The following is a 110187-nucleotide window of genomic DNA, read 5'->3' on the forward strand; positions in this document are numbered from 1 at the left end:
TTTTGTTGCGATCCAGAAAATGAACGGCCTGGATAACGCCGCGATCGTCCGCCTCAATACGATAAACCACGGCGTTAGCGATAATTTTTACTCCAGCATCCAAAGCCTTCCGGGCAGAAATGCCGCCGTGATACTGCGCGTCAATCGGGCACACTGGCATGCAGTTGTTGTTACCGCAGCAGGCTGGACGACCATCATACGGCTGGCTGTTGCGCGCCTGAGGGCCAATCCCCACATCGTAGCCCGAAGAGGCCAGGCGTCGCTTGATCTGCTCAAAACCCCAGGGCAGCGGAATGCCGGGCAGCGGATAAGGCCGCGAGCGTGGCGAGTCCAGATCGCTATCGCCGGATACGCCCATTTGATACTCCGCCTCGCAGTAATAAGGCTCCAACTGGGCATAGCTAAGCGGCCAGTCGCGACCGATGCCGTACAGCGTGTTGATGCGCATATCGTTAGGCAACAGGCGAAAAGCCTGGCCAGCCCAGTGCCAGGTTGTGCCGCCGGTGCCGCGTAAATATTGCGCCCGATAGGGATCCGGGCCTTTCTGAATCAGATAGTTGTTATCAGTAGGGATAAATTTCGGCTGCGGTGCCCAGGGCTGCGGCGGATAGGGCTCGGTAAAATCGCCTTTAAACGGCGAATTGCGAAAATATTCCACCGCTTCATCGCGCTTGATTTCCGGGCCGGATTCCAGCATCAGCACCGACACGCCAGCCCGCGCCATTTTCAAGGCGGCGAGCGAACCGGCAATCCCTGCGCCAATCACAATGACGTCTGCGCTTAGTGACTCAGGCATGCGAGTTCTCCTGATGCGGCGGATGGATCCAGAAGTCGGGTTCGCCTGGCGCATAGCTGGGCGGCAGCAGCGACGTTTTGACCAGCCGGTAGCTAACGATATTTTCAAAGGCGAGACACTCAGGCTGAGCAACGTTCACCACGCCAAGATACCAGCCGGAGATCAGCGCCTGGTAGAGGTCGCGCAGAGCGGATGACTGCTGAGCGATAACCGTCAGCAGCGCGTTTCCCTGAAGATCTGGCTGACTGGTGAGCAGGGCGCTCAGGCGCTGTATATCCCCGTCGGGATCGTCAAATTGCTGATGCAGCCAGCTGTAAAGACGCCGGGCCAGTAACGGATCGGGCTGCGCCATGCCGGTCAGCATCTGCGAGAGAGTCATAAAGTGCGCCGGCACGCTAATGGCCTCAGCCGGTGGCGCATAAGCGAAAACGGGCAGCCACCGGGCGGCGATGCTGGCGGCAAAAAGCCCCGCCGAGCCGGCTAAAAGCCGGCGACGTGTAAGTGACATGAAGGGATCCTTGTGAAGGCGGGTCAGTTCAGCGTGGCAGCTGCGGATTCTGACGCCGAATTGTCCAGTTCCTGTTTGGGTGTACTGACGCCTACTGCGCCGACAACTTCACCGTGGAGGGTAAGGGGAAAGCCGCCACCGAGGGCGACCGCCTGAGGGATAGCCAGCACGCTGGTTTCACCCTTTTGCAGCCGTTGCATAAATTTCAGCGTTGGCGTGCGGTAAAGCGCCGAGGTGCGGGCTTTGCCGATCGAAGCCTGCACACAGCCGGGCGGCGCGTTATCAAAGCGCTGGAAGGCCAGCAGCAGGCCGCTGCTGTCAACGACGGCCACGCAGCCAGTGCTGTTGGCGGCGGAAAGCTGGCTTTTTACCTGACTGATGATCCGGCCGGTTTGCGCCGCATCAGGGGTTGCCGCGCTACATTGAGCGGCGGCAGCCAGCAGTAAAGCGAAACGAAATTTCATATCACTCCTTCGGATAAATGCGTTCCAGCGCCTGCTGCCAGACAAACGGCTTCAGCTGTTGATAATGCAGCCCGCGCAGGGCAATGGCATCCACCAGTCCCTGCTGTGTGGCGACAATGCCCAGGCTCATTGCTGGCGAAACGTTAACGTCCTGCAATGTTTGCACCACTTCACGCATCTCTTCAGCGCGTCGCTGTCCATGTTCGGCCACCCGGCTAATCAGGTAGTCCGGCAGCGTCGTATTCCAGCCCAGCGAGGGGAAACTGGCGTGCAGAGAATCCAGCACCGCCTGCTCAACGCCATACTGACGGGCGGCGCTCAGGCATTCGGTGGTCAGCGCTTCCAGTCCTTTGATCATTACGCTACGGCACATTTTAATCGCCGAGGCTTCGCCGACGTCGCGGCTGCGATACTGACTGTTGAAACCCAGTTCACGCAGCTGTCCGTCGATCGTTTCGGCCGTCGTGCCGCCAAGCAGCAGCGGGGTTTGCAAACGCTGAGGCGGCACCGGTGCCATCACCGCAACGTCGATATAGGCCGCGCCTGCGGCTTCCACGATCTCTGCCGCTGCCAGCTTGGTGGCGGGCGCAACCGAGTTCAGATCCAGAAAGGTTTGTCCGGCTTTCAGATTGGACGCGGCGGTCAGCGCCACGTTCAGCGCTTCAGAAGCCGTTACCGTCGAGAAAATCAGGCTGGCGTTTTGCAAGGCTTCGTCGAGCGAACGAGCGAGGCGAACGCCCGACGCCGCTGCTTTCTGTTCCATTTCCTGACGGGTTTCAGCGTTGAGCAGTTTGCGGTCCCAAACGGTCACTGTTGCATGAGCCGCCAGATCACGGGCAAGAATGCCGCCCGCTTCGCCGAAGCCGATAAAAGCGATATTTATCATGGCAGTAATCCTTATTTACGAGGAAGGGAGGGTCACCTCAAAGTGGTAGCCCGCCAGCTGGGCGTTCTGTTCACCGATTGTGGCTGGCCAGACTGCTGCCGGGATCATCACCTCGCCAGCAAAAATCAGCCGCGCCGTACGCAGCAATCCTGCGCCGGTCAGCGCGTGCTGCTCGTTACGCCTTAGGAGCACGCTGAATTCGCCGGTGGGATGCTCCACGCTCAGACGTTGCGACAGTGCGTCGGTGACGTTTGCCAGCCCGTCTGCCACGCTTCCCGCCAGCAGGCAGGCGCTGGCAACGCTAACCGCGCCCAGTACGCCTATCGAAGCGTGGCAGCGATGCGGAATAAAAGTGCGGCTGCCGATCGTTCCACCCGCCCGGGGTTCGGCCAGCAGCGTCATCTTAGGTACGGTGCGCTGGCTGACATCACCCAGATTCATCAACGGCCCGGCCTGAAGGCGGATCGCTTCCAGACGATCTTTAAGCTGCCGATCGGCATCCAGCTCTTCGCGGGTTTCATAACCGCTGCGTCCCAGATCGGCAGCCCGCACCAGCACCACCGGCATACCGTTGTCGATGCAGGTCACGTCGATGCCGTCAAAACGATCGCGAACCTGACCGGTGGGCAGCAACGCGCCGCAGCTGGAACCGGCAATATCGCTGAAGTTCAGCAGCACTTCCGCCGCCGTTCCCGGCACGCCGTCGATTTTCAGGTCGCCGTCGTAATCCACCTGGCCCAGCGGCGTGGCAACCTGAGCGATTGCGATCTGCCCGGTGTTTTCCATAAAGATCCGCACGCTGGTCTGCGGATCGGTAGCCGCAATCAGGCCACGCTCCAGCGCGAACGGGCCAACTGCCGCGAGGATATTGCCGCAGTTTTGCCCGTAATCCACGCTGGCCCGATCGACGTTGACCTGAGCGAACAGATAATCGACATCGGCATCCGGGCGGGCAGAGCGGCGCACGATCGCGACTTTACTGGTCAGCGGATCGGCACCGCCCAGGCCGTCGATCTGGCGACTGTCCGGCGATCCCATCACCGCCAGCAAAACGCGATCGCGCAGATCCCGATCTTCTGGCAAATCTTCCGCCAGGAAGCAGGCGGCTTTTGAGGTTCCCCCGCGCATCAACAGGCAGGGAATGCGGCGCTGGCGCATATCAGTTCTCCAGATCGTCGGCGCTGTCCACATAGCGCAAGCCTTTTTCCGCCAGGCGCGGCCGCATCTGATAAATATCCAGACCCAGCTCGCCCGCCGCCATCCGCGCACGCTTGCTCTCTTCCAGCTCTTCACGCTGGCGGGCGCTCTCGGCTACCCGGGCAGCTTCGGCGCGCGCCACCACGACCACGCCGTCGTCATCCGCGACGATCACATCGCCAGGATTAACCAGCTGGCCCGCGCAAATCACCGGCACGTTGACCGATCCGAGCGTCTCCTTTACCGTTCCCTGGGCGTAAATCGCCCGTGACCAGACGGCAAAGCCCATCTCCCGCAGCGTCCGCGAATCTCTCACACCGTGATCGGCAATCAGCCCGATAACGCCGCGAGCCTGCAAGGAAGTCGCCAGCAGATCGCCGAAGAAGCCGTCCACACAGGGAGAAGTGGGCACGGCCACCAGAATATCGCCCGGCTGACACTGTTCCACGGCAACGTGAAACATCCAGTTGTCGCCAGGTGCCAGCAGCACGGTGACCGCGCTGCCCGCGATACCCTTATCCTGCTGAACCGGACGGATAGCGGGATCGAGCAGGCCTTTTCGCCCCTGGGCTTCATGAACGGTTGCCACACCGGAAGCCGCCAGCGAGGCGATGTCCCGTGCTGCGGCACGCTGGATATTGCGCACCACCACGCCTTTTTTACCGAGCTGACTCATGCCAGATCCTCCGTCACGCGTGGGAAGATGCTTTGATAGCCTTCGCCATAAACGATGTCGCGCGCGGCAGTGATGCCGACGTTGCGTTTGGCCTGAACGCCTCGCTGCTGGGCAACGCGCGTGTAGTATTCCCACAGGTGTTCCTGACCGGCCATGCACTGGATGGCGGCGTATTTTTTATCCCACACGCTGGTAATATCCAGCAGCACGTCCGGCTTCCAGTTGCACTGTTCAGGCTGGTGCGGCTCAAAGCAGTAGACCGGCGGCGCGGCAACAATTTTTTCGCCGGGGCGATAGCCTTCGGCCTGGGCAATGATGCGTGCTTCCTGTGCCAGATGCGTTGCCATCGGGTGATCGTAGTTATAAGGATCATGCAGCGAGTGGCTGAGCACAAAGTGCGGCTGGATGCGGCGGTAGACGTCCGCCAGGCGGAACAGCGCCTCTTTATCGGCACGCAGCGGGTAATCACCCATATCAAAAAATTCGATGGTGGCACCGAGGATTTCAGCGGCGGCCAGTGCTTCGCTACGGCGCGCTTCTTTGACTTTTTCTTCCGTCATGTTGCCTTTGCGCCACAGTTTAGCGGATTCGCCACGTTCGCCAAACGAGAGGCAGACGACGTGAACGCTATAGCCCTGCTGCTGATGCAGCGCGATAGCACCGCCTGCACGCCAGACGAAATCGGCAGAGTGAGCACTGACCACCAGCGCGGTTTTTTCAGAGTTTGCAGTCATTTTCAGGTTCCTTTGCGTTTTTTTTCATGCTGGCACTCAGGGCGTTCTGGCGATAATTCATTTGTTTGCAGCAGGTATGCGTTTTATTTATAGTGCGGGTCAGATCAAGCTTTAAAAAGGGCGCGAAATGCCGCAGGAAATCACCCGAAGTGAGCTGGTAAACCTGATGCAAATCAGGGCGTTTGTGCAAGTTGTCAGTCAGGGAAGCGTGTCGAAAGCGGCCGATGAATTATTTCGTACTCAGTCTGCGGTAACCCGCGCAATTCGTGATCTGGAACTCACTTTGGCGGTATCGCTGTTCGAGCGTCACGCAGGCGGCATGCGTTTGACCGATCTCGGCAACTGCATTTTGCCGCGCGCCAAAAGGGCGATTGAAGAGTTGCATCTGATCCCGCATCAGCTGGCCCGCCTGTTAGCCAAAAGTAGCGATAAGGCCGAAGCGGAACCGCTGTGGCTTTATAACGTCCGGCGGCTGCAAATTTTTATCACGCTTTGCCAGACGCGCCATATGCAGTCGGTCGCTATGCAGCTTGGGCTAAGCCAGCCTGCGGTCAGTGCCGCGCTAAAAGTGTTGGAAAACGGTGCGGGAGTCGCGCTGCTGGAACGTACGCCGCACGGTATGGTGCCTTCGCTTGCCGGACGGGAGATTGAACCTGGGATCCGCAGGGCGCTGAACGAGCTGCGCCATATCCCGGCTGATATTGCGGCCAGAAAGGGGATCCTGACGGGCACGGTCAGAGTGGGCGCGCTGCCGCTGGGACGGACGCGCCTGTTGCCTCAGGCCATTGTCCGGCTGACCGAACGCTATCCGGGGATCAAAGTCGTCACCAGCGAAAGTGCCTGGGGCATGCTGGCTGCGGAAATGCGCTCGGGCGATATCGATTTTATTTTTGGCGCGCTGCGTAACACCCTGGATATCAGAGACATCAGCAGCGAGACGCTGTTCTCGGAAGAGATGGTGCTGGTGGCGAGGCGCGATCATCCGCTGGCAAAAAAGGCCGACATTATGCAGGCATTGCCCCAGGCGCGTTGGGTGCTGCCTCGTTCCGCCACGCCCGCGCGCAGCCTGCTGAATAATTGCTTCGTCGCCATGGGGATCCCCGCGCCCGATCCGGTCATCGAGAGCGGCGACCTGGCTTTGGTGCGTGGCCTGCTGCGTGACTCAGATATGCTGGCAGCCGTGTCCCGCCATCAGCTGGAAGTGGAGCTGGCTTCGGGCGAGCTGATCGCGCTGCCGATCCCGCTGCCCAATACAAACCGTCCTATCGGCCTGAGCTACCGCACCGGCTGTCTGCATTCTCCTGCCGCAGACGCGCTGATTGGCTTTCTGCGCGAGGTCTGCCAGGCAGAAGGCCGCTTTGAATAACGGATCGCCTGCGGGAAGCCAACGGCTGCTGTCATCCTCCCGGCACGCCGTCATAAAAGGGCTGAAATGTTATTCCACCCTGGCCGCCTCCATCAGCGCATAGCGATAGCCGCGAATGCCATAACCGCAGATCACCCCTTGCGCCACATCCGAAAGGTAAGAGTGATGGCGGAACGGTTCGCGCTTATGCACGTTAGTAATGTGTACTTCCCACAGCGGCAGAGCAACGCCCGTTACCGCATCGCGGATAGCGACTGAAGTGTGGGTCCAGGCGGCGGGGTTGATCACCAGCGCCTGCGCCTGATGGCGCGCTTGCTGGATCCAGTCGATCATTTCGCCTTCGTGGTTGGTCTGGCGGAAGTCGATGGCAATATCCAGTTCGGCAGCGGTGGCCCGGCATAGTTGCTCTACCGTGGCCAGCGTATCGCTGCCGTAGGTTTGCGGCTCCCGCGTACCCAGTAAATTCAGGTTTGGCCCGTTCAGGACAAAAACAGTTTTCATTGGTCTCTCCTCAGTCATCAAAGCCAAAAAGGCGATACGGCGTCTCCCACATCACCTGGCGACGCGTGTTCATCTCAGGGATCAGCTTCTCCATCAGCATCAGTTGGGTGCCCATCTCCATCCTTTCAGTGGCGCGCAGAAACGGCCAGTCGGATCCCCACATGCAGTTTTCAGCCCCGAAGGCTTCCAGCAGCGCCAGAAGATAAGGCTGGGCATCGCGCCACGGATAAGCCTGGCGGGAAAATTTCGCCAGCCCGGAAAGTTTGACGAAGGTGCGCTGCTGACCGGCCAGCGAAAGCAGAGCCTGAAACGCGGGCTGATCCAGCCCGGCATTGACCTCAGGACGGCCGCTGTGGTCGAACAGCAGCCTGGTACGCGTGCGTTTCAGCAGCGGCATCAACGCCAGCAGCTGGTCGTCCTGCACCTGAACCTGCGCGAACATATCCAGTTCTGCCAGGCGGCCCATCAGTCCATCCAGCTGAAGAAAAGGCGCGGTGCCAAGCATGGCGACATTAAAAGCGATGCCGACCACCCCCTGGCTTTTCAGCGTTGCCAGCGTCTCGCTGTCGACGTCGAAGCGGGTGACGGCAATGCCTTTATGCCGTCCCTGGCCCTGTTGCAGCGTGTCCAGCAAACAGCGGTTATCGGTGTTGTAAGCCGAGGTTGGCCCGACAATCAGCGAATGGCGAATGTTGTAGGCTTCCATCGCCGCACGATAACCGGCCGGCGTCGCCAGCTCGTGGCCCGCCGGCTGATAGCTGCTGGAGGCATCGTAAGGAAAGCGCGCCGGATCGAAGACGTGATGATGGCAGTCGATAACGGGAAAATCATTCATCAGGCTGATTTCCCCGCGACGGAATAGAGCACCTGCTGATTACGCGTTTTCTGGAACTCTTCCAGCGACAGACCGCGCATTGCCGAGTAGATATGCAGGTTGGAGACGCCGACCACCGCACCCAGTTTTTCCAACAGGAAAAAGCTGACGCCATAATGGATCATGCCACGCCAGTCCAGTTCGCTAAGCAACCGACGCTCTTCTTCGGTGAGCTTTGCCTCTTCATATAAGCCAGCAGGATCCTGACGGAAACGCTCGCGCCAGGCGGGCTGGATCATGTTGTGCAGGAAGCGATTGATCCGCAGCGCTTTCAGGCTGCGCGCCTGCGTAAAGGGATAGGTGCCGGGCAGTTTTTCCACGCCGCTAAGCTGCAAATTGATCTTGTCCCGCTGACGCTGCTGAACGTCGAACGGCGCTTCCCGGGCCTGATTTTCGAGGATCAGCGTGGCGATGCCGGTCATGGAAGGCAGATAGTAAGCCTGATGAAGTTTCTCAACGTTGGCCGACAACGCACCGCGCATCACCAGCCACATGATCACCTCAGCGCCTTCAAGGCCGCCAAGCGTGGCGTACTCTGCCAGGGTGATTTCCGTCAGGCGCTCGGGATCGTTAACCAGCATGTCGACAAACTGCGCATCCCATTCCGGATTATTAAAGCCGCAGCGCTCGCCGTGCACCTGATGAGATACGCCGCCGGTGGCCACGATAGCAACCTTAAGATCCTGCGGAAAACTCTCTACCGCACGCCGCAGCGCCTGGCCCAGCTTGTAGCAGCGACGGGCGCTGGGGATCGGGAATTGCAGCACGCCAATCTGCAAAGGCACTACCTGCATCGGCCAGCCGTTTTCGCAAGGCAGCAGCGCCGAGAGCGGCGAGAACAGGCCGTGATCCAAGGGTTTATCCTGGAAGAAGGACATATCGAATTCGTCGGCCATCAGGCTGGCACCAATATGCTGAGAAAGCTCAGCATGGCCTTTGATCGGCGGCAAATCGCGCGGGCCGCCGCCCTCATCGGCAACCGCATAGCTGTCATCAATGCCCAGCGTGAAAGCCGAGTAGTGATCGAAAAAGAAGGACGTCACGTGATCGTTAAACACGTAAACCAGCACGTCGGGTTTTTTCTCCTCCAGCCAGCGCTGCATCGGCGCAAAACCATCAAAAATCGGCGCCCAGGCACCTTCCTGCTGCTTGTTATGGTCGACCGCAAAGCCGATGGTCGGGGTATGTGATACCGCCAGTCCGCCTATAATTTTTGCCATTTCAGACCTCTTCACTTATCGGTTATTCATCGTGCGCGACAGGGCAGGCAGATCGTTAAGCTCCACGCCTTTGATCTGTCGGGTAACCTGCGCGTGTTGATGTTGAGTAATAGAAAGCGCTGCTAACAAAGCAGGCAGCGACAAAATGATAAAAATGCTGGTTTGTCCCGGGAACACGCCCAGCAGTACGCCACCCAGCGACGAGCTGAGGATGGCGCCGCTACGGCCGATGCCGTGCATCCAGCACACGCCGGTGGCGCGCATTTCTGTCGGGTAAAAGGCGGGAGAGAACGCTTGCAGGCCGGTTTGCGCGCCGTTAATACAGAGGCCGCTGACAAAGACCAGCGCCGCCAGCACGGTAGGACCAAAGCCCCAAATGCCTTGTGAAAGCAGGCACAGGCAGCCAGCAAGATAAAATGCGCCGATAACATATTTCGCCTTCAGGCGATCCATCAGGCCGCCGACCATCAGGCCGCCAACGGTGCCGCCAAGCTGAAACAGCCCGGCGACGATAGCCGCCCGTTCCAGTGAAACGCCGCCGGAACGCATAATCGTCGGCAGCCAGCCGTTCAGCAGATAGATAACAAACAGCCCCATAAAATAGGTCAGCCACAACACCAGCGTACCGCCCGCATAGCCACGGCTGAACAGTTGCAGCACCTGGGCTTTTTTAGGCACGATCGGCGCGGAAAGCACAAAGGCGGTTGCTGCCGTAAACTGGCCGCCCAGACGATTCAGCGTGATGGCTATTTTCTCCCGGCTGACGTTGCGCACCACCATATACATCGCAGACTCGGGCAGGAGCCAAACCAGCAGCGGTAGCATCAGTAGCGGGATGGCGCCGCCAAACAGTAAAACCGACTGCCAGCCAAAGTGGGGCACCATCCCGGCAGCAATAAACCCGCCAAGGCCGGAACCGATATTAAAGCCGCTGTACATCAGGGTGATCATCAGGCTGCGTCGACGTTCTGGCATATATTCCGACACCAGCGTAACGCAGTTGGGCATGACGGCGCCCAGCCCCAAACCGGTCAGAAAGCGTAACAGCGCCATCTCGACGGGCGAACGGGCAAAGGCGCTGGCGAGGCTGAAGCAGGCAAAGCAGGCGATGGAAAGCAGCAGGATTTTCTTACGACCCAGCTTATCTGACCAGGGACCGGCAACCAGTGCGCCAATGGCAACGCCAAACATCGCCGCGCCCAGGATTGGCCCCATTTCAGCCCGGGAGATCCCCCAGTCTTCAATCAGCGCCGGGGCGATAAATCCCATCACGGCGGCATCGTAGCCGTCAAAAAGGATGATGATGAAGCTCAGGGCCAGGATCAGCCATTGTCTGGTCGAGATGGAACGGGAATCGATCCATGCCTTTACGTCGACAACGTCGCGATTGCTCATAGGGTACGCTCTCTGTTTTTTTTATTAATCCGTGATCGGCTTAAAAAAAAATCAACCCATCCCGGATTGACTGACGATGTTTTTATAATTATTGAAGGTAAGTGCTCTTTGTTTTTTCATTTCAAAACAGCATCTTATATAAAATAATATTTTCAATGCCATAACCAAGTTAGGCGGCACCCCGCACTTTGTCTGCCATAAAATGGTTATAGAGCCATGAGTTTTGTTTATTGTGTGAGGCATATCGTTCTTTCTGACGTTGACCGGGACTGCGCGTTGGCAGGCAGCGATAAACGCGTACAGGTCAGCAAGGAGAGTGGGTAAACAGATTTATAAGGTACTGAACGGAGAGGGCTGCCTGAAATTAATTTGTAAAGATGTTAAAATATTTCCAGTTATTTCTGACGATTATTGATAAATGGCGTTATTACTATCTGCCTTATTTGTCCATTGCGAAATAAAGCAAAATATAACCCTGTCAGGACAAGGTTTTTAAATTTCCATTGCAGAGAGCAGCAAATAAAGAGACGGGAGTCCTGAATTTATTATCAGCTTAAACAATAGCTATTCCTTATGCTTAATTATTTATTTTAATTTAAATGTATGATTTTAATGATATTTTATCTAAAAATAAAACTCCTGGCGGTACTGCCAAAAAAACGCCTTTCAGGGAAGTTAATTTAAGAAAAATTACATTACTTATTCTGTTTAATGCCAGGATTAATCTTATTATTTATTTGGTGTTAAAAATGTTAGAACTTATTACAGCAGTTATGTACATACTGATGTTGAGGCGTTCCCTCATCTTTAACACTACCTGTCATTTATTTCTGGCGCTTTGGACTATTCCTGACGGACTGAAAGAGAGACTGTACTTTGACGACCCTAAAACCCCTGTTAGCGAAAAACCGCAGTTGGGCCTTGCAGTGCCGCCAACGCAATTCTCAATACTTCCAAAAAAATGTGCTTTCACAGCAGCCGCATTCATTATGGATTGGCTGTTCAGACAGCCGTGTCCCTGCCGAAGTGCTGACCGGTTCGCATCCCGGTGAACTGTTTGTACATCGCAATATCGCCAATATGGTCGCCAGCCATGACGATAATTTTATGAGCGTACTGCAATACGCCCTGGAATATCTCAAGGTTTCACGCATTGTGTTATGCGGCCACTACGGCTGCGGCGGCGTCCAGGCGGCTATTGCACTACCCACGCTTCCGCTGGCAGATGAAATTTCGCCGCTTGCCCGGCGTATTACCCAACTGCGTGAGGCGCTGGCAACCGGGCTTGCAGCAGCTCAGTCCATGGATGAAACGGCGCGCCTTAACCAGCTGGTTGAGGTCAACGTGCTGGCGCAGTTCGCGCATCTGGTGGGGACTGAGCCGGTGAAGAAAGCGTGGCAGGCAGGCGTGGAACTGGATGTTTTCGGTTGTGTGTATGACCTGCAAACCGGGCATCTGAAAGAGCTTATCCAGCAAAATGCAGAGGTAACTTCACCATGAATCTGTCCACCCTTCGTAAGGATATTCCTGCCGGTCTTGTGGTCTTTCTGGTCGCGCTGCCGCTCTGTCTGGGCATCGCGCAGGCCAGCGGGCTTCCACCCTTTGTCGGGCTGCTAACCGGTGTAATCGGTGGCCTGGTGGTGACCACCTTCAGCCCGTCAAAGTTTGCTGTTAGCGGCCCGGCCGCAGGACTGGTCACTATCGTTACCGGCGCCATTGAAACACTGGGATCGTTTTCTGCGCTGCTGCTGGCGCTGATTATTGCGGGCGTGCTGCAATTTTTACTGGGCGCTGTCCGTGCCGGGCGCTTTATCACTCTGGTGCCGGGAACGGTGATCAAAGGGATGCTGGCGGCAATCGGTATTTTGCTGATTATTCAGCAAATCCCGGTAGCGTTTGGCGCGGGCGAAGAGAATGAGGTGGACGGACTGGCCATTGCTGGCGCGTTCAGCGTTTCGATCTCTGCAATCGTCGTCTCCGGCGCTGGTCTGTTAATTTTATGGGCCTGGGGAACCCGTGCCGTGAAGAAGAGCAGGGTGCTGGGCTGGATCCCCGGCCCGCTGGTGGCCGTGTTGTTTGGCTGTATGGCGACGGTGCTTGGTGACCGCCTGTTTCCTGAACTGGTCAGTCACTTGCCGCGTATTTCACTGCCTGCGTTCGACAGCCTGCAGGCGCTGACCGGCGAGCTGCAAACGCCGAACTGGGCGGCCTGGCAAAATCCGGCGGTCTATATGGTCGCGGTGACGCTGGCAATTGTGGCCAGTCTTGAAACGCTGCTGAGCCAGGAAGCGCTGAAAAAGCTTCGTCCGCAAAATCCGCCGCCTTCACCTGATAAAGAGATGCGCGCGCAGGGGATTGGCAATCTGGTAAGCGGTTTTTTGGGCGGTTTACCCATTACGGCGGTGATTGTACGCAGCTCGGTAAACGTTAGCGCGGGCGCGCAGAGTAAGATCTCCATCCTGATCCACGGCGTGCTGCTGCTGGTTTGTGGGCTTTACTTCAGCAATTTACTGAACGCAATTCCGCTCGCCAGCCTGGCAGCGGTACTGCTTTACACCGGCTATAAGCTTGCCACGCCAAGACTGTTTGTTGAGCATGCCCGCCATGGTGCACAGCAGCTGGTGCCGTTCCTCGCCACCATCGGCGGTATCCTGGTGTTTGGCATGCTGGCAGGGATCGGGATTGGTCTGGTAACGCAGGTGCTGTTCAGTATTTATAAAAGCCATCACAACGCGCTAATGCTGACGCGCTATGACGACCACTATGTGCTGCGTTTTCAGCAGAACCTGACGTTTATGCACAATCCTCGCCTGAAAGGATTGCTGGCCGAGATCCCGGAAAATAGCGTGGTGATCGTCGATCACGACAACGCGGAATATCTGGATCCCGATGTTAAAGCGGTATTGAAGGATTTCGGCGAGGGCGCGAGTCAGCGAGGCATTGTGCTGAACCAGTGGCCGGTATAACTGGCCTGAGCGCAGTGCCTGGTGGTAAAAGGCTGGAGCACGCACGCATTTTTGTTATCTGGTGATGAAGAAAGAAGCGGAACGGAATAGACTGCGTGCCGGGTGCTCTGGATCTTTTGGTCCTGAGCCCAGGCAAGGGATGAAAAGAGAAAGGCCCCACCTGAAATAAATCAACGTGAGGCCAACCCTTATGCCTGGCAACATAAAGGTAGCCTTTTACCTGCTGAAAAGCAACGGAGGAGGAAGCCAGTGAAGGCGCCAAAATTTGCCCTGCTGTGCCATGATCCATGAGCACCCTTCCCTGGTATTGCAAAAGCGGCGATGCGTTCTATGCTACGGGAGCAAAATTGCAGTTTTTGAGGGAAGAAGATGAGATTCAACGGCCTGACAAAGGGATTTTTTATCCTGATCCTGTTTATAACTACTCTGGCTTTTCTTGATATTTTAAGGCCGTACTACTCCGCAGTGCTGTGGGCAGCCATTCTGGCAGTGATTTTCCATCCGATGAAGAACAAGCTTCGTCAGTACATGGGAGAGCGCAACGGACTGGCCTCGTTCCTGACCGTGGTGGTGATTTGCCTGCTGGTGATCACGCCGCTGGCGGCGGTCGCGTCTTCGCTGGCGATAGAGCTGAATGCGGTTTACACCAAGTTGCAAAACAATAATACCCAGCTGCCGGGGATGTTAGCCGATGTGATGCAGCACCTGCCGCGCTGGGCTCGCCACTCTCTTGCCGAGCATCAGCTTGATACTGCGCCGCGTATCCAGCAAAAGCTGTCGCAGGTGGCGCTTCAGGGCGGACAATATTTTGCCGGCAGCATATTCCTGATTGGTAAAAGCAGCCTGGGCTTCGCGCTCGGCTTTGGCATCATGCTCTATTTGCTGTTTTTCCTGTTAAAAGATGGCGCGTGGCTGGTCAACGTTATCCTGCGTAGCCTGCCGTTAACCCGGTATGTTAAGCATCATCTGCTGGTGAAATTCGCCGCCGTATCGCGAGCGACGGTAAAAGGAACGGTGGTGGTAGCGGTAGTCCAGGGCGTGCTTGGCGGCCTGGCATTTCACTTCACCGGCATCGAGGGCAATCTGCTGTGGGGCGCGCTTACCGGCTTCCTGTCGCTGATCCCTGCTGTCGGTTCAGCCATTATCTGGGTGCCTGTCGCCGCTTACTTTTTCTTCTCGGGTATGCTGTGGAAAGGGTTTTTCCTCGTGGGCTTTTTCGTCGTGGTTATCGGGCTGGTGGATAACATCCTGCGACCGCTGCTGGTCGGAAAGGACACGAAAATGCCGGACTATCTGATCCTGATTTCAACGCTGGGCGGCATGGAAGTCTACGGCATCAATGGTTTTGTGATTGGTCCACTGATTGCCGCCATGTTTATTGCCTGCTGGAACCTGCTTTCCGGGCGGGATCATCAGGGCAACAGCGATGAAATAGATGAAGAGTTTATTGAGGAAGGGAAAACGCCGCCGGGCGTCTGATTCATCACCCTGCGGCCTCAGAGTCGTTTCAGACTGCTGACAAACTCAAAGCGGGTTCCTTGCGCCAGCACTATGTCAACAACCTCAAGCGGCCTCGGGGCCGCTTTTTTTATAGCCCTTTTGGGATTTCGCGATAAAAACCCATCCCTATCAGGCGACCAAACAGGAACGGCAGAAACTTCCTTCGACGTAGCCACAGTTCCATACTGCCTGGCGGCTTGCTGCGCTTCTTCTGTCCGGCTTTGCTAATCATGATTTGCAGTGTTTGTGTCGCCCAGGTTGGGAAGGCACGGCGCTTCTGCACTTTTTGCAGATCCTTCAGGGTCAGGGTGCCTTTTTTCAACGGTGCTGAAAGCAGGTTTGCGGTCGCTACCGCATCCTGAATCGCCAGGTTAACGCCGACGCCACCGATAGGCGACATCGCATGAGCCGCATCGCCAATGCATAGCAGACCAGGCTTCGCCCACTGCTGCAAACGATCGATGCGGATGACCAGCAGCTTAACCCGATCCCAATCGGTAATATCGGCCTGAAGTCGCCCTGCGCTAAAGGGCGAGGCAGCGGCAACCTGCTGTAAAAAAGCAGACAATCCAGCCTGCTTCAGCACGTTAAGGCTCTCTTTCGGGATGGAGTAACCACACTGCCAGTAATCTCCCCGATCGATCATAATGAAATTCTTCTTCGGCCCACGATGCCCCATCGACCACTCCGGATCGTCGGGCAGTTTAGCCACCTTCAGCCACAGCACATCACGAGGCGCGCCAAAGTTCTGAACGGTTAAACCTGCATGCTGGCGAACGGCGGAGTGACGGCCATCACAGCCAATTACCAGCTCGCTGCGAATTTCCTGCGGCTCGCCGTTAACGGTGGCTTTTACGCCGCATACTTTCCCCTGTTCCTCGATCAGCCCATCCACCTGCGCGTTATGAATAAGCGTAAAGCCCGGCAGCAACGCGGCTTTAGCGCTGATAAAATTAAGGAAATCCCACTGCGGCATAAAAGCGATGTACTTGCAGTGGGTGGGAAGATGAGTGAAATCGGCCATTGTGGCCTCTTTCCCGTCGATTTCGCCAAACAGCCTTTCGGCTTTCTGATGCGGCAATGTCAGGAACTCATCCAGAAACCCCAGCCGCCAGATAATCTCCAGCGTGGAAGGATGAATCGTATCGCCCCGAAAATCCCGCAGGAAATCCGCATGCTTTTCCAACACCGTTACCGGAATACCGTTGCGCGCCAGCAGATAACCTAGCATAAGCCCGGCCGGGCCTGCGCCCACGATGCAGCAGGAAGAAGGGGAAGTGGTACTGCTCTGACTCATTGAAACCGCCTGGACAAAAATGCATAGTTGATAATAGTTATCATTTGCCGGGAAGAAGATCAAATGTCCTGGAAAAGAAAACCCGGTGGGCGGCAGACCTTTAAAGAGAGCCGGTCTTAGTGATTTTACTTGAGCAGTGCTGTCAGGTTTTCCGCCACTCTGGCGGTGCTGTCGCTACTGGGATCGGTAGCGACAGCTTTTGATTATGCGTGAAGAGAAGTGGCTGAACGTTTATCGCTGCAGGCGCAGCATGCTGGAGAAGGCCGATAGCGCTGATATCAGGCAGGCCAGTCCAAACACCCAGACGGCGAACTGCATACCTGCATGACTGTTCAGCCCGTTCAGCAGGGCAATCACCATCGCCACCAATGCCGCTCCGATCGATTGTCCGGCAGTCCTGGCCGTCGACAAAACCCCAGAGGCCGTTACCGTGCGATTCGCTGCGACATTCGAAAACATCTCTTTATTATTTGGCGGCAGGAACAGCCCATAGCCGATCCCGCAGACGGCTACCCGCCAAAGGAAATCATTGACCGTTGCGGCTTCCGGCAGCAAAGCCAGCGATCCCAGGCCCACGCAGAAAATCACCACGCCGACGGTGGAGATCTGAGTCGCATTTAAACGGTTAGAGAGTTTTCCAGCGAGCGGAGCACAGATGGCAACGGCAATCGGCCACGGGGTGAAGATAAACGCGGCTTCCAGCACGGAATAGTGGAAGGCATGCTGCAAAACAAACGGCAAACCGACCAGCGCCATCCCCTGCGCCACAAACATTGAGAGGGAAGAGATCACCGCAAAGGTATATCGCCGGGAATGAAATATATCAAGAGGCAGCAGTGGATGCTTTGAACGCCTCTGTGCGTTAACAAAGATGGCGATCAGCACTACCGACGCGATGCCGCACAGCACGAGCGTGCGACTATCCCAGCGTCCGATTTGATCGACAGCGACAACCATCAGACCTAATGCGGCGGCTGAAGTAACGGCCCCTCCCCAGTCAAAGCCTTTTTCCCGTTCGGTATCCACGCCCAAAGAGACAAACGAGAACACAATGGCAAGCGCGCCCAGCGGGAGATTGATATAGAACAGCCAGGGCCAGGAGAGGTAAGAGATGATCAGGCCGCCCAGCGCAGGCCCAATGGCTGTCCCCACCGCAAACGCCAGCGCGTTCAGCCCTAATATCGTGCCCAACGTACTCGGCGGAAAGATAACCCGGTAGAGGCCCAGTCCGACGCTGATCATAACGGCATAGCTTATCCCCTGGAGCACCCGCATCGCCACCAGGACGCCGAAGGTTGGAGAGAGGCTACAGCCCAGCGACGCCAGCGTAAACAGTATCATCCCCGCCGTGTAGAAGCGCCGTTCCCCAATCCGGGAACCCAACGAGGCACAAATCAACATCGCCGCCGCGCTGGCAACCTGATAGCCGTTGGTAACCCAGATAACAGACGCTGAATCCACCTGTAAGGCAGCGGCGATAGAGGGCAGGGAAATATTAACGATGGAGCTGTCGAGCGCGGCCATAATAACGCCGATTAAAATAGCCGCTGCCGCCAGATAGCGTCTTGGTGTCTCGAATCCTTGTTCCAGGGTACTGCTGCTTACCAACGACATATCCTTAACGTCCTATAGTGGATGGGAATTACGCACAGAGGCTTTCAGTCTCTACATTCGCCCCTTCAAGGTAAGCCACCAGGCCCAGCATCAGCACCTCTTCGGGGCTGGCTACTACCGGGGAGCGTGGTACTTTCCAGAGATTTTTACTGCCGTTGATACGGATACTTCTCAGGAAGCAGTAGGTAGTGAGCACGTAGAACCGATTCCGCATACTTTCTCCCATCAGCGGCAGCAGGCCGCCAATTCCTCCCAGTTCCGGGATACCGCCGAGAATATTGCCGTAGTCGGGTTTCGCCAGCACGAACATCAATGCGTCAGCCATCGGCACCATTTTCACCGCATCCTTCACTTCGGCGGCAAGTTCGTGCCAGAACGAAAAGGCGAATCGGGAGAAGCCGAAAAGCGGATCAAGCCCCCGCACCGAAAAATCAGGATCGATAAAGCGGGTTTGGGCGTGTTCTTCGTTATAGAGCACATTGCCAAAGTGAAAATTGAAGTGGGCTTTTTCCACCGATCTGAATTTTTCGGTTTGAGCCAGCTCCAGCGACTTTTCAAAGATTTCACGGGCGGTTTTATTGAATTTCGCGCCGTTAAGCAGGATCGGTTTATCGAACAGGTCGTGTGCGAAACGCGTGCCTTCCCACTCTTCCCGTAATCTTGCTGGCATATCGTCGAACGTAGCCTGTTGGTTATCCATCTCCATGCCGATGGCTCGCTGGACGTTTTCCAACGCATTGATAACGATCATCCTGCGTTCAGCCAGTGGCCGCCGATCGTCAAACACAATATTTGACAGAGGAAGGGCGTCGATCTTTTCAAGAATATAGAACTGCCGTCCCGCAGCCTGTCCGTCATGCAGGATCGGAACCATCAGATCTGGATAGATATCGTGTAGCGCGCGTATTTGATCGACTTCGGCTTTCAATTTGCCGTTGAACATGGCGGAACTGGCTGTCTTAACGACAAAGCCTGAACTCAAAAGATCAACCGTATGGGAGCGGGTCATTTTTCAATCTCCTGAAAAGTGGCGACGGGTAGGCCAAGCGCGATGCTGCGTGCAACTGCGCGAACAACGGCGCTATAGCCAACCGTATTGTTCACGAACGACTGAACGATAATCTCACTCAAGTTCTGGTTTGCCAGCCAGGCCGGACGGAGAATGAGCAGGTGATTCTTATCGGTGAGGATAGTTGAGCATCTGCGCTCCCAGGCATAGGCACGGCTACCCAAAGGCGTTTGGGATGCCCTGACAACATGCGGATGCGTTTCGCTCACGCGCGCGATCGCCGCCTCGATAAGGCCGAGGCTCAACGCACCGCTGTCCTTGACGATAAAACGGTTAATCTGATAGCCGGGCGCATGCACAGGGGCGCGTAACGAAACGGTATTCACTAATGGCGCCCACGGCATCACCTTTTCCTGGCTCATGGCGATTTGTGAGAAGCTTGGACGGAGATTGTCGCGTGCATCCTGCATGCGCCCCTCAAAAGATCGTGTGCCGAGCACGCCGTTAGGCGTATCAGGATGCACGATATCGGTTTCTACCGAGACAATGTGCGAGGCGTTGCAATGAATGGCCCTTAGCGCCTCGGTTATGACACGCAGCGAGGCATGCATCCCATTTGTCTGGCAGGATCCGAGACAATACATGCCGGAATCAACCACCTTGCGCTGAATAGTGCCAATATCATCGCGGGTCAAATCTTCCAGACAGCCGTAGATACTCGGCAGCTCGTTCGCCTCTGCAACGCCCAGCACCACATCGGCGAGCTCCAGCATATTGCGGGCAACAGGGCTGTTCCTGTCCATATCCAGCTTGCTGGTGGCGATAAAGCCAATGTCGAAGCGGCCGATTTGCGATGGACGTTCTTTGGCCAGATCGCCAAAGAAGAAGTAAACTTCGCGACCGTCGATATTAAGCGTGTCGCTACTGATAATGTCGATACGGGACTGCATGCCGGGATGTGCCATTGCCAGGCGAGCAACAATGCCATCAATAGGGCGCAGATCAGGATAATGCTTATCTAAAGAAGGTGGATTTGTCACTACCGTTTGAATAGCGAAACCATCTTTTGCCGGATCGTTCTGAATCAGCAGGTTTGCGCCGATCTCCGCACCACAACCAACCAGTATTGCTTTTTTCACTTCATCACCTCGAGCTAAATTAACAGATATCGTTGTTTTTAATGCGATCTACAGCCAGCAGAACATCTTCAGGAAGTCGGTAACAGGCATCGCATCCAGCTTCGACTCTGAAACCAGGGTGTGGGACAAGGCCGATGAATGGTCGCGCAGCGGGCTGTTTGAAAGATTCAAATGGAATTTAGCCAATAGCGCCTCGAAACACTCTTCACGACGACGGACATGACCGAGCGGATATTCGATGGTTTCAGCGATCTCTTCCGTCATGCCGTGACATTTCAGGTAGAGCGCATTGGGAATGGCGCGTTTTTCCGGGTCGTAGTAGCTTTCGGTAAAGGAAGGTCGTTCAGTGCAGGTAATCTTCATGCGCAGTGCATCCAGCTGTGGATCGGAGGCGAGCGGTTCGTGAAAATCCTGAACGGAGAGATTGCCGGTTTGCAGGCCAACAGCAACCATATACTGAAGGCAGTGATCGCGATCGGCGGCGTTTTTCAGCGGCCCCGACTTATCAATAATCTGCATTGCCGGCCGCGTCGTTTCCACCCGGACATATTCAATGCTTTCAGGTGAGAATCCGGCGGCGACTATCCGCTCGCGCAGGTTAATGGCCGCTTCTACGGCGGTCTGCGCATGATACTCAGCAGGATTGGGAACCTTGAACAGGATATTTTTGATGACAAAATCTGACAGCTTGCGCGACAGATTAAAGGGCTTGCCGCGTAAAACTGCATCATCGAACCCCCACCGGCTGACGCTAAGCGCGGTTGGATAGCCCATTTCGCCACTTTGGGCGAACAGCGCCAGTTGCAGCCCGCGTGCCGTCGCGTCACCCGCTGCCCAGGACTTGCGCGTGCCTGCATTTGGCGCATGCCGGTAGGTTCGGAGGGAATGGCCATCAATAATGGCGTTGGAAAGGGCGCTTAACGCCTGATCTTTTGACAGGCCGAGCAGTTGAGCAGAAGCGATCGCCGAGGCCAGCTTAACCAGCACGACATGATCGATGCCCAACGCGTTAAAACAGTTCGACAGGCAGAGCACCCCATGAATCTCATAGGCGCGAATCATCGTATTCAGTACGGCTGCCATATCTGGTTCCGGCTGGCTATCATCAGCCAGGCTACGCCATGCTGCGGCTGCCAGGATAGCGCCCAGGTTATCGGACGGATGTCCCCACTCTTGCGCCAGCCAGGTGTCGTTATATTCAAGCCAGCGGATCATCGATCCTGTCTGAAAGGCTGCCTCGATCGGTCCCAACTTTAACGCGGTCCCCATAACAGGAACACCCTCGCTGCTCTTGCTGAATTGCGCGCTACGCATCAGTTTTAAACAGTCACCATCGCCGGAGGCGGCAATCGCGCAGCCTGTAGAATCCAGCAGGCAAAACCGCGCCAGGCGTAAAGTCTCATCATCAAAGATTGACTGCTCATAGGCATAATCAACCAGTTCAACCATTACCTTATCAAATTCGGCCTGCGCCATAATTTATCCCATAAGCTAAAATAAATTTTCGGAAAAATAAGTAACAGCGACCCGCTACGGATATATGCAGAGAAGGGAAATCAACAGTGCTGCCCTGCGGTTAATCTCCGGGTCTTGTTCGCCAGATGTTATTTTTCATGTTAATAAAACGCCAGTGAATAAAATCGAGGCACTCATCGAAAATATGAATGTTCTGGCGATATTCTGAAAAAGAAACGTTTTTCAACCGAGGATTTATGAACAGGATTCAATAATTTCGATAGCGGCATCGAAATTATCCATTAGAGAGAAAACGGCGATTGCTCTATTAATAGAAGCGCCAGCATAGTCCTGTGGCCTGACAGAATTCACCGCCTCCATCAGTAAAGATTGCTGGTTAAAATAGCGCAAGCGATGGAATGGGCGATACAGAATAAAAAAATAAAAATGGGGAGTGTTGAATGTTTATTCGGCCGCTTAAATTAACTCAGTACGTCGACGTGCAGGGGCCAGAAAATGCGAAAACGTTGGTACTTCTTCATTCACTGGGAACGGATTTACACCTGTGGGATTTGCAAATGCCGCGTTTAACCGAGCGCTATCGCGTGGTGCGCCTGGATATCCGCGGACATGGATTAAGCGCAATTGATGCTCTGCCATTTTCCATGTCCGATTTGGCCGACGATGTCGTAGCCGCGCTCGATCACCTGCATATCAATGCGTTCTATGTTGCAGGGGTTTCAATTGGAGGAACCATAGCGCAGTGGCTCGGATTCAAGATACCCAAACGGGTGCTGGGAATGGTGATCGTCGATACTTCCCTGGTTAATGCCGCTCCGCCGTCGCTTTGGCGAGCCAGGGCTGAAGATGTTTTTCACCACGGTGTTGAACATCTCGAAATGGGCATTTTAAGTAAATGGGTCACGCCGAAGTTTATCGACACGCCAGAGGCAGACGGTCTGAAGCAGATGCTACGTCGTACCACCGTTGAAGCCTTCGCAGGATGCTCCTATGCCATCGCCGATACCGATCTGACAAACATGACTTTTCCACGAGTAAAAGCGGTTGTGGTGAGGGGAGCCGATGATCAGCTCACGCCACAGGATTACGCGCGGAGCCTGGCGGAAAAGTGGCATGCCGAGCTGCATATCATACCTGGAGCGGCGCATTTACCCAATTTCGAGCAGCCTGATGCGCTTACGCATGAAATCCTTTCGTTCATTGATGCGCACTGATAAGCCTTCCTGAGGGATGTACGAGCGCAGTTAATGAGCAAATTAAGCCCGGCAGAGGATAAAGATCCTGTCGTGCGATTGGAGAAAAACTGATGAATCGTCGGAAATTTATTGGCGGCGGCCTGGGCCTGTGCGCCGGTGCGCTGATCTTGCCTGGGATATTTAACCGGACAAATGACCAACATGACCTCATTGAGATGAAGCTGAGCAGTGGGACAGTGATCATTAGCTTGTTTCCCGAGCTGGCTCCCAACCATGTGGAGCGTATTAAAGCGCTGGTGCAGGCTAAGTTCTATGACGGCATGCCCTTTGCGCGAGTCATTGAAGGTTTTATGGCGCAAACAGGTAACCCGGTAAAAGAGGTGGGCCTGGATTATTTAAGGCTACCGAAGCTGGCGGCAGAATTGAACAGCCTGCCGTTCGAACGCGGAACCTTGGGTATGGCGAGATCCAGACATCTACACAGCGCCAGCCATCAGTTTTTTATTACATCCGCCAGATCGCGCTTTATGGATCAACGTTATACGGCTTTTGGCAAAGTAACGCGCGGCATGGAGCTGATTGATCAACTCCGCCGTGGAAGTGCTGAAATCGGTACGGTGGTCAATCCTGACATTATAAAAAGTATGCGGTTAACCACGATTAACGCAGCGTAAATATTCATTCGCAGGAGCGAGGCAAGATGCCCAGTATTACCCTCTACACATCCGCAGGCTATCGGCTCAACGACAATGCCTTTGCAGAATTTTCAACCTCGTTAGCCACTATCGCTATGAAGATATTGAAAGCGAAAGAAAACAATATTCATATTAGTTACCTTACCGCTGAGATAGGTTTTGGTACACCGGTATACTTTGAAGCAAGGCTAAGGCAGGAAAATTTTCGTACCGTGCCGGTGTTGGAAGAATTTTTGTCGCAGGTCGATTTGTTGATTAGGGAAAAAATAGGAGTCGTCGCGAGAATCCGCTGTTTCTCGTATGAATTAAATAACATTTATGCAAAGAACTAAGGAACACACTATGAGTACAACATTTCCAACAATCGATCTCGGTGATATGTCGGTTACTGCAGTAAGCGACGGATATCTGCACGTTGACTTCGGAATGCTTTCTAATGTCAATGAAGCGGAGTGCGAAAAAATTCAGAGCGACGCGCAGGTAAACGGTCATAATGATGTGCATATCAATACTTTTCTGGTACGTCGCAACGGCAAAAACATTCTGATTGACAGCGGAGCCGGTGGTATTAAGGGCTGGGGCGGCGGGTTGGTTGCTAACCTGGCGAAAATGGGCCTGGAACCCGGTAATATTGACGCGGTGCTTCTGACGCATGCTCATCCCGATCATATTGGCGGCTTACTCAATGCAGAAGGCGAGGCGGTATTTAGCAATGCCGAGCTGGTCATCAATAACGATGAGTATCGCTACCTCGAGGATGATAAAAACTTTGCGGCGGTAGCCGATCGGGTTAAGGGGAATTTCCTTCTGGCAAGAAGCATATTCAAAAAGTATCAGGAGAATCTCCGTCCGTGCGGGAAAGGTGAAGTGCTTCCTGGTATTTTTGCTACTCCGCTAAAAGGCCATACGCCAGGCCATACGGGCTACAGAATTGAAGGCAGTAAAGAAAGCCTGCTTATTTGGGGCGATATTGTCCATTTCCCACATATTCAACTGCTGAAGCCGGAAGTGACAATCGCCTTTGATTATGACGCTCAGGTGGCGGCAGAAACCCGTTCTCGCGTGCTCGATATGGTCAGTTCAGACCGTGTACTTGTCGGCGGCATGCATTTTGGAGAGCAGGGATTCGGCCATATTGAAAAATGGAAATCAGGATATGGGGTTGTAAATATCAAAGAATAAAAATTGCACAGAGCATTATGCTCTAAAAAATAATTTACTTATCGAATGGCAAGGCAATAAATACCGACATTTTTGATTATGTTGCTTTGCCTTCACTGATTTTTCTGCGTATCGCTATCTCTCAGAATATATTTTGTATGTCAATACTGTCTTCATGGGGAATATAATGAATTCTGCGCTTAATAGAGAAACAGGTGTTGACGCCGTTCGCGGCGACATAAACAATTTTAGTGAAGATCCATCATTAGCCACGCGGAACTTACCCACGCTGCCCAAGCTTCCTTCGCTAACGGGGAGCAGGTTCTGGGCCGCGTTTTTAGTTTTTTTATTTCATTCATCGCTGCCCAGCGATCTCGCGCCGTTTTCAGATCCCACTACACAACATATATTTACGGTGATGGTGGGTAAAGCGGGCTGGCTCGGCGTTTCATATTTCTTCATACTCAGCGGATTTATTATGGTATGGTCCGCGAAAGATAACGATACTCCAGGCGATTTCTACCTGCGGCGATTTGCCAAAATTTACCCTACTCACTGTCTGACTTGGGTAATAGCGTTCATTATTGGTGCGACCAGCTTGTACCACTATAAACTCTGGTCCTCGAACCTGCTGCTATTGAACACCTGGTTTGATGACGTGCATTACTTTTTTGTGGGTAACCGGCCCAGCTGGTCACTTTGCATCGAAGCCATGTTTTATCTCTCCTTTCCTTTCCTTTTCAGAATAATGAAAGCAATGCCGGAAAAGTTCGATTTATTCGGATTGTCCGCTATTACCGTAGCCTCTCTGTTGGTTCAGACCGCTATTTATCTCTGGGTTGAGCCAAATCATATGATGGGGGCCTTTCCGATTTCCCAGCAGCATTTTTGGGTTTCGTATATTTTCCCGCCGGCACGAATATTTGAATTTCTTGCCGGTATGTTTGCCGCAAGGTTGTTAATCAATGGACGGGCTCTTGTACTCAGAAAAACAGCTTCGCTTGCCTTGCTGGCTGTAACTTACGTCGGGTCGATGTATATTCCTTACCAGTTCAGCATGAGCGTAGTTTTCATTATTCCTGTATGCCTGCTAATCATTTCCATGGCGGGTAACGATTTGGAAAACAAAAAGACGGTGTTAAATAACCCGACGTCCGTGTGGCTGGGGGAAATATCTTATGCATTCTATATGGTTCACTTTTTAGTGCTGTTCTATTTTTTAAACCTCACAGCCGGAAGAAAGTTTAGCCTGGCGGAAGGCATCGGGCTTATCGTCGTTGCGTTGGTGCTGTCAGTCTCTCTCGCATCTTTTATGTATAAGTACTTTGAGGTGCCCATGATGAAGTTAATTCTGAATAAGTTCAGAACGAAAGGACTGGTCATTATGCAGAAACCTTCATAATCAGTAAAAACGAGAGTAAGAGCATACTGATGAGATAACAGGGAACTTATTAAGGCAGAAGGGCATGTATCAGATACATGCTCTCAAACTCCCTGCTGGTTCAGTAGAGGGGCCGACTGGCTATATACGCTTTGGAAACAGGGAAAAAAGGATTTAATCACCGATATTATGCAGACGGGGATCCTGAAAAATGGAGGTTATCAAGCCTCTGAATTTTGTGCTGTCCAGGTTGGGACAACCGGTACGATAAACAAGCTCAATCTTGAAATCATTGTATTGGCCGAAGAGTTCATGGATTTTAATCTTGCTCTGTACCTCGCTACCGATCGAACAGCGCAATACCAGGGAGACGCCTTTGCCCGCAGCAACGCTTGAAAACAGCACGGGGTAAGAACCGCATTCGACAATCCGCTTCGGGATTATATGGCCTTCTTTAAACAGAGAGGTATAGTTACGGGTCGAGGTTGCACATTTTTTGCTGCTAAGCATAAAAACCTCGCCATCCAGACTGGATATATCCTTTATTGTTGGAAAGTTTTTCTCTGTGATGAGTACCAGTTCACTTGATAATAATGTTGCCCGTGTATGTTGTACGTTTGAGAAACCGGCCCCAATGATCACCGCGTCATATTCGTTTCGATCAAACGCATCGAGCAGGCTGATGGTATTGCCAATCGAAACGTCGATATTCCAGCCAAGATCGTAACCTAAATCAATCATTGAACTGACGATGTAGGCAGGTAAGCATTCAATTATGCCAATCCGCATGTTCATCTGACTGCTGCTGTAGTGCAATATGTTTTTTTTACAGTCATCTGCGAGATTTAATATCTTAACCGCATAATCGTAGAGTATCTGGCCTTGTGCAGTCAGTGAGCAGCCATCGGTTTTTCGGTCCAGCAGGGTGACATCCAGATTATCTTCAAGGCTTCTGATTCGGTGGGAAATGCTTGATTGCACTCGATTCAACCGCTCGGCGGCCTGGGTTATATTCCCTGTCTCCACAACCGTTACGAACGCAAGAAGTTCACTTAACTTCATTCGATACCTCATGCTAAAAATCAGTTCATCGTCACAAAATAATACATAAGATTTTTTAATGAATTAGGCCGTTTCGATTATTTTATTTGCTAACTTTTGCAATAGAAATAGCGCTGATTCAATTGACATAAAGAGCTATCTTAAGGCGGATATATATTTAACATATGTTTAACGTCCAGCCAATGTGTAAGTGATTTTTATATGATAATCGATTTATTTACATTTAACTACGTTTCTTTACAGTTTAAAATTCTTGCGGAACGTCTGGTAACAAGTTTTTGTTCCGACGGCCTCAGAAGGCAACTTATCTGCCCGTAGCAAAGGAAAAGCCGGGGTTTTGAGGCTTCTAATCGTCAAGTCGGCCCACTAATTAATAGAGATTTTTTGGCACAGGCATACTCCGTTTAATTATCCCCTATAACAGAATTACTCATCTTTCTGGAATTTTCGGCGTGTAAATATTTTCGCTTAAGCGTGACATACGTAAAGCATATTGCGCTGAATAGCAGATTATTGCGGTACGGTTCCGCATTACTGGTTTGAATTCCAGACGGGTAACGACGTGCTTACCCTGTGTAAAGCACGGTGCGGCCTGCTGCGTATGAGGACGACGTGGTCGCTATGCATGCATTGAATGCATTATTCTGCATGCATTTTCCCCCTGATTTCTGATAGCGTCCGCTAAGAGAGAAATACAGACGTAAAAATTTCTAACAGGATAATGTTTTCAGCAGTTTCATATGCAATAAAGGATATTGCCTGCCCTGACCATCAAGTTCAGAGCGGCCCGTAATGACAAAGCCATTTTTTTTATAAAATATGACAGCCTGAGGATTTTGTTCATTGACGTCGAGTTCATCAGCACCCTGTATATCAATAGCATGCCGCAGGAGTAATTTTCCTATACCTTGTCCGCGTTGCTCCGCATTTACAAAGAGCATCTCAATGCGGTTTTCACTCACTCCCGTAAAACCAACGATCAAACCGTTACTACAAAGACGTGCGACCCTAATATTTAGGTTAGGAAAATACTCATTAAGCAACGTTGATCGCAGCTCCTGAATATCCTGCTCCCGTAAAAAAAAGTGTGTAGCGCGGACGGATGATTCCCAGACTTCCAGTAATGTCGGGAATTGAGCGGGTTTAGCAACTTCGACTGTTATCATGTTTATATTCTAAACGTTTAATTACCCGCAAATTACCATAAGATTTGTTCGCTACACAATGGCGTCTCCCTGAGGATTCTGGCACATGGCCAGCGCCAGTATACGCAAGATTTTTGACTACTTTGCCTGGCTACTGGCGCGCGTTTAGCTGAAAAACTGGGCAGACGATGCGGTGATCTGGTCGATAAGCTGATGCTGACGCAATGCATCATCAAAGGTTGTCGCTTTATTCGAACCTGTTGCCTTATCGCGAGCATAGGCCGCGTAGAGATAAGCGACATCCTGGGAGCTGGCATCAAGATGGGAAACCGGCAGGGACGCATATTCCGCCGGAACAGGCAGATTTTCAAATGTTTCCACGCCATTACGCATTACCGCTATCGCGTTGTCATCCTTATTCTCAAATCCTCGCGCATTGGTAATTCGAAGCACGCCTTCAGTGCCGGTGATATCAATCTGCAAACCCGTTCGGTGTTTCTGACCACCCTCAAGCTGAACTGAGAACAGTCCGCCACCTGCGAGCGTACCGATAACCATCACTTCATTCGGACTGGAATACGGCACTTTCTCACCGGTTTCTGCAATGGTGGTAACCGGAAACTGGTTAACACTCACTGCCATGAGTTTTTCCGGGAAACCGATGCCATGGAACAGCATATCGTGAAAATGGCCGCCGTAAATAGACAACACCTCGGTGAAGTTAGCTGCATCCAGCGCCCATTTTGCAAACTCCGGCATCACTTCGCCAAACGCGTCTACGCCCACTGACATACGTACCGCCCTGATTTTCCCGACCGTACCCTGCCTGACCAGATCGTGCCAGTAACGGGAACTGGGCGAAAAGCGACGCTGCAAACCGACGATATGCTTAACACCTTTCTCACGCGCCAGTGCGAGGATCTCCTCTGACTCTGCCGTGGTGGTGGAGAGTGGCCATTCACTGTAAACGTCCTTTCCTGCTGCAATAACCGCTTTTGCCAGACGGCCATGTTCAGGTGTCGGTGCCAGCACCACGGCCAGGTCTATATCAGGATTAGCCAGCAGCTCTTCCGGGCTGCCACAGGCATGACCGATGCCGAACTGTGCGGCATACTTCTCAACCTTCTCTTTATTGCGTCCGGCCAGCGCCACAACCTCAAAATCTTGCAGCGACTGAAGAGCCGGAATGTGGCCGTATCTCGCCCAGCTGCCTGTACCAATAATACCTACACGAATTTTGTTGCTCATGATGCTTCTCCTTTACTCGTTTATCGGAACGTTGGAGTGGCCTGCGGCCCCACGTAAGGGGATCATCATAAGCGGATATCCGCTTGCCATTAAGCGGGGTGGCTGGCATAACACCAGTGACATATTTGTCAGCAATCATCAGGCTAAAAACAATGATGGAAAAAATGAATGGGCTGGAGATATTCACGCACGTGGCGCAGACAAGGAGCTTTATTGCGACCGGACGGGCAAAAGGTATTTCATCTTCGGCGGTGAGTAAGAGCATATCTCGCCTGGAGGAGCGACTGGGTGTACGTCTTTTTCAGCGCAGTACCCGTTCGGTGCATCTAACCTCAGAGGGTGAGGTTTTTCTTGAGCGATGCCAACGCATTTTCAGTGAAATAAAGGCGGCGGAGGATGAGCTGTCGGCTATGACGCAGCAGCCGAGAGGCCGGCTTCGCATTGGATTGCCCTTTGCGGACGGACTCATACTGCCCATAATTTCATCATTTATGACGTGCTATCCGGAAATCGAACTTGACCTGGATTTCTCGGACAGAATAACGGATGTGATTGAAGAAGGAATGGATATTGTTATACGCGGCGGTGAACTGACGGATTCAAGGCTAATTTCCAGAAAGCTGGGTTCATTTCGTCTCTGTATCGTTGGCTCAGAGGCGTATTTCAGACGCCATGGCGTACCCGAGCGGCCGGACGAACTCACGGCTCATGCCTGCCTGCACTATCGCTTCCCCAGTACCGGCAAAATCGCGTTCTGGCCGTTTAAGCCCACCGCCGCGGCAGGGGGGCCGGTTATCCCGTCAACGATGATATGCAATAGCCTTGAGGCTCTGCTGTTTATGGTCAAAGAGGGGCGTGGCATTGCCTGCCTGCCGGATTACGCGGTAAAAAATGCTATTAATTCCGGTGTGCTAAGAACTGTACTAAACAGTTATATTACTCACAGCACCACTTTCCATATTCTCTGGCCGAGTACCCGACAGATGACGCCAAAGGTGCGTGCATTCGTCGATCATATTGCAGGCATGTTTGATCATTTTATGGTGAAAGAAAAAAGCCGCAAATAATTAAAAACCGATGCTCTTTGCGCCGACGCCCTCCTGGCCGAGGCGGTTTCCAGCCTGAACGAGTAATATTGAAGATGAAATAAAGCTGTCAGCCATTATCTGGCTGCCCGGGCAGAAGTCTCAATTTTTGCTCACCGGACATGCGGTATTTACAGGCATTTTTTGCGGAGTATGATTGGTCAGGGTTTGTACAAACAAATGGATCATTACGCACAAGGAAGCGATACCGTGTCAGCCTTACAGTTCCCCTGTACCATTTTCGCAACTCAAAAACGGATGGATGATTACAGCGCCAGCGATATGCTCTGCGGCGATCTCTCTGAATCACAGTTGAAAACACAGTTTCATCTGGTCGATGTTTCCACCAGAGCGAATCCTTACTCACTGACGAAAATCACTCCGTTCAGCCAGCCACAGTCGATGTTTTACGGTTCTCGTGGAGAGGGCGAAAAAATTAGCCGTCAGCAATGCGCCGAAATTTTATTTGATGAGTTTCGCCATCTTTCACAATCCTTCTCTCTCTACGGGCCATATAAATCTTTGATCAAAAAGATGATTACTCATATGCAGAATGGCGAAGGTGCACCTTTCTCCAGTATGTATTTGGATTCAGCACTGAAAGAACATATTGTAAATGACAGAACTGAAAACAACACGTTAGCAAAAATACAACGTGCTCTAACTGAAAAGATTGATTGGGCAGCCCATATTTATCCGGAAGATGAAAAAGATGTGTTAAGGAACGCTATTCTTGATGGGAAGTTGCCAAAATTTGACAGGTATCAAGACACTATTAATGGAATGGGCATCACTGTTCATGATACCTGGGCTACGCAGATAATAGTAAAATCACTGAATGTCAGTAACGATAGCTATCGTGCGGTTATTCAATACAAAATACAAGATCACTTTGGGCTTGATGTTGACGATATTACAAAGGCTAAATTCAGCATTTTCCGTTTTTTCCGTATCTGGTTTTTACTCCAGCGATACGATTTATTTAGCTTTAAACCATTTATAACTAATATGGAAGCCACTATACAGATTTCTGGAGAACGCAATGAAAGCAAAAAGTAAAAAAATATTCTATATAATGCTTCTGATGGGTGGTGCTCTGGTTGTTTATTTACTCTGGCTATCTCTGCGCTCGGTAGAAATTGTTGCAGTTCATGAGGATGGTAATCACAGCTCTGTTTTAGTAAAATCGTATCCAATTACGGATAAAGGTAAAATAGCCTGGTGGCAGGAAAACAAAGGTATTTTGAAAGAAAAATACGATATTCCTAAACCTAAGCCAGATGGTTCTTTCACCGTCGTTTTCTGGCTGTTTGGCGATGGGTATAAAGAAGAAGGGAAATATGATCGGCGATGCTTCGAAGATATGAAAGGGCCAGCTAATTGTATTGAGAAAGAGGCTGTTTTTTCTGTTAGTAACAGTACTAATATGGGGACTGTTTTCACCGTAGAGGATGGAAGATACCAGCTGAAAAAAAATGGCGAAATAGTTAAGTTAAAGAGTGAGTTCACGGTTAAGTAAAAAATAAGGCGTTCCTCATTCTGCATCAAAAGTACAATCTTAGCAGGACTCCATTAAGGCTGTTTTCTCCTGAGAATAGCCTTTTTCATCCGCATATCCTTGTGAAGAACTATCCCTCTTATATTGGAAAGTAAAGCAGCTGATCTGCCCCCGAGATGAAATACGCCAAATTGCTGGGAAATGAAGAACAGGGTCGCCGCCGGGCCAATACGACTATCGGCAAGAATGTATTGCCACGCCTGCAACGGGTTCGAAACCGTTACAAGCTTTCTGAATCTGCCACCTTTGAGTTGCCGTTTATTAAGCAGCTACAGCGCCTGCCCATGCTGGCACGTCATGGCTTATAAAGTCGGCACATTCATGACCCAAAGCGTTGCTAACTTTATCACGGCTGTAACTCTGCCCGATGACGCTGACGAAGAAGCCATTACCCTGACCGCTTATCGCTATATTGCTGAAATGACAGCGCTTACCGGTACTGTTCCGCATCACGACGGTACGCCGCACTGGCATATGCTGTTGTTTATGGAGCCTGAGCACAAACAACGCGTGTACGACATTATGGCCCGCTATGCGCGTGCGGCCCGCTGGTTGCGCGTGATGACCTGGTGAGCCGCCTTTGCTACGAAATCACCGAAATGGGGAATGAATATGCTGAAGACGTCCAGCGCGTTAACGGTATTTATTCGCCTTTCATTGCCGGTTCTGACGTTTTCACGCGTCGGGTTAAGTGGGAAAAGGTCGCCAAACGGGCCGATGCGCCAGCGGAGGCTGATTTTCATGGCGGCTCTGCCGCCCCTTGGAGTTCTGTCAATAACTGTACGGGGCTGCAGCGCCGACGGTTAGAGCTGGAACTGAAAGCCAGGGGTTTTGAGGGTAGTGAGGAGGAAATCAGGCTACTGGTAAGTGGCTGTAGCCTGGATGCAGGTTCAAAAATGCGGCTTTTTTACCGGAGCGGACGATTACAGGAGGATGACCATTGGCGGCAGTAGTTTTTGCTGCACGCGATATAGCAATTTTTCCAGCTCATGAGTGGCATTGGCACTCATATAGCTTTAAGCGGACCGACTAAATTGGGAGCCGCTTTCACTATAACCTGTTGGTGCCTATTATTTTTACAGAAAGGGTTTTGTAAGATTAAGCCCATCGTAAGGTAAAAAAGCCTTTCACAATTTGTCAGAAAAACCATACTGTGTTTATGTGCAGTATTTTGGGATGGGGAGGATAAAAATGGCAGACGATTTACAAGAACGGGTGATGATTGAGCGGGTAGAGCTGATAGTGCGCCTGACTACGGAAGGTGTTTGTAAAGAGCGGGACAGAGAGATCGCGCTGAATTTAATCGCCGAAATCGCGGCTAATCACACGTTATCTGACAATCAATTTTCGGTCGCTTTTTCAACTGTCTCTTTTGAAAATTAAGCCTTACTGGTGCCAGAATATTATTAATACCATTTGTTATATTTAATATATATGAAAGAAACAACAATTATCCATGATAAGCTAAGAAGTGCTGCATAGCCCGGGATAAACCGTATAAAGAAATACACGCCTGCCACAATGACTGCGGCAGGTATCAAATAGAAAAATGACTGGATTAACCATAAAATTGCACGCTTCATTTACGTAAAACCTCATACAAAGCATCTGCGATTTTTTCTTCGTTATTATCTCCAGAATTCACCTGGTAAATTATTTCAGACATTTGGGGTTCAATAAGAAAGTAAAGCATTTCAAGGTTTTCTTTGCACAGAGCCTGATAATATGAAGAATCCTGAAATTTAAGCCTGTTCGCGGCTGATGCGGCTACTTGTGCTTTGGCATAAAGTGTTGTTGCGTTCACAAACCATGTTGAGAAAGAATTAACAAGTTTGATATGATTTTTTTTGAAGTCGGCGCTGCCAAGCACTAAGTTGGCAATGGTGAAGGATAGAGCCAGCTTACTGGCTTTAGCAGATGCATGCTCTGCCGCTTTGCCTAACAATTTTTGGATATGAGACACAAGATTATTGCTTCTTTCATCTCCAAGTCTTGTAAAGGTTTTACGGAAATAAATTTCAACCATATCCAGAGCTACATCATTTCTTCTATATATCTCACCTAAAGAAAGCACTAACCGTCTGTCCTCTCTCCACGTATCGCGGCATGAACTACGATAATATTCATTCGGGACAAGGCATGAACCATAATTGATAAGCCGCTGCCCACCCAACTTTACTTTTTCAATAGTAGATATATGATCTGCATGGATGTCATTAAGTGAATTTGTTAATGCAATTGCTAATTGCTTATTAGCCTGCATCTTCAATTGCAAATAGGGTTGTGACATACCTTAGGTCCTTGTTGTATCATTTACCCAATTTTTGATCATGTTGGCCAACAAGGGCAAGAAAGAAGATGAGAAAAGCAAAAAAAACGCTGATTTATGTTCCTGTTGTTATTATTTTTTTTCTAATTATACCTGAGATCATTCTTCGGATATTGACGCCTGAACAGCTCGCGAGGATGAGTGATTTTACGAGCTTAGGGGGAGTGATGAACCCTTTACTCTCGCTAGTAATTTTTCTGGGCCTTTTTTCCGTCGTTTTGGCTTTTCTCACTGTCTCCGCTGTAAGCAAAATCTATCGATCAGGATCACGCTCAGAGAGTAAGTGAAGCCTGGCATTACCGATAATCAGCTTCATCAAAGCTATGCATACATTGAGTGCATCATTCTGCATGTATTCCGCCCCCTCATTTTTGATGTTCCCGACCTGTTCTGGCGCGGTTTCTGTGGCTGGATGCAACTGCATGATAATCGCTGCACAAAGCGGGCAGGCGTGGCGGGGATAGCATTGCGCGCTGAGGCTCGAAGTGGATTGCTGTTGCAAATATTTCTTGGTTTCAATAGTCTTTTTCCTAAACCACTTATCTCAAGGAAAGGGCAATGGCAGAGAACGGGCCACGCGAAGATTTAGCAAAGTTGATATCTGAGAAAATTTTTGAAAAATTTAAATGGCAACAACACGGTCCAACGGATCACGATTTCCCATGCGAAGATGAAGCAAATCATAAACCTGCTGATAAAACACAAAATCATACTCACCCTGTAGATGTTGTTTTTCATTATAAAGATCCATATTTAAATAAAACTATATTTTTAAATACAGATTTAAAAAGTTACTCAAAAGGTGCACTGAATAATAAGATGATTGAGTCTGGGTTAAATTCCTTGGCCAAAACTATCGATTGTGCAAGATACAGTCCTACATGGGCAGAGCGTTATATAACTACTGTAGGGCAATATGAAATCAGGGGCATGCTTTTTGTATATAATCATGATAATGACTTTGAACATGATTTCTATAACTTCTTCCATCCTAAAAAACCTAAAGCTGGAAAGCGTGCAGCAGCTGTAGACCTTGATAAAATCGCTCTCAAACCTGATCAGCAATTGCATATTATTGAGCCTAAGACAATAAATTACTTAATGTCGGTAGTGAGCGATATGAATGAGATGATTGCAGAATTTAAATTCCCAAGAAATGAATATGGTTTCTTTTATCCACAGCTTACTTTTCACAAAGTTTTGACATCGCAAGAATATCTCCCGGCTACTGTTGAAACCCTAACATCTCCATTTATGATAATAAAACATGGTCCTGTCATCGAATATGACAGGAATATATGTAGTGACGTAATGAAGCACCCTGAAGGTTACGTTGTATATTACAATCGGCCAGGTAATTCTGAGCTCGAATTTAGTTATTTATTAGACACATTAAGCAGTTATCAGATTCTTAATGCGAAAAACAATATTAAAATCAGAGTGGCCGGACAAAATAAGAGTGACTCCATTCGTTCTAATTTCACTCGCTCACTAGAAAAATATGCTCATGAATGGGGGTATGACGAAGAAGCCAGACAAAAATTATTTTCCATGGAGCTACATATAGTTCCGATCCAGAAAGAATTTTATTCAACTGAAGAGCGTTCATGGGGAGGCAGTTAAGATGGCTAAGGTTCTTCATAGTGTTACCGATAAATCATTATACGATGCTTTATGTCAACCACGAGTGACAAATAACGAATTAAGAGAGCTTTTTCTTGAGCGTGGAATTATAATATCAAAAAAGACCGATAAAAAAGATCTTGCAAAAAACTTTTCAAATTAACTCATGACTACTATGTCCAAAAAAGGATTTCGGATATATTTGGCGGGTTTTTGCGTAAAGAAAAAACGACCTCGCTAGTCCTTAATGACCCAATTGAAAAAGGGGTTTTAAGAGAAGCAGCAGGCTTGTTAAAAAAAGAAATTGAAGCCGAACAAGATTTATGTCAAGTTTTTAATGATAAAAATAATCTTATCATATTTATAACTTATACGAGCACTAACTATGGGAAAAGTGATTTTAGTCAAATTGAAAAAAAGAATGCTCGCTTTGAGATTGAAAATTTGGATGGCGGTTACTCTATACGTCGACCGGACAACGAGCAGACTGATGTCTATCTCGGTAGTCTCTTGAGTAAAATTGAGCATTTAGAAAAAGAAAGGGTTGCAGCCGAGGGTGAAGACTCAAGCAAATTAAAACTAAATGTTGATGAAATATCTTTAGAAAATGTTGAAGATAATGAAAAACGCACTGATTTTTTTACACGTTTAATAAGTGAGCTTGAAGGGTATGTCCTAGATGATGTTACCGACGCATATGTCTATCATCCTAAAAATGAAGTTATCGCAGATGAGGATGGTGATTCAACGACTGGAGTACATATTAGTAAAGCTTCACTTAAAGGTGAGGGGGTTTTAAAATCTGGTGAGTTAATTTCACTTTATGAACGTGGTTTCTACATTTGGAAGATTCGCTGGCGTGTAAAAGATAAAACTAGAGATCCTGATATTTATGAGTTCGAAGCTCAATTTGATAATCCTTTGGATTTTAATGGTTTTTCATACATATCTCGTGGTGTGAAAAAATTTAAATCTGGCGGAAAATATAATAAAAATTCAGTGCAGTTAAATGACTCGCAAGAGCTTATGTTTAACAGGTTGATTGAAAAAGCTGCCCGTTCGATTATAATTGATCTCAATAGATAATATGGTTGGGTAAATCATGAAAGATTATGAAAGAACTAAATGGAGTAGAATAACAACCTCACTTAGCTTGGATGAGTTGTCTCGTCATTTTAAAGATAATAAAGTTGGCGATGATCGTAAGGGCTATTCAGATATTGAGATTGGAAGAGATTTTTGCTCTGGAATTTATAATGAACGTATTAGCAATAATCTAATATCGCTAGACTATCATGGGAATGAGTTCGAGCAAGAGTTAATTGAGTTCTACTCAGTGAGTTTCTCATTTTTCTACCTCACCAACAAATATTATATATTGTCATTAACGAACCCACCGAAAACCCTAAAGCCTTTTATTGATTTTTTATTCGAAGGGCTTAACTACAAAATAGGTATAAGTGGATTTGAGTTAAACGCTGGGCTGTTCTTGGATGAGTTATTATCTTCCAAAGAAGTTTCGTTACTTAAAGTTAAGAAAGTTAAAGTGAACAGTGTGGTTATTTCAGATGCTGCAAAAGCGACAGTTGAAGTTACCTCGAAAAATAATGCTATTGATGATATATCATTGCTCCTTGAGAATAAGGATTATCTTATAGATAAGCTAAAGATATCCTGCATGGTAAATAATGTTACGAGTGAAATAGAAATATCAAAAGGCGGGTCATTTTGTGCAACCTCTGAGGCGATTGTTTTAACAAAAAATCTGCTGTTTAAACAAGTTGCTGACAGTATCTAGAAAATGCCGTCTTAGGACGGCATTTTCCATTAATCATCTGTATATCCTCCTAAAGAGTATCTAGAAAATTTTATTACTTCTTCACCTATCCAGTAATTTATTTCTTTTAAGCGCTCCTGCAACGGCGTCAGTTCATTACGCACAAACACCTGCGACGCCTTCACCGCATCCCCGAACCCGCCGGAGTTGTCCGGGATAATGCCCATCACCTGCGGTGGCACGCGGTGCGCGCTTAACAGATCGTCGCGGCTCGCCTTTTTGATGTTAAAGAAATCATCCTTTGTCGCCACCTCACTGAGCGGCAGAATTTTGATGCCGTCAGGCTTGCCGTTCGGCGCATACATAAACAGGTTACGGAAGTTGCCCAGGCCTTTTGTGTCGCTCATCGCCTGACGCATCCGGTCAACGTCGCTGGAACTCTGCGCCGCGTCGGTCATATAGAGGATATAGCCCGCGTGCGCGCCGTTCTTGTAGTACTTGCGGCGAAACAGCGTGGCCGCTTCATTCAGCCAGTCGGAGTTGAGCGCGCTGAGGTATTCCGGCAGGCCATACAGCTCCTGGTTAATGTCCGGCTCAATCAGGTGAAACACGCTCCCGGGCGTAAACTGGTGCGGCTCTTTCCAGTCGTTCACAAACCAGTATTCGCCGTCCTTCACGCCCTTGCGGGTAAATTTCGCCGGGGTGGTTTCCAGCCTGAACGGCTTGCCCAGGCTGTTTCGCCTGAGTTCGGCAAAGACGTTCCCGAACACCTGGTAATCCAGCGCAAACTTGCTGAACTCCTGCTGACTCATCATCGGGTACGGGATAAAGGTTGAGGCCAGAATACTGCGCTTAACGTAAATAGACGAGCTGTGATGCACCGCCGAGCGCAGGCTTTTTGCCAGCTTGCCAGCCTATGAAAGCTGACCGGCGGCTCATACCAGCGCCCGTTACCGATGCATTCGGCATAATCCAGAATATCGCGCTTATCCATCACTGGCGTTGGCTCGCCGAAGGTAAACGCCTCAACCTGCTGGGGCGCGGCCGGTGCTGTTGGTGCTGCTTTAAATGCCTTACGGCTGCGTTTGCTCATCAGTAAAATTCCAGAATTGAAGGGTTAGCGCCGCCGCTGGCAGCGGTCAGCGGTTAGTTTAACAGCGCGTGCATGATTGCCCAGGCAACGTCCGCGTGGCTGGCGTCTTCGCTGCGGCTCGCCTCGTAGGTTGAGCGGTTGCCGCTGGTGGTCATGAACGGGCTGGAAGCGTTCGACGAAAGGTTAAGCGCATTAATTGGCAACATGTCACCGGCTGCGCGAAAAGAGATGGCGCGCACCATTGCAGAGCGCCTGCGCGCCGGTCAGCAGCAGAATATCAAACGCCAGCAGGCACCAGACGGCACGGCGTTTAAGCCGCGCAAGGCACCGGCGCGCAAAAAGAAAGGCCGGATAAAGCGCGAGATGTTCGCAAAGCTGCGCACGGCTAAATACCTGAAGGCGAAAGGCAGTGGCGACGACGCCGTGGTGGAGTTTGCCGGGAACGTGCAGCGCATGGCCCGCGTGCATCACTACGGGCTGCGCGACCGGCCAGCCCGTGGGGGGAAAGAAGTACAGTATGAGGCAAGGCCGTTGCTTGGCTTAGGATTAAACGCTATAAATGATATTGAATCTATCCTCTTTGGTGCACTGCTAGAGTAAGGTTAATTATGGAAGAAAAAAAATACCAAGTTTTTGTAAGCTCAACATTTACTGACTTGATATCTCATCGTAAAAAAGTAATAGAAACTGTACTTAGCCTTTATCACTTTCCTGTTGGAATGGAAATGTTTAGTGCTGATGATGCTGAGCAATGGGAGATTATAAGAGAAACTATCGATGTAAGTGATTATTATGTAATTATTATTGGTCACCGTTATGGTTCGCTTTCTGAGAGTGGTATTGGTTATACTGAGAAAGAGTATGATTATGCGAAAAGCTTAGGGATACCAGTCTTGGCCTTTATCCGTGACAGGAATGTTGCTCTTATGAACGAAGAAAGAGAAACTAATGAAGAGCTTTCGAAGAAGTTAGATGATTTTATAGTCAAGGCAAAATCAAATAAAATGTGTGATTTCTGGAGTAATATTGATGACTTAGCAACAAAAATTGCGATTGCTTTGCCCAAAGTAATGAATCGTACGCCACGACCTGGTTGGATAAGAGCGAGTAATGTAGATTCTCAGAAAATATCTAATGAGCTCGCAAGGCTTTCTGCTGAGAATAAAGAGCTAAGGGATGTGGTTCGACGTTATGAAGAGAGTAACTCTCAAAGTAAACCTAAGTTACACCTTGAGTTTCTTCAGGAAAAGGAGCTTTTTTTTAATTTTAAAGATTACAGCGAGGAAGTGGAGCGCCCTGGAAAAATAAACTATGAAGAACTAAGTCAAGAATATAAAGAACTAATTCCAAAAGAACGTGCAGAGAGGTTTAATGAAAGTATACCTTCTCAATCAGAGGTGTCTAAATATATCGAGGATAAGGTTGTATTTTTCAACAAGGAGTTTAACTCTAAGAGAATGCAAGTAAAAATAAGTAATCGAGGTACAAAGCCTGCTACCAATATCATGGTTTTTATTTCAGTCCCGAATTTCTTGAGGGTGATGAAAAAAGATAACGCAGAAAATTTAACGGAGCCCACCTTAGTTATCCCAATATCGCCAATCGTTGAAGCTAGGAAGATTCTATCTAACCCATTTGGGGATGTGGGTAAGTTTTATATACAGATGCAGGGGCTTAGTACTCAAAATAATATGATGCTAAGCCTCATGGGGGATCAAAATGAAAGTTACCGTTATGAAAGCAATGAGGTGAACTTTGATCACCGGAAGTTATTGCAATCCCTTTCGGTTGAGTTTGATGAGTTCTTATTAATACCTATTGGTAGAGGAGAAGGAGAAATCATTTGCACTTGGATTTGTGAGGAAATGCCAACTCCTAAAAAATCTATAGTTAATATCAAAGTAGAGTAGCACGAATGTGGAACTGCTATGAAATAGGTGACAGTGGCATTTATTTTAACTTCTTAAAGCTACGTCAGCTATTTTGCTGATTCATGAGCAAGCACTGACTTCTCTACTTCTTAAAACTAATGGGGCATTTTAGCTCCATGAACTCACAAATCCCCGAAATCCTGCGCCTGCTGCGCAACCTGATCCGCATCGGCACCGTCTCCGCCGTCAACCTTGACGACGGGCTGTGCCGCGTGGATACCGGCAACAACACAACTAACTGGCTGCACTGGCTGGCCGCCCGTGCCGGTCGCACCCGTTCATGGAATGCGCCATCGGTCGGCGAGCAGGTGCTTGTGCTGTGTCTGGGCGGCGAACTTGATACCGGCTTTGTGCTGCCGGGCGTGTTCTCTGACGATAACCCGGCACCGTCGGCATCCGCTGACGCGCTGCACTGGTCGTTTCCCGACGGTGCGGTGATTGAGTACGAGCCTGCCAATGGCGCGCTAAAGGCAACCGGCATCCAGACCGCGACCATTCAGGCCGCCGTCAAAATCATGCTGGACTCGCCCGAGGTGGAATGCTCTGCACTGCTGAAAACCGCCACGCTTGAAGTTACCAATGGCGGCACGATGAAAGGCGACGTTCAGCACAGCGGCGGCAGCTTCAGCTCTAACGGCGTGGTCGTTGACTCTCACAAACACGGCGGCGTGAAGTCCGGCGGCGACACGTCAGCAGGGCCGCAGTCATGACCGTGAAATATTCCGGCATGAGCCGCGACACCGGCGAGGCCGTGACAGACCTCGACCATATCCGCCAGTCGGTGCGCGACATTCTGTTAACGCCGGTCGGCACCCGCGTGATGCGCCGCAGCTACGGCTCACTTTTATCCGCGCTGACTGACCAGCCACAAAACGAGGCGCTGCGCCTGCAGATTATGTCGGCCTGCTACATAGCGATTTTGCAGTGGGAGCCACGGATAAAGCTGACCGGCATTTTCTACGAATCCGCGTTCGACGGCGGCATGGTGGTGGAAATCACCGGCAGCCGCACCGACACCGCGCAGGATTTTTCCTTAACCGTTCCCGTGAGCTGAGAATATGGCAACTATCGACCTGAGCCAGCTACCCGCGCCCGACGTGGTGGAAGCGCTGGACTATGAAACCCTTCTTGCCGAGCGCAAGGCCACGCTGGTATCGCTGTATCCGGCGGAGGAACAGGACGCCATTGCCCGCACGCTGGCGCTGGAGTCTGAGCCGGTGGTGAAGCTGCTGCAGGAAAACGCGTACCGCGAGGTTATCCTGCGCCAGCGCGTCAACGAGGCGGCTAAGGCCGTTATGGTGGCCTATGCTCTGGCGGATGATTTAGACCAGCTTGGCGCAAACAACGGCGTTACCCGCCTGACGCTGACGGCTGCCGACGACACCACAACCCCGCCAACCGCCGCCGTGATGGAAAGCGACGACGATTACCGCGTGCGCATTGCGGCCGCCTTTGAAGAGCTGAGCGTGGCCGGGCCGTCCGGCGCGTATGAATACCACGCCAAAAGCGCCGACGGACGCGTGGCGGATGCGTCTGCCATCAGCCCGTCGCCCGCCTGCGTCACCATCACCGTGCTGTCACGCGAGGGTAACGGCGAGGCGGCTGCCGACCTGCTGGCCGTGGTAAATGCTGCCTTAAACGACGAGGACGTGCGCCCGGTGGCCGACCGGGTAACGGTGCAGTCGGCGGCGATTGTGGATTATGCCGTTGAAGCCGTGCTGTACCTCTATCCGGGGCCGGAAGCTGAACCGATACGCGCAGCCGCCGAGGCAAAGCTTGCCGCCTTTGTCAGCGCGCAGGCCCGTCTCGGCCGGGATATCCGCAAATCGGCTTTATATGCTGCGCTTCACGTTGAAGGCGTGCAGCGCGTGGAGCTGGCGCAGCCCGCCGCCGACGTGGTGCTGGACAAGACACAGGCCGCGTATTGCACAGGCTGGGCGCTTACGGTCGGGGGTTCGGATGAGTGATCGCCTGCTGCCGTCCGGCTCTTCGGCGCTGGAGGTAGCCGCCGCCGAAGCCTGCGCCACGATTGAAGCCATTCCGGCACCGCTGCGCCAGTTGTGGGATCCGCAAACCTGCCCGGTAGAGCTGCTGCCATACCTCGCCTGGGCGTGGTCGGTTGACCGCTGGGATACCGGCTGGAGCGAGTCCACAAAGCGCGCCGTGGTGTCGGCCTCTCAGTACGTGCACAAGCATAAAGGCACGCTTGGCTCGATTCGGCGCGTGGTGGAGCCGCTCGGCTACCTGATCCGCATCGTTGAATGGTGGAAGACCGGCGGCGAGCCGGGCACGTTTCGCCTCGACGTGGGCGTGCTGGATACCGGCATTACCGAGGAAATGTATAACGAGCTGGAGCGCCTGATTGCCGACGCGAAGCCGTGCAGCCGCCACCTTATCGGGCTGTCGATTAACCTTGACGCCAGCGGCGCGCTGCCGGTTGCCGCCGCCTGCTACAGCGGCGACGAGCTGACCGTTTACCCCTATACCCCTGAACTTATCAGCGTCGGCGGGCCGGGTTATTCCGGCGCGGCGGTGCATCTTATTGACCTGACGGAAGTGAGCACATGACCACGAAATATTTTGCCCTGCTGACCAGCCAGGGCGCGGCAAAGCTTGCCAATGCCGCCGCGCTGGGAACGAAAATCCAGATTACCGAAATGGCCGTGGGCGATGGCGGCGGCACGCTGCCCACGCCCGACGCGGCGCAGACAAAGCTTGTCGGCGAAAAGCGCCGGGCATCGTTGAACGCGCTGACGGTTGACGCGGCCAACAGCAGCCAGATTATTGCCGAGCAGATTATCCCCGAAAGCGAGGGCGGTTTCTGGATACGGGAAATTGGCCTCTTTGACGCCGACGGCGTGCTGATTGCCGTGGCTAACTGCGCCGAAACCTACAAGCCGCAGCTCGCCGAGGGCAGCGGCCGCACGCAGACGGTGCGCATGATTTTAATCGTCAACAGCACAGCTGCGGTCACGCTGAAAATCGACCCGTCCGTGGTGCTGGCAACGCGGCAGTACGTGGATAACGCGGTGATTGAGGTGAAGGCTTACGCCGACAAGGCGCTGGCCGCACACGTTGCCGCCGCCAATCCGCACGGCCAGTATTTGCAGGCCGCGAACGCGCTGGCTGAAATTAAGGACGCGGGACTGAGTTCGAAAGCGCTTGCCGCGCTGGGGCTGGGCGATGGCTCATCCGTGCCGGTTGGCGTGCCGCTGCCTTACCCGACCGCGACCGCGCCGGACGGCTGGCTGAAGTGCAACGGCGCATCGTTCAGCGCCACGACCTATCCGCTGCTGGCGAAAGTCTATCCGTCGCTGAAACTGCCGGATTTACGCGGCGAGTTTATTCGTGGCTGGGATGACGGGCGCGGCGTGGATTCAGGGCGAAGTATCCTGGCCTCACAAGGGGACGCTATCAGGAATATTACGGGGGGGATAAACGACATTTACTTTGGTAACAGTCCGTCAAGTGCCGGGGCGTTTAATACAGGCGGCGTGTCGGACACGGGCTACTACCCGACGACCAGCGGGGCAATGTTGTTTAAAAGAAGTGTTGTGAGCAGCAATCTGTTTGATGCTTCCCGCGTTGTCCCTACAGCGGCTGAGAACCGCCCGCGCAACATCGCCTTTAACTACATTGTGAGAGCTGCATAATGGCTAAGATTACCCTGGACAAAAGCGGGCTGGCGAAGGCATCGGGCACGCTGACGGTTTATAACTTTGATGCCGAAAGCGGCGAATTCACTGGCGCAACGGATGAGTATTTAGCGCAGGGCGTCGGCGTACCGGCCTTTGCTTGCAACAGCGCGCCACCGGCTACCGGTGCCGGGTTTGTCGCCGTTTACCGTGACGGCAGTTGGCTGACTGTTGCCGATCATCGTGGCGAAAAGGTTTATTCCACCGCTGACGGTACGGGGCAGCTGATTACCGCGCCGGGCGACTGGCCCGCCGGTACGACGACGCTTGCACCGGCAACCGGCTTTGATCAATGGGACGGTGAGAAGTGGGTAACTGATACGGACGCGCAGCGGGCCGCAGCGGTACAGGCGGCAGAAAGTGAAAAAGCAGCGCGCATCAGCGAGGCCAACAGCATAACGCAGGCATGGCAGACGCAGCTCAGGCTCGACATGATAACCGATGCGGATAAGGCTTCGCTGACCGCGTGGATGAAGTATGTACAGGCCGTGCAGGCCGTTGATACCGCCGCGCCGGATATTGCCTGGCCGGAAAAACCTAATTGAATAGAAGGTTTTCATTGGAGTAAGACTTTAGTCTCAATAAATAATGTTTTTTTTAGCTATGGGTTAGAGTATGTTTATACTTCCTTTATTGAATAAAATGCTCATAACCCACGGCATTTGTAAAAAATGATATGGTGTTTAAAAGCGTTGGCGAAATATTTCTCAGATGGTGAGGTTGCCTTGTGTTTTCTTTTTTAAATGATGACGTTCGGGAAGAAATTAACTTCTGTGGTAAAGTGATAGAAAAAAGATACACGGATATTTACGATAAAGCAAAAAACAAAGATCCTGCCAGCTGGAATGAACATGAGCTGGTTGCTGTTATTTATATATCTGCATGGCGATACCTAGCCGAAAATCTAAAATATCCAGAGATTTTAGAAAAAAGGACTGCTTATTGCAGGGATACTGCAGGTAAACACTTAACTAACAGAATCTTTCTACAGTCAGAACCTAGGTTTTATTTACATGTGTTATTAAGATTTGCATGGGAGTATAATTTATGCTTAAGTTCTAACCTATTTAATCTTGATCATTTTTGTTTGCAGGGGAATTTTTTAGAAAAATTAGATAATGTAAGGCCAGAGGTGTGGGGAGGGGATTCAAACAACCACTCTTTTTCTTTCTCCTGGATCAAAAACAATCTACCGTTTGAGGTCTACAAGGATTTTTTGAATAGTAATAACCTTAAGGAAGCAAAAAAGCTAACGGATAACATAGAAGTTGAAAGAGAAAGACTTAAAGATAGCGTTAATGACATAATAGAAAAAGCAACCAGTAGTGTTGAGTATCTTGATGCTGTGCGTAAAGAGGCTGACGATTTAGGCGCCAGGTTAACTGACATTAAAAGAGAAGGTAACTTCAAGCTTCTGGCAAAAGCTTTTTCTACAATTAGAAAGGAAAAAAAGAAAGAAGTAATTTATGCACAGTTTAGGGCTTGGTCATTTATAGTGCTGCTTATATTGCTACCAATATCTTTATTTTCTTACTTCTTTTTTAAAGATATACCGTTAAATTGGTCTAGCTCTTTGCATTACATACCTTTAGTAAGTCTGGAGTTGTTGTTTTTCTATTTCATGCGGCTTTTTTACGTTGAGGTAAAGTCTCTCAAAAGTCAATTAGTTCAAATAGATCTCAGGCTTAATCTTTGTGAATTTATCTATGATTATGTCGAGACTAAAGATAAAACATCTCATTCTGAAAAGGTTGATGAATCATGGAAGTCCTTTGAAGCATTGATATTTAGCCCTATACAGCCTAATGAAGATAAAATCCCTTCAGTGATGGACGGCACTGATGTTTTGGCTGATTTGGTCGGGAAAGTTTTAAAAGCTAAAGGATAAAATCAGGTCAGAATTTTAGCCAATATGTTTTTGTTTGATTAAGAGTGCATGAGTCAGTGATTTTCATAGTTCTGCACGCTCATGTCTTAACAAGATGCAACATGATGCACCGCCCCGCCTGACCTGACAATCTGAGCACACCCATTACACGGAGTGCATCAGATGTTTGATTATCACCACGGTGTCCGCGTCGTCGAAATCAACGACGGCACGCGCACTATTTCCACCATATCCACCGCCATCGTTGGGCTGCTCTGTACCGGCGGGGACGCCGACACTACCGCGTTTCCGCTTAACACACCGGTATTGTTAACTAACGTGCAGGGCGGTATTGCTAAAGCCGGGACCAAAGGCACGCTGGCCGCATCCCTTCAGGCAATTGCCGACCAGGCCAGACTGGTTATGGTCGTGGTACGCGTGGCCGAAGTCGCGACCGCGCTTGTCAGCATTACTTCACTGATACGATCCGCGAAAGCGGGTTTTTTTCGCCTGAAGAAAGGTTATCCAGTTTTCCTGGTCAGCTAAAAAGGGAAAGTCAGGAACCAAAAAGAAAAGGGTGGCGGTAAAAACCCATCGCCATTTCATCGCCACTCAAAAAGCACAAACAAAAAAGCCACTCCTTATGAAGTGGCTTAATGCCCTGATTTAACAGGTAAATTCTGGTGGCCCCTGCTGGACTTGAACCAGCGACCAAGCGATTATGAGAACCATTCAGTGCCCCTAAAAAACAAAAACTTACATAAATATCAGTAAGTTATAAAGTCAATATAGGGCAATATAGGTCAGTATTCCTATTCTTCAGCGACACTTTTGCGACACATTCATGTCGCAGGTACGATTAGTTTTTGTAGTCTAGGTTCAAGGGGGGCGAAATCAGGCCACCGTGAGAGTAATTTTTTGTTGTCTTCATCCCACACGTTAGCATAGCTTTCTAACCATAATCGTTGGTTACTGGTTAACATGCCTTTAACTAAAACTTTTAAAGTCTCTTGAGTATTTTTTTCATCATAATTTTCAATCCTTTTTAATATTTCTTTAAGGATAATCATTTGATGTTCAAGAAACCCTTTATCCTTCTCCATTCTAATATTAGCCCATGATTTAATTTCGAGCTCATGATTGTAACAGCCATCTTTAACATCTCTGTATAAATTATCTGTGATCCATTTAAAAGATTCATTAACTGTTGATGCTTGCACTAATGGTATTGATGAAAAAGAGTCTTTTAATATGTTTGTCAGTAAAACAATATTTGATATTGCTTGGTCTCTTCTGCTCTGGTTGGTCTGGTTGCGGTTTTGCTTCTGCGTTTCTTTTAAAGTTATAACAAGTAATATAACACTTATAAAACCGAATAAGGAACTATATATCCCACCAACATATGAGCCAAAGTACCCCCATATTTCTGTCTTTCCAGATAAAGGTGTATCAAAATTCTTCACATAAAAAATGGTTGGAAGGGCTATGACGATTAAACATATTATTCCTGAAATTATTTTTAAAATGACATTCATTTCATTCTTTCCTTATATTGGAAATCTAACGGATTGAGCTTAACGGCATCTTCAAAGTGATCGGGCGCAAAATGCGCATAACGCATCGTCATTTTGATATCGGTATGGCCGAGTATCCGCTGCAGTACCAAAATGTTCCCGCCATTCATCATAAAGTGACTGGCGAAGGTATGACGCAGCACGTGCGTCATTTGCCCGTCAGGCAGCTCGATTTCGGCCCGCTCCAGAGCTGAACGGAACGCGTAATAGCAAGGTGTAAAAAGCGCGCCGTTCTTTTTAGGCAGTTCTTCGGCCAAGGCTGAAGAAATGGGAATGGTGCGATTCTTCTTCCCTTTGGTTTTGACGAAGGTAATACGCTGTCCTGAAACCTGTGAACGTTTCAGTCCTTCCGCCTCGCTCCATCGCGCGCCGGTCGCCAGGCATAACTTAACGATCATCAGCAGGTCTTTAGCCGAACTGGCTTCGCATGCGTTTAACAAAAGTGCTATTTGCTCTGCGGTCAGGTAAGCCATTTCGCTTTCGTCGATACGAAAATGGCGGACGTTTTCGAGAGGATTCGGTAACGTCCATTCGCCTAACCTTTTAAGTTCATTAAAGACGGCAAGGAAATAAGCCAGTTCCAGATTCAAAGTGCGCGGCGCAACCTTACTTATCCGCTTAGTGCGAGCGAAATGCCCTTCAAGGCGTTTCGCTCGATAAGAAGTGAAAAGCTGAGCATTGAATTCTGCCGCAAGCGGAAAGCCCATACATTCACATGCCCACGTCATAGCGGCTTTACGCTTTTCGCCATCCTTGAGCGTAATACCGTGACGGCTGAACCAAAGTTCTACCAGGTCAGTTAAGCGGCGTGTTTCTTTCGCTTCACCCAACCAAGGAGCCGCTTCTATTTTCTCAAGCGTATAGCTTTCAAACGCCAGGGCTTCGCCTTTGGTCGCAAACTTCTTGCGGACGCGCTTACCTTCTTTTCCGCTACTACGGTCAATAGTGTAAAAATCAGCGATCCATTGACCGTTGGGGAGTTTCCTGACTGGCATAATTAGCTGTTTAAAATCCTTTGTTTCTGCTGCTGAAATTCCTCATCACTCAAGATGCCTTTCTCTTTCAGCGTAGCAAGCCGTTCGAGTTGGGAGACGATATCTGTAGGCGCGCTGCTTTCTGGCGCTCGCGGCTTTTCGTCCATCGCATTGCGGGTAGCATTGATAAGGTTAGTGAAGGGGACAACCGTACCTTTTTGCACGTTTTTAATGGTGTAATTTTGTCCGCTTGTGCTGATAAAAATTTCACCGAGAAGTACACCAGTTTTGCCCCCGACACTGACAACATTTCTGAGATTGACATCAACCTGCTTCACGCCGAATAGCATCCCTTTATCAAGGAAAATGATGCGTTGATTAGTCAGAGTAATTAACCAGGTATTCCCATCCATTGCACCACTGGCAATAGCTAAAGGTTGCTCAGATGCGTTCAGTATTTTGGGTAAGTGAAAAAACTCTTTTTTCGTCCCAAAACCATTATCGCCTACAACCTGTGCGAGTCTTTTAAACTCTTGTTTTAATTGTGTTTCAGTTGCTTTTGTGTAGTCTAACATAATCAATCCTTTAGCTAATTTATCGTTAAAGCAACGCGGCCGATTATATTGATTTCATCAAGTGAGCAGTCGAAAGATGCTCCTGCGCCAACACCGGACACGCGCACTTTTTTAACAGGAATACGTGTAAGTACTCTTACGCTGGTTTTACCTTCAATCTCAATCAACCAACTGTTATCGTAAATTTCACCAAAATCTTTATCGATAATGTACTGCGTTGAGCCTTCTACCACACAGACAGGATCTTTTGGTAAAGCCTTTCCGGGCAAGAATGCGTTCTTATCAAGCATGAAAGTGCCATCATCAAAAAGCTGACCGTCCACAATTTTATGACGCGGTAAATTTAAAACATCCAGCTCGCCGTCGCTGTGCTTAAGCCCCTGACCCGTAACCAGCCATTCCAGCGTCGCACCTGTTTCCGCCATACATCTCACCACAACATCAGCCGGGAAAAAGTCACGCTTATAACGATTGGCGAGACTACTACTTGCGATCCCAAGGTGGTCGGCCAGAGCAAGTTTTGTACTAAAACCGTACGCTTCGATAACCCGATCCAGTACCGTAGCTCCGCCCTGAGTGAAGTTAATTTGTAGGTTCACGAAAGTTTGACCTTGCAAGTTTTCACGAAGTGAGTTTAAACTTCGCTTTGTAGGTTTAAGGAAGTATTAACGCTTATTGCCCGATATTGACCTATCGGATTAACCAACGGAGTTTGCCCCATGCGTCCCAACATTACAATTGTGATACCCGAACCTTATCTGCCGCTAGATGAGTACTGCCGCAGGACAGGCACCAACAAAGAGACAGCTAAGAACCTGATTGAATACGGAAAACTGCCTATCAAGGCTAAAGGAAAGCAGAAAAAGGCTTTAGTCGAAGTGAACATGGCGGCGCTGACTATTCAGGCGCTAAGTGAATGCAACGTCTCACTTCAGGCGTGAAAAGATCGTATCAGCTAGGATGAGGCGAATCATGTTTGATTATCAGGTTTCCATACAACCGCACTTCGATAACGCCTGTCAGGCTTTTGCCAGCCGCCATAACATTCGTGAGTTGGCCGACAGGTTGGGGATGAATCACCAGACGTTGCGTAACAAGCTGAATCCGGAGCAGGTGCATCAGCTTACAGCGATGGAGATAGCGGCAATTACCGATATTACCGAGGACGCAACGCTGATAGATGGTTTGCTGGCACAAATGAAATGCATGCCAGCGGTGCCGGTCAATGAAGCAAAAGCCGAACGTATGACGCATTACGTTTTGCAGGCAACGTCGGAAATAGGGAAGGTGGCCGCTGCTGCCGTGTCAGGTCAGAAAATGACGCCTTCCTGTAAGAGCGCTTTTATGGAAAACATCAATGCAGGCATCCGTTGTCTGTCGCTGATCGGTTTAAGCGTTCACGCCCGCGTGCATTCTAATCCCGCCCTGGCTAACACCGTTGATGCAATTAGCGGCCTCGGTGCCTCAATCGGACTGAGTTAATTATGACGATTTCAATGGCTGCGCTACTGAAGCGCCGAAGCCCGCTGCCCGCATACGGTCATGGCTGGATTATGACTAAAGAAGGCCAGCGCTGGCATCCGACATTAAGCAAGCAGCAACCCGCCGGAAATATGGCAGTAAGCAAAAGAGGTAAACCATGGCTATCGAAGCTGAAGCAGCACTGGCTGAAATAAAAACGGGCGCGAGAGTGGCAGGACTGAATCACGTTGCCGAGCTGCGCTCTAAATTTTGGGGCAACGACTGCGGAAAAGATATCACCCGATTTTTTGATGAAATGCGTGATACCACTGACCGGAACTATCAGGAAAACAAGCGGGCATTAAGCGCCATTTTCTATCTGGCGAATATCCGGACTGAGCGGCATGAGCTTAATTTCAGTGAGCTGACCACTGATGAAAGAAGCGCGCTTATCCGTGCGATGAACCATTTTCGTGCAGTTGTGAGCTTGTTTCCCAAGAGAATGACTCTGCCCAACTAATCATCCTTTTTAAATAAATGACGTCAACCCGTCGGGCATCCCTTTGCCCGCATTCAGGAAAAAGAGAAATGAGAAATATCGAAACCCGTAATTTTGACAGCGAAACAGAGGCGCTGACCGCGCTGCTGAATAAGGCCCGCATTGAAGAGCGTAAAGACCGTGCGCTGGCCGTTTCCGATCGCCTGGTTGAGCTGGCCGTGCATATCTATCAGCAGGAACTGAACGGCACCGAAGCCGCCGAACTTATCCGCCGTGAGGCCGAGCGTTATACTAACGAGTCGCAGGAGCTGCACTGATGGCTGACTCAATGGATCTGGTACAGCTGCGCACTGAAGAAATGCTGGCGCGTAATATCGCCCAGGTAATTTATCGCCCGGTAACGGTTAGTGCCTCTTTTTGCGAAGACTGCGATGCGCCCATCCCTGAAGCGCGCCGCCGTGCCGTTCAGGGCGTTACCCGTTGCGTGGCCTGTCAGGAAATGGACGAGCTGCAAAGCAGATACCGTCAGGTCAGCGCGCAATGATTCAGGAATATGCTTACCCGTGGAATGCACCACGGGAGGCTATCGCCAGTCCATACCCAACCTATGAAGAGGAACACAGCCGCAGTCGGATGATTGCGGCTTTGTCGCATGCGCAGAACTTACTGGAAAAGCAGCCAACGCTCGTACAGCTCGACGTCAAGCGCCGCACCGGTGAGCTAGAAAAAACTCACGGTACAGCCCGTGCCAATGCGTACTTAACGAAAACATTCGTTGAGCGCACATTGCCACGCGTTGAAAGCGTCAGCTCGCAGTATCGTCTCGGTGAAATGAATCTCGGCACCTTTACACTGCTTACCGGTAACGCCTCTAATAAAACCGGGGCTGCCGGTGCGGCGGGTACGCTGTGGGAGCTGATGAACCGCTTTAACCGCCTTCCGGATCTGGCCCGTGCCGACGTGGATTTACTGGCCGGGGATATCGCCAGCTTTATCCTGGCGGAAATGGTGCAGGCGCACGGCCAGTCTGAGGATGAATCGGACTACAAATATACGCACCGCGTGTACATGACGGCAGCGGCTATCACCCGCGAACTGAAGCAGATCCCGCCACTGTGGGAAAAAGTTACCTCGCGTATTTTCTGCCCGGAAGACGTGACGCCTGCGATCATGCGTATGCAGACCGAAAAATGGTGGAAAGGACGCCTGCGCCGCGTGGCTTCCTCATGGCGTGAACACCTGCAGATCGCACTCGCCAACGTCAGCAAAAAGCACACACCTTACGCCAGCACCATGACTGTAAACGAGTGGCGCGAGCAAAAACGCCTCACGCGTGAATTCCTCAAGGGCATGGAGCTGGAAGACGAGGAAGGCAACCGTATCAGCCTGATTGAGAAATACGACGGCAGCGTGGCAAACCCGGCGATCCGTCGCTGCGAGCTGATGACCCGCATTCGCGGCTTTGAAAATATCTGCAACGATATGGGCTTTGTCGGCGATTTTTACACGCTGACAGCGCCCGCCCGCTATCACGCCACAATCAAGACCGGCTATCGCAACCGCAAATGGAGCGGGGCCAGTCCGGCGGAAACGCAGCGCTATCTCTGCAACGTCTGGCAGAAAGTCCGCGCCAAACTGCACCGGGAAGAGATCCGCATTTTCGGCATTCGCGTGGCCGAGCCGCATCACGACGGTACGCCCCACTGGCATATGCTGATGTTCATGCGCCCGGATGACGTGCAGCGCGTGCGGCACGTCATCCGCGATTACGCGTATCAGCAGGACAGCTACGAACTGACTACGGACAAAGCCAGAAAGGCCCGCTTTCATGCTGAGGCTATCGATCCGGAGAAAGGCAGCGCGACCGGCTATGTGGCTAAGTACATCTCCAAAAACATCGACGGCTACGCGCTCGACGGCGAGCTGGACGACGAAAGCGGCAAAGAACTGAAGGAAACCGCGCCCGCAGTGTCTGCCTGGGCGGCGCGCTGGCATATCCGCCAGTTCCAGTTTGTCGGCGGTGCGCCGGTAACGGTTTATCGTGAGCTGCGCCGCATGGCTGACAGTGAAACGGCTCAGGGCTTAAGCGTTGAGTTTGCCGCCGCGCATGATGCAGCGGACGCGGGCGACTGGGCGGAATATGTCAACGCCCAGGGCGGCCCGTTCGTGAAGCGTGACGAGCTGGCCGTGCGCACCTGGTATCAGGCAAGCGAAGACTGCAACGAATACGGCGAGGAAACCGTGCGTATTAAAGGCGTTTACGCGACTTCCGTTGGTGAAGATACCCCGATTTTAACCCGCCTCGCACAGTGGAAGATTGTGCCAAAGCGTGCTGTTGACCTGGCCGTTGATTTTAAGGACGCGTCCGCGTCCTCTCGGAGTTCTGTCAATAACTGTACGGGAGGTTTGAGATCCGAAGATTCAAAACTGCCGGAAAGTGTCGGTAACAGTGACCTGTCATCGCTGAGTCGGAAAGAACGGCGGCGGCTGTTAGCCAGGGTAAGGGCTGATATACCGGAAAAAAGGCATCTTCAGCTACGCCGCTCTGATAAAACAGAAGCCGCGTGCGACAACGTGATCGGCCAGATACGCGATATTACCCGCGAAACCATCAGCCGGGCGGTCGCTGTGCGCCTTATCAGCGGTACAGAAACCAAAATCGATGGGCAATGGTTCCGTAGTTCTGCCAGTGGCGAGCTATTCCGACCAAAAAAACGTGTTGAAGCAGAAAGCCTGTTAACCCGGTTCAACCGCCTGGCAGATAAGGTCAGAATCAAGCATGCGTTGTAGTAAGTCACGTCTTCGTTACAGAGCCTATCCATATCATTCAGGCAGCAGTGCGTTGCCATAATAAATGGGTAAAAAACCAGCTTAATCAGTCAGATAAAAATTCCTGTTTGGCATGAGAATTTTCTTACGCTACGATTTGAGATTATGATACTGTATAAAAACACAGTAAAATGGGAGGGGATGTGGATAACGAGTTACAAGAGCGTGTAACGCTTGAACGGGTAGAGCTTATAGCCAGGCTGACAACAGAAGGGATATGCAAAGAGCGAGACAGAGAAATCGCGCTGAATCTGATCGCCGAGATCGCAGCCAACAACACGCTCTCAGATGGAAGTTTTTCGGTCGCATTTTCGACCGTACCTTGTCAAAAATAGTCTCAGGTGACTGCCAGCAAAACGGGTAAGCAGCCATGCATGCATCAGGTGCATGGTTTTGCATACCTCAATCCCCTCTGTAGATCCCTATAAAGGCCTGAGCTGGCGCGGTTTCGGCTGGTTCATGCAAACGCATAAAAAACGATGCACAAAGCGGGCAGGCGTGGCGGGGATAGCATTGCGCGCGGAGGGGGATATGTATAACGAAGTTCGCGCTGTAAATGATAGAGAGATTAAAATCAAAAAGAGCAATAAAGTTTGAAAGTTTGAGTAACGCTTAAAAAAACGCGGAAAAGCATCTGGTATTGCAAGATTGTGTTATGGTAATGTTAAGGTGCGGCTAGGAAATTAAATGTCTTTATCTACAAAAATATCAAAGCATTAATAAATTATCAAGAATGGGTCTGGTATGAGAAATTTATATAACAGAAGAGGCATGCATGGGTGATGTAATAGTTTCATTTATGGAAAGGTATAATAAAGAATTTGATTTCTATTCGAATTTATCAAAAGCTGTTGAAGATGAAATAAGGGCGAAACTTCATTCCTTTGGTGTTCGAGCTATAGTGTCTTCACGAGCCAAATCACCTAAAAGACTTCGTGACAAAATTATTGATAGAAACTCAGTTCATTCTTATGATTCCGTTGAAAGCATATATAGTGATATAGTAGATCTTGCGGGGGTAAGAGTTGCCATATATTTTCCTGGTGATATGTCTAAAGTTGAGGAAATTATATCAACAGAATTTGTTATTGATGGAGAACCAAAGAAATTCCCAGAAAAAAAAAGAAGACCAAGAAAAAATAATACTTATGAGAAGGTTTTCTCTGGCTATGCTGCAAAGCATTTTCGTGTAAAAATGAGGGGAGGTGGACGTTATGCTAATAATTATCCTGTAGAAATACAGGTGGCCTCTGTACTTATGCATGCTTGGTCAGAGGTTGAACATGACTTGGTATACAAACCTCTGCAAGGAAACCTATCCCATGAAGAACTTATGATTCTTGATGAGATAAATGGTCTGGTTTTAAGTGGCAATTTAGCTTTGGAGAGGTTGCAGCTTGCCGGTATTAAAAGAACAGAGTCAGATAATTATGAGTTTAAAAATCATTATGATTTAGCGCTATTTTTTATATCCTCGTTACATGAGGAGGCCATTGAAAACGTCAATTTCAATGATATATTTAAGACATTAAAATTGATGGGGAAAACAAAAAGGAATGAACTAGCAGATGTTGTTTCATGGGTTAAAAAAAATCCAATAAATAAAGAAAACACTAACGCAAGATCTACCGTAAGAAAACGGAGGAGAGATCCATCTATTCAGATATATGAGCACGTAATAAAAGCAGTTGTCAATGTCTTCCCTGATGCAGCGGTGGCTGTGCTTGAAAAAATTTCAGAGAGCGATTTTGGTGAGCTTGAATTAACTGAAAAGGCAAAGGACTCACTATTTAAATCAGTATATTCTTATTATATTGGGTCAGTAGAGCAGAATTACATTGATTCTATTGTACTTGATTATGAATTTAGAAATGAATTGATTAGTGAAACAAAAGAAGAATCAATTCTTGATACAGCAAGTACGATGAGGGTTTCTTTTTCTAAAGACATTGGGGAGGTTATACATCTTTTTGATGACTATCTAGAGACAAAGAATCATTTGAGTAGCGATAATTTTAAAATGGAATTGTTAACTAGATTGATTGATAAAAATGAAGCGATATTGAAATGCATTTCAAAGAGTTCGAGCGGCAATATTTAAATTATTTCCTTTAAACTTTAGTGTTTAATTTCCTGCTGCTCTAGTTAGAGTTTTCGGTGATATCCTATTTTAATAATGGCCTAAAAATAACACTACTAGGCCATTGTATATGAGCAAGATAATTAATTTTTCAAATCATTTTCCAGCGAGTACTGCCGAAAGTTAATAACTTTTTCTCCCATCCAATCATTAATCTCCTTCATCCGCTCCTGCAGTGGCGTCAGCTCGTTCCTGACAAACACCTGCGACGCCTTAACCGCATCCCCAAACCCGCCGGAGTTGTCCGGGATAATGCCCATCATCTGCGGCGGCACGCGGTGCGCGCTTAACAGGTCGTCACGGCTCGCCTTTTTGATGTTAAAGAAATCATCCTTAGTGGCTACTTCACTGAGTGGCAAAATCTTGATCCCGTCCGGCTTGCCGTTCGGCGCGTACATAAACAGATTGCGGAAGTTGCCCAAGCCTTTGGTGTCGCGCATCGCCTGACGCATCCGATCCACGTCGCTGGAACTCTGAGCAGCGTCTGTCATATACAGGATATAGCCCGCGTGCGCGCCGTTCTGGTAGTACTTGCGGCGAAACAGCGTGGCCGCCTCGTTCAGCCAGGCGGAGTTGAGCGCGCTGAGATATTCCGGCAGGCCGTAAAGCTCCTGGTTAATGTCCGGCTCAATCAGGTGAAACACGCTGTCGGCTGCAAACTGGTGCGGCTCCTTCCAGTCGTTCACAAACCAGTATTCACCCTCTTTTACGCCCTTGCGCGTGAACTTTGCCGGGGTGGTTTCCAGCCTGAACGGCCTGCCCAGGCTGTTACGGCGCAGTTCGGCAAACGCATTCCCGAATACCAGATAGTCCAGCGCAAACTTGCTGAACTCCTGCTGGCTCATCATCGGATGCGGGATAAAGGTTGAGGCCAGAATGTTTCGTTTCACGTAAATCGGCGAGCTGTGATGCACCGCCGAGCGCAGGCTTTTTGCCAGCCCGTGAAAGCTGACCGGTGGCTCGTACCAGCGCCCGTTGCCGATGCACTCGGCATAATCCAGAATATCGCGCTTGTCCATCACCGGCGTTGGCTCGCCGAAGGTAAATGCCTCAACCTGCTGTGGCGCGGCCGGTGCGGATTGTGGTTTAACCGAATATGCCTTACGGCCGTTGCGCTTAGCCATGATTACCGCCTTTAACGTCGTTATCACCAAATACCGGTGCACATTGGTAAAGCCAGCGGAATGCTTCAGCTCTGGTCATGCTTTTTTCTCGCATAGTTTCTGTAATTAAATCCCGGTCTGAAATGAGCTTCCAGCAAACAGGGTTGGTGTTGTGGTCGGACATATTCTTCATCAGTAAAATTCCAGAATTGAAGGGTTAGCGCCGCCGCTGGCAGCGGTAAGCGGTTCGTTTAACAGCGCGTGCATGATTGCCCAGGCAACGTCCGCGTGGCTGGCGTCTTCACTGCGGCTCGCCTCGTAGGTCGAGCGGTTGCCGCTGGCGGTCATGGTTTTGCGGATCGCCATAAAGGACTGCGTGATATCGGTGCTTCCGGCGTCGTACTCCAGCCGCCCGCTGCCGATGGTGTCTTTTGCTTTCAGGACCATCCCCGTTTTCACTTCCGGCGAGTAGCGGATTTCGCGTGCCGCCGGGTAAAACTGCCTGACCAGCTGAAAAACGCCCTGGCCGATGCCGGTGGCGTCCACGCCGATGTACTCCACGCAGTATTTTTTCGTTAAGTCCTCAATGGATTTCGCCTGTGCGGCAAAGTCCATGCCGCGCCACTGGTGATGCTCAAGCACGCGAAATTTACCGCCCGCAACCAGCGGCGGCGCAATCACCGCACAGCCTGCGCTGTCCCCGGTGTGCGACGGGTCATAGCCAATCCACACCGGCCGGTAGTCGAACGGGCGCGGCAGGTAAGGGTTAAAGTCGGTCCATTCTTCCAGGCTGTCGATCATGCAGGTCTGCAACTCCGCGAACGGGAACACGCTCGCCTCGTCGTCGACAAACTCACACATCAGCAGGTTCTGATACTCCGACGGGCTGTACTCAAGCGACAGCTGGTCAAGGTCAAACAGGTTACAGCCGCCGGTCAGCGCGTCTTCAACGGTGACAATCTGCCGCCACTGTCCGTCACCGCACAGCGCACCTTTTGCGAGATGCGAGTGCGACAAATCCAGCTCGATGCGGTCGCCCTTGCTGCGCCTGCCCTTGTTAAACAGTTCGCCCGACCAGAACGGGTACGCGCTGTGCGACAGGCTCGACGGCGTGGAAAAGTACGTGGTGCGCCACTTCTTATGCAGCGACATGCCGCTGGCGACCTTGCGCAGCTCCTGGAATTTTGGGATCCAGAAATACTCATCGAGATACAGGTTGCCGGTGTAGCTCTGCGCGGTGCGCACGTTCGTACCCAGAAAAATCAGGCGCGCGCCGTTCGGCAGCACAATCGGATCGCCCTTCAGGTCAACGTCAACCTGCCGGGCAAAGTCGGTGATGTAGTTTTTAAAAACGTGCGCCTGGGCCTTGCTCGCTGATAAAAATATCTGGTTGCGCCCGGTGGTCAGCGCGTCAATCAGTGCCTCGCGGGCAAAGTAAAACGTCGCGCCAATCTGGCGGGACTTCAGGATATTGCGGATGCGGTGCGTCAGCCCGGCCCTGTGCCAGTTAAGCTGATACTCAAAGCAGTTATCCATAAACAGGCCGGTCAGTTTGTCGGTCTGCTCCTCGCTGAAGACGTTTTTGATCACCGGCTGGCGCTCGCCCCTGTTGCGGTTGCGCACGTTGGGATTAAGGTCCGCCTCGTTGCCCGAACTGCGGTAGCGCTCCACGCGGGCCAGCCGTTCAATCTGACGGCCCAGCGCGTCTATCTCCTTGTAATCCCCGTTGCCCTTGACCTCCTTCATGATGAGCTGGATTAACCGCGCCTCCATGCTGGCCTCAACGCGACTGATGGGCGCAATGTCTTCCCACGCGTCGCGCAGTTTCCAGCTCTGCACGGTCGGTGTTTTCTGGCCGAGCGTCTCCGCAATCTGGCGCACGGAGTAACCCTGCCAGTAAAGCAGTGCGGCCTGACGGCGCGGATCGCTGATGGTGGTTTGTATGTTCATGCCGACAAGGCTACCGGGGCGCAAAAAGGCGCGCCCGCTGTCCCTGTTTGCTGATGGATGAGCGGACTGGCTTTCGTTGAGCGGACGGGCAGTGGCGGTGAAACTGGCCCCGACCTAATCCACTGACCGGAGCCTGTAATGGCAACACTAAAAGCAAAGCGTTTTCGAATTGCAGTTGAAGGCGCAACCACCGACGGCCGCGTGATTTCCCGCGACTGGATTTCCCAGATGGCCGCGAACTATGACCCGGCGATGTACGGCGCGCGCATCAACATGGAACACATCAAGGGCTACACGCCTGACAGCCCGTTCCGCCGCTACGGCGACGTTACCGCCCTGAGCGCGGAAGAAATCGAAGACGGCAAGCTGAAGGGCAAGCTGGCGCTGTATGGCGACATCAGCCCGACGCCGGAGCTGGCCGAGCTGACCAAAGCCCGCCAGAAAATCTACACCTCGATTGAGGTCAACCCGAAGTTTGCCGACACCGGCGAGGCGTACCTGATTGGGCTGGCCGTCACAGACGACCCGGCAAGCCTCGGCACGGAAATTCTGAGCTTCAGCGCCACGGCGTCGGCCAGTCCGCTGGCCTCCCGCAAGCAGCACAAAGACAACCTGTTTACCGCCGCTGAAGAAACGCTGATTGAGTTCACTGAAGAAGCCGATCCGGCCCCGTCACTGCTGGCCCGCGTCTCGGCGATGTTCTCCGCGAAAACGAAAACCGCTGACCTGCAATTTGCCGACGTCAGCGCGGCCGTTACCGCCGTGGCCGAGCAGGTGCAGCAGAACGGCGACGGACAGACGCAAAAACTCTCGGCGCTGGAGCGGGCCTTAACCGGGCGACTCGACGCGCTGGAGCAGCAGACCGTTGAAGACCGCGCCGCTTTTACCGCGCTACAGGCGCAGCTGAGTAAAACCGACGGCGGCTTTTCCCGTCGCCCTGCCGCCACCGGCGCGGATAACAAAGCCAGCGTGCAGACCGACTGCTAACCCTTAACCGAATACAGGAGCGCCAATGCGCCAGAACACCCGCTTTAAATTTAACGCCTTTATGACCCGCCTGGCCGAACTGAACAACGTTGAAACCGGCGACATGAACAAGAAATTCACCGTTGAGCCGTCGGTGACGCAAACGCTGATGAACCGCGTGCAGGAGTCATCGGACTTTCTGACCCGCATTAACATCGTGCCGGTGTCCGAAATGAAGGGCGAAAAAATCGGCGTCGGCGTGTCCGGCTCGATTGCCAGCACCACCGACACGGCGGGCGGCGACGAGCGCGAAACCGCTGACTTTGCCGCGCTGGACGGTGAAGGCTATGAGTGCGTACAGGTTAACTACGACTTCCACATTCGCTACAACACGCTTGACCTGTGGGCGCGCTATGAAGATTTCCAGGCCCGCCTGCGCGACGCCATCATTAAGCGCCAGAGCCTGGACCGCATCATGATCGGCTTTAACGGCGTATCGCGTGCAAAGACCTCCAACCGCGCCAAATACCCGATGTTGCAGGACGTGGCCGTGGGCTGGTTGCAGAAGTACCGCAACAACGCGCCAACGCGCGTGATGAACAAAACCACGAACAAGGACGGCAGCGTATCCGACGGCGTGATGGTTGGTAAAAATCGCACCTGGGTGAACCTTGACGCCGTGGTGATGGATGCGACCAACAACCTGATCGAGCCGTGGTATCAGGAAGACCCGGAGCTGGTCGTTATCTGCGGTCGCCAGCTGCTGGCCGACAAGTATTTTCCGCTGGTTAACCAGACGCAGGCCAACAGCGAAACGCTGGCGGGTGACGTCATTGTCAGCCAGAAACGCATCGGCAACCTGCCCGCCGTGCGCGTGCCGTACTTCCCGGCGGACGCGCTGCTTATAACCCGCCTGGACAACCTGTCGATTTATTTCCAGGAAGGCACGCACCGCCGCATGATCGACGAGGTGGCGAAACGCGACCGCATCGAAAACTACGAGTCCATCAACGAGGACTACGTGGTGGAAGATTATGCCGCTGGCTGTCTGGTTGAGGGGATCGTCCTGTCTGATTTGCCGGATGAGAAAAAAGCAGACGCAGCCACGACCGTACCCGCAGCAGACGCAGCCACGACCGAAGGCGCTGCGGAAACCCCGGAGGCATAACGCATGTTAAGTCCTGCCCGACGTCACCTTATGCGCCTTGAGGCGGAAGCCGCCTCGCAGCAGGCCAGCAACCCGCTGCGCCACGCGAACGGCTACGAGCTGATGCTGCTGAAGCTTAACGACGACAAACGCCGCCTGAAGAAAGTGCGTTCGCAGGAGCGCAAAGCCGAACTCAAGCGGCAGATGTTGCCTGAGTATCTTCCGTGGGTGGCGGGCGTGTTAGCAAAGGGAAACGGCGCACAGGACGCCGTGCTGATGACCGTCATGATCTGGCGGCTGGATGCGGGCGACGTGCCGGGCGCGCTGGCGATTGCCCGGTACGCGCTTCAGCACGGGTTAGTGCCGCCGTCCGGCTTTAAGCGCGACGCCACCGGCTACCTGCTGGCCGAAGAGGTGGCCGACGCGGCGACCCGCGCCCGCACGCTGGGCGCGGCGGTTGATATCGACCCGCTGCTGGCAACGCTTGAGATGACGAAATCCGCAGACATGCCCGACCAGGTGCGCGCCAAGCTGCACAAAATCACCGGGTACGTGCTGCGCGATGCGGGCAGGGCTTTGGATGCGATGGAGCATTTAACGAGGGCGCTACAGCTGCACGAGGGCTGCGGCGTCAAAAAAGACATTGAGCGGCTGGCTACTGAGCTGAAAAAGCAGGCCATGACCCGCCGCTAACCGAACGCGCCCCGCGCCGGGCGGCAGAGCTGCAACGCATTTTTAATGTCTGCGCGGCTCTCCACCGCCCACCTATTTTAAGGCCGACTATGAACATGCTTGTTATCCCCGCCCCGCGACCGGCAGATGCCGCCGAGCCGCCGGTGAAGAATACCTTTTTCTGGCCTGACGTTGATTTGCAGCAGCTGCGCGACACGCTGCGTTATGAAGGCACCGTGACCGCGCAGCGCCTGCGCCTTGCGGTGAAAACGGCGATTTCCGAAGTCAACGCCGAGCTGTACGACTGGCGGGCCGAACAGATGGCGGCAGGCTATAAAACGCTGCCTGACGTCCCGGCAGAAAGCTTCGACGGCGAAAGCGAAAAGGTCACGCACTATTTTGCCGCCGTCAGCGCCCTGACCGGTGCCGTGATTGTTGAGCGCTACCGGGGCTATGACGCCAGCGGCAAAAAAGGCGCTGAGGTAGAGGCGAGCGCCGACGAGTACTGGCGCGACGCGCGTTTCAGTATCAGCCGCATCGGCGGTCGTTCCGGCTGCATCGTGAGCCTGCTGTGATTATTTACGCGCAGCAGGGCGACACCGTGGATCAGATTTGCTGGCGGTACTACGGGCGCACGCAGGAGGCGGTTGAACAGGTCTATGCCGCCAATCCGGGGCTGGCCGAAAGCGGACCGGTGCTGATGCACGGCTGCGAGGTGACGCTGCCTGACCTCCCCGGATCGTCCGCTAATGAAACCGTCAACCTGTGGGACTGAAAAAGATGGAGAAAATCAACTCGCTGATTAACTACCTTATCGGGCTTGTGCTGATGTGGTTTGGCCGCCACACGCCGCAGGACATCGCCTTTATGGTGGGTTCCGGCGTCGCCGTGGTGACGTTAGTGATTAACGTGGCGACGTTTTTTATCAACTGGCATTACCGCCGCAAGATGTATGAGCTACAGCGGGAGAACGTACAGGGGGGTGGGCAATGAAGGCCGCTAAACACTGCGCCGTGCTGGCCGTGCTGGCGATTGCCGCGCTGTTACCGCAGTTCAACACGCTGAAGATTTCCGAAGGCGGACTGCGGCTGATTGCTGATGCCGAAGGCTGTCGCACCTCGCCGTACCGGTGCAGCGCCGGCGTCTGGACCAACGGCATCGGGCACACTGAAGGTGTCACGCCGCAAAGCCAGGTCAGCGAGCGGCAGGCCGCCGTTAATCTGGTGTATGACGTGATGCGCGTTGAGCGTGAGCTTGCCGTCTGCGTGCCGGTTGAGATGCCCGCGCCGGTGTATGACGCGCTGGTGAGCTTCTCGTTTAACGTCGGCACCAGCGCGGCCTGTGGGTCTACGCTTGCCGGTTATCTGAAGCGCCAGCAGTGGCGGCAGGCGTGCGGCCAGCTCGACCGCTGGGTGTACGTGAACGGCGTCAGAAATGCCGGGCTGGAAAACCGCCGCCAGCGGGAAAAAGCCTGGTGCTTAAAGGGGGCGGCATGATCCGTTTGTTAGCGGCACTGCTGGCCGTGGCGCTCGTTGCGCTGGGCCTCACCGGCTGGCGGCTGAACGCAGTAAGCGACCACCTTACCGACGCGCAGCGCATTATCGGCACGCTGTCCGCCGGAATTGAAAGCCGCGATAAGGCGATAACCCGCCTGAACGATGAGGCCAGGGCGGGCCGGAAACGCGAAGCCGTGTTGCGCCTGTTGCAGGGCCGCGCCAGTGCCGCCGCCCTGCACCGTGAAATGACAATACAGAGAGAAACCGATGCGAATCCCACTTTGCGCGACTGGTCTGCCGCTGCTTTGCCTGCTGATGTTATCCGGCTGCACGGTCGCCCCGCCTTCAGCAACGCCCGAGATTATCTGGACTGGCTGTCCGCGCGTGACAAGCTGCCCGCTGCCGGGCAACAGCCTGCAAACCCAGGGCGACTTAGCGGCGGATAACCGCCAGTTAGAGGCTGCGCTTGCGTCATGCGGGTTGCAGGTTGAAATCATCAAAGCGTGTCAGGAGCAGCACGATGCAGAAACCGAAACAGCTACGCCAGGCGCTGACCGACAGCGTGCCGCTGCTACAACGAAACCCTGACAGCCTGAACATGTTTATCGACGGCGGGCGCATCGCCTCGACGCTCGCCAGTTCGCTGTCGTTTGAATACCAGTATCAGCTGAATCTGGTCGTGACCGACTACGGCGACGATCTCGACCTGGTGATCGTGCCGCTGCTGGCCTGGCTGCGCGAGAACCAGCCGGACATTATGGCGACCGAAGAAAAGCGGCGTACCGGCTTCACTTTTAAGGCCGACGTACTGAGCGACACCCTGTGCGACATCAGCATTGACCTGCAACTGACGGAGCGCGTGATTGTGAAGCAGGAAGGCGACGCGCTGCACGTCACCCACGCGGGCGAAAACCCGCTGCCGGATAACGTGGCGCGACCAACGCAGCTTTATGCGGACGGCGAGCTGGTCAGCGGGCTGCAATTATGAACGGACTGGAGGCATTCGACGCCAGGCTAAACGCACTGATCGGCAACCTGTCACCGACGGCACGTAAGGAAATGGCGCGCACCATCGCAAAGCGCCTGCGCGCCAGTCAGCAGCAGAACATCAAGCGCCAGCAGGCACCGGACGGCACGGCGTTTAAGCCGCGCAAGGGACCTGCGCGTAAAAAGAAAGGACGGATAAAGCGCGAGATGTTCGCTAAGCTGCGCACGGCCAAATACATGAAGGCGAAAGGCACCGCCGACGACGCCGTGGTGGAGTTTACCGGGAGCGTGCAGCGCATGGCGCGCGTGCATCACTACGGGCTGCGCGACCGGCCAGCCCGTGAGGGGAAGGATGTGCAGTATGAGGCGCGGCCGTTGCTTGGCATAAATAAAGCTGACCTGCAATTACTGGAAGACGAAATTATAAATAAAATCAGCTGGTAATTATTACTTGGTATTTTTTAAAGAGTTCATTAAACTTGCTAAACTCTCTAGTCCATCAAATGTTGATGGTATTTTATCCTCTGTGGGCATAATGTTGGAAAAAACTATTTCTTCAAATTTTTCCAAAGGGTTATGGTCTTTGCTTTTTATTTGCTTACTGTATTCTGCATAGTTTTGTATGAATTGACATAAGCTTTTTCTCAATTCTATTTGAACGATTTGCGCCTTGATGGAAGAGAAGTTTCTTAGCGCGATTCTGAAGAAGTAAATAAAAATAAGAGTTAGTGATGCAATTGGTATTAGTTTGATTAATCCGCTGTGGCTTTGGTTTTCGCCATTTTTAAAATAAATCAATTCAAAAACCATTGGGGAAAGCAGAAGTATGCCTAATAAAATAAGCGCTCTCCTCGCCCAGATGTATTCTTCTTTTTTTTGGATAGATAAGTCATTGAACCCTTTGTAAAGTCCAACGAAGTTAAAAGCGAACTCTTGCTTTTTTAAAGAATCTTCCAATGCATTTATTCTTTCTATTCTGTCGTTTAAATCCGCATCCCAGGAGTTTTTTAAATTTTCTGTTTTTTGAGTTATTGATGGTAGCTGTCTAAGGGCTGTAAAATCCTCGTTGTGTAGTATGCTTTTCAAGATATTAATCGGCATTTCTCTAAGTGCATATTCAATCTGTAACTTAGCACTCGGTGAAAAATTATCTACCTGATGAATTGCAAATGATTTCATCGAAATGAAACTTTGTGACATTTCCCTTGGGTGATTAATGTAAAACTCAAGTACAAATCTAAAGCATGTTGAGAAGATTTCATCTATGCCCTCGGTGCTTAAATCTTCAGATTTTAGATCATTTATAAAGTTGTGAGATATATAATCAATGTTTACTTGTGTTTTACTATCCCATGTTTCTGGCTCTGTTAAAAAACTTTTTAGCGACGCATGAATGAACTCATTCCTTTCCTTTTCAAACTGACTGTCAGCTACAAATCTGGATAAAGCATTTCGATAACTAGTAATAACATTTTTAACATCGGGATTAATGAAAAAATTTTGCATGGGATTTTACCTTTTGAGTTTTTTTCTGTCCGTTGACATATAACCAAACGGGATAGCTTTGAAACATCCCTTTAGTTCGATTCATTATGCTTCTATGAACTCACAAATCCCAGAAATCCTGCGCCTGCTGCGCAACCTGATCCGCATCGGCACCGTTTCCGCCGTCAACCTTGACGACGGGCTGTGCCGCGTGGATACCGGTAACAATACAACCAACTGGCTGCACTGGCTGACCGCCCGTGCCGGTCGTACCCGTTCATGGAATGCGCCTTCCGTCGGCGAGCAGGTGCTTGTCCTGTGCCTGGGCGGCGAGCTGGATACCGGCTTTATTTTGCCGGGCGTGTTCTCTGACGATAACCCGGCACCGTCCGCCTCGGCTGACGCGCTGCACTGGTCGTTTCCCGACGGTGCGGTGATTGAGTACGAACCGGCAAACGGCGCGCTGAAGGCAACCGGCATCCAGACCGCGACCATTCAGGCCGCCGTCAAAATCATGCTGGATTCGCCGGAGGTGGAATGCTCAGCCCTGCTGAAAACCGCCACGCTGGAAGTGACCAAAGGCGGCTCGATGAAAGGCGACGTTACGCACAGCGGCGGCAGCTTCAGCTCTAACGGCGTAGTGGTCGATTCCCACAAACACGGCGGCGTGAAGTCCGGCGGCGACACGTCGGGAGGGCCGCAGTAATGGCCGTGCGATATTCCGGCATGAGCCGCGACACCGGCGGGGCGCTGACCGACCTCGATCATATTCGCCAGTCGGTGCGCGACATTCTGTTAACGCCGGTCGGTTCCCGCGTGATGCGCCGCAGCTATGGCTCGCTGTTATCCGCCTTGATTGACCAGCCGCAGAATGAATCGCTGCGCCTGCAAATTATGTCGGCCTGCTACGTGGCGATTTTGCAGTGGGAACCCCGCGTAAAGCTGACCGGCATCTCTTACGAATCTGCGTTTGACGGCGGCATGGTGGTTGAACTCACCGGCACCCGCGCCGACAACGCGCAGGACTTTTCCCTGACCATTCCCGTGAGCTGATATGGCAACTATTGACCTGAGCCAGCTACCCGCGCCCGACGTGGTGGAAGTGCTGGACTATGAAACCCTTCTCGCTGAACGCAAAGCCACGCTGATTTCACTCTATCCGGCGGAGCAGCAGGACGCCATCGCCCGCACGCTGGCGCTGGAATCGGAGCCGGTGGTAAAGCTGCTGGAAGAAAACGCGTACCGCGAGGTTATCCTGCGCCAGCGCATCAACGAGGCGGCTAAGGCCGTGATGGTGGCGTATGCCCTGGCGGATGATTTGGACCAGCTCGGCGCAAACAATGGCGTTACCCGCCTGACGCTGACGGCCGCTGATGAAACCACGCTCCCGCCGACCGCCGCCGTGATGGAAAGCGACGACGATTTTCGCGTGCGTATCGCCGCCGCCTTTGAGGGGCTGAGCGTGGCCGGGCCGTCGGGCGCTTACGAGTACCACGCGAAAAGTGCCGACGGCCGCGTGGCGGATGCGTCCGCGATCAGCCCGTCGCCCGCGTGCGTGACCATCACCGTGCTGTCGCGGGAGGGAAACGGCGTGGCGGCCGCCGACCTGCTGGCCGTGGTGGATAAAGCGTTAAATGATGAGGACGTGCGTCCGGTAGCTGACCGGGTCACGGTGCAGTCGGCCGCCATCGTGGATTATGCCGTGGACGCCGTGCTGTATCTCTATCCGGGGCCGGAAGCCGAGCCGATACGCGCCGCCGCTGAGGCAAAGCTTACCGCGTTCGTCAGCGCCCAGGCGCGGCTTGGCCGGGACATCCGCAAGTCGGCTTTATACGCTGCGCTTCACGTTGAGGGCGTCCAGCGGGTTGAGCTGACCGAACCCGCCGCCGACGTGGTGCTGGATAAAACGCAGGCCGCGTACTGCACCGGCTGGGCGATTATGGTCGGGGGTTCGGATGAGTGATCGCCTGCTGCCGGTCGGCTCGTCGGCGCTGGAAGTTGCCGCCGCTGAAGCCTGCGCGAAGATTGAAGCCATTCCGGCACCGCTACGTCGGTTATGGAACCCGGACACCTGCCCCGTTGAGCTGCTGCCGTATCTTGCCTGGGCGTGGTCGGTTGACCGCTGGGACACCGGCTGGAGCGAATCAACAAAACGCGCCGTCGTCAGCGCTTCGCAGTACGTGCATAAACACAAGGGCACGCTCGGCTCAATCCGTCGCGTGGTGGAGCCGCTCGGCTATCTGATCCGCATCGTTGAGTGGTGGAAGACCGGCGGCGAGCCGGGCACCTTTCGCCTTGATGTGGGCGTGCTGGATACCGGCATCACTGAGGAAATGTATAACGAGCTGGAGCGCCTGATAGCGGATGCGAAGCCGTGCAGCCGCCACCTTATCGGGCTGTCCATCAACCTTGATGCCAGCGGCGCGCTGCCGGTTGCCGCCGCCTGCTACAGCGGCGACGAGCTGACGGTTTACCCCTATACCCCTGAAATCATCACCGTGGGCGGTTCCGGCTGGACCGGCGCGGCGGTGCATCTTATTGACCTGACGGAAATAAGCACATGACGACGAAATATTTTGCCCTGCTGACCAGCCAGGGCGCGGCAAAACTTGCCAATGCCGCCGCGCTGGGAACCAAAGTACAGATTACTGAAATGGCCGTGGGCGACGGTGGCGGCACGCTGCCAACCCCTGACGCGGCGCAGACAAAGCTCATTGGTGAAAAGCGCCGGGCCTCGCTCAACGCGCTGACGGTTGATGCAGCCAACAGCAGCCAGATTATCGCCGAGCAGATTATCCCGGAAAGCGAGGGCGGTTTCTGGATCCGCGAAATCGGCCTGTTTGACGCCGACGGCGTGCTGATTGCCGTGGCTAACTGCGCGGAAACCTACAAGCCGCAGTTACAGGAAGGCAGCGGACGCACGCAGACGGTACGCATGATACTCATCGTCAACAGTACCACCGCCGTAACGCTGAAAATCGATCCGTCCGTGGTGCTGGCAACGCGTCAGTACGTGGATAACGCGGTGATTGAGGTGAAAGCGTATGCCGACAGGGCGCTGGCCGCACACGTTGCCGACGCCAATCCGCACGGCCAGTATTTGCAGGCCGCGAACGCGCTGGCTGAAATTAAGGACGCCGGACTGGGTTCGAAAGCGCTGGCCGCGCTGGGGCTGGGCGATGGCTCATCCGTGCCGGTTGGCGTGCCGCTGCCTTACCCGACCGCGACCGCGCCGGACGGCTGGCTGAAGTGCAACGGTGCATCGTTCAGCGCCACGACCTATCCGCTGCTGGCGAAAGTCTATCCGTCGCTGAAACTGCCGGATTTACGCGGCGAGTTTATTCGTGGCTGGGATGACGGGCGCGGCGTGGATTCAGGGCGAAGTATCCTGGCCTCACAAGGGGACGCTATCAGGAATATTACGGGGGGGATAAACGACATTTATTTTGGTAACAGTCCGTCAAGTGCCGGGGCGTTTAATACAGGCGGCGTGTCGGACACGGGCTACTACCCGACGACCAGCGGGGCAATGTTGTTTAAAAGAAGTGTTGTGAGCAGCAATCTGTTTGATGCTTCCCGCGTTGTCCCTACAGCGGCTGAGAACCGCCCGCGCAACATCGCCTTTAACTACATTGTGAGAGCTGCATAATGGCTAAGATTATCCTGGACAAAAGCGGGCTGGCGAAGGCATCCGGCACGCTGACGGTTTATAACTTTGATGCCGAAAGCGGTGAATTCACCGGCGCAACGGATGAGTATTTAGCGCAGGGCGTCGGCGTACCGGCCTTTGCTTGCAGCAGCGCGCCACCGGCTGTCGATACCGGGTTTGTCGCCGTTTACCGCGACGGCGGCTGGCTGACTGTTGCCGATCATCGTGGCGAAAAGGTTTATTCCACCGCTGACGGTACGGCGCAGCTGATTACCGCGCCGGGCGACTGGCCCGCCGGTACGACGACGCTTGCACCGGCAACCGGCTTTGATCAATGGGACGGTGAGAAGTGGGTAACTGATACGGACGCGCAGCGGGCCGCAGCGGTACAGGCGGCAGAGAATGAAAAGGCCGCACGTATTGCCGAGGCCAACAGCACAACGCAGGCGTGGCAGACGCAGCTGAGGCTCGACATTATCACCGATTCGGATAAGGCTTCGCTGACCGCGTGGATGAAGTACGTGCAGGCTGTGCAGGCTGTCGACACCGGCACCGCGCCTGCTGCTGACTGGCCGGAAAGGCCCGCCTGATAACGATCCATACTGGCCGGACGGAATTCTGTCCGGCTGTCCATGAGCAAACTCCATTCGCATGCATCGCCCCGCCTGACCTGACAATCTGAGCACACCCATTACACGGAGTGCATCAGATGTCTGATTATCATCACGGTGTCCGTGTCGTCGAAATCAACGACGGCACGCGCACCATTTCCACCGTCTCCACCGCCATCGTCGGGCTGGTCTGTACCGCCGACGACGCCGATGCGGCGGCATTCCCGCTGAATACGCCGGTGCTGCTGACCAACGTGCTGTCTGCCATTGGCAAGGCCGGTAAAAAAGGCACGCTGGCCGCATCCCTTCAGGCGATTGCCGACCAGTCGAAACCGGTCACGGTCGTAGTGCGCGTGGCCGAAGGCGACGACGGTGCCGAAACCATCTCCAATATCATCGGCACCACCGACGAGAACGGCCAGTACACCGGCATGAAGGCGCTGTTAAGCGCGCAGAGCCAGCTCGACGTCAAGCCGCGCATTCTCGGCGTGCCGGGCCTTGATTCTTTAGAGGTGGCGACCGCGCTTGTCAGCATTGCGCAGCAGCTGCGCGCCTTCTGCTACGTCTCCGCCTGGAACTGCAAAACCGTCTCTGACGCGCGCAAATATCGCGAGAACTTCAGCCAGCGCGAAATCATGGTTATCTGGCCGGACTTCCTCGCCTGGAACACCACCGCCAACGCATCAGAAACCGCCTGGGCCACGGCGCGGGCGCTGGGCCTGCGCGCCAAAATCGACAACGACACCGGCTGGCACAAAACGCTGTCCAACGTCGGCGTTAACGGCGTGACCGGAATTTCGGCCGGTGTTTTCTGGGACCTGCAACAGACCGGCACCGATGCCGACCTGCTTAATGAAGCCAGCGTGACCACGCTTATCCGTAAGGATGGCTTCCGCTTCTGGGGAAACCGCACCTGTAGCGACGATCCGTTATTCGCGTTTGAGAACTACACCCGCACCGCGCAGGTGCTGGCCGACACGATGGCTGATGCCCATATGTGGGCGGTTGACAAGCCGCTGACGCCGGTACTGGTGCGCGAGATTATTGCGGGCATCAACGCCAAATTCCGCGAGCTGGCCAGCGCCGGTTATCTGCTGGGCGCATCCGCCTGGTATGACGAAGCGGCCAACGACACCGCCACCCTGAAGGCGGGCAAGCTGGCGATTGATTACGACTACACGCCCGTTCCGCCGCTGGAAGATTTAACCCTGCGCCAGCGCATCACCGACACGTATCTGGCGAACTTCGCCGCGTCCGTTAACAGCTGAGGACTGAACAATGGCACTGCCACGAAAACTCAAGGGGATGAACCTCTTTAACGATGCCAACAGCTATCAGGGCGTTGTGACCAGCGTCACGCTGCCGAAGCTGTCGCGCAAGCTGGACCCGTTCCGGGGCGGCGGCATGAACGGCGCGGCGCATATTGATATGGGCCTCGACGACGACGCGCTGGACATGGAATGGAGCATTGGCGGGCTTGATGAGCTGGTGCTGTCGCAGTGGGGCGCAACGTCCGTGCCGCTGCGCTTTACCGGTTCGTACCAGCGCGACGACACCGGCGAGGAAATCGCGGTGGAAATTGAGGTACGCGGAAAGCACCAGGCGTTTGACTTCGGCGAGGCCAAACAGGGCGAGGACACCGAAACCAAAATCACCACCAAATGCACCTACTACAAGCTGACCTTTAACGGCAAAGAGCTGATTGAAATCGACACCCTGAACATGGTGGAGAAAGTGAACGGCACGGATCGGCTGGAGCAGCGCCGTAAAAATATCGGCCTCGTATAACCCCTGAGCCAGCGCCCGGCGCTGGCCTTAACTTTAAGCAGAGAACAATCATGGAAAACAAAGGAAACGTCGTCACCCTGGAAACCCCGGTTATGCGCGGCGAACAGGAAATCAACACTATTGAGGTGATTAAACCGAACTCCGGCGCGCTGCGCGGCACCCGCCTTGCCGATCTTGCAGGCTCGGACGTGGACGCGCTGATTACCGTGCTACCGCGCATTACTTTGCCCACGCTGACGAAGGCGGAGTGTATGAACCTCGACCCGGCCGACCTGATTTCCCTGGCCGGTAAGGTGATCGGTTTTTTGTCGCCGAAGTCGGACGAATAAGCTGGCCCGGCGATATGACCGTTAACGACCTGATGGCCGATATCGCCACCGTGTTCCACTGGCCCCCTTCTGAAATGTATGAGATGCCGCTGACCGAGCTTATCGACTGGCGGCACAAGGCCATGATCCGCAGCGGAGTGAAACCCGATGAGTAACAACCTGAAACTCCAGGTGCTGCTTAAGGCGGTAGACCAGGCGACGCGCCCGTTTAAAGCTATCCAGAACCAGACCCGCAAACTCTCCGGCGACATCCGCGAAACGCGGGACAGCATTAAGGCGCTCGACGCGCAGGCGGCGAAGATTGACGGCTTTCGCAAGGCAAGCGGCCAGCTGGCGGTTACGCAGCAGAAGCTCAAAGACGCTAAAGAAGAAGCGGCCGCGCTGGCGATCCAGTTTAAAAACACCGAAAAGCCCACCACGGCGCAGGCCCGCGCGCTGGAAAAGGCCCGGCAGGCGGCAAACGAACTGCAAACCAAAAGCAACGCCCTGCGCCTGTCGGTGCAGCAGCAGCGGGAAGCGCTGAACGCCGCAGGCATTTCAACCAAAAGTCTGAGCAGCGAACAACAGCGGCTGAAAAGCGCGTCCGCCCAGGCAACCGTCAGCCTGAGCCGCCAGAAAGCCGAGCTGCAACGCCTCGGTCAGCAGCAGGAGCGGCTCAACCACATCAGCGAGCGCTACCGCAAAGGTCAGGAGCTGTCCGGGCGCGTGCGTAATGCCGGTGCGGCCGGTGCGGGGGCGGCGACCGTCGGCGCAATTGCGGCAACGTCCGTACTGCGCCCCGGCTACGACTTTGCGCTGGCGAACTCCACGCTACAGGCGAAACTCGGTATTGATAAAAACTCCGCTGACTTCCAGTCGCTGAAAGCCCAGGCGCGCAGCATTGGCGACAACACGGCGGCCTCTGCCAACGATGCCGCGCAGGCGCAGACCGTGATCGCACAGTCGGGTGGCTCGGTTGACGACATTAAGGCGGCAACGCCGGTGACGCTGAATATGTCGCTGGCAAATAACCGCACGATGGAGGAAAGCGCCAACCTGCTGATGAGCACGAAAAACGCCTTTGGCCTCGCCAACAGCGAGGTGGCGCACCTGGGCGACGTGATTTCGGCGACGCTCAACAAAACCGCCACCAAATTCGATGACCTGAGCGACGCCATGCCCTATGTCGCGTCGGTGGCGAAAAATGCGAAGGTAAGCGTCGAGCAGACGGCGGCCATGATCGGCGCGCTGGCAAACAACGGCACCACCGGCAGCATGGCCGGGACGGGAATTCGCGCCATGCTGCTGCGCGTGCAGGGGCCGACCGGCGAGGCGTTTAAGGCGATTAAAGAGCTTGGCGTACAGACCGCCGACAGCAAGGGCAACATGCGGCCGTTCTTTACCATCCTCAAAGAGATGCAGGCTTCTTTTAAGAAAAATAACCTCGGCGATACACAGCAGGCGGAGTATCTGAAGACCATCTTTGGTGAAGAGGCCGCATCAACGGCGGTCACGCTGATGAAAAGCGCTTCCGGCGGCGAACTCGACAGGCTGACAAACACGTTTAAGGGATCGGACGGCAGCACGGCAAAGCTGGTCAACGTACAGCAGGACAACCTCGGCGGCGATTTCAAAGAGTTGCAGTCGGCAAAAGAGGCCATCGGCACCGACCTTTATGATGACCTTGATAAAACCCTGCGTTCGCTGACCAAAGAAACCACTAAATTTCTGCTGAACGTGGACAGCTGGATCCAGAAAAACCCGGAGCTGGCAGGCGGTCTCGCGAAAGCCGCCACGGCGGGCCTGATTATTGTGGGCGTGCTGGGCGCAATCGGGCTGGTTGCCTGGCCGGTGATTGCCGGGATTAACCTGCTGATTGCGGGCGCGGGGATGCTTGGCACCGTCTTCAGCGTGGTGGGCGGTGCCATCACGACCGCGCTTGGCGCCATCACCCTGCCGGTAGTGCTTGTGGTCGCCGCCATCGTCGCCGGTGCGCTGCTTATCCGTAAGTACTGGCAGCCCATCAAAGCGTTTATTTCCGGCGTGGCCGAAGGCTTTACCGCCGCAATGGGACCCATCAGCGACGCCTTCAGCCCGCTGAAGCCGGTCTTTGACTGGGTGACGGACAAAATTAAGGGGCTGTGGGACTGGTTTACCAAACTGCTGGAGCCGGTGAAATCCACACAGTCAGAGCTGAAAAACGCCGGAGACATGGGCAAGAAATTCGGCAACATGCTGGCCGAAGGACTGAAAATCCCCGGTCAGGCGCTGGACCAGCTGAGAAGCGGGATTGACTGGGTACTGGATAAGCTTGGCGTGATTGACAGCAAATCTGACGGGCTGAAAGACAAAGTACCCGAGCACGACCCGGTCGCGCCGAACGGCCTGCCCTGGAGCCTGGCCGATACCGGCCCGGCGTATCAGCCGGTATCGTCTCCGGCGGCGGGCGGAGGGTATCGGGACCAGAGCCAGAACAGCTACCAGTACGATATTCACATGCACCCGGGCATGACCAAAGACGACGCGCTGGCGCTGATCGCACAGCAGCAGGCGCGCAACGACCGTAACCGCCAGGCGCAGAACCGCAGCAAAATGGGATGGGAATAAACATGATGATGATTTACGGCCTGATGCCGTTTATGCGCCAGACGCTGCCTTACGCCGAGTTGCAGCAAAGCATTGACTACCGGTGGCCCACGAACAGCCGTATCGGGCAAAGAGCGTCGGCGCAGTTTCTCGGCGTGGGCGATGAAAAAATTACCCTGACCGGCGAGCTGCGCCCGGAGGTGACGGGCGGAGCCATCTCGCTGCTGACGCTCAAGGTGATGGCCGACGAGGGCCGGGCATGGCCGCTGATTGGCGGCAACGGCACGATTTACGGCATGTACGTGGCGGAAAGTTTTTCGGCGAGTCACAGCGAGTTTTTAAGTAACGGCAGCGCGCAAAAAATCACGTTCACGCTGGGCCTGAAGCGCGTTGACGAGTCGTTAACGTCGATGTTTGGCGACCTGAAAAAGCAGGCGGACGGGCTTATCAGCGGCGTTAATAATCTGCCGGGCCAGGTCACGACCGCCATCAGCAGCGCGAAAACCGCCGCCGGTGCTATCGTGGGCGGGCTGCTGTCATGAATATTACCGGACTGCCTGTGCAGGCGGGCGCGCAGATTGCGCCGGATTTTATGCTGACCGTGAACGCAAAAGACGTGACCGCGAACATCCGCGACCGGCTTATCTCGCTGACGCTCACCGATAACCGGGGCTTTGACGCTGACCAGCTGGACCTTGAGCTGGACGACGCCGACGGCCAGCTGGCGATGCCGGTGCGCGGGGCGGTGATAAAGCTGTTTCTGGGCTGGAAAGGCCAGCCGCTTATTGGTAAGGGGGAATTTACGGTTGACGAGGTGGAGCATCACGGCGCGCCGGACATGATGACCATCCGGGCCAGAAGCGTGGACTTTCGCGGCACGCTGAATTCCCGGCGCGAGGTCTCGTATCACGACACCACCCTGGGCGCGGTGGTCACGCAGATAGCCGAGCGCAACAGCCTGAAGGCGGTACTGGCCGACGGCTTTGCCGCGCTGGCAGTGAGCCACATCGACCAGACGCAGGAAACCGACACGACGTTTTTAACGCGTCTGGCTTCGCTGTACGGCGCAGTTGCCGCCATCAAGGCCGGAAAGCTGCTGTTCCTGCGTCCGGGCAGCGGCGTAACGGCCAGCGGCAGGCCCATTCCGCAGCTGACGATTACGCGGCAGGACGGCGACCGGCACACCTTCAGCATTGCCGACCGTGGGGCTTATACCGGTGTGACGGCAAGCTGGCTGCATACCAAAGACCCGAAGCCGAAAAAGGTAAAGGTCAAACGCAAGCCGAAAGAAAAACACCTGCGCGCTCTTGAGCATCCGGCGGCGAAAAAGAAAAAGGCCGCAGCGAAAACTCCGGAGGCCCGCGAGGGGGACTATCTGGCGGGAACGGAAGATAACGTATTTGCGCTGACCACGGTTTACGCCACCAAAGCCGCCGCGATGCGCGCTGCAAAGGCCAAATGGGACAAGCTACAGCGGGGCGTTGCCGAGTTCTCGCTGACGCTGGCGATGGGCCGGGCGGACCTGTTCCCGGAAACGCCGGTAAAGGTCAGCGGGTTTAAGGCGGTGATCGATGCGCAGCCCTGGCTCATCAGCAAGGTGACGCACAGCCTGAGCGGCAGCGGCTACACGACGGCGCTGGATTTTGAGGTGCTGCTGTCGGACGTTGAGTATGAGGCAGAATCAGAAAATGGTGATTCACTTTGAGTGAATTTTATTGTTATTTTTGTAGGTTTGGGTTATTAAGGCGGGGTACACAAGGAGAACGTTACCATGATGCATTGCCCGCTATGCCAGACCGCTGCCCATGCCAAAAGCAGCCGCTATATCTCACGCGAGACAAAAGAACGTTATCACCAGTGCCAGAACATTAATTGCAGTTGTACCTTCAAGACGCACGAAAGCATAGCGGGGATGATCGTCTCGCCAGGCCAGACTAACAAGGTGCCAATTTTTACGCACAACGACAGACAGCCATCATTGCTTCACTGACAGCCCGCGAAAGCGGGTTTTTTTGTACCTGCGTTCAGAAGGGCCAAAAAAGTCATGCGACACTTTTGCGACACTGACCACCACAAACAAAAAAGCCACTCGGTTAAGAGTGGCTTAATGCCCTGATTTAACAGGTAAATTCTGGTGGCCCCTACTGGACTTGAACCAGTGACCAAGCGATTATGAGTCGCGTGCTCTAACCAACTGAGCTAAGGGGCCGTGGCGCGGAATTATAATGTAAGTTGCTGATGCAATCCAGCATTGCGCCACCGTTTGGCTGTTTTTTAGACGTTGTGCTGCATGTCAGAAATGATTAAATAACAATCCATTAGCCAGGGTCCTACACTTAGCCTGCTTTTGCCGCACCCTGAAACGGGTTGTGTCAAAGTCTGCAATATCTCACTCTGTTCGTTAATGAGGTTAAGTGAACTGCTGCATGGGTTGCCGAATCACCCTTGTCATCAATTTAAGGAGCCGAGCGTGGTTGATATGCACTCTTCGTCTGAACGCCGTCGGCGGAAAATGGCGGCGTTGATTTCTCAGCTTGCGCCAAACAATGGTTACACGCAGTCGGCTTTAAAAGATGTGCGTTTTTTACGTTCCGATATCTCGCTGGAGAGCACGCCCGTGCTGTACGAGCCGTCTGTCGTGGTGGTCTGTCAGGGGCGTAAACGGGGCTTTCTGGCGGATCAAACCTTTATCTATGACGCACAGCAGTTCTTAGTCGTGGCCGTCCCTTTGCCTTTTATCAGCCAGACGGAAGCCACAGCCGAGGAACCCATGCTGGCGGTGGCGCTGCGTCTGGATTTGCAGGTGGTGGCGGATTTACTGGTGACGCTTAAGCTGCCACTGACGACAGAGGAGCCAGCCAGCATGCTCTCCACGCCGCTGGACGAGCAATTAGGCGATAGCGTCCTGCGCCTGCTGGAAACGCTGCGATCACCACAGGAAACGCAGGTTCTCGGGGCTGGTCTGCTGCGCGAAATTTACTATCGCGTCCTGATGAGCGAGCAGGGCGCTTCGCTGCGGGCGGCGTTATCGAATCAGGGCTATTTTGCGCAAATCGCCCGGGCGTTGCAGATCATGCAGCATCGTTATCAGGAGCATATGGAAGTGGCCGATCTGGCGCGTGAAGTCGGCATGAGCAGCGCAACGTTTCACGCGCGGTTTAAAGCCGTCACGCAAAGCTCGCCGATGCAGTATCTCAAGTCTTTGCGTCTGCATCAGGCCCGGCTATTGATGGTGCGAAATGGCGTCTCTGCCGCGGCGGCTTCGGCAGAGACGGGCTACGAGAGTCCTTCGCAGTTCAGTCGCGAATTTAAGCGCTTCTTTGGCCGCAGCCCGCAGCAGGAAGCCCTGTATATGAAAGAGATCCTGCGGCTGGAGCCTGCCATTGCCGTGACCGGCTAAAGCAATTTAGTACGGGCTGGCAGTATGTCGAATAACCAGCTCGCTCACGTCCACGTCATCAGGCTGCGCGATCACCCAGGCGATGGCACGAGCAATCGCCTCCGGGTCAAGCGCCACGCTGCGATAGCTTCTCATCGCCTCACGGGCATACTCATCACTGATGGTCTCCGCCAGCTCGGAAGTGACCACGCCGGGCGAAACCACCGTCACCCGGAGTTTATCCGTCTCCTGTCTGAGGCCGTCCGAAATAGCCCGCACAGCGTATTTAGTCGCGCAGTAAACCGCCGCGGTAGGTGAAACGCTCAGCCCGCCAATCGACGAAATATTAATAATATGGCCGTACTGTTGCTGCTCCATCAGCGGTTGAGCAGCGGCAATACCGTGCAGCACGCCACGAATATTTACATCAATCATCTGATTCCACTCGTCTACTTTGCGCGAGGAAAGCGGCGAGAGCGGCATCACGCCAGCGTTATTAATCATTACGTCCAGTCCGCCAAAACGCTGCTGCGCTTCAGCGACAAATGCTTCCATCTGTTCGAGTTGGGTAACGTCCAGCGCCATAAAATGGGCCTCACCGCCCGCCGCGTGGATCTCCGCGACCTCCTTTTCCAGCCGCGCTGTCCGACGCGCACCCAGCATGACGCGAGCGCCTTTAGCCGCTAATAAACGAGCGGTCGCTTCGCCTATGCCACTACTGGCACCGGTAATCGCGATAACTTTATTCATCAGTTCAGACACAGAAACCTCCACAATGAGCCTCACTAAACGGACTATCCGTCAGTGACTACCAGCGTATGAGGGTTATCGTGTGGTGAAAATATCCGTGGCTCTTTAAAGCTTGCCTAATCCTCTAAAACGGGGCCTTACTCAATTTCCGAGGGAATAAAAGGTGGGTGATAGATGGCGGTGCTCCAGTGGCGGCTGCTGGCGTGTTTTTCGGCCAGCCAGCCCGCTTTGCGCAGCTCTCGCGCAATCAGTTTGTTCATAATGCCGTGTCCCACCAGCAGCACGTTACCCTTGGATGAATGCTCAATTAGCGTGGTGGCTGCCAGAGCGGCTCGCCGTTCTGCCTGCTGAAAAGACTCTACCGAACCGGCATAGCCGCACAGCCACAGGGTGCGGAGCACCGTCAGCCAGAAAGCCGCAGGTAAATGAGGATAACCGAGGCGCATGACGGGCAACGAGACTTCGCTAAACAGTTCATCGATTGAGGCGGGTTCGCGGTCTAATTTTGCCAGGGAGGATCGGGCGCGAAGCAGCGGACTGGTAATAATATAGTCGGCCGTGCTCACTACCTGTCGGCATCTGTCCGGTGGCGCATCTTCAACCCGCGACATATCGTACGCTTCACACCACTGTTCCATCGCCAGCGCAGGCAAACGGCCGCCGGGATGGTGATCGGGCTTACCGTGGCGCATCAGTATAATGCTCATTGCTTTCCTCAAAGATAATTTACGATTAAGGGATCGGCGTTCCCTGAGAAAAAATGCGGCAATCCCTCCAGATAATAGACGGTCTGCTCCGACAACGTCATCTGCCTGTCATAGCGGGCGATTTACACTGTGGTCTGCTGAGAAGGCGCGGTGATGGCGAAAAATGACACATCAGTGAAGTTTTAACACACTATTGGCCTGTCATAACGAAATACTTTAGCGTTAATTTATCATAAATGTCTGTTATATCAGACGTTGTCGGCTTTGCTGGCATAATGAATGTGAAATTAATCTAATTTATTTCTCAAGATTACTTGATTTATCTACGCGCGTAGATACAATGCATGCACGTCAAAAAATCACCGTGTCGATGCCTGTCAGCGCAGTGAAAGGTCAACTTTGTTTCCCGTATACATATGATTGGTTAATCAAAACCAACGGCCGGGAAGCTTACAGAACAGAGTCCAACACCAGGGAACCCGTTACTGACCTTTAACTATGGCTCAGCAAAAGAGCGTCCTCACTGATGCATTTCCCGGCGATCCGGGGGCGAGCCAGTGAAGGCGAAACAGACCTCCTAACATCAGGGATTTTTTTTCATGTCCACACCTCAAAGCATCCGGCCAGCGGCATCTTCTGCCTGTTCTGCCGCCGATGAACGTCTGGCCACCACGGAAGGGCGCAAGGATTTCTGGCGGGCGACCGTCTCTTGCTGGCTTGGCACGGCGATGGAGTATGCAGATTTTGCGCTGTACGGTCTCGCTGCCGGTATCATCTTTGGCGACGTTTTCTTTCCTGAAGCCACGCCTGCCATGGCGCTACTCTCCAGCTTTGCAACCTGGTCCGTTGGCTTTATCGCCCGGCCTATCGGCGCGCTGTTTTTCGGCTGGCTGGGCGATCGTAAAGGGCGTAAAGCGGTGATGATCACCACCATCATTCTGATGGGGGCCTCGACCACCTTAATTGGCCTGATCCCCAGCTATGCGTCAATTGGCGTGTGGGCACCGGCCTGTCTGGTGCTGTTGCGGTTTAGCCAGGGGTTTGGCGCGGGTGCCGAGTTGTCCGGTGGCACGGTGATGCTGGGAGAATATGCCCCTGCTGAGAAACGCGGGCTGGTATCGTCGATTATCGCGCTGGGATCGAACAGCGGCACGCTGTTGGCCTCGCTGGTCTGGCTGATCGTGGTACAGATGGATCCTCAGCAGTTGCAGGCGTGGGGCTGGCGAATCCCGTTCCTGTGCAGCTCGCTGATCGCGCTGGTTGCCTTGTGGATCCGCCGTCATTTGAAAGAAACCCCGGTATTTGAGCGCAAAAATGCCGAGATGCAGGCGGTACGTGAAGGCAAGTTAGTGTCTTACCATCCGCAAGCGCCACGCAGCCTGTGGCAGCGTAGCCGGGCGTTTCTGGTGATGCTGGGTTTACGCATCGGCGAAAACGGGCCTTCCTACCTCGCGCAGGGCTTTATGATTGGTTATGTGGTCAAAGTATTAGCGGTAGATAAATCGGTCGCCACTACGGCGGTGCTGATCGCCTCGCTGCTGGGCTTCCTGATTATTCTTTTTGCTGGCTGGCTTTCCGACCGTTTCGGTCGTCGCATAACCTATCGCTGGTTCTGCTTGCTGTTAATTATCTATGCCTTCCCGGCCTTTATGCTGCTGGATTCTCGTGAGCCGATCGTGGTGATGGCAACCATTGTTGTCGGGATGGGGCTGGCCTCGCTGGGTATCTATGGCGTGCAGGCGGCCTGGGGCGTGGAGATGTTTGGCGTAAAACATCGCTACACTAAAATGGCAACGGCAAAAGAGCTGGGGTCAATTTTGTCTGGCGGTACCGCGCCGCTGGTAGCCGCCGCGCTGCTTTCCTGGACGGGTCACTGGTGGCCAATTGCCACCTATTTCGCGGTGATGGCGACAATTGGCTTCCTGACCACCTTTGTGGCACCGGAAACGCGAGGTCGCGATCTCAATGCCCCGGAAGATGCTATTTAAGCAGTAATGCGGACCGGGCTGCCGGTTCGCGCAATCAATGAGGTGAAACCTTGGCAAAAAACATTCATCGCGCCACCCGGGTCGATGTCGCCAGAGAGGCCGGAACCTCCGTAGCGGTGGTCAGCTACGTTATCAATAATGGCCCGAGGCCGGTAGCAGATGCGACCCGGCTTCGCGTGTTGGCAGCGGTACAAAAGACTGGCTATCGACCTAACAGCGTGGCGCGCGCCCTGGCTTCCGGCACCAGCAAAACCTACGGGCTGGTGGTGCCGAATATCGGCAACGCTTTTGTCGCTTCTTTCGCGCATGCTCTACAGCAGGAAGCGCTAAATAACGGCATGGTGATGCTGCTGGGCGACGCGGGCGACTGCCGCAAGCGCGAGCTGGAGCTGATTAACAACCTGCTCAGCCAGCAGGTAGACGGCCTGTTTTACAACAGCGTCGATCGTCATCCCTATATCGATGTTATTCAGGCCAGCGGCACGCCGCTGGTGATGCTTGACCGCGTCGATCCTGCTTTGAACGTCAATATCCTGCGTGTGGACGAGCGTGAAGCGGCGCACCAGGTAACGGCGCACTTGCTGAGTCACGGCTATCAGGACGTCGGCATCATCAGTGGGCCGCCGGAGATGTTCAACGCGCAGGATCGCCTCGCAGGTTGGCGACAGGCGTTGCAGGACTTTGGCGTGCGTGAGCGGGCAGAGTGGATTTTCCCGGCAGCCTATACTCGTGAAGGGGGTTATCAAGCAGCAAAAGAAATGTTGCGGGGACCGCTGCCGCGTGCGCTATTTGCCTCTAACGAAATGCAGGCGATTGGGTGTATCCGTGCTCTGGCAGAACATCATATCGCTGTGCCGCAGCAGGTTGCACTGGTCTGTTTTAACGGCACGGATCAGGCGGCTTTTCACGTTCCCTCTTTAACGACAGTACGGCAACCGGTCGAAGCGATGGCAAAAGCGGCACTCGCGATGCTCGCGCAACCCGGAAATGAAGTGCACCTGAGCGAATTTTCTCACCAGCTACAGCTTGGCGAATCCTGTGGCTGTTTCCTTACCGCCAGCCGCGATGCGGCAAGTTAAGATAAAAATGAAAAGAGTCATTATTGATTGCGATCCGGGAAATGGGATTACCGGAGCGAACGTTGACGACGGTCTGGCGATAGCGCTGGCGCTCGGTTCACCGGGCCTTTCCGTCGAGCTGATTACCACCGTGGCAGGCAACACGCCCAGTGAAACGGGCTTTAACGTAGCGAAAGATTTGGTTGAGCAACTGGGACTGGATGTGCCGGTACGCAAAGGTGCTGACCGGGCGCTGGTTGAGCCGTCGGAGCCATGGCGGGAGGCGCTTGATAACCGGGTTCACCAGTCAAAGCTGGCGCATCTGTGGCAGGGCGTGCGTCAACCACAGGCGTACAGCGCGCCGGATGAAGAGGCGGCAGATGCCATCGGCAGGCTGATTTGCGCCAATCCGGGCAAGATAACGCTGGTGGCTATCGGGCCGCTGACCAACGTGGCGCGGGCGTTAGATCGTTATCCGCAGATGGCGGAAGCGGTGCAGGAAATCGCGATTATGGGCGGCGTTTTTGCGCTGGATGACTTTATTAAGGACACCAATTTTGGCCTCGATCCGGAAGCGGCGCAGCGTGTTCTGACCTGCGGTGCCACTATCACGCTGGTGCCGATGGATGTCACGACCCGGACGCTGATGACGCACCGCGACCTGGACAGGATCCAGAAGCTGGATACGCCGCTGGCGAAGTTTGTCTGTGAAACCTTCAGGCCGTGGCTCGACTATTCCATTCAGACGCGCAAGCTTCCGGGCTGCTGGATCCACGATGCGCTGGTCATTGCCTGGCTGATCAATCAGCAGGTGGCAACGGCGGCAGACTACTACGTGAATGTGGAACTGCGGCCCGGCATGACGCGCGGCAAGTCCTGGCGTTATCGGCTGCCGCTGCGGGTTGATATTGCCGTGGGTGAGACAACGGGCGGCATGGTACACGTGCTGAAAACGGTGGATAACAAGCTGCTGCTGAACATGCTGGAACAGGCGTTGGCGAAGTGATTTTAAGGCCCGCGATGGCGGGCCTTAAGCTTGTTAACCGGTTGCTGGCGCGAAGATTACGTTAAGAATCAGGCTACCTTGTTCTTAGCGGCTCGCTGCGTAAGAAAACGTTCTAAAGAGGTTACGCGGCTCATCTCTTCCTGAGTGCGCGCATCGTTTTCCACTTCCCAAATATCCACGCTGTTTTGCAGGTTTAACCAAAATTCAACGCTGGTATCAAAGACCATAGCCAGTCTGAAAGCCATATCAGGCGTCAGTTTGCGGTTGTTATTCAGTAAAGCGCTGACCGAATTACGGTGTACATTGAGCATCTCTGCTAAGTCATTGATTTTTAGCGAAAGCGGTTCCAGGTATTCGTATAACAAAATATCGCCTGGGGTGGTGGGCTTACGTGTCGCTTGTTTCATCATAATTTTTCTCTTTTCATAATGCTTCGCCAACTTCACGCTTTTTAGAGCGTTACAGGGCGCATCTGTAAACTCTTCCACTCATTTGTGTTTTTTATAACTGTGCGGATCTAAATAAAGATCAATTGCTTTTCCTTCAATCCATTTGAAAATTAATCGGTATTGCTCATTGATGCGTATCGCAGAGTACTCACTCAGCGGAGGATGCAACTCTTCATATCGATTACCCGGTGGCGATCGTAAGTCCTTATACGTTGTCGCAGCATTTATCAGGTCCAGTTTGCGAGCTAATGCTGACTCCAGATTTGCCGGGATTTTTTTATGCGTTTTGCCATATAAAAAATAATCTTCAAGCCATTCATCCCTAAAATTTTCAATGTTTCTCAACATCTCAGTTCACGCCTCCGCTGCGTAATAATCGCACTACTTTATTGCACTCCCGCACTGTGCGCAAGTGCAATATAGTGAGATTAGTGTTTGGCGATCCTGATGGCTCGCTGCCAGCGCAGCGCATCAATCAGTACAAGTATTAGCAGGCTGACGCCCATTACCGGCAGGCTGAACGCCAGCGCGACGCTACAAACCAGCAGTAAAAACCTTGCGCTGAGAGAGAGCTGTCGCCAGCTGTGCAGCAGCGTATCCGCCGGATGAGGCCCGCTGCCTGCCGCAGGTCGTCGTTGCCACCACAGGCGATAACCCATCACGATCAGCAGGCACAGCCCCAGGCCAAAGGTGGCCAGCAGCAGCTGATTAGGCAGGCCAAACAGCACGCCCATGTGAGCATCCACCCCCCAGCGCGTCAGTTTTGCCAGCAACCCAAACCGGGCGAACTCAACCTTATCCACCACCGTAAAGTCATGCGGATCCACGGCTACGCTATCTACCTGCGTAGGCCAGCGGCGATCGATTTCACTGACTGTCCAGGCTTTGTCGGCCTGCCAGGCGGGACGGATTTCTATTTTTTCAGCGTCGATCCCGGCGCTGCGGGCCGCCTTTACCACGCCATTAAACTGCGCGGGCGTGATGGCGACCGTCGCGGCGGGCATTGGCCCGGTCATATGATGCTCCGCATGCTCATCGACAGGCACAGGATGCTCTGCATGCTCGTCGGCGGTCATATGATGCTCCGCATGTTCATCGGCGGGCATATGATGCCCGGCATGTTCGCCAGACATCGTCATTGCTGGCATCGCATCCGTCATCGGCTGCATGACTGGCGGTGCCAGCGTCGTATTGACGGATGGCGTCATCCAGCCGAAATGCGCCCGCATCGACGAAATATTGTCTCCCGCCCAGCGCGACCAGGTCAGTCCGGTTGCCGAGAAAAACAGCAGGCCAGCCAGCAGCAGCAGGCCAAGGGTGATATGCCAGTGGCGCTGACGCTGGCCCGGCCCGGCTTTTCTTACCTTCTGCGATGAACGGCTGGCAGCCCAGAGCAGCACGCCACCCAACGCGGCAACCCACAGCCAGCTGGCGGCAAGTTCGCTATAGTTTCTGCCGAGATCGCCCAGCAACAGGTTGCGGTGCAGATAATCCAGCCAGGTCCGTAACGGCAGCACGCCACTGGTGCCATAAACCGGCAGCATGCCACGGATCTCAAGCGTGCCGGGATCGACAAACACCGCCGTCGATTCCGAAGGCCCGGATTCAGGCGTAATAAACATTACGCGGGTCGTCTCGCCGACGGTGGGTGCCGGGCGTACCGCTGAGATCCTGATGCCGGGACCCACAAAGTTTTGCGCCGTCCGCACCTGGTCGGCCAGTGATTTTGCGGGCACCTTGCTGGGTGTAAACAGCTGGTGGGCATACAGCGCGTTTTCCAGCTGCGGGGTCAGTACATATAAGGTGCCGGTCAGGGCGGCAATAAAGATAAAAGGGCCAATGAACAGGCCAATATAGAAGTGAAGACGACGTAGTAAGGGCAGAAGCGCGCTGCGGGTGTTTTCCACGCGCGCCGGCTGCGCCAGAATTTTTTCTGACATAGTCATTCCATCCGCCTGAAACCAGGCATAAGCAGGTGTTGGCCGCTATTGCGACGTAATTTTATGGTCCAGATGCTCAGAAAATGGGCGGGGCCCGGGGATGGAAAAAGCGTGGCGCAAAGCGTGAGAAGAGGGGGCGAAGCAATGGCAGAGCGGGCTGCTTTGCCGCCTGAAGCACTGACCACAGCGGCGGCAGATTATTTAAATCCAACGGCAGATGCGCCAGCAGCACACAGTAGCCGCAGGCGCTGTCGTCCATCATCGACAGCGGATGATGCGCCTGCATGCGGGCATGTTGCTGGGGCGACATCTCAGCCATTACGCAGTCTGCGTCATGATCGGCGGGCTGATGGCTCGCCATCATCATTGCGTGGCGGGCAGGGGAAGTCGTCAGCGATTTTGAAATCACCGGCGCGATAAACAGCAGCAGTATAGCGATCAGTCCCAGCCAGGCAGCAAAACGGCTGGGCGAACGGTGCATCTGAATCAGCGACAAGCCCAGGCTTCCTCGTCATTCACGAACGTCGCAGTGTAGCAAAGTTTCTGCGTGAGATCGGATTGTGAATTGAAACGCGTGCTTACATCCTGAATTGAAGACTGACAACTGCGTCCAAATCGCTACCTTATTACATGCTATAAACAAATACTTAACAAATACCGGTCTGCTTCGCAGACGCTTGCCTTCTGTAAGACAGGATAAACCCTATGTTCAACTGGACTTCAACCCAGCGCAATGTGGCTTTCGCCTGCTTTGCCAGCTGGATGCTGGACGCGTTCGACTTTTTTATACTGGTGTTCGTGCTGAGTGATATTGCCGCTAACTTTCATACTGAAATTTCCGACGTTTCGCTGGCGATTATGCTGACGCTGGCGGTCAGGCCGATAGGCGCACTGCTGTTTGGTCATCTTGCCGAAAAGTATGGCCGACGGCCGATTCTAATGGTGAATATCGTCACCTTTTCGCTGTTTGAATTACTGTCCGCCTGGTCGCCCACGCTGGCGACGTTTTTGGCTTTTCGCGTGGTCTACGGCATTGCGATGGGCGGTATCTGGGGCGTTGCGTCGTCGCTGGCGATGGAAACCATTCCCGATCGTTCACGCGGCATGATGTCCGGCATTTTTCAGGCCGGCTATCCGGCCGGTTATCTGCTGGCGTCGATCATCTTTGGGCTGTTTTACAGCATGGTTGGCTGGCGCGGCATGTTTTTAATCGGTGCTTTGCCGGTGCTGCTGCTGCCGTTTGTCTGGTTCAAAGTGCCGGAGTCACCGGTATGGCTGGCCGCCAGAGAACGAGGCGAGCGGGCATCGCTGCTGCCGGTATTACGCAGCCACTGGAAGCTTTGTCTCTGGCTGGTGTTGTTGATGGCCTGCTTTAACTTCTTCAGCCACGGCACTCAGGATCTCTACCCAACCTTCCTGAAAGTGCAGCACGGCTTCGATCCGCATACGGTCAGTATTATTGCCATTTGCTATAACATTGCGGCAATGCTGGGCGGGGTACTGTTTGGCACGCTGTCAGAGAAAATCGGCCGGAAAAAAGCGATTATCATCGCGGCGCTGCTGGCGTTGCCGGTGCTACCGCTGTGGGCGTTTTCAACCGGTTCGGTGACGATTGGGCTGGGCGCTTTCCTGATGCAGTTTATGGTGCAGGGCGCGTGGGGCGTGGTGCCGGGCTATCTGACTGAGTTAGTGCCTGCCAATACGCGAGCGGTGCTGCCGGGATTCGTTTATCAGTTGGGAAATCTGATTGCGTCGGTCAACGCCACGTTGCAGTCGCGCATTGCAGAAAGCCATGGCAATAACTACGGGCTGGCGATGGCGATAGTGGCGGGTACGGTTGCGGTATTGATTTGCGTGCTTGTCGCTTTCGGACGCGAAACGCGGGGAATCGAACTGACCGCCCGCAACAAGTAGGTTATTCAGGGCGGCTGGCAAATGCGCCCTGAATCCGACGCCCTTATTCAGGCAGCTGACAGACATCTACCCAGGTTGCTTCAGTCAGCTCTGCCATCAACGCTGGCGCGATGCGTACCGCGCTAAAAATCGAACCGGCGGCGGGCAACACCTCCGCGAAATCTTTTAGCGATACGTCGCAAAAAACCTGCAAAGGCGTTTCCAACCCGAAAGGGCAGACGCCGCCCACCGGGTGACCGGTCCAGCTCACCACTTCGTCGGTGCTGAGCATGCGTGCTTTTGCGCCCAGCATGGCTTTCAGTTTGCGGTTATCAAGGCGCGCATCGCCGCGTGTCACAATCAGCACAACCCGATCTTTCACCTTCAGCGAGAGCGTTTTCGCTATCTGGCCGGGCTTAACGTGATGGGCGCGGGCGGCCAGCTCAACGGTGGCGGTGCTTTCGGCCAGCTCAATAATACCAATATCAGGTGCGCGCTCGGCAAAAAACTGCCGTACAGACTCCAGGCTCATGCTTATCTCCCTCATTTTGAGGCGATAACGCTGCCACAGAGAAGCCGGGCTGTAAACGGATGGAGAAAAAATCAGACAGGTTTCAGCGTACAGTTGCCGCAGCGTTCTACATCCGGCAGACGATAGCGCTGGCAACAGGTGCGGCGCTGCATTTCACCGTCGCGCGGCAACATGGTGCGGTAGAAGGGATTATCAGAACCGTCGAGCAGCGAGCGGCTAAAGAAAAGAGCGTGTTCCAACTCTGCACGCAGCGCTTCACCCAACAGCGGTGCGAGTTCGCCCAGGAACCACCAGACGGCAAAGCCGCTGTTGCTCCAGATCAGTTTGCCGTTGATGTCGCCGTGGCGCTCAATGCCCTCAACTGCCGGGATAAGATGCTGCTGGATCAGGCGATCCATGCGGCGGCGCGGGCTGAGATAACGTGCCTCTTCATCTTCACGCGCGTCAATCCAGAAAGCCGCAGGGCGGCCGGTTTCGTGGAATTCAACGTGAATATGCTCTGGCGAACAGTCCAGCGCACGATTTTCCAGCAGCAGCGCCATCATCATTGGCGGCAGGATCAGGCCGAAATACCATTGTGCCCAGAGCGACTGCAAGGGTTTGTTCTCACGCGCCAGTCCGCCGTTATCACGATAGATAAAATCGCCGTAGCGCTGATTCAGGCGCGCAAAGTTTTCCGGTTGCGACCAGCGTTTCAGCGTCATACAGCCAGCCGGCGCTTCGCCGCCCAGCTTGATGGTATCGAGGAAATAAGCACGATGCTCACTGAACAAATCGCGCAGCGAGCTCGCCAGTGAGCGATCGCTTTGCAGGAAGATCAGCGGGTAAGAGCCATACTCAGATGCCTGACGCAAAATGGTGCTCATGAGGGGTTCCGCAATAAACCAAACAGGAAAACAAATGATAATCGTTCTTGATTGTATCTGAGGGGGATTGTGCAAACAAGCAGCATTTTTTGCGTTTAACAGCGGGCATGGCATAATCTAAAAGCCATAATAACAACAGGGAATAATCATGCTGTTTTAATGGAATTTAACGGTATTTAATCCATTTTCCGGGCTGACAGGCAATTTGTTGGAAAAGGTTTATTCTCAGGTAGCTAAAATTATCGCGGCATAAATCACTATTTAAGCAAAATTTGCTGTTAGCAATGCTGACAATTATTGGTGCCAGGCATGTTCGCCTTACTGGCCGAATTTAATCTGCAACAGAACATATTTACAGTTCGCAATTTAAAATAAGTCAAATAATACCTTGAAGGAAAAAAGAGGGGGGATAATAGCGGGGTATCAGGCGAGAACAGGCCCGGCTTCGCGCCGGGCCAGGCAATATTATGGCCCGTCGACAGTCTTACTAAGATCGCTCTGCGAAATAGCTGCATGAGAAAGAATATTATTTCGACCGCGGTTTTTGGCCAGATAAAGCGCGCGATCGGCATTGGTCAGTGCGCTGTCAAAATCATCCGCATGCAGGGGGGCAAAACCCGCGCTGATCGTCACGTGCGTCGCCACTCGCTCATTAAAAAGATGAGGAATGGACAATTCCTGCACGTACTGGCGGATGCGTTCAGCGAGCTTCATGGCAATCGACTCGTTCACGTTAGTGAGTAAAACCAGAAACTCTTCGCCACCGTAGCGCGTCACAATATCGCGGGAGCGGACAGCGTCACGAATGGCCACCGAAACCCTGGCCAGCGCCTGATCGCCCATGGCATGGCCGTAGTTGTCGTTATAGGCTTTGAAATGATCGATATCCAGCAGCAGCAGAAAGTGGCTGCCGGCGTGGTTGTCGAGGATATTCTTCAGGCGGCTTGCCAGGCCACGCCGGTTATACAGGCCGGTCAGCGGGTCAAGCATGCTCAGGTCGCTGTAGGTCTGTTTCTCTTCGTACAGCTGGCTCACCAGCCGACGGGTAAAGCGGTCGCGACGCTGCTGCATCAGGTGGTGCAGCGTAAAACCGGTCAGGGGCAGGATAATGGTGAACAGCAGCAGCAGCGTGTTCTCACCACGATCCAGCACAAGCACCGCCAGCGTTGGCGGGGCGATATGCAGGCAGAACGCCAGCAGATGATCGCCCAGCGCAATGGCGCTGATAAAAAAGACGCTGACCAGGCTGATAATCAAAAAGCTGCTGTCATAATAAAAGACAAGTTGATACTTAAATACAATTTGCCAGCTCCAGAGTAAACCGGTTATTGCCGCAGCGATATTTAAGGGTGGAAATTTGCGTCCGGGACGTAACAGCATCCATAACAATATTGTCACACTCAATAGTGCAATCACCAGCAGCGGCGGCGTGAATAAAAAAGGCGGGTTTTCCTCGTTATGATATAAATAAAAGAGCGATGTGGCTGTGTTTAAAAAAAGAAATAGCATCAGCGACAGCCGATGCTTGCTGTGAAGCAATTCATCATAGCTTTGTAATTTCATTATTTTTTACTCATGACTACCCTGTGAATATTCCCTGACGCAACCTGAAAGGCTGGCCTGATTTCAACCTGGAATAGTTTGAAGCTGATATTATTTGAATTTACTTAATAGTCGAACGCGGGCAATTTATCACTTTATGCCCTCACTGTCATCATCGAGTGTAAAGATTACGCAAAGCGCCAGCAAATTTAGCTGCAAAGTGATAAGGATTCTTATATGCTATTGGTAATCATTATCATTTAAAAAGGTGTGGATACGGCGATGCTGATAGCAATGATCACCGCGTGCGGACTGTGGGGGATAAGCTGGATGTTAAATAAACGACTGGATAGCGGATGGGGTGTCTTGCTTCCCTGCGCGATAATGCCACTGATTACGCTGCTGCACCTCTCCTTTGCCGAATGGCGGGTGGTGATGGTCATTGCCCTGTTGGCCACGGCGGTCATGCTTTACCACAAACGTCTGCGCCATTATCTGCTGCTGCCTTCCTGCCTGGCACTAGCGGGCGGCATGGCGGCGATTTCCATTAACTTCGGCACGCTATAACAGGTTCGGATTGATAAACGGAACGGTTCTGCAAAGATAAGCGGGATCGTGCGAATAAAAGCGTAAAAGCAGGAAAGTTTCAGAAGGTAAAACGAATTAATATTGCAGGAAAATCAGACTATTGCGGGAAAAACTGAGGGTATTGCAGTAAAAGCGGAGGTTCAACGTGGTGCGAAGAGAGGGACTTGAACCCTCACGTCCGTAAGAACACTAACACCTGAAGCTAGCGCGTCTACCAATTCCGCCACCTTCGCATCGTGTTGAACTTTTCTATTCATATCATCGCATTGGTGCGAAGAGAGGGACTTGAACCCTCACGTCCGTAAGAACACTAACACCTGAAGCTAGCGCGTCTACCAATTCCGCCACCTTCGCGCAGTGCGCATAACATGAATAACGTGGTTTTTGGTGCGAAGAGAGGGACTTGAACCCTCACGTCCGTTAAGACACTAACACCTGAAGCTAGCGCGTCTACCAATTCCGCCACCTTCGCGTACCGTCAATATAACAACGTTATATTGCAACCACGGAGGCGCATTCTAGAGATTTTCCCCGGTACGTCAACAGTTATTTAACTGCCGCAATACGATCGCTGTAAAAAGCGACACAAATCGCGCGATGGCTGACAACGTGCAGGTTCAGGGAGCATAAGCGCTCCCTGCTATTTAACGTTTTGCTTTCGCCGCCCGGGAATGCACGGCGCGGTAAACCTTGAAGCGGCCGTTCTGCGCCAGCACTTCGTGGTTGCCGAACGTCTCGTCCAGCACCTGTGCGTAAGGCAGGAAGGCGTTTGCCACGATGCGCAGCTCGCCGCCCATGTTCAGATGCTTAACCGCGCCGCGGATCAGCGTTTGAGCTGCATCCAGGCTGGTTTGCAGGCCGTCGTGGAACGGCGGGTTGGAGAGGATCATGTCGAAGCGACCGTTCACGTCGGAATAGACGTTACTTGGGTAAACGTCGCCTTCCAGATTGTTTGCCGCCAGCGTGGCCTTGCTTGCTTCTATCGCCGCCGCGTTAACGTCGGTCATCGTCAGACGGACTTTGGGTGAAAAACGGGAAAGCATCACAGAAAGCACGCCCGCGCCACAGCCCACATCCAGCACTTTACCTTTCGTGTGCGGCTGTAGCGTGGAAAGCAGCAGGTTACTGCCCGTATCCAGACCGTCACGGCTGAACACACCCGGCAGTGTTTTGATGGTCAAATCGCCCAGCGGATATTCATTCCAGTATGCTTCTGCATCAAAGGACGGTTTTGCCTCAAGGCGGCCATGATATAAACCGCAGCGACGCGCGCTGTCGATTTTGGTCAGCTGCGCCCATTCCTCTACCATCTGTTCTGCGCTACGCACGCCGCTGCGGTTTTCACCGACGATAAACAGATCGCTGCCAACGGGCAGCAAAGAAAGCAGATTTTCCAGCTGGAACTGGGCTTCTGGCTTGTTCTTCGGCCAGAAGTAGATCAGCGTATCGCAGTCGGCAACCATTTCTGCCGTCGCCACCAGACCATAGCTGGCGTTTTCCGCCAGCGTACGGCTGAGGATCTGCCAGTGATGAAACTGCTGGGTATGTACCCGGCTCAGCGCGGTATCCAGTTGGGCGGGCAGGTCATCCTGCAGGTCGCCAGCAAACAGTACGCGGCGTTGAGTAAATTCATCACTGTGGCGCAGTATAACTTCACTGGCCGGGGTAAATGCAGACATCGGTGGCTCCTCATAAATCAGAGCGGCGATTATACCGAAATTTATCGGCGTTGCAGCATGACAGCGAGAGAATGCTTTTTGCGCACTGTCGCCGCCCGCTGTAAGCGCGCCTTGGGTGCGGGGTTTGTTGGCGCGGATGCCATTGGTTTGCTAGCATAGCCCGCATCTTGGGCGACCAGACGGGGAATAAAGATGTCTTCCAGACGTGACTGGTTATTACAGCAAATGGGTATTACGCAGTATACGCTGCGGCGTCCGGGTGCTTTACACGGTGAAATAGCCGTATCGCTTAGTGGGCAGACTCGCCTGCTGATCGTGGCCGATGTGCCGCCTTTGTTAACCGATCCTTTCATCAGCGATGTGCTCTCTGCCATGCAGATGCGCACGCATGAAGTGGTGGTCCTTACGCCGGAACAGTTAATGATGCTGCCTGACGACACCCGCTGCACCAGCTGGTGCCTGGGGTTGGACGCACCCATTAACGTGCCTGGTTCACAAATCGCTTCGCCCGTTCTTGCGGAGCTTTACCATAATGCCAGCGCCAAACGCGCGTTGTGGCAGCAGATCACCCACTATGAAGCAGATTTCTTTACTGACACCGCAAGACCTTGACCGCGCTTTTGCCATTGAGCAGCGCAGCCATGCTTTTCCCTGGAGTGAAAAAACGCTGGTCAGCAATCAGGGCGAACGTTACCTCAACTACCGGCTTGATGTCGGTGAACAGATGGCGGCCTTTGCCATTACGCAAGTGGTGCTCGACGAAGCGACGCTGTTCAATCTGGCCGTCGATCCGGCTTTTCAGCGTCAGGGGCTGGGCCGGGAACTGCTGCAACATCTGATTAGCGAACTGGAAGCACGCGGCATTCTGACGTTATGGCTGGAGGTTCGCGCCTCGAATCGCCCGGCTATTGCGCTGTATGAACAGCTCGATTTCAATGAAGTCTCGGTGCGCCGCAACTATTACCCAACCGCAGATGGCAAAGAAGATGCCATCATTATGGCGCTGACGATTTAACAAGGGCTTTTGAACAATGCTTAAAGACTGGGACTGGATCTTATTCGACGCGGACGACACGCTGTTTCACTTTGACGCCTTCGCAGGTCTTCAGCGTCTTTTTCAGCAGTACGACGTGCATTTTACAGCAGAAGATTACGACACTTACCAGTCGGTTAACAAACCGCTGTGGGTGGAATATCAGAATGGCGCCATCAGTGCGATGCAGCTGCAACACCAGCGTTTTCAGGGCTGGGCCGATAAACTCAACGTGACGCCGCTGGATTTGAACAATGGCTTTTTACGTGCGATGGCCGAGCTGTGCCTGCCGCTGACGGGCGCAGTCAATCTACTCAATGCGCTGAAAGGGCGCGTGAAGATAGGGATTATCACCAACGGTTTCACCGCGCTGCAACAGACGCGCCTGGAACGTACGGGTTTTCTGGAGTATTTCGATCTGCTGGTGATTTCTGAACAGGTGGGGTACGCCAAGCCGCATCCGGCGATCTTCGATTATGCGCTGGAGAAAATGGGCAATCCCTCCCGCCAGCGCGTAATGATGGTAGGCGACAACCCGGACTCGGATATCTTAGGCGGCATCAACTCAGGATTAGCCACTTGCTGGCTAAACGCGGATAACCGCCCGCTGCCTGATGGCATCAGCCCGGACTGGCAGGTAAGCACGCTCGCCGAACTGCAAGAGATTCTGATCGCTTAAGTGTACATTTTGCCAGGTAAAACGCACATAAAGCTAAATTTTTAGCAGCATATTGTTCGTTATGCTCTCAGGGGCATTTCGAGCAATATAATCCACTGAATTTTCCCGTCACCAAAAACCCTTTCCCATTTCTGTTACAACTCAGGTCCATTAACTAACATTGTTATATAATATTTAGTTATTACATATCTTAATTTTAATAACCAGTTTAAATAAACTGGCTGAGTTTTAAGCAATAAATGCAGGATAGTCCTGGTAAATGCGTGCCATTTATGCAGAATTTACTTTATTTTTTTAACATTAGTAAGGCTAATGTTTTCAAATGTAAATGCGAATCGTTGAATAATTGGAAGGACACTGTAAACTTGCCGAAAAAAAGGGTTAAAACTGTACTTTCGGTCAGGGATGGATTGCGATTGCACCATCTCGTGCGGTAGCTATGGTATCGGTTTCTAAGCAGTAACTGCCTGTATTTGCGCTGTTAAGATGTCATGTAACACAGAGTGACTGATTTTCAGCTGGCAACTCCCCCCGAAAAAAATTACCCCTGAAATAATTGTATTTAGCAATAATTGTACTACTTTAGCGCTCAAAGAAAGGCTGCGAAGCTATCGGTAGTGCATGCAGCGGTAAATAAATTGCTATAACAGTATCAATTTTGCCCCCGGTTACTTCACAATTATCTGGCTAATCGTGATGCTGCGGCGAATTTTTGTTAACAAAAATGCGCAATCTGTGTGGCCCGAAGGCGATGGCCTTTGTGGGCACAGTCGTTTTGACTGTTTTTTATTCTGGTACGGCCAGGGTGTTACAGAATCCGATCCCGCTCCGCCATTCAACGCGCCTTTTTTGAAAAAAATCGCCTCGTGCAGCACGGTAAGGCGGTATAAGATTAAACATTTCCAGCCCCTAAAACGTCTTTTTAAACAAAAACTTCATGAGGAATATGGTGAAAATTCGAATTGCATTAAGCCTGCTTTTTGTTTTGACGGTTGCCGGATGTAAAGCCCCACCGCCACCGATGACGGACGACACAATCGTTTCCACCACCGTTGATGGCGTCAAACTGACCTATCGTCATGCGGTACAGCCGCCGCTAAGCTTCACGCCGGTCAACGAAGAGTACCGCGCCCTGTACGCCGCTTCTGTTATGACGCGTCCTGACTTTGGCGGCAAGCTGGTGACGAACCTGGAAAACGGCAAGCCTTATACCGTGCTGGGTACGGTTGAAAACAACTGGTTTGCTATTGCTGAACAGGGCGAAGAGCAGATGATCGGTTATGTGCCGCTGCGCGCCGTGGTTAAAAGCGATCTCTACGACAAAACGATCAAAGCCGACTCCCGCCGTAAACGCGTTCGTGCAAGCACTAAAAAAACCTGCGTCGCCGTAGATGGCGCCAGCAAAGCCTGCCAGAACAACACCAGCGGGACCTGGGTCATCGACTGATAACGGGCCAGTGGCCACATTATGAAAAAATGTCTTTTTTGGCGCCTGAGTATTCAGGCGTTTTTCCTGATGGCATTCAGCGTGCTGACGGGCTGCACTTCACACAGCGTACCAACTCACTACAGCCTGGCGTTTCAGAGCCATCCGCAGACCAATAATGCCGCGCCGCTTAAGGTACGTTTATTGCTGCTTCGCTCCGACGCCGATTTCATGTCTGCCGATTTTTATTCGCTGCAAAACAGCACGGCGGCCCTGCTGGGCGGCAATCTGCTCTACAGCGAACAATTCTTCCTGATGCCCACAAACAGCAGCAAAACCGTTACCGTGCCCGCCGCGCCAGAGGCCCGCTATATCGGCATTCTGGCCGAATATCAGACCCTGGATGGCAAAAAATGGCGCCTCTCGCTGCCGCTGTCCGCCACGGGTAGCAGCACGCCCGAAGCCATCTGGCAAGCGTCGTCGGATGAACTGAAGGTCAATATCAGCGCTGACGCCGGCGGCTTGCGTGTCGTTCGCGCCTCCCTGCCATAAAACGGAAGTCATTATGAATAAAGCAGAAAAAGTGGTCTGGACCGAAGGCATGTTCCTGCGCCCGCACCATTTCCAGCAGGCAGAAAGCCATCTGCAAAGTACGCTCATCAACTGGGGAATGACCCAGCGTCCGTACCTGTGGGGCTTTTTAGATTTTGAAATTGATGAAGGGATGCTTCGTCAGGGAAAAGTCGCGCTCAGTTCGGCGAGCGGGCTGCTGCCAGACGGCACTTTTTTCTCTTTTCGTGATGGCCGCAATGGCCCTGCACCGCTGGCAATCCCTGATAATCAGAACAATGAAAAAGTGGTGCTGGCGCTGCCTGCACGGCGTAACGGTCGCGAAGAGGTTATCTTCAGCGAAGCCGTGGACTCACTGGCGCGTTATGTCACCTTTGAGCAGGAAGTGGATGACTTCAATGCCGACGCGGTCAGCCCGGCTGCCGTACAGTTTGGTAAGTTGCGCCTGCGCCTGATGCTGGAAAGTGAACTTTCCGCAGAGTGGACGGCGATGGCTGCCGTCAGAGTGGTGGAAAAGCGTAGCGATAATCAGGTACGTCTGGACAGCAGCTATATTCCGCCGATGCTCAACTGCATTGCGCATCCGCAGCTGTACGACTACCTCAGCGACATGCCGGGCCTGTTGAAACAGCGCAGCCAGCAGATTGGGCAGCGGCTCCAGCAGCCGGGCCGTTTTAACACCGCTGATATGGTCGATTTTATGCTGCTGGCGCTGGTGAATCATCACCTTGGCCACGCCAGCCATCTGAAAAATCTGCCGCTACTGCACCCTGAAGCGCTGTTCGCCAACTGGCTGGCGTTTGCCTGCGAGCTCAGCAGCTATACGCCGCAGCGTTTCCCGGATGCCACGCTGCCGGTCTACGACCATGACGATCTGGCATGGTGCTTTGGCAAACTGATGCTGATGCTGCGTCAGGGGCTGTCGCAGGTGCTGGAAGAGAACGCCATCCAGCTGCCGTTAACCGAGCGCTCTCACGGACTGAACGTTGCCACGGTGCCGGATACCTCCATGGTGCGCGAGTTCGGCTTTGTATTGGCCGTTCGCGCCAACGTGCCGGGCGAAGCGCTGCTGACCCATTTCCCGGCGCAGATGAAAGTCGCGCCCGTGACCAAAATTCGCGATCTGGTGCAGCTTCAGCTGCCCGGCATGGTGCTGCGCGCAATGCCTGTCGCCCCGCCGCAAATTCCGTGGCACGCCGGTTACAGCTACTTTGAGCTGTCGAAAGAGAGCGAGCTGTGGCAGGAGATGGAAAAATCCGGCACGTTCGCGCTTCATCTCGCCGGTGAATTCCCCGGCCTGACGATGGAGTTCTGGGCGATTCGTAGTCATTCAGCTGGCCTGGAGCGATAATATGCAGGAACGACAGGCCACCGCCCAGAGCGACCTCTTTTCGGGCGCGGGCAGTAACAATCCGCTGGTTGCGGCGGCAAATCCCTTACTGAACGCCATCCCTCAAATCCGCCATTCGGTGACGCACGCCGATCCCGCCGGTTTACGCCAGCGGTTAATCGACGAGATGCGCCAGTTTGAAATGAACTGCCAGCGCGCCGGGCTACCCTATGAAGTGATTATCGGCGCACGTTACTGCCTGTGCACCGCGCTGGACGAAGCCGCCGCGCTAACGCCGTGGGGCAGCCGTGGCGTCTGGCCGGGGCAGGGGCTACTGGTCACCTTCCATAACGAAACCTGGGGCGGCGAGAAGTTTTTCCAGCTGCTGGCCAAGCTGTCGCAGAACCCTCGCGAACAGATTGTGCTGCTGGAGCTGATCAACTTCTGCCTGCAACTCGGTTTTGAAGGGCGCTACCGCGTACTGGACAACGGTCGTTCGCAGCTGGAAACCATCAAGCAGCGCCTGTTGCAGATGATCCGTTCAGTGCGTGGCGGCTATGCACCGCCGCTTTCGCCCCATCCGGAAGATCATCCGGTGACGCGCAAATTGTGGCGTCCGGTCGTGCCGCTGTGGGCTTGTACCGCGCTGGTCGGTTTCCTCGCCTGTCTGCTCTATATCCTGCTTAACTGGCGGCTGGGCGATGCCACCAGCCCGGTGCTGGCGGCGGTGTATCAAACGCCGCTGCCGGAAGTGACGATTCACAATCCGGCACCGCCTGCGCCAGCCGCGCTAAACCTGAAAGCGTTCCTGCGTCCTGAAATTGAACAGGGGCTGGTTTCGGTGAAAGACGAAGCGGATCAGAGCGTGGTGACGCTGAAAGGCGACGGCCTGTTTACCTCGGGTTCCACCGCCGTGCGTGGGCGATACGAAGAGGTGTTGGATCGCGTTGCCCAGGCCATGAACAACGTCAGCGGCCGCATCCTGGTGATTGGCTACAGCGATAACGTGCCGATCCGCAGCGCGCGTTTTGCTTCGAACTACGAGCTGTCACTGGCGCGAGCGCAGTCCGTTCAGGAACGGTTGCAGCAGAGTTTAGGTCAGCCGCAACGCGTGAAGGCGGAAGGGCGGGGAGAAACCAATCCGCTGGTGCCGAACACCACCGCAGAGAACCGCGCGCGTAACCGTCGTGTTGATATTACGCTGTTGGTCGCACCCGACAGCACCCGCGCGGAACTGACGTCGCAGCAAGGAAATTAACGGATGCTGAATATTCTTTTTGCCATCATGACCAACCGGCTGATGTGGGGATTTATCGGCATCACCGCGCTGTCGTTTATCATCTGGGTGATCGGGCCGGTGTTTTCGATTGTCGACTCCCGCCCGCTGGAGCCGGAAGTTAACCGCCAAATCAGTATCGCTTTGCTTTACATCGCCTGGGGTCTGAGCAACGTGGTGCCGCGCGTTTACAACGCCTGGCTGAACCGCAAACTGATGGGCAGCCTGAAAACCACGCCGGAAGATGAAGCCGGCGATCATAAACGTCTGACCAGCGAAGATCGCGTACTGGCCGAGCGCTTTAACGAAGCGCAGGAGCTGCTGAAAAAAGCCCACTTCAGCCGTGCCGGAAATCGCCGCTGGACGCAGCGCTTCAGCCGCCAGTACCTCTATCAGCTGCCGTGGTACGTCATTATCGGTGCGCCGGGCGCAGGTAAAACGACGGCGCTGGTGAACTCCGGCTTGCAGTTCCCGCTGGCGGATCGCTTCGGCAAGGCCGCACTGCGCGGCATCGGCGGCACGCGAAACTGTGACTGGTGGTTCACTAACGAAGCGGTGCTGCTGGATACGGCAGGGCGCTACACTACGCAGGAAAGCGATCGGCAGCAGGATGCCAGCGAGTGGAACAAATTCGTCGGGCTGCTGCGTAAATACCGTGGCCGTCAGCCGATTAACGGCGTCATCGTTACCGTCAGCGTTTCCGACCTGCTTTCTCAATCGGCAGAAGCGTCACGCGAGCAGGCGCTCTCGCTGCGCCAGAGGCTGATGGAGCTGCACGAACAGCTGGGGATCCGCTTCCCGGTTTACGTCATGGTGACCAAAACCGACCTGTTGAAAGGTTTTCGCGCTTACTTCGCCAAATTCGACAAAGCGCAGCGCGATCAGGTTTGGGGCTTTACCTTTCCGTGGGAACGTGCAAAGCATGCCGATTTCGATTTGCACAGCGCCTTCACGCAGGAATATGCGCTGCTTCAACAGCGTCTGGATGCCGGTTTGCCGGACACGCTGCTGGCGGAAAGCGACGCGCAGGCCCGCGCCGAAAGCTATCTGTTCCCGCAGGAGTTCGCCGCGCTGCGTCCTCTGTTGAACGACTATCTGGAAACGGTCTTCAGCCGCTCCAACTTTGAAACCCAGTTCTCGCCGCGTGGCATTTACTTTGCCAGCGGTACGCAGGAAGGCCTGCCGTTTGACCGCGTGATGGGCGAACTGACCCGCGCGCTGCATCTGCCACAGAGTGAAGGCGGCAACAGCGGCTCGTGGGACAACGTGAATAAAGAAGCGCCGATACCGGGCAACAAAGGCCAGAGCTTCTTCCTGAAAGATCTGCTGCAAAACGTCATTTTCCAGGAAGCGGGACTGGCGGGCAGCAATCGCTGGTGGGAACTGCGTAATCGCGCCGTGCTGTGGTCTGGCTATGTTGCGCTGGCCAGCGCGCTGGTGATTGCGGCGCTGCTGTGGAGCACCAGCTACAGCAACAACAAAAGCTATCTGGCGGAAGTGCAGGCTAAGGTGCCGCAGGTGGCGGCGCTGAGCAATCATTTGCAGACCGGCAATCTGACCGACCTGTATGCGCTGCTGCCTTATCTCAATGGCGTATTGCATCTGCCGGAAAGTGAAGATTTTGACCTGAACGATCCGCCGCTAACGCGCCGTATGGGGCTCTATCGCGGCGGTGAAGTCAGCGATGCGACGATGGCGTTGTATCAGAAATCACTGAAGCAGCTGTTGATGCCGCAGGTTGCCCAGCTGATCACCACCTGGCTGCGCAATGACAACGGCAGCGATGCGGACTACAGCTATGAAGCGCTGAAGGCGTATCAGATGCTTTATCAGCCAAAGCATTACGACGGCAAGTTCCTGCATGCGTGGGTGATGCTGAATATTCAGCGTAATCAGCCGCAAAACGTGACTCAGGCGCAGATCAAACAGCTCGACTGGCATCTGGCCCAGCTGCTGGAAACGCAGATTCAGGCCTCACCTTATGCAAAGGATGATGCACTGATAAAGCGCGAGCAGGCGCTGATTAATCAGATGCCGCTGTCGCAGCGCGTCTATGGCCGCCTCAAGCGCCTGCTGGAACGCGATGAAAGCCTGAAAGCGGTCTCGCTGGCTTCGCTGGGTGGCCCGCAGAGCGAACTGGTACTGTCGCGTAAAAGCGGCAAATCCATTAGCGACGGCATTCCCGGCCTGTTTACCCCGGAAGGCTATTGGAACAGCTTCGACAAAAAAATTGCCGCCGTGACCTCCGGGCTGCACAGCGATGACCAGTGGGTGCTTGGCGGTGCCGTGCAGGATGAAAACAAAGCGCAAACTGACTACGCGGTTCGCCAGCTCTATATGGATGACTACATCCGCCAGTGGGACGGGTTGCTCCAGGACATCCAGCTGAATAACAGCGCGGATTTGTCGCAGCGCATTAACACGGCACGGCTGCTTTCCAGCAGCAGTTCACCGTTGCGTAAACTGGTTATCAATCTCAGCCACTATCTGGTGCTGGATAAAGCGCTACCGGCCGGAGAGAAAACGAAAGGCGAGCAGCCTGCGCAAAGCAGCGCCAGCAGCACGCTGGAGGCGCTGTTCCATTCTCAGCAGGCCACCACGGCAGCAGCACAGCCACAAACGCCTGAGCAGACAGTGACTGCTCACTTTGCACCAATAAGCGAACTGGCGCAGCCGCTGGAAAAAGGCGGTAAAACCATCGCCTTTGACGATTTCCTCAAGCAGATCGATGACCTCTATCGCTACCTGACAGCGGTGCAGGATGCGGCCAACAGCGGGATGCCGCCGCCGGCCAGTGAAGCAATCAGTCGCTTGCAGGCCAGTGCCGGACGCCTGCCGGGTTCCTTGCAGAACATGTTTACCAGCATGGCGGTCGGGGCCAGCAGCGACACGCAGCGCCGCGATCTGGATAACGTGCGTAAACGCATTAACGTGGAAGTGGGCAGCTTCTGCCGTCAGGCGATTGCCGGTCGTTATCCGCTGTCGCGCTCTGGTCGCAGCGAAGTCACGCCGGACGATCTGGCCCGCATGTTTGCGCCAGGCTCCGGCCTGATGGACAGCTTCTTCCGCGACAACCTGGCGAACAAGGTCGATACCACGCAGGCTAACTGGCGCTTCACGCCGGGCATTGATGGCAAAACCTTGCCGGGTGGCGAAAGCGTGCTGCGGCCTTTCCAGCAGGCGCAGAATATTCGTGATGCATTCTTTGCTAACGGCGCCACCTCGCCTTCTTATCGCGTCACCATTCGTACCCTGCAAATGGATAACGACATCCTGACGCTGACGCTGGATGTGGACGGACAGCTGCTGCGCTACAGCCACGGCCCTCAGGCACAGCAGCTGATGAGCTGGCCGGGACCGGGTGGCACCAGTCAGGTACGCATGCAGCTCGGCTTAGCCAACGGCACCACGGCAACCTTAGTGACCAACGGTGCCTGGGCGCTGAACCGCTTCTTTGACCGCGCGCAGCTCTCATCGGGCAGCAGCGCGCTGAGCCGTCAGGCTACTTTTAACGCTAACGGGCACCGCGTGACGCTGGAATTTACGCCAAACAGCATCCGCAACCCGTTCCAGCTACCCGGCTTCAGCTGCCCATGATCAGGGAAAATACAATGAGTCAGACACCTGCACCTTGCTGGTATGGAAAACTGCCGAGCGGCGGTGATTTTATCAAACGCCGCTTCCCCGATGCGCTTTTGCAGCAGTGGACCCACTGGTTTCAGGTGGGGTTGCTGAACTGGCAGGAGAGCGAGCCGCCACGGGCCGAAGGGGAACGCCAGTTCAGCCAGGCACCAGTCTGGAACTTCATTGTTCCACCGATGCTGGGCAGCCAGCAGGTACAGATGGGCTGTCTGATGCCCGCCCGCGACAGCGTTGGCCGCCAGTATCCGCTTTGTGCCCTGATGACCTTCTCGCCGCAAAGCTGGACGCAGCAGCAGCTGGCGATGGCGGGCGACTGGTATCAGCAGCTGGGCCGCACGTTGCTGCACGCGGTGCGCAACGGCTTCTCTGCGGAACAGCTGGATCAGGCGCTGCTGACGATACCGCCGCCGCCGGTGCCGCAGCACAAGCCGCAGTCGGACATCCTCGATGTTATCGGTTATCAGGATGGTCACAGCACGCTGAGCTGGCGACGCGTTTCAGACTGCTTCGATCCGCAGCATTACACCAGTTTCTGGTGGACCAATCAGACCGACGGCTGTCCGCTTTACACCCACGTCCACAGCGGCAACTTTACCGGCCAGCTGTTCTCAATGCTGTTCGACCCGGCAGCGGGTGCCAAACCTGGCCGCCACGGTCTTTACCCGCCGATGTTTGAGTAATTAAGGAATCGCCATGAATATTGATGAGTTACTGGCTCCTGTCAGTAATGACCAGCCGTGTGGGGAGAACCTCGAGTATGACGCTGACTACATGGCTATGGAGCAGGCCAGCGCGGGCAAAGCGGAGCAGCAGTTTGGCGACACCATCATTCCTGCGGAACCCGCCGACTGGAACAAAGTTGAGAAGCTGGCCAGCGGCCTGCTGACCCGCACCAAAGACCTGCGCGTGATGCTGGCGCTGACGCGTGCCTGGACGCAGCTGCGCGGCCTGAGCGGCTATGCCGACGGCCTTCAACTGATTAAACAGTCGCTGCTGCTTTACTGGGAACCGCTGTGGCCGGTGCTGGAAGAGGACGGGCAGTACGATCCTTTTTACCGCATCAACGCGCTGGCGTCTCTCAGTGATAAGTCAGCACTAACGCTCGCTTTACGTCAGTCGCTGCTGCTGCGTAACGCCTCCGACCAGCTTTCCCTGCGTGATGCCTGTAGCCTGCTCGACGGCAGCAAAAGCGAATGTCCTGAATTTCCCGGCGGCAGCGCGCGGCTGCTGGATGAGCTTGCTCGCGGTGAACAACCGGGTATCGCCGCTATCCTCAGCATAAGTGAGCGGTTACAAACCATTCGTGAAACGCTGACTGAACACCTGGGCGAGAGCGGCGTGCCGGAAATGGAACAGCTGCTGAAAACGGTGAATACCGTGGCGCAGGCGTGTGAAATGACCGACCTCACTATGCTGATGCCCACCACCTCTACAGCAGAAGAGGCGGCAAGTGCGCCGCCGCAAAACCAGCCGGCTAAAGCACCTCGCGTGGAAGCGGACTGGCGCAGCGTGCAGCTCACCTCACGTGCCGATGCGCAACTGATGCTGGAAAAAGTGAAGCACTATTTTGTTCAGCACGAACCGAGCCATCCGGCACCGCTGATGATTGACCGCGTACAGCGGATGGTGGAAATGGACTTTATGAGCATTATTCGCGATCTGGCCCCGGACGGCGTGCATCAGCTGGAAAATATTTTCGGACGTCGCGACTGATAACCCTGACATTCCTCGCGCCTGCACTGAATAAATCACCCCTGCGACCCAGTCGCTTCGTTAAATTTTTAATCGCACATACCCTTGGAGAACATCATGGCTGGTAAATCCAGCGGGCAAAAATTTATCGCCCGCAACCGCGCGCCGCGCGTTCAGATTGAGTACGACGTAGAGATCTATGGTGCGGAACGTAAAATTCAGCTGCCTTTTGTTATGGGCGTTTTGGCCGATCTGGTCGGCAAGCCTGTTGAAGGGCTGCCAGCCGTCGATGAGCGTAAATTCCTCGAAATCGACATCGACAATTTCGACGAGCGCATGAAATCGCTGAAGCCACGCGTCGCGTTCCAGGCAGAAAACACCCTGACCGGTGAAGGTAATCTGAACATCGATCTGACCTTCAACAGCATGGAAGATTTCTCGCCGGATGCGGTAGCCCGTAACGTCGAGCCGCTGAACAAGCTGCTCGACGCGCGAACTCAGCTTTCCAACCTGCTGACCTATATGGACGGCAAAAACGGCGCGGAAGAGCTGATCGCTAAAATCCTACAGGATCCAACGCTGCTGAAATCGCTGAGCCATCTGCCAAAACAATCTGACGCGACTAAAGACGGAGACGAGTAATGAGCAACTCTTCCCAACTTGACCAACAGCAACAGCCACAGGCATACAGCCAGGACGAATTCAGCGCGCTGCTGAACAAAGAATTTCGTCCTAAAACCGACTCTGCCCGTGATGCGGTAGAAAGCGCGGTAAAAACGCTGGCGCAGCAGGCGCTGGAAAACACCGTTACGGTTTCTGACGATGCCTATCGCACCATTCAGGCGCTGATTGCTGAGATCGACGAGAAGCTGTCGAAGCAGGTTAATCAGATCATCCATCACGACGATTTCCAGAAACTGGAAGGCGCGTGGCGCGGCCTGAGCTACCTGGTCAACAACACCGAAACCGACGAGATGCTGAAGATTCGCTTTATGAGCATCTCCAAGCAGGAGCTGGGCCGCACGCTGAAGCGTTATAAAGGCGTGGGCTGGGACCAGAGCCCGATCTTCAAGAAAATCTACGAAGAAGAGTATGGCCAGTTTGGCGGCGAGCCGTTTGGCTGCCTGGTGGGCGACTACTACTTCGATCACAGCCCGCAGGACGTTGAGCTGCTGAGCGAAATGGCGCGCATCGGCGCGGCGTCTCACTGCCCGTTCATCACCGGCACCGCGCCGGGCGTGATGCAGATGGAGTCCTGGCAGGAGCTGGCAAACCCACGCGACCTGACCAAAATCTTCCAGAACAGCGAATATGCCGCCTGGCGCAGCCTGCGTGAGTCAGAAGACGCGCGCTATCTGGGCATGGTTATGCCTCGCTTCCTGTCTCGTCTGCCTTACGGCATTCGCAGCAACCCGGTCGACAGCTTCGATTTTGAAGAAGAAACCGAAGGCGCGGATCACGGTAACTACACCTGGACCAACGCAGCTTATGCGATGGCGGCTAACATCAACCGCTCCTTCAAAGAGTTTGGCTGGTGTACCTCTATTCGCGGCGTGGAATCGGGCGGCGCGGTAGAAAACCTGCCTTGCCACACTTTCCCAAGCGATGATGGCGGCGTGGACATGAAATGCCCAACCGAAATCGCTATCAGCGATCGTCGTGAAGCCGAGCTGGCAAAAAACGGCTTTATGCCGCTGGTACACCGCAAAAACTCTGACTTCGCCGCTTTTATTGGCGCGCAGTCGCTGCAAAAGCCTGCGGAATATCACGATCCGGACGCCACCGCTAACGCACGTCTGGCCGCGCGCCTGCCGTACCTGTTCGCCTGCTGCCGCTTTGCGCACTACCTGAAGTGCATCGTGCGCGACAAGATCGGTTCTTTCCGCGAGCGCGAAGAGATGGAACGCTGGCTGAACGACTGGGTGATGAACTACGTGGATGGCGATCCGGCCAACTCCTCGCAGGAAACCAAATCCCGCAAGCCGCTGGCTTCTGCCGAAGTGCTGGTGGAAGAGCTGGAAGACAACCCGGGCTACTACGCCGCGAAATTCTTCCTGCGTCCGCACTACCAGCTGGAAGGCCTGACCGTGTCGCTGCGTCTGGTCTCTAAACTGCCTTCACTGAAAAGTGATGATGCTTAAGGCTGAGAAAATTTAATAACGGGGCGAAGGCATTCGCCTCATTATTTCATTTATCAACGCAGGCCTGACTTGCGGATGTATTTACGTAACAGCCAGCTCAGGCCGCAGCATAGTGCAGTAAACACGAATTTACCAAAAAGATACGCTGAAGAATCAACGTTAATATCGTCGGTGATAATGACCGATATAACGGACATAAAGGTATTGCATAAAGCAAAGACTGATATAAGTAAGGCGATAATCAGCAAAAAGTGAAGGGCGAACCTTTTCATTTAACACGTCCCTGAAGCTGTTGATAAATTTCGCCATTAGTCTGAGTTAATTCTTTTTACTTGTCTATATCCTTAAGTACGCTTTGCATTAGTTATTAGCAAAGATGATGTTAATTTATTTATCCCCACGTTGTGTTCTTCAACTTAATAAATTTTACCCCGGAACGGGCAATCAAATTTCTGAACGATCCTAAAAGTTCTTCGGAAACGAGGCAAAAGTAAATCAAGGGAAGGTTTTTTGGCCCTTGTTTTCCTGTTTGTCCTGTCGCTGCTTTTCTTAAAGCAAAATTGTTAATCAATAAAGAGTAGAAAATAATGGCTATTGATATGTTTATGAAGGTTGACGGTGTTACTGGCGAATCTAAAGATTCTAACCACACCGGCTGGACCGATATTACTTCTTTCTCCTGGGGGGCTTCTCAACCAGGCAACATGTCTGTTGGCGGCGGCGGCGGTGCCGGTAAAGTTAACTTCAACGACCTGCACGTTAACGCGCTGATCGACAAGTCTGTTACCGCCCTGCTGAAGAACTGCGCCAGCGGTAAGCACATCACTAAAGTTGAGCTGTCTGTCTGTAAAGCTGGCGGTACTCAGGTTGAGTACGCACGCATCACCCTGGAAGACGTTCTGGTCACCACTGTTAACTACAATGGTTCAGACAACGGCGATACGCTGGGTATGACTTACTCCTTCCAGGCTTCTAAAGTGAAGCAGCAGTACTGGGAGCAGAGCTCTTCCGGCGGTAAAGGCGCAGAAAGCAGCGCTGGCTGGAACATCAAAGAAAACAAAGAAGCATAAGTTTGTTTGTGCCCACTCCTTATGGAGTGGGTTTTAATAAGAAATTTAAAAATGAGCTTGAGTGATTTTTTGAGCTTATTTTCAAGCTTCAAATTAAAAGAAGAACGGCCATGAATAATCAAAAGGATTCGAATGTTCAACCTGGGTTTTGTATTGCTCAGCAGCCAGGAACGCTAAGTTCACAAGCCTGTGAGCTCTTCCGGGATAAAAATAGAGAAGCTGCAATGCTATTTATGCAGCTAAATAGCAATACATCTTGGGTAAAACCTGGGCAGTTATTGATTGTGGCCGATCCCAATAACAAGAACCAAAGCTCACAAATTGAAAACCTTAGAAAAGCAAAGCGAAAAGTAGATCATGCTTTGGCAACCACAGATGCAGAAACCTCGAGTTTTTTGAACACGCATTACGGCACTATAGCAGCACTGACGAATATCCTTGATAAATCAACGGGAACAGTTAGCGACGCTGGCGAAAAATACTTTTCCAGGATTGCTGAGAAACTGAAGCAGATTGAAATTACTTATCAAAATCAATTTAGAACCCAAGGCTCGCTTATTAGTCAGCAGTTTTTCAGTGAACGTGCCCGACTTTTTGCTGAACTGGAAGGGCATCTTAACGGATTGGCGAAAAGCGCACTGAAGTTTCGGCCTTATGACGATCTCAAACGTGCTTTGAATTTATCAAGCCGCTCCATTGTTCATGACTGGCAAACGGCCGGTATTGGGGCAATAAAAGGTTACTCCAGCTACATTGATCGTGCATCTGGTGCAGCAAAATATATGAAAATGGGCGGGTGGGTCGCGATTGGCTTTGCCGGGCTCAACACGACTAATGAAGTTCATCATGCCTGCACAACCGGAAGAGAGGGGGAGTGTAAAAAGGTCGCGGTAAGGGAATATACCAAATTTGGATTGAGTACAGCGGCCAGTATGTACGGAGGAGCCGTAGGTGCAACTGGTGCTGCCACTTTTTGCGTAGCCATAGGCCTGGCATCTGGTGGCGTTGGAACCCTGGCTTGCGGTATTGTGGGTGGGGTTGCCGCTGGTACAGCATCAGGCGCTGTAGCAGAAAAAGGAACGGATTATTTTATGGACTGGATCCTATGAATACAGAACACTTAGCTTTCCTCGTTGTAATCGCGTTTGCAGTGCTTTTTGCAGCATCATTAATTTGCTCTTGGGTATCTTATAAAAAAAATCTGAGAAATTATGAACGTTTCTTAAAAAAATATCGTGAACAGGGGCTTTTTGTCGATTCAATAACAAAAGTTAGTGAACATTTAGGTTTTCTTTTTTTCTACTTAAAAATTGCTTTTTTTGTTCGGTTGCTAAAAAATAAAAAAATATATGCTGCAAAAGGTGTGTTGGTTGACGAACGTTGTTACAGATATATTCAATCAAGACCTGCCGAAGAAGTAAAATGGATGTGGGAGTGGAGAAGGAATTACTTTATACAAAGTACATTGCTGTGTATAACGCTTATTTCATGCTTTATTCATAGCGTAGTTTATAACTACTAAGTTTCATTTAATAACAACTTTGTAGTAAAGTTAATGGTAGTGGTTTTTCATAGCTAAAAATTTACTATCCTAAAGACATCCTCATTTATAATGTGGTTAAAAAAAACTTATTAAAATGATATTTTGTTAATCATCATAACTATAGGGTAGCGATATTTATCATTT

120 protein-coding genes, 4 tRNA genes and 4 pseudogenes (1 of these 128 running past the window's edge) are annotated in these 110187 nt (G+C 53.0%); 84 read left to right on the top strand and 44 right to left on the bottom strand.

Going from position 1 to position 110187, the window contains the following annotated elements:
- The 7 genes in view from AAGQ96_RS02485 to galB are tightly spaced (at most 23 nt apart) and all read right to left on the bottom strand, a layout consistent with a single transcriptional unit that may run on beyond the window.
- Positions 1–796, bottom strand: partial view of a GMC family oxidoreductase gene (locus tag AAGQ96_RS02485; protein WP_342754741.1) — the 5' portion only. Its footprint begins 818 nt before the window's first position; 796 of the gene's 1614 nt are visible here — the first part of the coding sequence; its start codon is at positions 794–796; the stop codon falls past the left edge of the window.
- Entirely contained in the window at positions 789–1304 is a 516-nt protein-coding gene (locus AAGQ96_RS02490; protein ID WP_342754742.1) for a sugar dehydrogenase complex small subunit, read from the bottom strand. The genes AAGQ96_RS02485 and AAGQ96_RS02490 overlap by 8 nt, the downstream gene beginning before the upstream one ends.
- A 23-nt stretch (positions 1305–1327) precedes the next feature.
- Positions 1328–1768, bottom strand: a complete 441-nt coding sequence (locus AAGQ96_RS02495; protein WP_342754743.1) for a heme-binding protein — start codon at positions 1766–1768, stop codon at positions 1328–1330.
- Position 1769: 1 nt separating this feature from the next.
- The gene (locus AAGQ96_RS02500) at positions 1770–2654 is read right to left on the bottom strand and encodes a DUF1932 domain-containing protein (RefSeq protein WP_342754744.1); all 885 of its coding nucleotides are present in this window, start codon (positions 2652–2654) and stop codon (positions 1770–1772) included.
- A 15-nt stretch (positions 2655–2669) separates the two neighbouring features.
- Positions 2670–3812, bottom strand: a complete 1143-nt coding sequence (locus AAGQ96_RS02505; RefSeq protein ID WP_147194707.1) for a 4-oxalomesaconate tautomerase — start codon at positions 3810–3812, stop codon at positions 2670–2672.
- Position 3813: 1 nt separating this feature from the next.
- The gene (locus AAGQ96_RS02510) at positions 3814–4527 is read right to left on the bottom strand and encodes a 4-carboxy-4-hydroxy-2-oxoadipate aldolase/oxaloacetate decarboxylase (protein WP_147194710.1); all 714 of its coding nucleotides are present in this window, start codon (positions 4525–4527) and stop codon (positions 3814–3816) included.
- Entirely contained in the window at positions 4524–5261 is a 738-nt protein-coding gene (gene galB / locus AAGQ96_RS02515) for a 4-oxalmesaconate hydratase (RefSeq protein WP_342754745.1), read from the bottom strand. Before galB ends, AAGQ96_RS02510 begins: the two co-directional genes overlap by 4 nt.
- A 127-nt stretch (positions 5262–5388) precedes the next feature.
- Between galB and AAGQ96_RS02520 the strand changes: the two genes are divergently transcribed.
- Entirely contained in the window at positions 5389–6627 is a 1239-nt protein-coding gene (locus tag AAGQ96_RS02520) for a LysR family transcriptional regulator (RefSeq protein ID WP_342754746.1), read from the top strand.
- A gap of 69 nt (positions 6628–6696) precedes the next feature.
- Here AAGQ96_RS02520 and aroQ read toward each other — a convergent pair whose 3' ends face one another.
- From aroQ to AAGQ96_RS02540, 4 genes are read right to left on the bottom strand one after another with little or no spacing between them, the layout of a single operon-like run.
- Positions 6697–7128 carry a type II 3-dehydroquinate dehydratase gene (aroQ, locus tag AAGQ96_RS02525; RefSeq protein ID WP_147194717.1) on the bottom strand — a complete coding sequence of 144 codons (432 nt, stop codon included), beginning with the start codon at positions 7126–7128 and terminating at the stop codon, positions 6697–6699.
- 10 nt (positions 7129–7138) lie between these two features.
- Positions 7139–7963, bottom strand: a complete 825-nt coding sequence (locus tag AAGQ96_RS02530; protein WP_147194720.1) for an amidohydrolase family protein — start codon at positions 7961–7963, stop codon at positions 7139–7141.
- Positions 7963–9222, bottom strand: a complete 1260-nt coding sequence (locus AAGQ96_RS02535) for a gallate dioxygenase (RefSeq protein WP_147194723.1) — start codon at positions 9220–9222, stop codon at positions 7963–7965. Before AAGQ96_RS02535 ends, AAGQ96_RS02530 begins: the two co-directional genes overlap by 1 nt.
- 15 nt (positions 9223–9237) lie before the next feature.
- Positions 9238–10617 (bottom strand): aromatic acid/H+ symport family MFS transporter, encoded by a 1380-nt coding sequence (locus tag AAGQ96_RS02540; RefSeq protein ID WP_147194726.1) that lies wholly within the window; start codon positions 10615–10617, stop codon positions 9238–9240.
- Between the two features lie 876 nt (positions 10618–11493).
- Between AAGQ96_RS02540 and AAGQ96_RS02545 the strand changes: the two genes are divergently transcribed.
- The 3 genes from AAGQ96_RS02545 (at position 11494) to AAGQ96_RS02555 (ending at position 15062) form a co-directional block, all read left to right on the top strand.
- On the top strand, positions 11494–12117 hold the full coding sequence (locus AAGQ96_RS02545; protein WP_147194728.1) for a carbonic anhydrase: 624 nt from the start codon (positions 11494–11496) through the stop codon (positions 12115–12117).
- On the top strand, positions 12114–13583 hold the full coding sequence (locus AAGQ96_RS02550) for a SulP family inorganic anion transporter (protein WP_342754747.1): 1470 nt from the start codon (positions 12114–12116) through the stop codon (positions 13581–13583). Before AAGQ96_RS02545 ends, AAGQ96_RS02550 begins: the two co-directional genes overlap by 4 nt.
- 369 nt (positions 13584–13952) lie before the next feature.
- Complete coding sequence (locus tag AAGQ96_RS02555; protein ID WP_342754748.1) at positions 13953–15062, top strand: AI-2E family transporter; 1110 nt, start codon at positions 13953–13955, stop codon at positions 15060–15062.
- 109 nt (positions 15063–15171) lie between these two features.
- Here AAGQ96_RS02555 and AAGQ96_RS02560 read toward each other — a convergent pair whose 3' ends face one another.
- The 5 genes from AAGQ96_RS02560 to AAGQ96_RS02580 form a co-directional block, all read right to left on the bottom strand.
- Complete coding sequence (locus AAGQ96_RS02560; RefSeq protein WP_147194737.1) at positions 15172–16380, bottom strand: FAD-dependent oxidoreductase; 1209 nt, start codon at positions 16378–16380, stop codon at positions 15172–15174.
- Between the two features lie 231 nt (positions 16381–16611).
- On the bottom strand, positions 16612–17994 hold the full coding sequence (locus AAGQ96_RS02565; protein WP_342754749.1) for a DHA2 family efflux MFS transporter permease subunit: 1383 nt from the start codon (positions 17992–17994) through the stop codon (positions 16612–16614).
- 28 nt (positions 17995–18022) lie between these two features.
- A complete protein-coding gene (locus tag AAGQ96_RS02570; RefSeq protein WP_342754750.1) occupies positions 18023–19003 on the bottom strand; it encodes a hypothetical protein in 981 nt (326 codons plus the stop codon).
- On the bottom strand, positions 19000–20142 hold the full coding sequence (locus AAGQ96_RS02575; protein ID WP_147194746.1) for a hypothetical protein: 1143 nt from the start codon (positions 20140–20142) through the stop codon (positions 19000–19002). The genes AAGQ96_RS02570 and AAGQ96_RS02575 overlap by 4 nt, the downstream gene beginning before the upstream one ends.
- Before the next feature lie 48 nt (positions 20143–20190).
- The gene (locus AAGQ96_RS02580; protein WP_342754751.1) at positions 20191–21618 is read right to left on the bottom strand and encodes a bifunctional 2-methylcitrate dehydratase/aconitate hydratase; all 1428 of its coding nucleotides are present in this window, start codon (positions 21616–21618) and stop codon (positions 20191–20193) included.
- Positions 21619–22058: 440 nt separating this feature from the next.
- On the opposite strand from AAGQ96_RS02580, the gene AAGQ96_RS02585 reads away from it, so the two are divergent.
- The 5 genes from AAGQ96_RS02585 to AAGQ96_RS02605 all read left to right on the top strand — a co-directional run bounded on the left by AAGQ96_RS02585 (position 22059) and on the right by AAGQ96_RS02605 (position 26072).
- Complete coding sequence (locus AAGQ96_RS02585) at positions 22059–22832, top strand: alpha/beta fold hydrolase (protein WP_147194756.1); 774 nt, start codon at positions 22059–22061, stop codon at positions 22830–22832.
- 92 nt (positions 22833–22924) lie between these two features.
- A complete protein-coding gene (locus AAGQ96_RS02590; protein ID WP_342754752.1) occupies positions 22925–23488 on the top strand; it encodes a peptidylprolyl isomerase in 564 nt (187 codons plus the stop codon).
- Positions 23489–23514: 26 nt separating this feature from the next.
- Positions 23515–23841, top strand: a complete 327-nt coding sequence (locus AAGQ96_RS02595; RefSeq protein WP_147194761.1) for a hypothetical protein — start codon at positions 23515–23517, stop codon at positions 23839–23841.
- 10 nt (positions 23842–23851) lie between these two features.
- Positions 23852–24691 (top strand): MBL fold metallo-hydrolase, encoded by an 840-nt coding sequence (locus tag AAGQ96_RS02600; RefSeq protein ID WP_342754753.1) that lies wholly within the window; start codon positions 23852–23854, stop codon positions 24689–24691.
- A gap of 166 nt (positions 24692–24857) precedes the next feature.
- Positions 24858–26072 (top strand): acyltransferase, encoded by a 1215-nt coding sequence (locus AAGQ96_RS02605; RefSeq protein ID WP_342754754.1) that lies wholly within the window; start codon positions 24858–24860, stop codon positions 26070–26072.
- A gap of 153 nt (positions 26073–26225) precedes the next feature.
- Here the strand turns inward: AAGQ96_RS02605 and AAGQ96_RS02610 are convergent, their stop codons facing one another.
- From AAGQ96_RS02610 to AAGQ96_RS02620, 3 genes are all read right to left on the bottom strand, one after another.
- On the bottom strand, positions 26226–27113 hold the full coding sequence (locus AAGQ96_RS02610; RefSeq protein WP_342754755.1) for a LysR family transcriptional regulator: 888 nt from the start codon (positions 27111–27113) through the stop codon (positions 26226–26228).
- Positions 27114–27823: 710 nt separating this feature from the next.
- Positions 27824–28279 (bottom strand): GNAT family N-acetyltransferase, encoded by a 456-nt coding sequence (locus AAGQ96_RS02615; protein ID WP_342754756.1) that lies wholly within the window; start codon positions 28277–28279, stop codon positions 27824–27826.
- 144 nt (positions 28280–28423) lie between these two features.
- Positions 28424–29506 (bottom strand): Gfo/Idh/MocA family oxidoreductase, encoded by a 1083-nt coding sequence (locus tag AAGQ96_RS02620; protein ID WP_342754757.1) that lies wholly within the window; start codon positions 29504–29506, stop codon positions 28424–28426.
- 83 nt (positions 29507–29589) lie between these two features.
- Here AAGQ96_RS02620 and AAGQ96_RS02625 point away from each other — a divergent pair, with 83 nt between their 5' ends.
- From AAGQ96_RS02625 to AAGQ96_RS02655, 7 genes and pseudogenes are all read left to right on the top strand, one after another.
- Positions 29590–30573: a LysR substrate-binding domain-containing protein gene (locus tag AAGQ96_RS02625; protein ID WP_342754758.1), complete on the top strand. Its 984-nt coding sequence runs from the start codon at positions 29590–29592 to the stop codon at positions 30571–30573.
- Positions 30574–30771: 198 nt separating this feature from the next.
- Positions 30772–31650, top strand: coding sequence for a DUF3289 family protein (locus AAGQ96_RS02630; protein ID WP_342754759.1), 879 nt, complete (start codon positions 30772–30774; stop codon positions 31648–31650).
- On the top strand, positions 31634–32110 hold the full coding sequence (locus AAGQ96_RS02635) for a DUF943 family protein (protein WP_342754760.1): 477 nt from the start codon (positions 31634–31636) through the stop codon (positions 32108–32110). Before AAGQ96_RS02630 ends, AAGQ96_RS02635 begins: the two co-directional genes overlap by 17 nt.
- A gap of 155 nt (positions 32111–32265) precedes the next feature.
- Entirely contained in the window at positions 32266–32457 is a 192-nt protein-coding gene (locus AAGQ96_RS02640) for a hypothetical protein (RefSeq protein ID WP_254446299.1), read from the top strand.
- Between the two features lie 178 nt (positions 32458–32635).
- Positions 32636–32722: a hypothetical protein gene (locus tag AAGQ96_RS02645; RefSeq protein ID WP_342755513.1), complete on the top strand. Its 87-nt coding sequence runs from the start codon at positions 32636–32638 to the stop codon at positions 32720–32722.
- A pseudogene (locus AAGQ96_RS02650) lies at positions 32692–33102 on the top strand (replication endonuclease); the annotation flags it as partial. The gene AAGQ96_RS02645 and the pseudogene AAGQ96_RS02650, both read left to right, overlap by 31 nt.
- 238 nt (positions 33103–33340) lie before the next feature.
- Complete coding sequence (locus AAGQ96_RS02655; RefSeq protein WP_342754761.1) at positions 33341–33532, top strand: hypothetical protein; 192 nt, start codon at positions 33341–33343, stop codon at positions 33530–33532.
- A 196-nt stretch (positions 33533–33728) separates the two neighbouring features.
- On the opposite strand, the gene AAGQ96_RS02660 is transcribed toward AAGQ96_RS02655, so the two are convergent.
- Positions 33729–34439 (bottom strand): hypothetical protein, encoded by a 711-nt coding sequence (locus tag AAGQ96_RS02660; RefSeq protein WP_342754762.1) that lies wholly within the window; start codon positions 34437–34439, stop codon positions 33729–33731.
- Positions 34440–35036: 597 nt separating this feature from the next.
- Here AAGQ96_RS02660 and AAGQ96_RS02665 point away from each other — a divergent pair.
- From AAGQ96_RS02665 to AAGQ96_RS02680, 4 genes are read left to right on the top strand one after another with little or no spacing between them, the layout of a single operon-like run.
- On the top strand, positions 35037–36101 hold the full coding sequence (locus AAGQ96_RS02665) for a hypothetical protein (RefSeq protein ID WP_342754763.1): 1065 nt from the start codon (positions 35037–35039) through the stop codon (positions 36099–36101).
- Between the two features lies 1 nt (position 36102).
- The gene (locus AAGQ96_RS02670) at positions 36103–36264 is read left to right on the top strand and encodes a hypothetical protein (RefSeq protein ID WP_342754764.1); all 162 of its coding nucleotides are present in this window, start codon (positions 36103–36105) and stop codon (positions 36262–36264) included.
- Positions 36265–36314: 50 nt separating this feature from the next.
- A complete protein-coding gene (locus tag AAGQ96_RS02675; protein ID WP_342754765.1) occupies positions 36315–37187 on the top strand; it encodes a hypothetical protein in 873 nt (290 codons plus the stop codon).
- Positions 37188–37203: 16 nt separating this feature from the next.
- A complete protein-coding gene (locus AAGQ96_RS02680; protein WP_342754766.1) occupies positions 37204–37899 on the top strand; it encodes a hypothetical protein in 696 nt (231 codons plus the stop codon).
- A gap of 29 nt (positions 37900–37928) precedes the next feature.
- Here the strand turns inward: AAGQ96_RS02680 and AAGQ96_RS02685 are convergent.
- Both AAGQ96_RS02685 and AAGQ96_RS02690 read right to left on the bottom strand, forming a co-directional pair.
- Positions 37929–38971 (bottom strand): annotated as a pseudogene (locus AAGQ96_RS02685) (phage portal protein).
- 53 nt (positions 38972–39024) lie between these two features.
- Positions 39025–39213 (bottom strand): hypothetical protein, encoded by a 189-nt coding sequence (locus tag AAGQ96_RS02690; RefSeq protein ID WP_342755610.1) that lies wholly within the window; start codon positions 39211–39213, stop codon positions 39025–39027.
- Between AAGQ96_RS02690 and AAGQ96_RS02695 the strand changes: the two genes are divergently transcribed.
- From AAGQ96_RS02695 to AAGQ96_RS02740, 10 genes and pseudogenes are all read left to right on the top strand, one after another.
- Entirely contained in the window at positions 39125–39571 is a 447-nt protein-coding gene (locus AAGQ96_RS02695; protein ID WP_342755514.1) for a phage virion morphogenesis protein, read from the top strand. The genes AAGQ96_RS02690 and AAGQ96_RS02695 overlap by 89 nt on opposite strands.
- A gap of 8 nt (positions 39572–39579) precedes the next feature.
- Positions 39580–40881 (top strand): DUF4062 domain-containing protein, encoded by a 1302-nt coding sequence (locus tag AAGQ96_RS02700; RefSeq protein ID WP_342754767.1) that lies wholly within the window; start codon positions 39580–39582, stop codon positions 40879–40881.
- Positions 40882–41018: 137 nt separating this feature from the next.
- Positions 41019–41612 carry a phage baseplate assembly protein V gene (locus tag AAGQ96_RS02705; RefSeq protein WP_342754768.1) on the top strand — a complete coding sequence of 198 codons (594 nt, stop codon included), beginning with the start codon at positions 41019–41021 and terminating at the stop codon, positions 41610–41612.
- Positions 41609–41956, top strand: a complete 348-nt coding sequence (locus AAGQ96_RS02710; RefSeq protein WP_342754769.1) for a GPW/gp25 family protein — start codon at positions 41609–41611, stop codon at positions 41954–41956. Before AAGQ96_RS02705 ends, AAGQ96_RS02710 begins: the two co-directional genes overlap by 4 nt.
- 4 nt (positions 41957–41960) lie before the next feature.
- Positions 41961–42869 carry a baseplate J/gp47 family protein gene (locus AAGQ96_RS02715; protein WP_342754770.1) on the top strand — a complete coding sequence of 303 codons (909 nt, stop codon included), beginning with the start codon at positions 41961–41963 and terminating at the stop codon, positions 42867–42869.
- The gene (locus AAGQ96_RS02720; protein WP_342754771.1) at positions 42862–43470 is read left to right on the top strand and encodes a phage tail protein I; all 609 of its coding nucleotides are present in this window, start codon (positions 42862–42864) and stop codon (positions 43468–43470) included. Before AAGQ96_RS02715 ends, AAGQ96_RS02720 begins: the two co-directional genes overlap by 8 nt.
- Positions 43467–44555: a phage tail protein gene (locus AAGQ96_RS02725; RefSeq protein ID WP_342754772.1), complete on the top strand. Its 1089-nt coding sequence runs from the start codon at positions 43467–43469 to the stop codon at positions 44553–44555. The genes AAGQ96_RS02720 and AAGQ96_RS02725 overlap by 4 nt, the downstream gene beginning before the upstream one ends.
- A complete protein-coding gene (locus tag AAGQ96_RS02730; protein ID WP_342754773.1) occupies positions 44555–45142 on the top strand; it encodes a tail fiber assembly protein in 588 nt (195 codons plus the stop codon). The genes AAGQ96_RS02725 and AAGQ96_RS02730 overlap by 1 nt, the downstream gene beginning before the upstream one ends.
- A gap of 182 nt (positions 45143–45324) precedes the next feature.
- Positions 45325–46485, top strand: coding sequence for a hypothetical protein (locus tag AAGQ96_RS02735; RefSeq protein WP_342754774.1), 1161 nt, complete (start codon positions 45325–45327; stop codon positions 46483–46485).
- 162 nt (positions 46486–46647) lie between these two features.
- Positions 46648–46911: pseudogene (locus tag AAGQ96_RS02740) on the top strand (phage tail protein); the annotation flags it as partial.
- Positions 46912–47306: 395 nt separating this feature from the next.
- Here AAGQ96_RS02740 and AAGQ96_RS02745 read toward each other — a convergent pair.
- The 4 genes from AAGQ96_RS02745 to AAGQ96_RS02760 are packed head-to-tail and all read right to left on the bottom strand — an operon-like array spanning position 47307 to position 50186.
- Positions 47307–47999, bottom strand: coding sequence for a hypothetical protein (locus AAGQ96_RS02745; protein WP_342754775.1), 693 nt, complete (start codon positions 47997–47999; stop codon positions 47307–47309).
- On the bottom strand, positions 47996–49033 hold the full coding sequence (locus AAGQ96_RS02750; protein WP_342754776.1) for a tyrosine-type recombinase/integrase: 1038 nt from the start codon (positions 49031–49033) through the stop codon (positions 47996–47998). Before AAGQ96_RS02750 ends, AAGQ96_RS02745 begins: the two co-directional genes overlap by 4 nt.
- Before the next feature lie 2 nt (positions 49034–49035).
- Entirely contained in the window at positions 49036–49587 is a 552-nt protein-coding gene (locus AAGQ96_RS02755; protein WP_342754777.1) for a PH domain-containing protein, read from the bottom strand.
- A 14-nt stretch (positions 49588–49601) separates the two neighbouring features.
- Positions 49602–50186 (bottom strand): phage repressor protein CI, encoded by a 585-nt coding sequence (locus AAGQ96_RS02760; RefSeq protein WP_342754778.1) that lies wholly within the window; start codon positions 50184–50186, stop codon positions 49602–49604.
- A 120-nt stretch (positions 50187–50306) separates the two neighbouring features.
- Between AAGQ96_RS02760 and AAGQ96_RS02765 the strand changes: the two genes are divergently transcribed.
- The 8 genes from AAGQ96_RS02765 to AAGQ96_RS02800 all read left to right on the top strand — a co-directional run bounded on the left by AAGQ96_RS02765 (position 50307) and on the right by AAGQ96_RS02800 (position 56477).
- Complete coding sequence (locus AAGQ96_RS02765; RefSeq protein ID WP_253455671.1) at positions 50307–50528, top strand: regulator; 222 nt, start codon at positions 50307–50309, stop codon at positions 50526–50528.
- 31 nt (positions 50529–50559) lie between these two features.
- Positions 50560–51069: a phage regulatory CII family protein gene (locus AAGQ96_RS02770; RefSeq protein WP_253455668.1), complete on the top strand. Its 510-nt coding sequence runs from the start codon at positions 50560–50562 to the stop codon at positions 51067–51069.
- A gap of 2 nt (positions 51070–51071) precedes the next feature.
- Positions 51072–51263, top strand: a complete 192-nt coding sequence (locus tag AAGQ96_RS02775; RefSeq protein ID WP_342754779.1) for a phage filamentation protein Fil family protein — start codon at positions 51072–51074, stop codon at positions 51261–51263.
- The gene (locus tag AAGQ96_RS02780; RefSeq protein ID WP_342754780.1) at positions 51227–51568 is read left to right on the top strand and encodes a DUF5347 domain-containing protein; all 342 of its coding nucleotides are present in this window, start codon (positions 51227–51229) and stop codon (positions 51566–51568) included. The genes AAGQ96_RS02775 and AAGQ96_RS02780 overlap by 37 nt, the downstream gene beginning before the upstream one ends.
- 68 nt (positions 51569–51636) lie before the next feature.
- A complete protein-coding gene (locus tag AAGQ96_RS02785; protein ID WP_342754781.1) occupies positions 51637–51864 on the top strand; it encodes a DUF2732 family protein in 228 nt (75 codons plus the stop codon).
- Positions 51864–52091 (top strand): TraR/DksA family transcriptional regulator, encoded by a 228-nt coding sequence (locus AAGQ96_RS02790; protein WP_342754782.1) that lies wholly within the window; start codon positions 51864–51866, stop codon positions 52089–52091. Before AAGQ96_RS02785 ends, AAGQ96_RS02790 begins: the two co-directional genes overlap by 1 nt.
- Positions 52088–54337, top strand: coding sequence for a replication endonuclease (locus AAGQ96_RS02795; RefSeq protein ID WP_342754783.1), 2250 nt, complete (start codon positions 52088–52090; stop codon positions 54335–54337). The genes AAGQ96_RS02790 and AAGQ96_RS02795 overlap by 4 nt, the downstream gene beginning before the upstream one ends.
- Positions 54338–55151: 814 nt before the next feature.
- A complete protein-coding gene (locus tag AAGQ96_RS02800; protein ID WP_342754784.1) occupies positions 55152–56477 on the top strand; it encodes a RelA/SpoT domain-containing protein in 1326 nt (441 codons plus the stop codon).
- Positions 56478–56599: 122 nt separating this feature from the next.
- On the opposite strand, the gene AAGQ96_RS02805 is transcribed toward AAGQ96_RS02800, so the two are convergent.
- Genes AAGQ96_RS02805 through AAGQ96_RS02815 form a run of 3 tightly spaced genes read right to left on the bottom strand, consistent with a single transcriptional unit; the run spans position 56600 to position 59569 of the window.
- Positions 56600–57640, bottom strand: a complete 1041-nt coding sequence (locus tag AAGQ96_RS02805) for a phage portal protein (RefSeq protein ID WP_342754785.1) — start codon at positions 57638–57640, stop codon at positions 56600–56602.
- The gene (locus AAGQ96_RS02810) at positions 57633–57812 is read right to left on the bottom strand and encodes a hypothetical protein (RefSeq protein ID WP_342754786.1); all 180 of its coding nucleotides are present in this window, start codon (positions 57810–57812) and stop codon (positions 57633–57635) included. The genes AAGQ96_RS02805 and AAGQ96_RS02810 overlap by 8 nt, the downstream gene beginning before the upstream one ends.
- Positions 57812–59569, bottom strand: a complete 1758-nt coding sequence (locus AAGQ96_RS02815) for a terminase ATPase subunit family protein (RefSeq protein ID WP_342754787.1) — start codon at positions 59567–59569, stop codon at positions 57812–57814. Before AAGQ96_RS02815 ends, AAGQ96_RS02810 begins: the two co-directional genes overlap by 1 nt.
- Positions 59570–59707: 138 nt before the next feature.
- Here AAGQ96_RS02815 and AAGQ96_RS02820 point away from each other — a divergent pair, with 138 nt between their 5' ends.
- The 11 genes and pseudogenes from AAGQ96_RS02820 to AAGQ96_RS02870 all read left to right on the top strand — a co-directional run bounded on the left by AAGQ96_RS02820 (position 59708) and on the right by AAGQ96_RS02870 (position 65281).
- On the top strand, positions 59708–60556 hold the full coding sequence (locus AAGQ96_RS02820) for a GPO family capsid scaffolding protein (protein ID WP_342754788.1): 849 nt from the start codon (positions 59708–59710) through the stop codon (positions 60554–60556).
- A gap of 25 nt (positions 60557–60581) precedes the next feature.
- Positions 60582–61703: a phage major capsid protein, P2 family gene (locus tag AAGQ96_RS02825; RefSeq protein WP_342754789.1), complete on the top strand. Its 1122-nt coding sequence runs from the start codon at positions 60582–60584 to the stop codon at positions 61701–61703.
- Between the two features lie 3 nt (positions 61704–61706).
- Entirely contained in the window at positions 61707–62375 is a 669-nt protein-coding gene (locus AAGQ96_RS02830) for a terminase endonuclease subunit (RefSeq protein ID WP_342754790.1), read from the top strand.
- Between the two features lie 89 nt (positions 62376–62464).
- The gene (locus AAGQ96_RS02835) at positions 62465–62929 is read left to right on the top strand and encodes a head completion/stabilization protein (protein ID WP_147198393.1); all 465 of its coding nucleotides are present in this window, start codon (positions 62465–62467) and stop codon (positions 62927–62929) included.
- Positions 62926–63129, top strand: coding sequence for a tail protein X (locus tag AAGQ96_RS02840; protein WP_147198394.1), 204 nt, complete (start codon positions 62926–62928; stop codon positions 63127–63129). Before AAGQ96_RS02835 ends, AAGQ96_RS02840 begins: the two co-directional genes overlap by 4 nt.
- Positions 63130–63134: 5 nt before the next feature.
- Entirely contained in the window at positions 63135–63347 is a 213-nt protein-coding gene (locus AAGQ96_RS02845; RefSeq protein WP_342754791.1) for an HP1 family phage holin, read from the top strand.
- Positions 63344–63850: a lysozyme gene (locus tag AAGQ96_RS02850; protein WP_342754792.1), complete on the top strand. Its 507-nt coding sequence runs from the start codon at positions 63344–63346 to the stop codon at positions 63848–63850. Before AAGQ96_RS02845 ends, AAGQ96_RS02850 begins: the two co-directional genes overlap by 4 nt.
- Positions 63847–64197: pseudogene (locus AAGQ96_RS02855) on the top strand (LysB family phage lysis regulatory protein); the annotation flags it as partial. The gene AAGQ96_RS02850 and the pseudogene AAGQ96_RS02855, both read left to right, overlap by 4 nt.
- Complete coding sequence (gene lysC, locus AAGQ96_RS02860; RefSeq protein WP_342754793.1) at positions 64118–64438, top strand: Rz1-like lysis system protein LysC; 321 nt, start codon at positions 64118–64120, stop codon at positions 64436–64438. The pseudogene AAGQ96_RS02855 and the gene lysC, both read left to right, overlap by 80 nt.
- Positions 64371–64838 (top strand): phage tail protein, encoded by a 468-nt coding sequence (locus AAGQ96_RS02865; protein ID WP_342754794.1) that lies wholly within the window; start codon positions 64371–64373, stop codon positions 64836–64838. The genes lysC and AAGQ96_RS02865 overlap by 68 nt, the downstream gene beginning before the upstream one ends.
- On the top strand, positions 64835–65281 hold the full coding sequence (locus tag AAGQ96_RS02870; RefSeq protein ID WP_342754795.1) for a phage virion morphogenesis protein: 447 nt from the start codon (positions 64835–64837) through the stop codon (positions 65279–65281). Before AAGQ96_RS02865 ends, AAGQ96_RS02870 begins: the two co-directional genes overlap by 4 nt.
- A 3-nt stretch (positions 65282–65284) precedes the next feature.
- Here AAGQ96_RS02870 and AAGQ96_RS02875 read toward each other — a convergent pair whose 3' ends face one another.
- The gene (locus tag AAGQ96_RS02875; RefSeq protein ID WP_342754796.1) at positions 65285–66343 is read right to left on the bottom strand and encodes a hypothetical protein; all 1059 of its coding nucleotides are present in this window, start codon (positions 66341–66343) and stop codon (positions 65285–65287) included.
- A 94-nt stretch (positions 66344–66437) separates the two neighbouring features.
- Here AAGQ96_RS02875 and AAGQ96_RS02880 point away from each other — a divergent pair, with 94 nt between their 5' ends.
- From AAGQ96_RS02880 to AAGQ96_RS02945, 14 genes are all read left to right on the top strand, one after another.
- Complete coding sequence (locus AAGQ96_RS02880; RefSeq protein ID WP_342754797.1) at positions 66438–67028, top strand: phage baseplate assembly protein V; 591 nt, start codon at positions 66438–66440, stop codon at positions 67026–67028.
- A complete protein-coding gene (locus AAGQ96_RS02885; protein ID WP_342754798.1) occupies positions 67028–67375 on the top strand; it encodes a GPW/gp25 family protein in 348 nt (115 codons plus the stop codon). The genes AAGQ96_RS02880 and AAGQ96_RS02885 overlap by 1 nt, the downstream gene beginning before the upstream one ends.
- Before the next feature lies 1 nt (position 67376).
- Positions 67377–68285, top strand: coding sequence for a baseplate assembly protein (locus AAGQ96_RS02890; protein WP_342754799.1), 909 nt, complete (start codon positions 67377–67379; stop codon positions 68283–68285).
- Positions 68278–68886 carry a phage tail protein I gene (locus AAGQ96_RS02895; protein ID WP_342754800.1) on the top strand — a complete coding sequence of 203 codons (609 nt, stop codon included), beginning with the start codon at positions 68278–68280 and terminating at the stop codon, positions 68884–68886. The genes AAGQ96_RS02890 and AAGQ96_RS02895 overlap by 8 nt, the downstream gene beginning before the upstream one ends.
- A complete protein-coding gene (locus tag AAGQ96_RS02900; protein ID WP_342754801.1) occupies positions 68883–69971 on the top strand; it encodes a phage tail protein in 1089 nt (362 codons plus the stop codon). The genes AAGQ96_RS02895 and AAGQ96_RS02900 overlap by 4 nt, the downstream gene beginning before the upstream one ends.
- A complete protein-coding gene (locus AAGQ96_RS02905) occupies positions 69971–70561 on the top strand; it encodes a tail fiber assembly protein (protein ID WP_342754802.1) in 591 nt (196 codons plus the stop codon). The genes AAGQ96_RS02900 and AAGQ96_RS02905 overlap by 1 nt, the downstream gene beginning before the upstream one ends.
- A gap of 119 nt (positions 70562–70680) precedes the next feature.
- A complete protein-coding gene (locus tag AAGQ96_RS02910) occupies positions 70681–71850 on the top strand; it encodes a phage tail sheath protein (protein ID WP_342754803.1) in 1170 nt (389 codons plus the stop codon).
- 10 nt (positions 71851–71860) lie between these two features.
- Positions 71861–72370 (top strand): phage major tail tube protein, encoded by a 510-nt coding sequence (locus tag AAGQ96_RS02915; protein ID WP_342754804.1) that lies wholly within the window; start codon positions 71861–71863, stop codon positions 72368–72370.
- 50 nt (positions 72371–72420) lie between these two features.
- Complete coding sequence (locus AAGQ96_RS02920; protein WP_342754805.1) at positions 72421–72699, top strand: phage tail assembly protein; 279 nt, start codon at positions 72421–72423, stop codon at positions 72697–72699.
- 32 nt (positions 72700–72731) lie between these two features.
- Positions 72732–72854 carry a GpE family phage tail protein gene (locus AAGQ96_RS02925; protein WP_342755515.1) on the top strand — a complete coding sequence of 41 codons (123 nt, stop codon included), beginning with the start codon at positions 72732–72734 and terminating at the stop codon, positions 72852–72854.
- A complete protein-coding gene (locus AAGQ96_RS02930) occupies positions 72847–75285 on the top strand; it encodes a phage tail tape measure protein (protein ID WP_342754806.1) in 2439 nt (812 codons plus the stop codon). The genes AAGQ96_RS02925 and AAGQ96_RS02930 overlap by 8 nt, the downstream gene beginning before the upstream one ends.
- Positions 75286–75287: 2 nt before the next feature.
- A complete protein-coding gene (locus tag AAGQ96_RS02935; RefSeq protein ID WP_342754807.1) occupies positions 75288–75806 on the top strand; it encodes a phage tail protein in 519 nt (172 codons plus the stop codon).
- On the top strand, positions 75803–76969 hold the full coding sequence (locus tag AAGQ96_RS02940) for a phage late control D family protein (protein WP_342754808.1): 1167 nt from the start codon (positions 75803–75805) through the stop codon (positions 76967–76969). Before AAGQ96_RS02935 ends, AAGQ96_RS02940 begins: the two co-directional genes overlap by 4 nt.
- Before the next feature lie 66 nt (positions 76970–77035).
- A complete protein-coding gene (locus tag AAGQ96_RS02945; protein ID WP_124234400.1) occupies positions 77036–77254 on the top strand; it encodes an ogr/Delta-like zinc finger family protein in 219 nt (72 codons plus the stop codon).
- A 142-nt stretch (positions 77255–77396) separates the two neighbouring features.
- Here AAGQ96_RS02945 and AAGQ96_RS02950 read toward each other — a convergent pair.
- Positions 77397–77473 (bottom strand) — tRNA-Ile (locus tag AAGQ96_RS02950).
- A 270-nt stretch (positions 77474–77743) separates the two neighbouring features.
- Here AAGQ96_RS02950 and AAGQ96_RS02955 point away from each other — a divergent pair.
- The gene (locus AAGQ96_RS02955) at positions 77744–78664 is read left to right on the top strand and encodes an AraC family transcriptional regulator (RefSeq protein ID WP_147200506.1); all 921 of its coding nucleotides are present in this window, start codon (positions 77744–77746) and stop codon (positions 78662–78664) included.
- 6 nt (positions 78665–78670) lie between these two features.
- Here AAGQ96_RS02955 and AAGQ96_RS02960 read toward each other — a convergent pair whose 3' ends face one another.
- Both AAGQ96_RS02960 and AAGQ96_RS02965 read right to left on the bottom strand, forming a co-directional pair.
- Positions 78671–79393, bottom strand: a complete 723-nt coding sequence (locus AAGQ96_RS02960; RefSeq protein WP_342755516.1) for an SDR family oxidoreductase — start codon at positions 79391–79393, stop codon at positions 78671–78673.
- Positions 79394–79530: 137 nt separating this feature from the next.
- Positions 79531–80100, bottom strand: coding sequence for a histidine phosphatase family protein (locus AAGQ96_RS02965; protein ID WP_342754809.1), 570 nt, complete (start codon positions 80098–80100; stop codon positions 79531–79533).
- A 599-nt stretch (positions 80101–80699) separates the two neighbouring features.
- Here AAGQ96_RS02965 and AAGQ96_RS02970 point away from each other — a divergent pair.
- The 3 genes from AAGQ96_RS02970 to AAGQ96_RS02980 are packed head-to-tail and all read left to right on the top strand — an operon-like array spanning position 80700 to position 84152.
- The gene (locus tag AAGQ96_RS02970) at positions 80700–82088 is read left to right on the top strand and encodes an MFS transporter (protein WP_342754810.1); all 1389 of its coding nucleotides are present in this window, start codon (positions 80700–80702) and stop codon (positions 82086–82088) included.
- A 50-nt stretch (positions 82089–82138) separates the two neighbouring features.
- Positions 82139–83167, top strand: coding sequence for a LacI family DNA-binding transcriptional regulator (locus AAGQ96_RS02975; protein WP_342754811.1), 1029 nt, complete (start codon positions 82139–82141; stop codon positions 83165–83167).
- A 7-nt stretch (positions 83168–83174) separates the two neighbouring features.
- Complete coding sequence (locus AAGQ96_RS02980; protein WP_147194830.1) at positions 83175–84152, top strand: nucleoside hydrolase; 978 nt, start codon at positions 83175–83177, stop codon at positions 84150–84152.
- Positions 84153–84220: 68 nt separating this feature from the next.
- Here AAGQ96_RS02980 and AAGQ96_RS02985 read toward each other — a convergent pair whose 3' ends face one another.
- The 4 genes from AAGQ96_RS02985 to AAGQ96_RS03000 all read right to left on the bottom strand — a co-directional run bounded on the left by AAGQ96_RS02985 (position 84221) and on the right by AAGQ96_RS03000 (position 87037).
- On the bottom strand, positions 84221–84559 hold the full coding sequence (locus tag AAGQ96_RS02985) for a HigA family addiction module antitoxin (protein ID WP_147200507.1): 339 nt from the start codon (positions 84557–84559) through the stop codon (positions 84221–84223).
- Between the two features lie 81 nt (positions 84560–84640).
- The gene (locus AAGQ96_RS02990; RefSeq protein ID WP_147194833.1) at positions 84641–84949 is read right to left on the bottom strand and encodes a type II toxin-antitoxin system RelE/ParE family toxin; all 309 of its coding nucleotides are present in this window, start codon (positions 84947–84949) and stop codon (positions 84641–84643) included.
- Between the two features lie 80 nt (positions 84950–85029).
- Positions 85030–86541 carry a PepSY domain-containing protein gene (locus AAGQ96_RS02995; protein ID WP_342754812.1) on the bottom strand — a complete coding sequence of 504 codons (1512 nt, stop codon included), beginning with the start codon at positions 86539–86541 and terminating at the stop codon, positions 85030–85032.
- 76 nt (positions 86542–86617) lie between these two features.
- Positions 86618–87037, bottom strand: a complete 420-nt coding sequence (locus AAGQ96_RS03000) for a DUF2946 domain-containing protein (RefSeq protein ID WP_342754813.1) — start codon at positions 87035–87037, stop codon at positions 86618–86620.
- Between the two features lie 209 nt (positions 87038–87246).
- On the opposite strand from AAGQ96_RS03000, the gene AAGQ96_RS03005 reads away from it, so the two are divergent.
- Complete coding sequence (locus tag AAGQ96_RS03005) at positions 87247–88455, top strand: MFS transporter (protein WP_147194839.1); 1209 nt, start codon at positions 87247–87249, stop codon at positions 88453–88455.
- 43 nt (positions 88456–88498) lie between these two features.
- Here AAGQ96_RS03005 and AAGQ96_RS03010 read toward each other — a convergent pair whose 3' ends face one another.
- The 3 genes from AAGQ96_RS03010 to AAGQ96_RS03020 form a co-directional block, all read right to left on the bottom strand.
- Entirely contained in the window at positions 88499–88966 is a 468-nt protein-coding gene (locus AAGQ96_RS03010; protein ID WP_147194842.1) for a YbaK/EbsC family protein, read from the bottom strand.
- A 71-nt stretch (positions 88967–89037) separates the two neighbouring features.
- Entirely contained in the window at positions 89038–89832 is a 795-nt protein-coding gene (fhuF, locus tag AAGQ96_RS03015; protein WP_342754814.1) for a siderophore-iron reductase FhuF, read from the bottom strand.
- Between the two features lie 465 nt (positions 89833–90297).
- Positions 90298–91395 carry a GGDEF domain-containing protein gene (locus AAGQ96_RS03020; RefSeq protein WP_342754815.1) on the bottom strand — a complete coding sequence of 366 codons (1098 nt, stop codon included), beginning with the start codon at positions 91393–91395 and terminating at the stop codon, positions 90298–90300.
- A gap of 261 nt (positions 91396–91656) precedes the next feature.
- Between AAGQ96_RS03020 and AAGQ96_RS03025 the strand changes: the two genes are divergently transcribed.
- Positions 91657–91941 (top strand): DUF1435 domain-containing protein, encoded by a 285-nt coding sequence (locus AAGQ96_RS03025; protein WP_342754816.1) that lies wholly within the window; start codon positions 91657–91659, stop codon positions 91939–91941.
- 167 nt (positions 91942–92108) lie between these two features.
- Here AAGQ96_RS03025 and AAGQ96_RS03030 read toward each other — a convergent pair.
- From AAGQ96_RS03030 to rsmC, 4 genes are all read right to left on the bottom strand, one after another.
- A tRNA-Leu gene (locus AAGQ96_RS03030) sits at positions 92109–92195 on the bottom strand.
- A gap of 34 nt (positions 92196–92229) precedes the next feature.
- A tRNA-Leu gene (locus AAGQ96_RS03035) sits at positions 92230–92316 on the bottom strand.
- Between the two features lie 31 nt (positions 92317–92347).
- Positions 92348–92434: transfer RNA gene (locus tag AAGQ96_RS03040), tRNA-Leu, on the bottom strand.
- Between the two features lie 172 nt (positions 92435–92606).
- Positions 92607–93641 (bottom strand): 16S rRNA (guanine(1207)-N(2))-methyltransferase RsmC, encoded by a 1035-nt coding sequence (rsmC, locus tag AAGQ96_RS03045; protein ID WP_147194852.1) that lies wholly within the window; start codon positions 93639–93641, stop codon positions 92607–92609.
- Between the two features lie 192 nt (positions 93642–93833).
- On the opposite strand from rsmC, the gene AAGQ96_RS03050 reads away from it, so the two are divergent.
- The 15 genes from AAGQ96_RS03050 to AAGQ96_RS03120 all read left to right on the top strand — a co-directional run bounded on the left by AAGQ96_RS03050 (position 93834) and on the right by AAGQ96_RS03120 (position 110022).
- Entirely contained in the window at positions 93834–94253 is a 420-nt protein-coding gene (locus AAGQ96_RS03050; RefSeq protein ID WP_147194854.1) for a DNA polymerase III subunit psi, read from the top strand.
- Complete coding sequence (rimI, locus tag AAGQ96_RS03055) at positions 94216–94656, top strand: ribosomal protein S18-alanine N-acetyltransferase (RefSeq protein WP_147194857.1); 441 nt, start codon at positions 94216–94218, stop codon at positions 94654–94656. The genes AAGQ96_RS03050 and rimI overlap by 38 nt, the downstream gene beginning before the upstream one ends.
- Before the next feature lie 16 nt (positions 94657–94672).
- On the top strand, positions 94673–95353 hold the full coding sequence (gene yjjG, locus AAGQ96_RS03060) for a pyrimidine 5'-nucleotidase (RefSeq protein ID WP_147194860.1): 681 nt from the start codon (positions 94673–94675) through the stop codon (positions 95351–95353).
- Between the two features lie 949 nt (positions 95354–96302).
- Entirely contained in the window at positions 96303–96800 is a 498-nt protein-coding gene (locus AAGQ96_RS03065; protein WP_168199667.1) for an SH3 domain-containing protein, read from the top strand.
- 21 nt (positions 96801–96821) lie between these two features.
- On the top strand, positions 96822–97331 hold the full coding sequence (gene tssJ / locus AAGQ96_RS03070; protein ID WP_147194866.1) for a type VI secretion system lipoprotein TssJ: 510 nt from the start codon (positions 96822–96824) through the stop codon (positions 97329–97331).
- Positions 97332–97344: 13 nt separating this feature from the next.
- Positions 97345–98700, top strand: coding sequence for a type VI secretion system baseplate subunit TssK (tssK, locus tag AAGQ96_RS03075; protein ID WP_147194870.1), 1356 nt, complete (start codon positions 97345–97347; stop codon positions 98698–98700).
- A gap of 1 nt (position 98701) precedes the next feature.
- Positions 98702–99937: a DotU family type VI secretion system protein gene (locus tag AAGQ96_RS03080; RefSeq protein WP_147194873.1), complete on the top strand. Its 1236-nt coding sequence runs from the start codon at positions 98702–98704 to the stop codon at positions 99935–99937.
- Positions 99938–99940: 3 nt separating this feature from the next.
- Positions 99941–103552, top strand: a complete 3612-nt coding sequence (tssM, locus tag AAGQ96_RS03085) for a type VI secretion system membrane subunit TssM (protein ID WP_342754817.1) — start codon at positions 99941–99943, stop codon at positions 103550–103552.
- Positions 103553–103566: 14 nt separating this feature from the next.
- Positions 103567–104277: a type VI secretion system-associated protein TagF gene (gene tagF, locus AAGQ96_RS03090; RefSeq protein ID WP_147194879.1), complete on the top strand. Its 711-nt coding sequence runs from the start codon at positions 103567–103569 to the stop codon at positions 104275–104277.
- Between the two features lie 13 nt (positions 104278–104290).
- A complete protein-coding gene (tssA, locus tag AAGQ96_RS03095; protein ID WP_147194882.1) occupies positions 104291–105310 on the top strand; it encodes a type VI secretion system protein TssA in 1020 nt (339 codons plus the stop codon).
- Between the two features lie 96 nt (positions 105311–105406).
- Positions 105407–105931 carry a type VI secretion system contractile sheath small subunit gene (gene tssB, locus AAGQ96_RS03100; RefSeq protein WP_147194885.1) on the top strand — a complete coding sequence of 175 codons (525 nt, stop codon included), beginning with the start codon at positions 105407–105409 and terminating at the stop codon, positions 105929–105931.
- Positions 105931–107430 carry a type VI secretion system contractile sheath large subunit gene (gene tssC / locus AAGQ96_RS03105; protein ID WP_147194888.1) on the top strand — a complete coding sequence of 500 codons (1500 nt, stop codon included), beginning with the start codon at positions 105931–105933 and terminating at the stop codon, positions 107428–107430. The genes tssB and tssC overlap by 1 nt, the downstream gene beginning before the upstream one ends.
- A gap of 587 nt (positions 107431–108017) precedes the next feature.
- Positions 108018–108500: a type VI secretion system tube protein Hcp gene (locus tag AAGQ96_RS03110; RefSeq protein ID WP_342754818.1), complete on the top strand. Its 483-nt coding sequence runs from the start codon at positions 108018–108020 to the stop codon at positions 108498–108500.
- A gap of 110 nt (positions 108501–108610) precedes the next feature.
- Positions 108611–109609, top strand: coding sequence for a hypothetical protein (locus AAGQ96_RS03115; RefSeq protein WP_342754819.1), 999 nt, complete (start codon positions 108611–108613; stop codon positions 109607–109609).
- Positions 109606–110022: a hypothetical protein gene (locus AAGQ96_RS03120; protein WP_342754820.1), complete on the top strand. Its 417-nt coding sequence runs from the start codon at positions 109606–109608 to the stop codon at positions 110020–110022. Before AAGQ96_RS03115 ends, AAGQ96_RS03120 begins: the two co-directional genes overlap by 4 nt.
- Positions 110023–110187: the final 165 nt, after the last annotated feature.

The sequence above is a fragment of the Pantoea sp. MBD-2R genome (assembly GCF_039134845.1).
In the GTDB taxonomy this organism is placed as follows: Bacteria; Pseudomonadota; Gammaproteobacteria; order Enterobacterales; family Enterobacteriaceae; genus Erwinia.

Excerpts from the sequence above, each read along its gene's own strand:
- AAGQ96_RS02490 (WP_342754742.1), bottom strand. The coding sequence starts at position 1,304 with ATGTCACTTACACGTCGCCGGCTTTTAGCCGGCTCGGCGGGGCTTTTT.
- AAGQ96_RS02495 (WP_342754743.1), bottom strand. The coding sequence starts at position 1,768 with ATGAAATTTCGTTTCGCTTTACTGCTGGCTGCCGCCGCTCAATGTAGC.
- AAGQ96_RS02500 (WP_342754744.1), bottom strand. The coding sequence starts at position 2,654 with ATGATAAATATCGCTTTTATCGGCTTCGGCGAAGCGGGCGGCATTCTT.
- AAGQ96_RS02505 (WP_147194707.1), bottom strand. The coding sequence starts at position 3,812 with ATGCGCCAGCGCCGCATTCCCTGCCTGTTGATGCGCGGGGGAACCTCA.
- AAGQ96_RS02510 (WP_147194710.1), bottom strand. The coding sequence starts at position 4,527 with ATGAGTCAGCTCGGTAAAAAAGGCGTGGTGGTGCGCAATATCCAGCGT.
- galB (WP_342754745.1), bottom strand. The coding sequence starts at position 5,261 with ATGACTGCAAACTCTGAAAAAACCGCGCTGGTGGTCAGTGCTCACTCT.
- AAGQ96_RS02520 (WP_342754746.1), top strand. The coding sequence starts at position 5,389 with ATGCCGCAGGAAATCACCCGAAGTGAGCTGGTAAACCTGATGCAAATC.
- aroQ (WP_147194717.1), bottom strand. The coding sequence starts at position 7,128 with ATGAAAACTGTTTTTGTCCTGAACGGGCCAAACCTGAATTTACTGGGT.
- AAGQ96_RS02530 (WP_147194720.1), bottom strand. The coding sequence starts at position 7,963 with ATGAATGATTTTCCCGTTATCGACTGCCATCATCACGTCTTCGATCCG.
- AAGQ96_RS02535 (WP_147194723.1), bottom strand. The coding sequence starts at position 9,222 with ATGGCAAAAATTATAGGCGGACTGGCGGTATCACATACCCCGACCATC.
- AAGQ96_RS02540 (WP_147194726.1), bottom strand. The coding sequence starts at position 10,617 with ATGAGCAATCGCGACGTTGTCGACGTAAAGGCATGGATCGATTCCCGT.
- AAGQ96_RS02550 (WP_342754747.1), top strand. The coding sequence starts at position 12,114 with ATGAATCTGTCCACCCTTCGTAAGGATATTCCTGCCGGTCTTGTGGTC.
- AAGQ96_RS02555 (WP_342754748.1), top strand. The coding sequence starts at position 13,953 with ATGAGATTCAACGGCCTGACAAAGGGATTTTTTATCCTGATCCTGTTT.
- AAGQ96_RS02560 (WP_147194737.1), bottom strand. The coding sequence starts at position 16,380 with ATGAGTCAGAGCAGTACCACTTCCCCTTCTTCCTGCTGCATCGTGGGC.
- AAGQ96_RS02565 (WP_342754749.1), bottom strand. The coding sequence starts at position 17,994 with ATGTCGTTGGTAAGCAGCAGTACCCTGGAACAAGGATTCGAGACACCA.
- AAGQ96_RS02570 (WP_342754750.1), bottom strand. The coding sequence starts at position 19,003 with ATGACCCGCTCCCATACGGTTGATCTTTTGAGTTCAGGCTTTGTCGTT.
- AAGQ96_RS02580 (WP_342754751.1), bottom strand. The coding sequence starts at position 21,618 with ATGGCGCAGGCCGAATTTGATAAGGTAATGGTTGAACTGGTTGATTAT.
- AAGQ96_RS02585 (WP_147194756.1), top strand. The coding sequence starts at position 22,059 with ATGTTTATTCGGCCGCTTAAATTAACTCAGTACGTCGACGTGCAGGGG.
- AAGQ96_RS02590 (WP_342754752.1), top strand. The coding sequence starts at position 22,925 with ATGAATCGTCGGAAATTTATTGGCGGCGGCCTGGGCCTGTGCGCCGGT.
- AAGQ96_RS02595 (WP_147194761.1), top strand. The coding sequence starts at position 23,515 with ATGCCCAGTATTACCCTCTACACATCCGCAGGCTATCGGCTCAACGAC.
- AAGQ96_RS02600 (WP_342754753.1), top strand. The coding sequence starts at position 23,852 with ATGAGTACAACATTTCCAACAATCGATCTCGGTGATATGTCGGTTACT.
- AAGQ96_RS02605 (WP_342754754.1), top strand. The coding sequence starts at position 24,858 with ATGAATTCTGCGCTTAATAGAGAAACAGGTGTTGACGCCGTTCGCGGC.
- AAGQ96_RS02610 (WP_342754755.1), bottom strand. The coding sequence starts at position 27,113 with ATGAAGTTAAGTGAACTTCTTGCGTTCGTAACGGTTGTGGAGACAGGG.
- AAGQ96_RS02615 (WP_342754756.1), bottom strand. The coding sequence starts at position 28,279 with ATGATAACAGTCGAAGTTGCTAAACCCGCTCAATTCCCGACATTACTG.
- AAGQ96_RS02620 (WP_342754757.1), bottom strand. The coding sequence starts at position 29,506 with ATGAGCAACAAAATTCGTGTAGGTATTATTGGTACAGGCAGCTGGGCG.
- AAGQ96_RS02630 (WP_342754759.1), top strand. The coding sequence starts at position 30,772 with ATGGATCATTACGCACAAGGAAGCGATACCGTGTCAGCCTTACAGTTC.
- AAGQ96_RS02635 (WP_342754760.1), top strand. The coding sequence starts at position 31,634 with ATGAAAGCAAAAAGTAAAAAAATATTCTATATAATGCTTCTGATGGGT.
- AAGQ96_RS02640 (WP_254446299.1), top strand. The coding sequence starts at position 32,266 with ATGAAATACGCCAAATTGCTGGGAAATGAAGAACAGGGTCGCCGCCGG.
- AAGQ96_RS02645 (WP_342755513.1), top strand. The coding sequence starts at position 32,636 with ATGGAGCCTGAGCACAAACAACGCGTGTACGACATTATGGCCCGCTAT.
- AAGQ96_RS02655 (WP_342754761.1), top strand. The coding sequence starts at position 33,341 with ATGGCAGACGATTTACAAGAACGGGTGATGATTGAGCGGGTAGAGCTG.
- AAGQ96_RS02660 (WP_342754762.1), bottom strand. The coding sequence starts at position 34,439 with ATGTCACAACCCTATTTGCAATTGAAGATGCAGGCTAATAAGCAATTA.
- AAGQ96_RS02665 (WP_342754763.1), top strand. The coding sequence starts at position 35,037 with ATGGCAGAGAACGGGCCACGCGAAGATTTAGCAAAGTTGATATCTGAG.
- AAGQ96_RS02670 (WP_342754764.1), top strand. The coding sequence starts at position 36,103 with ATGGCTAAGGTTCTTCATAGTGTTACCGATAAATCATTATACGATGCT.
- AAGQ96_RS02680 (WP_342754766.1), top strand. The coding sequence starts at position 37,204 with ATGAAAGATTATGAAAGAACTAAATGGAGTAGAATAACAACCTCACTT.
- AAGQ96_RS02695 (WP_342755514.1), top strand. The coding sequence starts at position 39,125 with ATGAACGGGCTGGAAGCGTTCGACGAAAGGTTAAGCGCATTAATTGGC.
- AAGQ96_RS02690 (WP_342755610.1), bottom strand. The coding sequence starts at position 39,213 with ATGGTGCGCGCCATCTCTTTTCGCGCAGCCGGTGACATGTTGCCAATT.
- AAGQ96_RS02700 (WP_342754767.1), top strand. The coding sequence starts at position 39,580 with ATGGAAGAAAAAAAATACCAAGTTTTTGTAAGCTCAACATTTACTGAC.
- AAGQ96_RS02705 (WP_342754768.1), top strand. The coding sequence starts at position 41,019 with ATGAACTCACAAATCCCCGAAATCCTGCGCCTGCTGCGCAACCTGATC.
- AAGQ96_RS02710 (WP_342754769.1), top strand. The coding sequence starts at position 41,609 with ATGACCGTGAAATATTCCGGCATGAGCCGCGACACCGGCGAGGCCGTG.
- AAGQ96_RS02715 (WP_342754770.1), top strand. The coding sequence starts at position 41,961 with ATGGCAACTATCGACCTGAGCCAGCTACCCGCGCCCGACGTGGTGGAA.
- AAGQ96_RS02720 (WP_342754771.1), top strand. The coding sequence starts at position 42,862 with ATGAGTGATCGCCTGCTGCCGTCCGGCTCTTCGGCGCTGGAGGTAGCC.
- AAGQ96_RS02725 (WP_342754772.1), top strand. The coding sequence starts at position 43,467 with ATGACCACGAAATATTTTGCCCTGCTGACCAGCCAGGGCGCGGCAAAG.
- AAGQ96_RS02730 (WP_342754773.1), top strand. The coding sequence starts at position 44,555 with ATGGCTAAGATTACCCTGGACAAAAGCGGGCTGGCGAAGGCATCGGGC.
- AAGQ96_RS02745 (WP_342754775.1), bottom strand. The coding sequence starts at position 47,999 with ATGAATGTCATTTTAAAAATAATTTCAGGAATAATATGTTTAATCGTC.
- AAGQ96_RS02750 (WP_342754776.1), bottom strand. The coding sequence starts at position 49,033 with ATGCCAGTCAGGAAACTCCCCAACGGTCAATGGATCGCTGATTTTTAC.
- AAGQ96_RS02755 (WP_342754777.1), bottom strand. The coding sequence starts at position 49,587 with ATGTTAGACTACACAAAAGCAACTGAAACACAATTAAAACAAGAGTTT.
- AAGQ96_RS02765 (WP_253455671.1), top strand. The coding sequence starts at position 50,307 with ATGCGTCCCAACATTACAATTGTGATACCCGAACCTTATCTGCCGCTA.
- AAGQ96_RS02770 (WP_253455668.1), top strand. The coding sequence starts at position 50,560 with ATGTTTGATTATCAGGTTTCCATACAACCGCACTTCGATAACGCCTGT.
- AAGQ96_RS02775 (WP_342754779.1), top strand. The coding sequence starts at position 51,072 with ATGACGATTTCAATGGCTGCGCTACTGAAGCGCCGAAGCCCGCTGCCC.
- AAGQ96_RS02780 (WP_342754780.1), top strand. The coding sequence starts at position 51,227 with ATGGCTATCGAAGCTGAAGCAGCACTGGCTGAAATAAAAACGGGCGCG.
- AAGQ96_RS02785 (WP_342754781.1), top strand. The coding sequence starts at position 51,637 with ATGAGAAATATCGAAACCCGTAATTTTGACAGCGAAACAGAGGCGCTG.
- AAGQ96_RS02790 (WP_342754782.1), top strand. The coding sequence starts at position 51,864 with ATGGCTGACTCAATGGATCTGGTACAGCTGCGCACTGAAGAAATGCTG.
- AAGQ96_RS02795 (WP_342754783.1), top strand. The coding sequence starts at position 52,088 with ATGATTCAGGAATATGCTTACCCGTGGAATGCACCACGGGAGGCTATC.
- AAGQ96_RS02800 (WP_342754784.1), top strand. The coding sequence starts at position 55,152 with ATGGGTGATGTAATAGTTTCATTTATGGAAAGGTATAATAAAGAATTT.
- AAGQ96_RS02805 (WP_342754785.1), bottom strand. The coding sequence starts at position 57,640 with ATGGCTAAGCGCAACGGCCGTAAGGCATATTCGGTTAAACCACAATCC.
- AAGQ96_RS02810 (WP_342754786.1), bottom strand. The coding sequence starts at position 57,812 with ATGAAGAATATGTCCGACCACAACACCAACCCTGTTTGCTGGAAGCTC.
- AAGQ96_RS02815 (WP_342754787.1), bottom strand. The coding sequence starts at position 59,569 with ATGAACATACAAACCACCATCAGCGATCCGCGCCGTCAGGCCGCACTG.
- AAGQ96_RS02820 (WP_342754788.1), top strand. The coding sequence starts at position 59,708 with ATGGCAACACTAAAAGCAAAGCGTTTTCGAATTGCAGTTGAAGGCGCA.
- AAGQ96_RS02825 (WP_342754789.1), top strand. The coding sequence starts at position 60,582 with ATGCGCCAGAACACCCGCTTTAAATTTAACGCCTTTATGACCCGCCTG.
- AAGQ96_RS02830 (WP_342754790.1), top strand. The coding sequence starts at position 61,707 with ATGTTAAGTCCTGCCCGACGTCACCTTATGCGCCTTGAGGCGGAAGCC.
- AAGQ96_RS02835 (WP_147198393.1), top strand. The coding sequence starts at position 62,465 with ATGAACATGCTTGTTATCCCCGCCCCGCGACCGGCAGATGCCGCCGAG.
- AAGQ96_RS02845 (WP_342754791.1), top strand. The coding sequence starts at position 63,135 with ATGGAGAAAATCAACTCGCTGATTAACTACCTTATCGGGCTTGTGCTG.
- AAGQ96_RS02850 (WP_342754792.1), top strand. The coding sequence starts at position 63,344 with ATGAAGGCCGCTAAACACTGCGCCGTGCTGGCCGTGCTGGCGATTGCC.
- lysC (WP_342754793.1), top strand. The coding sequence starts at position 64,118 with ATGCGAATCCCACTTTGCGCGACTGGTCTGCCGCTGCTTTGCCTGCTG.
- AAGQ96_RS02865 (WP_342754794.1), top strand. The coding sequence starts at position 64,371 with ATGCAGAAACCGAAACAGCTACGCCAGGCGCTGACCGACAGCGTGCCG.
- AAGQ96_RS02870 (WP_342754795.1), top strand. The coding sequence starts at position 64,835 with ATGAACGGACTGGAGGCATTCGACGCCAGGCTAAACGCACTGATCGGC.
- AAGQ96_RS02875 (WP_342754796.1), bottom strand. The coding sequence starts at position 66,343 with ATGCAAAATTTTTTCATTAATCCCGATGTTAAAAATGTTATTACTAGT.
- AAGQ96_RS02880 (WP_342754797.1), top strand. The coding sequence starts at position 66,438 with ATGAACTCACAAATCCCAGAAATCCTGCGCCTGCTGCGCAACCTGATC.
- AAGQ96_RS02885 (WP_342754798.1), top strand. The coding sequence starts at position 67,028 with ATGGCCGTGCGATATTCCGGCATGAGCCGCGACACCGGCGGGGCGCTG.
- AAGQ96_RS02890 (WP_342754799.1), top strand. The coding sequence starts at position 67,377 with ATGGCAACTATTGACCTGAGCCAGCTACCCGCGCCCGACGTGGTGGAA.
- AAGQ96_RS02895 (WP_342754800.1), top strand. The coding sequence starts at position 68,278 with ATGAGTGATCGCCTGCTGCCGGTCGGCTCGTCGGCGCTGGAAGTTGCC.
- AAGQ96_RS02900 (WP_342754801.1), top strand. The coding sequence starts at position 68,883 with ATGACGACGAAATATTTTGCCCTGCTGACCAGCCAGGGCGCGGCAAAA.
- AAGQ96_RS02905 (WP_342754802.1), top strand. The coding sequence starts at position 69,971 with ATGGCTAAGATTATCCTGGACAAAAGCGGGCTGGCGAAGGCATCCGGC.
- AAGQ96_RS02910 (WP_342754803.1), top strand. The coding sequence starts at position 70,681 with ATGTCTGATTATCATCACGGTGTCCGTGTCGTCGAAATCAACGACGGC.
- AAGQ96_RS02915 (WP_342754804.1), top strand. The coding sequence starts at position 71,861 with ATGGCACTGCCACGAAAACTCAAGGGGATGAACCTCTTTAACGATGCC.
- AAGQ96_RS02920 (WP_342754805.1), top strand. The coding sequence starts at position 72,421 with ATGGAAAACAAAGGAAACGTCGTCACCCTGGAAACCCCGGTTATGCGC.
- AAGQ96_RS02925 (WP_342755515.1), top strand. The coding sequence starts at position 72,732 with ATGGCCGATATCGCCACCGTGTTCCACTGGCCCCCTTCTGAAATGTAT.
- AAGQ96_RS02930 (WP_342754806.1), top strand. The coding sequence starts at position 72,847 with ATGAGTAACAACCTGAAACTCCAGGTGCTGCTTAAGGCGGTAGACCAG.
- AAGQ96_RS02935 (WP_342754807.1), top strand. The coding sequence starts at position 75,288 with ATGATGATGATTTACGGCCTGATGCCGTTTATGCGCCAGACGCTGCCT.
- AAGQ96_RS02940 (WP_342754808.1), top strand. The coding sequence starts at position 75,803 with ATGAATATTACCGGACTGCCTGTGCAGGCGGGCGCGCAGATTGCGCCG.
- AAGQ96_RS02945 (WP_124234400.1), top strand. The coding sequence starts at position 77,036 with ATGATGCATTGCCCGCTATGCCAGACCGCTGCCCATGCCAAAAGCAGC.
- AAGQ96_RS02955 (WP_147200506.1), top strand. The coding sequence starts at position 77,744 with ATGCACTCTTCGTCTGAACGCCGTCGGCGGAAAATGGCGGCGTTGATT.
- AAGQ96_RS02960 (WP_342755516.1), bottom strand. The coding sequence starts at position 79,393 with ATGAATAAAGTTATCGCGATTACCGGTGCCAGTAGTGGCATAGGCGAA.
- AAGQ96_RS02965 (WP_342754809.1), bottom strand. The coding sequence starts at position 80,100 with ATGAGCATTATACTGATGCGCCACGGTAAGCCCGATCACCATCCCGGC.
- AAGQ96_RS02970 (WP_342754810.1), top strand. The coding sequence starts at position 80,700 with ATGTCCACACCTCAAAGCATCCGGCCAGCGGCATCTTCTGCCTGTTCT.
- AAGQ96_RS02980 (WP_147194830.1), top strand. The coding sequence starts at position 83,175 with ATGAAAAGAGTCATTATTGATTGCGATCCGGGAAATGGGATTACCGGA.
- AAGQ96_RS02985 (WP_147200507.1), bottom strand. The coding sequence starts at position 84,559 with ATGAAACAAGCGACACGTAAGCCCACCACCCCAGGCGATATTTTGTTA.
- AAGQ96_RS02990 (WP_147194833.1), bottom strand. The coding sequence starts at position 84,949 with ATGTTGAGAAACATTGAAAATTTTAGGGATGAATGGCTTGAAGATTAT.
- AAGQ96_RS02995 (WP_342754812.1), bottom strand. The coding sequence starts at position 86,541 with ATGTCAGAAAAAATTCTGGCGCAGCCGGCGCGCGTGGAAAACACCCGC.
- AAGQ96_RS03005 (WP_147194839.1), top strand. The coding sequence starts at position 87,247 with ATGTTCAACTGGACTTCAACCCAGCGCAATGTGGCTTTCGCCTGCTTT.
- AAGQ96_RS03010 (WP_147194842.1), bottom strand. The coding sequence starts at position 88,966 with ATGAGCCTGGAGTCTGTACGGCAGTTTTTTGCCGAGCGCGCACCTGAT.
- fhuF (WP_342754814.1), bottom strand. The coding sequence starts at position 89,832 with ATGAGCACCATTTTGCGTCAGGCATCTGAGTATGGCTCTTACCCGCTG.
- AAGQ96_RS03020 (WP_342754815.1), bottom strand. The coding sequence starts at position 91,395 with ATGAAATTACAAAGCTATGATGAATTGCTTCACAGCAAGCATCGGCTG.
- AAGQ96_RS03025 (WP_342754816.1), top strand. The coding sequence starts at position 91,657 with ATGCTGATAGCAATGATCACCGCGTGCGGACTGTGGGGGATAAGCTGG.
- rsmC (WP_147194852.1), bottom strand. The coding sequence starts at position 93,641 with ATGTCTGCATTTACCCCGGCCAGTGAAGTTATACTGCGCCACAGTGAT.
- AAGQ96_RS03050 (WP_147194854.1), top strand. The coding sequence starts at position 93,834 with ATGTCTTCCAGACGTGACTGGTTATTACAGCAAATGGGTATTACGCAG.
- rimI (WP_147194857.1), top strand. The coding sequence starts at position 94,216 with ATGAAGCAGATTTCTTTACTGACACCGCAAGACCTTGACCGCGCTTTT.
- yjjG (WP_147194860.1), top strand. The coding sequence starts at position 94,673 with ATGCTTAAAGACTGGGACTGGATCTTATTCGACGCGGACGACACGCTG.
- tssJ (WP_147194866.1), top strand. The coding sequence starts at position 96,822 with ATGAAAAAATGTCTTTTTTGGCGCCTGAGTATTCAGGCGTTTTTCCTG.
- tssK (WP_147194870.1), top strand. The coding sequence starts at position 97,345 with ATGAATAAAGCAGAAAAAGTGGTCTGGACCGAAGGCATGTTCCTGCGC.
- AAGQ96_RS03080 (WP_147194873.1), top strand. The coding sequence starts at position 98,702 with ATGCAGGAACGACAGGCCACCGCCCAGAGCGACCTCTTTTCGGGCGCG.
- tssM (WP_342754817.1), top strand. The coding sequence starts at position 99,941 with ATGCTGAATATTCTTTTTGCCATCATGACCAACCGGCTGATGTGGGGA.
- tagF (WP_147194879.1), top strand. The coding sequence starts at position 103,567 with ATGAGTCAGACACCTGCACCTTGCTGGTATGGAAAACTGCCGAGCGGC.
- tssA (WP_147194882.1), top strand. The coding sequence starts at position 104,291 with ATGAATATTGATGAGTTACTGGCTCCTGTCAGTAATGACCAGCCGTGT.
- tssB (WP_147194885.1), top strand. The coding sequence starts at position 105,407 with ATGGCTGGTAAATCCAGCGGGCAAAAATTTATCGCCCGCAACCGCGCG.
- tssC (WP_147194888.1), top strand. The coding sequence starts at position 105,931 with ATGAGCAACTCTTCCCAACTTGACCAACAGCAACAGCCACAGGCATAC.
- AAGQ96_RS03110 (WP_342754818.1), top strand. The coding sequence starts at position 108,018 with ATGGCTATTGATATGTTTATGAAGGTTGACGGTGTTACTGGCGAATCT.
- AAGQ96_RS03115 (WP_342754819.1), top strand. The coding sequence starts at position 108,611 with ATGAATAATCAAAAGGATTCGAATGTTCAACCTGGGTTTTGTATTGCT.
- AAGQ96_RS03120 (WP_342754820.1), top strand. The coding sequence starts at position 109,606 with ATGAATACAGAACACTTAGCTTTCCTCGTTGTAATCGCGTTTGCAGTG.